Origin of the sequence: Variovorax sp. V15 (genome assembly GCF_041154425.1) — a bacterium.
Taxonomy (GTDB): Bacteria; Pseudomonadota; Gammaproteobacteria; order Burkholderiales; family Burkholderiaceae_C; genus Variovorax; species Variovorax guangxiensis.
This window is the reverse complement of record NZ_AP028659.1, coordinates 6,657,210-6,767,365: the sequence shown is the minus strand read 5'-3', so window position 1 is coordinate 6,767,365 and position 110,156 is coordinate 6,657,210. Positions and strand designations below refer to the sequence as shown.

Here is a 110,156-nt window from a genome sequence, read left to right as displayed (position 1 = left end):
GCGCCTCGTGCAGATGCTGGAAGACAGCGGCGCGGCCGTGCTGCTGACGCAGCGGCGCCTCGACGCACGGCTGCAGGCGCCGCAACGATGCGCGCGCGTGCTGCTCGATGCCGAACTGCCCAAGTGGGCCTCGGCGCCGTCCGCCAATCCGGACCCGGCAGCAGTCGGCCTCACGCCCTCGCACCTGGCCTATGTGATCTACACCTCCGGCTCGACCGGCGAGCCCAAGGGCGTGATGGTGGAGCACCGCAACGTGGCCTTCTTCCTGCGGGCGATGGAGGCCTGCGTGCACGGCACGGCGCCCGAATGCCGGCGCGTGGCGTGGAACTCCTCCTTCGGTTTCGACATGGCGGTGAAGGCATGGGGCCAGCTGGCTTTCGGCCGCAGCGTGTTCCTGCTGCCCGAAACGGACCGGCTCGGCGCGCGCGAGCTGCTCGGCTTTCTCGAAACCCATCGCATCGAGGCGATGGAGTGCACGCCCTCGCACCTGCGGCTGCTGCAGGGCGCGGGCCTCCTGCAAGGCCGCGCACCGAGTCTGCGAAAGCTGCTGCTCGGCGGCGAGGCGATCGATGCGGCCACCTGGGGCGCGCTGGCCGCCGTCGAAGGGCGGCTTTTCTTCAACATGTACGGGCCCACCGAGTGCAGCGTGGACGCGAGTTGCGGCGTGATCGACGGGCGCCGCCCGCACATCGGGCAAGTGATGCCGGGCGCGCGCATCTACGTGCTCGACGCGGCGGGGCAGCCGGTGCCGGTGGGCGTGGCCGGAGAGATCCACATCGGCGGCGCCGGTGTCGCGCGCGGCTACCTGGGCCGGCCCGAGCTCACGGCCCAGCGATTCCTGCGCGACCCCTTCGTTGCCGAAGATGCGCCTGCGCGCATGTACCGCACCGGCGACCTCGGCCGCTGGCGCGATGACGGCACGCTCGAATACCTGGGCCGCAACGACCAGCAGATCAAGCTGCGCGGCTTCCGCATCGAGCCCGGCGAGATCGAGGCGCGGCTCACACGGCTGCCAGGCGTGCGCGATGCGGCGGTGGTCGCGCGCGAGGACGTTCCCGGCGACAGGCGGCTTGTCGCGTATGTGGTGGCCGGTGCGGAAGCGCCCGATCCGGCACTGCTGCGCGCGGGCCTCGCCACGCAGCTGCCCGAATACATGCTGCCCTCGGCCTTCGTGGCCCTCGACGCGCTGCCGCTCACGCCCAACGGCAAGCTCGACCGCAAGGCGCTGCCCGCGCCCGACGTGCAGGGCCTGGCGCTGGGCCGCTACGAGCCGCCTCAGGGCGAGGCGGAGCGCGCCATCGCCGCGCTGTGGTCGGAGTTGCTCGGCATCGAGCGCATCGGCCGCCACGACAACTTCTTCGACCTGGGCGGCTATTCGCTGATGGTGTTCCAGGTCATCGAGGGGCTGAAGCGCAAGGGCTACGAGGTGGCGCTGCAGGACGTGCTGCTGGCGCAGCAGCTCAGCGCGCTGGCGGCGCTGATCGGCCAGCCGCGCGAGGGCGCGGCGGACGGGAACGCGGGTGCGAACGCGCAGTGGGTGACCATCCGCAAGGGCGGCACACGGCGCGCGCTGGTGTTCGTGCACGAACCCAGCGGCGAGGTGCTGTCGTACGAGCGGCTGGCGCGGCATGTCGATCCGGAGATCGGCCTCTACGGCATTCGCGCCGACCGCGCGGCGGTGCATGGCGAAAGCCGCTACGAGGACCTGGCCGCCGGCTACGCGCGCCTGATCCGCGAGGCGTTGCCGCAGGGGCCCTACCGGCTCGCGGGCTGGTCGGCCGGCGGCGTGCTGGCCTTCGAGGTCGCACGGCAGCTGATCGCGGCGGGCGGGCAGGTCGAGTTTCTCGGCCTCATCGACAGCTGGCACCGTGGCGAGGGCGAGCGCGGTGTGTCCGAGCTGGGCGAGCAGGACCGCAAGCTGCTGCTGGTGGCCTTCGCCGAGTACTACGGACGCAAGCTGGAGGCGAGCGAGATCGAGCGCATCCTCGCCGCCGACGGGCTGCCCGCCGCGATCGCGCTGGCGCGCGCCGAGGGGTGGCTGAAGAAGGACATGAGCCCGGCGGAGTTCGACGCGCGCGCGGGGCTGTGGTTCGATCTGCGCGCGGCGGCGCACCGCTATCACGCGCGGCCGCTGGAGGTCGATGCGCACCTGTTCTCGGCACTCCCCGGGGACGCTGGCGATCCGGCCAACGGCTGGAGCGCGGTGCTGGGCAACCGGCTGCAGGTGCATCACGTCGGCGGCGACCACTGGAGCATCATGATGGACGCCGGGCATGCGGCGCGCGTCGGCGGGGCGATCGATTCGCTCCTCGCGCGGCTCGATGGCGCTCAGGCGAAGCCGGCCATGGCCAGCCGCCAGCCGGCGCCCGGCGCGGTGGTGACCATCAGGAGCGGCAGCGGCGCACAGGCACGCAAGGTGTTCTGCCTGCCGGGTGCCGGCGCCAACGCGACCACCTTCCTCGACTTCGCGTCGCGCAGCCCGGGCGACGCAAGCTTCATCGGCCTGGAGGCGCCCGCGCTGCTGGGTCGCGAGGGCGAGCCGCCGACGCTGCAGGAGGCGGCGCGGCGGCATGTGGATGCGATACGCGCGCTGCAACCGCAGGGGCCCTATCACCTGATCGGCCATTCCTTCGGCGGCTGGGTGGCGCTGGAGGCGGCGCGGCAACTCGCCGGAGCCGGTGCGACGGTCGCGCCGGTGGTGCTGGTCGACACCGATGCGCCGCGCGCCGAAGGCTTCGGCGACCGCGCCCACGCGCTGCGCGAGTACCTGGCGCTGATCCGGCTGCAGGGCGGAAAGGAGCACGGGCTCGACGCCGGCACGCTGGCCGCGCTGCCGGCCGGCGAGCAGACGGCATCGGTCTTCGAGGCCATGCGGCGCGCGCGCCTGCTGCCGCCCAGCGCGCGGCGCGCGGACTTCGCGCCGGTGCTGGAGATGTTCTGCCGCCAGTGCGCGATCGGCTACCGCCCCGAGGGCGAGTTCGCGGGCCTGGCGTTGCTGCTGCGCGCGGTTTCAGGCGACGGGACGGAGGCCGTCGGCCTCGATGCCTGGCGCCGCCACGAGCCCCGGCTGCGCAGCTTCGATGTGCCCGGCAGCGATCACCTGTCGATCCTTCGGCCGCCGCACGTCGATCGCGTGATCGGCATCGTCGGGCGCCATTGGTACCTGGGGCAGCGGCCATGAGCGGGGTGGCGATGACCGCATCGGACCCGGGCGAGAGCGAGGGTGAGGGTGAGGACTTCGGCGACGGTTTTCCGCATCGCATCCACGCCGATGCGGAACTGGCCGGCGGCAGCGCGGCCGACGCGCAAGGCTGGTTCGGCGAGGCGATGCCGCGGCTGGAGCCGGTGCTGCTGCGCGCCGGCGCGCTGCTGTTTCGCGGCTTTCCGCTGCGCGAGGCGGCGGACTTCCGGCGCGCGGTCGCGGCGATGGCGCCGCTGCAGCTGCGCGACTACGCGGGCGGCACCTCGCCGCGCAGCAAGGTGGACGAGGGCGTCTACACCTCGACCGAGTACCCGAGGCAGCTGGAGATCCCGCTGCACAACGAGATGTCGTACAGCCTGCGCTGGCCGGGGCGCCTGTATTTCTTCTGCGCGACCGCGCCGCAGGCGGGCGGCGAGACGCCGCTGGCCGACTCGCGGCGCGTGCTGCAGGCGATGCCGGCTTCCATCGTCGAGGAGTTCGAGCGCCGCGGGCTGATGTACGTGCGCAATCTCGCGCCGGCGCACGCGCCCTACAACGCCTGGAGCAAGGCCTTCGAGACCGCCGACCGCGGGCAGGTCGAGGCGCATTGCCGCGAGATGGACATCGGCTGCGAATGGCAGCCCGGCGGCGGCCTGCGCATCCACGAGCGGCGGCCGGCCACGCGCGTGCATCCGCTGAGCGGCGAGCGCGTCTGGTTCAACCAGGCGCACCTGTTCCACGCCTCCAACACGCCGATGGGCGCCAGGGTCGATGCGCGCATCGAGGCCGGGCTGCCGATGGCGGCGTACTACGGCGACGGCGGGCGCATCGACAACGACACGCTGGCCGGCGTGCGCGAGGTGCTGCGCGCGCAGCGCCGCAGCTTCGCCTGGCGCCAGGGCGACCTGCTGGTGGTGGACAACCTCCTCGCCGCGCACGGGCGGCTGCCCTTCGAGGGGCCGCGCCGCATCCTGGTGGCCATGGCCTGACGAGATCGAAGAACCCAAGGTGTGAAACAACCCATGCAGATCACTTCCCCTTCCCACGAGCCGCTCGCGCCCTGGATCCGCCGGCACCGCGAGCGCATCGACGAGGCCCTGTGGAGCGACGGCCACGTGCTGTTCCGAGGCTTCGACGTCGGCGGCCTCGCCGGCTTCGAGGACTGCGCGGGCTCGGCCTGCGACGCGCTCTACCGCCACTACGGCGACCTGCCGCTGGCCAGCGCGGGCGACAACGTCTATTTCGCCACGCCGTATCCGAAGCACCTGGAGATCCGCTTCCACAACGAGGCCTCGCACACGCGCAGCTGGCCTTCGCGCCAGCTGTTCTTCTGCCTGGAGCCGGCCTCCGAGGGCGGCGAGTGGACGCTCTCGGACGGGCGCCAGGTGATCGAGCGGCTGCCGGCGCAGATGCTCGAGCGCTTCCGCGAGCTGGGCCTGATGTACCGGCGCCGCTTCATCCGCGGGCTGGACACTTCCTGGCAGCAGTTCTTCAAGGTCGAAAGCCTGGGCGAGCTGCGCGAGAAGATCGGCGCCAGCGGGCACGGGATCGACGCGATCTCCGAGAACGACCTCACCGTGTCGTACCGCACCCATGCGGTGCTGCGGATTCCCGAGCGCGGCACCGAGGCGTGGTTCAACCAGATCCTGCTGCACCACCCCGACGCGCTGCCGGCCGAGGTCGATGCGATGCTGGGCAGGCACTTCCGCCGCGACCAGTTTCCGCGCACCGTGTTCTTCGGCGACGGCAGCCCCATTCCGGCCGAATGGGTGCGCACCATCGACCGGGTGCTGGTGGAGTGCTCGGTCCGCATACCCACCGAGGCCCACGACGTGCTGCTGGTCAACAACCTGCTGATGGCACACGGGCGGCTGCCCTACAGCGGCAACCGCCAGGTGCGCGTGGCGCTGGGCGACATGCGCGAGGTGGCCGCGTGATCCGCCGCCAGCACGTCGCCGCCGACTTCTTCCCGGAGGCCGAGGCGATGCGCGCGGCCTACGACGAGAAGGTGGGCAACGCCTACCGGCAGGCCATCGAGTGGCAGTACTTCTGCGACCCGCGCATGTACACCTACCTGCGCACGGCGCCGCAGCAGGTGTTTGCGCAGCCGCTGTGGCGGCGCTTCGACCGGCACCTGCGGCAGTGGTGCATGGAGCACGCCGGCCTGGTGCCGACGGGCGAGCCCAACCTGCACCTGATGGTCAATGGCTGCACGCTGGGCCTGCACAGCGACTTCCAGAACGGCACGCTGGGCTTCGTCTACTCGCTCACGCGGTGGGAGTCGCGCAAGTTCGCCGGCGGCGAGACGCTGCTGATGCGCGACGGCGTGCCCAGCTACAGGAAGCACCACGTGCAGGGCGAGGTGCTGTACGAACTGGTGCCGGCGCGGTTCAACCAGCTGCTGCTGTTCGACGACCGCATCGTCCACGGCACGCCGACCATCCAGGGCAGCATGGACCCGCTGGAAGGGCGCATCGCGCTGGTGGGGCACCTGCGCGCCGCCTCGCCGGTGGTGACCGCGGGGCCGCTGGACGAGGCGGCCGCGCGCGAGGTGATCGCCGGATTCCATCGCTCGCTCGCGCAGCCGCTGAAACCGTTCAAGGAAGTGCAGGGCGTGACGAGCCTGCGCCTCGCGGTGGCGGCGGACGGCCGGGTGGAGTCGGTGGAGGTACTGACCGACAACTTCGTCACCGCGCAAAGCGGCTACGAGGCGGACGACGATGTCGCGGCGGCGCGCGCGCTGGTGCTCGACGCGGCGGCGAAGCTGCGCTTTCCGGGTGCGGGCGGGCCGTCGAAGCTCATCGCGCCGGTGCTGCTGCCGCTGCCGGATTTGCGGCCGGTGGAGATCGTCGTTGCGCATGCCGGTCAGGCGGCGGTGCTGCGCGAGGCGCTCAAGGCGCAGCTGAAGGAGGTCGAGGCGCTGGGCTTCCGGGTCGAGGTGCAGGGCGACAGCTTCGCGGTGCGCGAGCCGCTGGCGGGCACGATCCGCATCGAGAGCCATCGCATCGTCGCCTTCTTCGACGCGCCGATGTGGGTGCCCTCGCAGCGCGAGCATTTCCAGGCCACGCTGGCCGAGAAGCTGGGCATGCTGGCCAGGTACGCGGGCTGAGGGAGCCCAGGCCGTGTCGGTGCTCGATGGCGCGATCGTGCTGGTCGCGGTCGGTCTTGCGTTGGCCGCCGCGGCGACGAGGCGGGTGGGCGCGCGCATGGTCTCCGGCATGTCGGCGATGCTTCTGGCCGCCTGTGCCTTCCAGCTCTGGCGCGAGGGCTTCTACTGGCAGTTCCTTCCCGTGTATTCGTTGCTGGCGGGGCTGCTGGCGCTGGGCTGGAGGCGCGGCCGGCCAGCACCATCACCGCTGCCGCCGCGCGCGCTCGCCTGGCTCGGCCGTGGCGGCGTGGCGGGTCTCGCCCTGGCGGCGCTGCTGGCGTGGAGCTTCCTGCCTGTGCCGGAGCTGCCCGCGCCGCACGGCCCTTACGCGGTTGGAACCCAGGTGTTCCGCTGGGTCGACAGCGAGCGCGCCGAGGACGCGACCGCCGACCCGGACGACCGGCGCAGCGTGGTGGTGCAGGCCTGGTATCCGGCGGCAGCCGGGGAGGGCGCCGCGGGGCCGTCGCGCTACATCGACGGCCTCGAGAGGCTGCCGGACTTCGTCTCGCTGATACCCGGACTGGTGATGCGCCGCTACGACCGCATTGACACCCACGCGCGCCTCGACGCGCCGGTGGCGGCGCAGCGGGAGCGCTGGCCGGTGGTGCTGTTCTCGCCGGGTTACGGTGCCTCGCGCGCTTTCTATTCCGGCCTTCTTGCCGACCTGGCCAGCCGCGGCTTCGTGGTGCTCGCGCTGGACCATGCCTACGAGGCGCCGGTGGTGGAGCTGGCCGACGGCCGGCTCGCGACGCCGGTCGTGCGCTTCCTGCCCGACGACCCCGACCGCCTGCGCTACATGGGCGCCAGGCAGGCTGTGCGGGCGGCGGACCTTCGCTTCGTGGCCGGCCGCGTCGGTGAGCCCGGGGCCTTCGGCCCGCGCCTGTCGCAGCGGCTCGATCCGCGGCGCATCGGGGCGATCGGCCATTCCTTCGGTGGCGCCAGCGCGGTGGAGGCGGCGATGGAGGACGCGCGCATCCGTGCCGTCGCCAACATCGACGGCACGCTGTACGGCCACGCGGCCACCGGCGCGCTGCCGGTGCCCTTCCTCCTGCTGGAGAGCGACCACCGCGAGACGCGGCATTCGCGGCACTACCTGGACGGCAATCTTGCCCTGGTGCGGCATGCGCGGGCAGGCGGCTACCGCTACCGGATCGCCGCGGCGAACCACTACGGCTTCACCGACGTGCCGCTGTATCTTTCGGCGCCGGCGCGCTTCGCTGCCGCAGTGCTGATCGGCGGGTCGCGCGGCCCCGCGCGGACGCAGGCGGCCGCCAACGACGTGCTGGCGGCTTTTCTGGCGGGGCTGTCGATGGATGCGCCCGGCGATGGCGTCGCCGCCGCGGCGGCGCGGCATGCCGGGGTGAGCGGGGGGCCGGTGGGCATGCGTGCCGGCGGCCCCTGAATGTCACTTCACGTCGGTGCCGTGACCCGTGGCGTCGCGGGGACAGCCGAGGTTGAACTGCTTCTCGAGCGTGTGCTGCAGCTGCCGAGTCAGCTTCGAGATGCCGCCGGTGCCGCTGGCGGCGCGGCCGATCAGCGCGCCACCCGCCGCGCCCGCCGCGAGGCGCGCCACGAGCGAGCGGCTGCGGCCCGCGGCGAGCAGCAGCAGCACGCCCACGCCCAGCACCACCAGGTGCTCGCCGGGGTAGTCCTCGCGCTGCGCGTCCACTCGCCTGAATTCGTTGATCGTCGATTCCCAAGACATGGCTGAAAGCTCCTTCGTTGCGTTTTGCAGCCGTCGTTCTTAGCCCGCCCGGGCGTGCACCGCTGTAGGCGTTCGCCATGCACTGTTGCCGAACGCACTCCCGGATGCGCTCGATGGGGCGGATCAGGGTTTCCGTGAGGTTTGTGAGCAGAAGTAGCGCGGGGCCACGTCACACGGCCGTCATCAGCTATGAAAACAATAGCATTCAGTTCCGATCCGCAGATCGTTCCTCGTAAACGCTATATCTAGCCCGACTCTTGCTAAGCAAAATCCCCGACGGATTTCACGTCACGCAAGTTCGAGGACCACACAGCAATGAACCCTAAGCGTCTCCGCCGGCCCCTGGCCGCGCTGGTATTGGGCGGCACAGCAGCATTCCTCGGGGCCGTGAGCACGGCCCATGCGTTCACCAACCCGCCCATCCAGGTGGCGCAGGGCATCGAATACATGTGCGGCGGCGCTGCCAGGGACGAGGCCGCGTTCATGGAAATGGTCTCGCCGCGCTGGGCCGCGACCATCGAGCTGGGCATCAGCGACGGCAAGGGCGCGCTGAAACCCGGCTTCCCGGCCAAGGCCGCGGTGGAAATCCGCCAGAAATACACCGGCCAGACGGTGATGAGCGTGGAATCGCAAAGCCCCTACATGCTCGCGCGCCTGAATCCGGGCGCCTACGACGTGAACGTGACGCTCGGCGGCCTGACGCTGACGCAGACGCTGGTGGTGATCGCTGGCGTGCCGGCGCGCGCTTCCTTCGTGTGGCCGTCGAACTTCGACATGGCCTCGGTGATGCCGCCGCAGACGCAGACGCTCGCGCAGTCGTCCGCCACGACGCGCTGAGCCAGCGAGCGCCCGCCCGCCGCCGCGGGCATCCACAGGTCAGACTTTCCTAAGCCGCGCACAGCACAGTGGCGGCGTGGCTTCTCGCCACGACGACCAAGGAAAGAAAGGACTCTGACCATGACCCCCCGTTTTCCATCCTCGCTGCGCGCAATGCGGCCGCTGGCGGCCGCGATGTTCTGCGGCGCCGTCCTGCTCGGCGCCGTGACGTCGGCCCAGGCCACGGTGAACCCGCCTATCTACATGTCGCACGGCGTCGAATACATGAGCGGCGGCATCGGCAGCGACGAGGCCCAGCTGATGGAGACGGTGTCGCCGCGCTGGCCCGCCACCTTCGAATTCGCGATCAAGGACCACAAGGGCGCGGACTTCGCGGCCAACGTGCACGTGACAGTGCGCGACGGCAGCGGCACCGCGCTGCTCGACAACGTGGTGTCGGGCGGCCCCTTCATGGTGGCGCGGCTGGACCCGGGCAACTACACGGTCGAGGCGCGCATCGGCAGCCAGGTGCTCAAGCAGGAGCTGCGCGTGCCGCAGGGCGCGCCGGCCAAGGCGACCTTCGTCTGGCCGGCCGGCACCGACATGGCCTCGGCCGGCACGCGCACGGTGCAGTAGCGCCGCGCAAGTGAGCGCCGGCATGCATCCGGCTGGCGCACAATCTGGGGTTGGGCCATGCCACAAGGCTTGCTATCCGGGCGCCGTACGCTATAGAAAAAATAGCGACCGATGCGCCTCGCGGTGTCTTGAATGCGCGGCATGCGCCTTGCAGATGGCCTGTCCCGGGCCGCGCCCGACCCCTTTGCCCCGATGCCGATCCGTCCCCTGAGCGCACTGACCGCGCTGTTGCACGTCTATATCGCGCTGCGCCTGCTGCCCGCGCTCGCCGTGCTCACGCCCGCGTGGCCGCTGGCGCTGGTCGCGCTAGCGGTGTCGGCGGCGACGATTCCCCTGCCTTTCGTGTCGCGCCGCGGCACCCGCGAACGCTCCGGAAACGGCAGCGTGCTCAAGTGGACCGGCCTGATCAGCATGGGCTGGTTCTCCTCGATGTTCGTGCTGACGCTGGTGCGCGACGCCGGCCTGCTGCTGGCCTGGCTCGCGGGCGCCGTCGGCGGCGTGCAGGTGCAATGGGCCACGCTGCTGCCGTGGAGCGCGCTGGCGGTGCTGGCGATGGCCACGGCCACCTCGGCCGTCGGCTTCCTGAACGCGCGCCGCACGGCCGGCGTGAAGCGGGTGGAGGTGCCGATCCGCGGCCTGCCGCAGGCGCTGGAGGGCTTCAGCATCGCGCAGCTCAGCGACATCCACGTGGGGCCGACGATCCGCAACAGCTACATCCAGCGCATCGTCGACGCGGTGAACCGCCTGGGCGCGGACGCCATCGCGATCACCGGCGACCTGGTCGACGGCAGCGTGCCCGAGCTGCGCGAGCACATCGCGCCGCTGGCCGGGCTGCGCGCGCGGCACGGCACCTTCGTGGTCACGGGCAACCACGAGTACTACGCGGGCGCGCATGCCTGGATCGACGAGCTGCGCCGGCTGGGCCTGAAGGTGCTGCTCAACGAGCACGTGGTGCTGCAGACGCGCAACGTGCGCGGCGCGCAGACCGATGAAGAGCTCTTCGAAAGCGCGCTGGTGCTGGCCGGCGTGACCGACTTCACCGCCGGACATTTCGACGCGGCGCACGCCAGCGACCCGCACCTGGCGCTGCACGACGCGCCGCCGCTGGTGCACACGCGCGTGCTGCTGGCGCACCAGCCGCGCAGTGCGCCGCTGGCGGCTGCGGCCGGCTACCAGCTGCAGCTGTCGGGCCACACGCACGGCGGCCAGTTCTTTCCGTGGAATCTTTTCGTGCCGATGCAGCAGCCCTTCACGGCCGGCCTGCACCGCCTGCACGACATGTGGGTCTACGTGAGCCGGGGCACCGGCTACTGGGGCCCGCCCAAGCGCTTCGGCGCGCCTTCGGAGATCACGCTGCTGACGCTGGTGCCGGCGAAGGCCTGAAGCTCAGGATTCTTCGAGCCCCGACAGCCGGCGCGCGTTCGACGTGGCTGCGGCGTGGATGGGCGTGAGGCCCTGGCGCGCGATGCGCGCCGCGATCTCGGGCAGCTCGCCCGCCGCATCGACCGTATCCGCCGCCGATTGCACGAAGGCGTCGCCGTGCGCGGCCGCCTGCGCGGGCGTGACGCTGCCCGCGAGCGAGAAGAAGGCCGTCGTGCTCCGCAGCCATTGCTGCAGCACCCGGTTGGCCAGAGAGAAGTGGCTGCTGTGCCACTGCCGGGCCATCGCGAAGCCCGACTCGCTCGCGGCATCGAGCTTTTCCTGTCCCATGAGCTGGAACTCGGCAAGGTCGTCCGCGCTGGGCGCGAGCCCCGCGCGGGCCATGCGCTTGGTGCGCATGCCGATCACGAGGCCGGAGGACAGCAGCATCTCGTGGGTCTTGAGCGCCAGGTCGAACCACTGCTGCATGAGCGGGCCCGAGAGACGGGCGACTGAACTGGAAGACGACATGTGGGAGGCCGCGCCAGAGCGCGTGGAATGGGGTCGGGCCACTATAGGCGCGGCCGGCCGCGGAGGTTTGCACACAACGGAATCGGACCTGCATTTTTGTTGATCAAGTCCTACTTTCCGATGTGGAAATTACGTGCCGGGCGAATGCCGGATGCGGCGGAAATTGAAGATGAGCCCTCATTTCCACTTAGTGCATTGGCGAGTCGCATCATGAGATTCAACACCTGCGCGTCCCTTGCCGGATCGGCCCTCTTGGCGGGCCTTCTGGGCCTGTCGGGCACCCCCGCCCACGCGTTCGAAGACAGTGCGCGCGGTTTCTATGTCGAAGGGGGCCGTGCCCCGCATGGCGAAATGGGCAGCACCGATTCGGCCACCTTGGGCATGACCATTCCGTGGTCGCCGCGCGAGCCAGTGCACGAAGGGGCGCTCACCACCTACTGGGACATCTTCCTGAGCAACTGGCACGCACCCGCGCTGGGCGAAGGCCCGCACGACTACGCGCAGATCGGCGCCATCTACACCTGGCGCTACCGCTTCGACCACGGCGGCTCGCCCTGGTTTGCCGAAGGCGGCGTCGGCGGCAGCGTGATGGACCACGTCTACAGGACGCCCGACCGCAGCTTCAGCACCGCCTTCCAGTTCACGGAGGTGATCGGCATCGGGCGCAGCTTCGGAGAGCACGGCGCGCACGAACTGACGCTGCGGCTGCAGCACTTCTCCAACGGCGGCATCAAGAAGCCCAACCCGGGCGAGAATTTCGTGCGGCTGCGCTACACGTATCACTTCTAGCTAACGCCCGCCACGCAGCGCGGGCGCGCGCAGCCGCCGGGCCCGCGCCTCGGTGAGCAGGTAGCCCAGCGCGGCCACCGCCAGAGGCAGCAGGTAGTAGAGCCCCCTGTACGCCAGCAGCGCGCCGAGCAACTGCGCCTGCGGCACCTCGTGCGAGAGCAGCGCGACGAACACCGCCTCCAGCACGCCGAGTCCCGCCGGCACGTGCGTGAGGACGCCGGCCACCGCCGCCACGAGCAGCACCGCGAGCACCTGCGCATAGGCCACCTGCCCCTGCAGCAGGAACCAGATCACGCCGCCGATCAGCGACCAGTTGGCGCACGACATCGCGAGCTGCAGCAGCGCCATGCCGAACCCCGGCACCTTGAGCCCGAACCCGCGCACGCGCCACACGTGCCCGCGCGCCAGGGCGCACATCACCAGGTAGGCCAGCGCGACCACCAGCAGCGTCGCGCCGAGGACGCGCAGGCCCTCGCTGCCGATCTTCCATTCGGGCGGCAGCGTCATCGGCCAGAAGCAGAAGGCGGCGCCGGCCACCACGAGGTAGCCCAGCCAGTTGGTCAGCATGCTGAAGCCGAGCACGCGCGTGATGGTGTCGTTGGAAAGCCCCAGCCGCGAATAGAGCCGGTAGCGGAAGGCCACGCCGCCCACCAGCGAGCCGAGGTTGAGGTTGAAGGCGTAGCTGATGAAGGTCACGCCCATCACCGTGCCCGTGCCCAGGCTGTGCTGCGTGATGTGCCGGCCCAGCAGGTCGTAGGTGCTGTAGAGGGCGAAGCTGCAGGCCGCCAGGGCGCCCCCCGCGAGCAGGGAAACCGCGGGCAGCGCGCGGATCGCGTCGAGCACGTCCTCCCAGTCGATGACGAGCGCCTGCCGCACCAGCAGCCACGCGATCAGCGCGAAGAAGCCCCACACCGCGGCGCGGCGGGCCCAGGGCCACCAGCTGTGGCGCGAAAGGGCCAGGGTGCTCATCGGAAGGCGCTCCTGTTGCGGTTCGGGCGGTCCGGGCCGTTCAGGCCGCTTCCGTCTGCGTGGCGCCGCCCGTCGGGTTGCTGCGCCCGGTGTCGCGCCGGCTCGCGAGGTCGGTGGCTTCGGCCGGCGTCAGGCGCGGCACGTGGCGCGGCAGTCGTCCCAGCAGGGCCGGGTACCAGCGCAGGATGTGGAACACGAAGAAGCTGCGCACCAGCCGCCAGCCGCTCCATTCGCTGGCGAGGTCGGCCGCCTGCACCTGCTTGCAGCTGTGCTGCATCAACCTCTCCATTCGCTCGGCCAGCACGTTGTTGAAGGCCTCGTCGCGCACGACCACGTTGGCCTCGAGGTTGAGCGAGAGGCTCAGCGGATCGAGATTGCTGGAGCCCACGGTGCTCCACCTGCCGTCCATGAGCGCGACCTTGCCGTGCAGCGGGCGGTCGCAGTACTCGTAGATGCGCACGCCCGCGTGCAGCAGATGGTGGTAGAGCATGCTGGCCGCGGTCTTCACGATCGGCATGTCGGGCTCGCCCTGCAGGATGAGCCGCACGTCCACGCCGCGCCGCGCCGCGCGGCGCAGCTCCTTGATGAGCCGGTAGCCCGGGAAGAAATACGCGTTGGCGATCACGATGCGCTCGCGCGCGGCGCGGATCGCCGCGCGGTACTGCCGCTCGATGTCGTTGGTGTGGCGCCGGTTGTCGCGCGTGACGAACATCGCGTCGGCCGTGCCGGCGGACTGCGCATGCCTCGCATCGGGCAGCTGGCGCAGCCTGCGGCGGAACCAGCCGGCGCCCTTGCCTCCGAGAGCGATCGCGCGCAGCACGAACTGGTGGATCTCGCCCACGATCGGGCCTTCGAGCTCCACCGCGTAGTCCTGCTTGGCCATCGGGCCGTAGTCGAGCAGGTGGTCGGCCGAGTAGTTGATGCCGCCGACGAATGCGCGCTCGCCGTCGATCACCACGATCTTGCGGTGCATGCGGCGGAACACGTTGAGCCGCTGGCCCATGAAGCGGCGGCCCGGGTCGAACACACGCACCTTCACGCCGGCCGAGGTCAGTCCCTCGATGAATTCGCGCGAGAGATCGGGCGAGCCGAAGCCGTCGATCATCAGGTCGACCTTCACGCCGCGCAGCGCCGCCTCGCGCATGGCGGCATGCAGCTGCAGGCCGACCTTGTCCTCGAACAGGATGAAGGTCTCGACGATCGCCTCGCGCCGCGCCCGGCGGATGGCTTCGAACACGCGCGGAAAGAACTCCTCGCCGTTCTCCAGCAGGCCGATGCGGTTGCCGGCGATCCAGTGGTTGTCGTTGACGTTGTTGTCGCTCATGGCGGCGTGCTCACAGGTCGATGTCCGCCACCAGCGGCGCGTGGTCCGAAAGATGCGACCACGGCCTGCGAGGCAGCACCACCGGCGCATGCGCGCCGGCGTTGCGCACGTAGATGCGGTCCAGCGAGAGCACCGGGAAGCGCGCCGGAAAGGTCCGGGCCGCCCGGCCGGTGGCGTGCACGAACACCTCGCGCAGCGAGGCGCCCTTTTCGAGGATGTCGTGCGCACGGCCGCGCCAGTCGTTGAAGTCGCCCGCCACGATCAGCGGCGCCTCGGCGGGCACCTCGTCGCGCACGATGTGGCACAGCAGCTCCAGCTGCTGCTGCCGGTGCGCCTCGGCCAGGCCGAGGTGGGTGCAGATCACGTGCACGTCGACCACGCGGCCCGGCAGCCGCAGCACGCAGTGCAGCAGGCCGCGCTTCTCGGGGCCGCTGACCGACACGTCGTGATTGCGGAAATGCACGATGGGGAATTTGGAAAGCACCGCATTGCCGTGGTGCCCCTTCGGATACACCGCGTTGCGGCCGTAGGCGAACTGCGGCCACATGGTGTCGGCCAGGAACTCGTAGTGCGGCGCCTCGGGCCAGTTGCTCACCCGGCGCGAATGGCGCGAGTGCGTGCCCAGCACCTCCTGCAGGAACACCACGTCGGCGCCCACGGTGCGCACGGCGTCGCGCAACTCGGGAAGGATGAACCTGCGGTTGAGCGCGGTGAAGCCCTTGTGGGTGTTCACCGTCATGACCTTGAGCGAAGTCGGCGTGACCTGCGCTGCCGGCTGGCCATTGGCGACATCGGCCGCGTCGGCGGCATCGGGCATGGTGGCGTCGGGAATGATGGGCGTGGAGGACATCGTCATGCACGTTGTACGTGGCCGCGCCCTCGCTGACTGTAGGAACGCGCCAACTTCTTCCCGCCGCCATCCCCCCGCCGCCTTCGTGCCCGGACGGCCGGCTCCTACAGGCACGCCTGCCGCACCCCCACACGGGCGGAATTTCGAGGCTTCTACGGTGAATTCACGGTTCGGAAAAAGGCAGCCCGCCTTTCAAGGAACAAGCCACAAGGAGTACCCCCCATGAGACACCAGACAGCTTTCCACGCCACCGTTCTCGCCGCGCTGCTGGGCGCGGCGGGCATCGCGATGGCACAGACCACGTCCATTCCCGCCCAGCCCGATCCCTCGGTCGGCGGCGAAGCCAGCACCATGACGCCGGCCGGCGTCGCCAATCCGCCGCAGCGGCCCGACAACTCGATGCCGCTGTCGCGTGAATCGGTGAAGGCAGAGGCCCGCGCGCACAACCGCAACAACGCCAACAACCCGGTGCCCAAGGGCGAGGTGACCACCACGGTCAACAGCCAGCCCAACGCCATGCCGCCGCCCACCGGCGAGATGTCGCGCGCCGAAGTGAGCCAGACCGGGCGCAAGGTGAAGCCGCAGTTCGGCCAGAAGGGCGAGCGCCCCGACGTGGTGACGAACCCCACGGACAAGACGGGTACGCCGAAGTAGGCACAAAGGCCCATTGAGCCATGAGCCCATGAGGCAAAAAGCCCGCAGCGCTTTTCGCGTTGCGGGCTTTTTTTGTTGCTGCCTCCGGGCAGCGATCGATCAGCTCTTGGCGGGAGCCGGCGGCGCGCCGCGATGGCCGCCGTCATGGCCACGGTGACCGCGCGGGCCGCCGAAGTGGGCGGTCTCGGCGTCGAAGGTCTTCTGCTGGTCGGGAGACAGCGTGGCGTAGAAGGTCTTCGTGGCTTCGGCGCGCTTGGCGAACATCGCGCTGCGCTCGGCCTGGCGGGCCTGCATGCGTTCCAGGCGCTCCGGCGTGGTCAGCTTGGCGAACTCGGCGCGGTCCATGTGCGGACGCGGACCGGCGGGCGGCTGCGTCGCGCTGGTGAAGGTGCTCCATGCGCCTTCCTGGGCCGAGGTGAGCTTGAGCTTTTCCTTCAGGGCGGCAAGACGCTTGGCGCGGTGTTCCTTCATGCGCTCCATGCGCTGGGCCGGATCCATGCGCTTGTGCTGCGCCTTGGGCGCGGCGGCGTTGTCGGCCTGGGCCACCGCGGCGGTGGGCGCGGCTGCGGAGGGAACGGCAGCCGGCGCTTGAGCGAAGGCGCCCGAGGAGGCGAGGGCGGCCGAACCGAGCAGGCTGGCCCAGACGATGCGTTGGCGAAGAGAAATCATGAGAAGTGCTTCCTTTCGAAGAAGCCCGCCGCCGATGGGCAGCAGGTGAGAGGAAGTGTGGAAGAGCTCTGTATCGCATCCGTTAGCCCGGCGTGAGCTTGCGTAAAGAATGATGAACAGGGCCCGTGGAAGCCGCCTCCTGCGTGATTTATCGACTCTTTTCCTCCTACTTGGGCCGGGGCCGCTTCAGTCCGCGGTCGGGAGGCTGCAGCCTGCCCGCGCGCAGTTCGGCGACCGCGTTGACCATGGAACGGGCCACCTGGCGCACTTCCTCCTGCACGTCGGCATCGGCGTCGAGCGCCTCATGGCTGGTGGCGTAGGGCTCGTAATAGCCGATGTAGCGGTCCAGCCGCGATTGCGTGCCGGCCTCGATGAGGCCCATCCAGTCGAGCCAGTCGCAGAGATTGCGGCGCACGCTCTCCACGCCGGCCACGTCGCCGTGCACCACCACGCCGTAGGCGCGGCCGTCGAGGTGCCTGGGATAGCCCCAGCCCTCCAGCTCCAGCGCCTTGGCCTCATCGGGCTTCTTGCCGTGGGTGCTGGTGGGGTCGGGGTTGCCTCCGTCCGCGCACACCAGCCGGTCGATCATGAGCTTCAGCGGGCTCGCGGCCTGGTACCAGTGCGTGGGCGTGAGCAGGATCACGCCGTGCGCGGACACCCAGCGCTCGTAGATCTCGTTCATCCAGTCGCCGGTCTGGCGCAGCGAGTGGTTCGGATAGCAGCTGCAGGGCCAGTGGCACAAGGGCATGGCGGTGGAGACGCAGCCCTTGCACGGGTGGATCTGCCGGCCGTACTCGGAAGTCAGCAGGCTCAGGTCGAGCAGGTCGGTCTCGATGCCGCTGCCGTCCAGCACCTCGCGCGCGATCTGCGCCAGCCGCCAGGTCTTGGAAACCTCGCCGGGGCAGGTACCGTCATTGCGCGGCGAGCCGATCACCAGCAGCACTCGTGACGCCGTCTGCGGCTGGCTCCAGGCCGACTGCGCGGCGTCGATGCGCGCCTTGGCCTCGAGCCAGTCGACCGAAAGTTCGTACTCGGGGTCCGCATAGCCGGGCCCGGCCTTGCGGGTGACGGGCGACTTGCGGCCTTCCTCGTAGGCCTCCCAGGCGATGAGTTCGATGCGCCGCAGCGAATCGGCCTCGGCGCGGAAGGCTGGGTCTTGAAAGGGCTGCATGAAACGTTCATGGAACTCGGCGCGCTGCAGCGTCTTCGGCGCCTGTCCTTTCCGGATCGTGGGAGGCATGTCGCAATCTAGGCTGCCCGCGCGGCAACCGGAGCCCGTGCCCGATGCCGTCTTCCGGTAGGCGGGCGACTACAGCAGCCTCAGCCCAGCTTCCCGTTCTGGAAGTCGTGCACCGCCTGCCGGATCTGCTCGGGCGTGTTCATCACGAAGGGGCCGTACTGCGCGATGGGTTCGTTGAGCGGCCTGCCGGCAATGAGCAGCGCGCGCGCCGGGCTGTGGTTGGTCGCGCCGGCGCGCAGCACCACGCCGTCGCTGCCCGGGTCGTTGGCGAGGATGGCCATGCGCCGCGTCGGGATCTCGCTGCCCGCGATCCACAGCGATTCGCGGAACACGTAGACCAGGGCGTTGTGGTCCTGCGGCAGCGGCTGCGCGAATTCGGCGTTTGGCGGCAGCTCGATGTCCAGGTAGAGCGGCTCGGTGTGCTCGCGCCGCACGGCGCCTTCGATGCCGTGGCTCGCGCCCGCGATCACGCGCACGCGTGCGCCGCCGGTGGTGGTGAATTCGGGAATCTCCGCGCTCTGGATGTCGCGATACCAGGGCTCGCGCATCTTGTCTTTCGCGGGCAGGTTCAGCCAGAGCTGGAAGCCTTCCATCAGCCCTTCTTCCTGCTCGGGCAGTTCGCTGTGCACGAGGCCGCGGCCGGCGGTCATCCACTGCACGCCGCCGTTTTCCAGCAGTCCTTCGTGGCCCGCGCTGTCGCGGTGGCGCATGCGGCCGGCGATCATGTACGTGACGGTCTCGAAGCCGCGGTGCGGATGGTTGGGGAAGCCGCCGATGTAGTCGCCCGGGTTGTCGCTGCCGAAGGCGTCGAGCATGAGATACGGGTCGAGCCGCTTCTGCAGGGGCTGCTGCAGCACGCGGGTGAGCTTCACGCCGTCGCCATCGCTGGTGGAAACACCGGCCACGATGTGGTCGATGCCGCGCGGCGTGGCGACGGGATCGGTGGGGTGATTGGCGTGGTGGTTGGCGTTCGTCATGCGTCCATGGTGGCACTAACGCCCGCGCCGCGCCACCCGCGCGCTGTCAGCCGACGGCTCGTGCGGCCCGCAGCTTCAGGGCCATTGCTGGCGCTGCCAGTAGCTGTATTTCCACTGCGTCCCGAAGCCGGCGCGGCGGTACAGCGACAGCGCCGCCTGGTTGTTCGCATCGACCTGCAGGAACACGCGCTCGAAGCCCCGTTCCGACGCGGCCTGCGCCAGCCCGGCCAGCACGCGCCCCGCGAGGCCCCGGCCGCGCTGCGCCTGGTCGGTGCGCATGCCGTGCACGCTGGCCCAGCCGTGGCCGAAGGCCATGGCGCCGGCGGCCACGGTGCGGCCGCCCTCGCGCACGCTGGCGTAGAGCGTGCCCTTGGCGCGCGAGAGCATGCGCACGCGATGGGCGCCGTCCACGGGGTCGAAGCCCTCGCCGAGGAACAGGGCCGACCAGGCGTTGTCGGGCGCGCGGTCGACATCGGCCAATGCGCCGCCCGGCGCGGCCACCTGCCGCATGCGCTGCACCGAGCCGATCTGCACGCAGGTGGGGCTGTCGGCCATGTAGTGCCTGCGCTCCAGCTCGGCGCGCAGGCTGTCGAAGCAGGATGCGTCGGCAAGCCGCAGCGCGGGCGCGGCCTTGCGACTGTCGTAGCGGTCCTCGATGCGGTCGAGCGTGGCGGCCTCGACCGCGCCGCGATGCAGCGGCACGGCCGACTTGGCGCGCTTGACGGTGCCGCTGGCGAACGGCAGCAGCCAGCCGTCGATTTCCTCGGTCAGGTCGGGCGACACCGCCGCGATGGTGGCGCGTTCGATGGCTTCGATATCGGTGGCGCCCAGCACGGCTGTGTTCGTCATTGCGTTGCGGCCTCCGGCGCCATGAATTTCGCCGCGGCCACGCTCTTGAGCAGGGCCTCGCGCTGGTTGCGGCTGATTCCGCGGATGCCTTCGGCGATCCATTTGACGCGGTCGGCGTCGATCCGGCCGTCGCGGCGCCATTGCTCGAGCACGGCCTGCGGCTTGTGCAGCATGGCTGCGAGCCACACGGCCTGTGCCGGCTCCAGCGTGCGCGCGCTGCGCTTGAAGTAGCGCCTGGCCGCAGCCTCGGCGCCGCAGAGATTGCCGCCCCAGGGCGCGTTGTCCAGGTACAGCTGCAGGATGCGGGCCTTGCCCAGCGTCTGCTCCATCTCGACCGCGTAGAGCAGTTCGCGCAGCTTGCGCTCGGCCGTGCGGTCGCTGCCCGTCACCAGCAGCTTGGCGAGCTGTTGCGTGAGCGTGCTGCCGCCGCGCCGTGTCTGGCCGGGCTTCTGGTTGTTGTCGATGGAGGCGAGGATTTCCGTCAGGTCGTAGCCGCCGTGGGTGAAGAAGCGCTGGTCTTCGGCGGCGATGACAGCGCGCGCCAGCCAGCTGTCGTTGGCCAGCTTCGCCGAGGGGCCGCAGCTGGTGCGCGCGCCCAACATGGCCTCGGTGCCCAGCCCTTCCACGGTGAATTGGCTGATGGTCGGCTGCACCGCGAAGGTGGCTTCGGGCAGCACGAGCTGGCCCCGCAGCGCCAGCGTGCCGCCGATGCGCGCGCGCTGCAGCTCCGGCAGGGCGGGCACCAGCACCGCGTACCAGCGGGCGATGGGCGCGTCCTGCACGCTGGCGTTGAGGTGGATGTTCTTCGGCATGAGCCTGCCGTCCCAGTGGCCCTGGAGCTGGCTCGCGTCGTTGCTCTGCGGCGTGGCCTCGAAGGTGCCGTTGAGCGTGTTGCCGTCGCGCTTCACCGTGGCGACCAGGCGATCGACGCGGATCGGCTGGGTGCCCAGCGCCGGCACCTCGGCGCTGCAGGGCGCGCACTGCATTTCCAGCAGTTCGCCGGCCGGCTTCCAGGCGAAGCGCACGGTGCCGAATCGGGTGTCGAACGAGCGGCCGTCGAGATACGGCGCGAACCATGTCGAGGTGGCCACGCGCACCGCCGTCGGCACGCCGATCTCGAAATTCAGCGGCCCTGCCTTCACCGTGGTGCTCCATTCGCCGGCAGCCGGCGCGAGCGCCAGCTTGACTATCAAAAAGATAGCTACACAGGCCGTAATGACCAGAGCCAGAAGGCCATAGAGCACGAATCGCAGGGTCTTCTTCACAGGCAGTTTTCTCAGATCGGTCTCGCTACGGTGACAGCTTGCCACGGCCCATGCGATTGGCCGCTGGCTGCTGCCCAGTACCAGCTTGAAGTGTCAGTGAAAGCCGTGCCCCGGGCGTCGACGATGCGCTCGCAGACGCGGATTTTTTGCGCTCCGTGCCGTTGAGCAACAAAACAGCGCCACATGCGCTCGCGCGCGTCGCGTTCCAGGCGCGCCTGTTCGATGCGGTAGCCCAGTGCGCGGTAGCAGTCGGCGGCCGGATGCAGCATGCGCGTGGGCTGGCTGACCTCGCGCATCACCAGCGTCTGGGTGCCGTCGGTCATGCGGCCGATGGCGCCGGGGAAGCGGTCCGCGAAACGCTGCTCCACGTCGCTGAGCGCCAGCGGGCGCAGCGCGGCGCCGTCCCATTCGCTGGGCCATTCGTGCGACGCGACGGCGGGTGCCATCGGTTCCGCCGGCGTACGCAGGGCCGCCATGGCCGACCACAGCATGCACAGCAGCATCGCGAACGCGAAAGCGGTCTTGTGGCCGATGCGGTTGATGAAATGGTTCGCGAACCAGCGCTCAAAGAACGGTGTCGACATGGCGGCCTCCGTGGGTGGTGATCAGGCCCGGAATGGGCAGTTCGGCGGCTTCGGGCTCGGCGCGTGCGGGCACCATCAGCCGGGCGATGGAGCCGCAGACCACCGCCAGCACCACGAGGCCCAGCGTGTTGTGCGCCCACGGGGCGAGCGGATGGCCGGCGCCCTCGAAGGCGATCAGCACGCTGTTGCGCACGATGTTCCCGGCAAGCACCAGCAGGCCGACCATCGGCAGCCGCGCCATGAAGTCCCGGCCGCTGCGCGAAGCCCACAGCGCGACCGCGCAGGCCGTGAAGTAGCCCAGCCACACCATCTGCACGCCCGAGCAGGGCGCATCGACGATCACCAGGCGGCCGTCGACCGCCAGGCTCGCGCCTTCGCGCGCCACCTCGAAGCCCGGCGACAGCAGCCAGCGGCTGACCTCGGCCGTCACCACGCGCAGCGGATAGCCCGCATAGAACTGCAGCGAGGAGAGCAACGGCAGCGCGAGCACCGCGAGGCCGGCCACCGGCAGTGCCGCCACCTTGCGCGGCAGGAAGGCCAGCAGCCCGCAGGCCAGCGCCAGCACCGCGACCAGCCCGGCCGCGAGCGGTGGCAACGCGGGCATGAAGCCGAGCCCCGTGCGCATCAGCGTCGCGAGCACGGTGCCCGCGCCGGCCAGCGCGAGCCAGCCCAGCCGGGGCGACGCGCGCAACTCGCGCCGGCGGCTCCAGGCCAGCGCTGCGAGCGCGACCAGCGCCAGCAGGCCCAGCGGATCGTCGGAGCCGTCGCGCATGCGCTGCGCCATCCACACCCAGGTGGGCATCAGCGCGATGAACTGAAGCCCGATCCAGCCGGCGGCTGGCGTGCGGTCGATGTGGATGCCCCAGTCCACGATGCGCGGATGGCGGTGGGCAAGCATTGCCAGAGACATTCTTTTCTTTCTTACGGATGGATCAGGCAGTGAAGCGGCGCGCGTCGTTGCGGCGCGCGCGGCGGCGCAGCATGGCGAGCATCGACAGCACCACGACGATGGCGCCCAGCGATTCGGGCTCGGGCGTGCTCGGCACCTCGGCGCCGAGCGCCAGCTCGCTCACGCCTTGCGGCAGGGGCAGCGGCTGGTTCACGTCCACGCTGTCCTGCGGCGCCACGTTGCGCACCACCTTGTCGACGGCGATGAAGCTCGTGTATTGGGTGAGCAGGCTGTACCTCAGGCCCAACTCGGTGATGCGGTCCTTCAGGGCCGTGCCGCCTTCCAGCGTCTCCTGGTCGCTCAGGCTCTGGATGCGGTGGCGCGCCCACAGCGTGCGCAGCGCGGCCGTGTCCTGGCGGGTGCTGCCATCGATGCGCACTTCCTGGCGGTAGGGGCCGCTGGCGCTCTGGCCTTCGATGATCACTCGGCCTTTTGCTTCGCCGCGCCACTTGCCGAACACGATCACCGGGCGCTCGCCCAGCACGTCGGGCAGCGCCTGCGGCTCCACGTCGTACACGTCGAGCCCGCCGAAGGTGGCCTTCACGTTCGTGAGCACCGGCGACTCGACCATGCGGCGGAAGCGCGCGGCCTGCTCGGGGGCCTGGACCGGGTCGGTGATGATGAAGGGCTCGCCCATGCCGGCGCGCGCAATGCCTTCCATCAGGCTGCGGTTGACCGAGGAGCCGATGCCGAAGGCGAACACGTTGGCCTTCGACAGGTTGTTGCGCACCAGCTCGAAGGCTTCGCGCTCGACCGTCACGTAGCCGTCGGTCACCACTACCACGGTGCGCGACACGTTCTCTTCCTTGGGTTCTGCATACACGCGCTTGAGCGCCGGAATGAGCTCGGTGCTTCCGCTGCCGCTGTAGTTCTTGATGGTGGCCAGCGCCTGCTCGATGTTGGCGCGCGTGGCCGGCACCGACTTGGGCGAGAGCATCTTGTTGCTGCCCGAAAAGAGCAGCACGTTGAAGGTATCGCTCGGACGCAGGCCGCCGATCAGGCGTTCGAGCACCGTCTTCGCGGTGTCGAGCGGAAAGCCGTGCATCGAGCCCGAGATGTCGACCACGAAGATGTAGTCGCGCGGCGAGATCGCGCTGGCGGCCACGGCCTTGGGCGGCTCGACCATGGCGAGGAAGAAGTTCTCGGCGTTCTCCCCTTGGCCCTTGTAGAGCATCAGGCCCGATTCGATCTTCTCGCCTGCGAGGCGGTAGTCGAGCACGAAGTCGCGGTTGTCGGCGGGGCGGCCATCGGCGGCGAGTGCGATGTCGGCGTGCTGGTCCTCGTCGCTCTTCTTCACGTCGATGGTGTGCGTGGCCGAGCGGATCTCCTTGATGCCCATCGGCGTGTCGATGGTGGCCTTGAGCCTGAAGCTGGTGCCGGCGGCGGTGCCCGCGGGCAGCGTGGGCTGCGCGACCCACTTGGCCTGCGCGTTCTCCGATTGCGGCGAGTTGTAGCGCGGGCCGACCACGGTCGGGAACACGAACTGGTAGTTGCCCGACTGCGGCACCAGCAGCTCGGTGTAGCGCAGCTCCACCTTCACGTCGTCGCCCGGCAGGATGTTGGCGACGTTCATCTGGAACACGTTGGGCAGGTGCTGCTCGAGCAGCGCGGCGGTCTTGCCTTCCTTCTTGGCCGTGTCGTACTCGATCTGCGCCTGCTGCTTCTCGCGGATCTGCGCGGTGATGAGCCGGTCGGCCAGCCGTACGTTGAGGCCGCTCACCGCGGCCTTGGTCGAGCCGGGGAACACGTACTTCGCCTCGATGGCGCGCTGGCCTTCGTTGCGGTAGGTCTGCGTGACCGTCACGTCGGCGATCACGCCCGAGATCTTCACCGAGACCTCGGTGCCCTTGAGGGGCAGGCGGTCGACCGAAGGATCGTCGCTCTTCACGAAGAAATAGGGGCTCTCGGTCTTCAGGCGCGGACCGGCGGGCGCTTCCTGAGCGTGCGCCGGGCGCACGCCCATGGCGATGAAGCCCGCGGTCGCCAGGCTCACGGTGGCGAGCCAGAGCCAGCGGCCGGGACGTGGGGTGGTTTGGGCATCCATGGCGGGGGTCCTTGTCCGTGCGAACTTGCACGGCCGCAACTTTCTCCAGCACGCGAGAAGCCAGTTGGAAGGCGTCTTGAAGTCGCCGACAGCCCGCATCCGCTGTGTGAAGTCTGTGTGAAGCGAGGCGGCCCGGGCCCTTCACACGGCCTTCGGGTCGCGCGGCGAGCATCGCGGCCACCGCTACAGACGAGGAGAGAAAAAATGCTTCAGTTGCTCAGGGTCGTGATGAGTTCCATGCTGGCCAAGGTCGCCGGCCTGCTGTTCCTGCTGCTGCTGCTGTGCATTCCGCTGGGAGAGATCGATTCGATCAACCGCGCACGCGGCGAGAGCCAGCGAGAGGCGGCCAGCGAACTCGCCGCCACCTACGCCGGGCGCCAGACCATGGTCGGCCCGCTGCTGCTGGTGCCCTACGTGGAGCGCTGGATGGAACCGCTGCGCAACGCGCAGGGCAAGGTGATCGGCCAGGAACCGCGCAGCAAGGAAATGGCCCACGTGGTGTTCCCCGACAAGCTGCACATCGAGGGCACGATGGCGCCGCAGGAACGCTATCGCGGCATCTTCAGGATTCCCTTCTACACGCTCGACGCCACGCTCAGCGGCGGCTTTGCCGCCTTCGACCCGAAGGCCGTGTCGCACAGCGAGACCGACTCGAAGATCGAATTCAAGGCCCCGCTCATCGCCTTCAACGTGAGCGACCTGCGCGGCCTCGATGGCTCGCCGACCATGACCATGGGCGGCGAGGCCCTGCGCTTCAGGCAGCGCGTGCCCGGCCTGGATGACGATGCCTGGTTCGCCAACGGCATCCATGCCCCCGTCACCGGCGCCGCGCTCGCCGCGTGGCAGGCCGGCACGCCGATTCCCTTCGAGATGAAGCTGGGCCTGGTCGGACAGGACACGCTCGCCATCGCACCCATCGCCGAAGAAACGACCGCGCACCTGAGCTCGCCCTGGGCACACCCCAGCTTCGGCGGCCGCTTTCTCGCGGCCCAGCGCAGCGTGACGCCGCAGGGCTTCGATGCCCACTGGCGCGTTTCCTCGCTCGTGACCTCGGCGCGCGAACAGGTTCGCGCAGGCCTCTCGGGCCGGGGCGGCGCAGTGGATGTGGCCAGCAGCGCCGACGTGGCAGCGACGGCTGCCCCCGCTGTCCCGGCACGTCGCAACCTGGGCCCTTTGCAGACCTTCGACGTATCGCTCGCTCAGCCCATCAACGTCTATTCGATGAGCACGCGCGCGGGCAAGTACGGCGTGCTCTTCATCGGCCTGGTGCTGATGGCCGCCTTCATGTTCGAGTTGTTCCGCAAGCTGCGCCTGCATCCGATCCAGTACGGCCTGGTGGGCTTGTCGATCGCGCTCTTCTTCCTGCTGCTGCTGGCGCTGTCCGAGAAGTTCGCCTTCTGGATGGCGTACGCGGGCGCCGCCTCGGCAAGCGTCGCGCTGCTGGCCGTGTACTTCAGCGCGGTGCTCGGCGGCTGGCAGCGCGGCCTCTCGTTCGGCGCGTTCGTGGCGCTGCTGTACGGCGCGCTCTACGGCCTGCTGGCTTCGGAAAGCAATGCGCTGCTGCTGGGCGCGCTGCTGATCTTCGGCATGCTGGCCACCTTGATGCTCGTGACGCGCAAGGTCGACTGGTACGCGCTCTCGCGCCGCAGCGAAGCCGCGCCCGTGGCTGTGCCCGAGGCGCAGACGGCCGCATGAGGCTGCTGCGGGTCATCGCTGGTGCATCGGGCTGGCTGGCGCTGGCCGTGCTGTGGTTCTGGGCCTGGCACCTGAAGGACCCGCACCTGCGCTTCATGCGTGCCTGGGAACTGCCGCTGCTGCTGGCTTTTCTTCTTGCGGGCATCGCGCTCGCATGGCGCTACGCACGGGGCAGGCTGCGGCCCGTGGCACTGGGACTGGCATTCGCAGCCCTGCTCACGGCGCTGTGCAACGAAGCGATGTCGCGCCAGCATCGCGCCGAGGTGAATGCGATGGAGGGCCCGCTCGCGCAGGCGATGGGCGCGCATTTCATCGTCGGCTATGACGACGCGAAGGAGCTGCGCGGACTGGCACGCAAGGGACTGATCGGCGGCATCTTCGTCGCCGGCCGCAATGTCAGGGGCCGCACGGCCGAAGAGCTGCGCGACGAGATCGCGGGCCTGCAGGCGCTGCGCCGTTCGGCCGGCCTGCCGCCGCTGGTCGTCGCGACCGACCAGGAAGGCGGCGCTGTCTCCCGCCTGTCCCCATTGATCGAACGCCAGCCCGCGCTCGCCTCGCTTCTCGATGCCGATCTGCCAGAAGACGAACTCGCCCAGCGCGCCCATGCCTACGGCGCGCAACAGGGCAGGGCGCTCGCCGCGCTGGGCATCACGCTCAACTTCAGCCCGGTGGTCGACCTGCGCACCGGCCGTGCGCCGGGCCGCTGGGACTTCCACACCCGCATCGACGAACGCGCCATCTCGGCCGACCCGGCGGTCACCGCGCAGGTGGCGCTCGCTTACGAACTGGGCCTCGAATCGGCTGGCGTGCGAGGCACGCTCAAGCACTTTCCCGGCCTGGCCGGCGTGACCGAGGACACCCACCATTTCGCCGCCGAACTGCGCACGCCGGTCGCCCGGCTCGCGGCGCACGACTGGAAGCCGTTTCAAGACGTATCGAAACATTCGGATGCGGCCATCATGCTGGGCCATGTCATCCTTGAGGAACTCGACGCCGCTTATCCGGTCTCTTTCTCGCGCAAAATCGTACAGCGGGTGATCCGAGGCGAATGGGGCTACCAGGGCCTGCTCGTCACCGACGATCTCACGATGGCCGCGGCCTACAACCGCGGTCTTTGCGACGCCACCGTCCGTGCCCTCGACGCCGGGGTGGATCTTCTTCTTATCGCCTTCGACCACGACAAGTACTTCGACGCGATGCATTGCGCGCAGCGTGCTGCGCGGCAAGGCACGTTCGAGCTCCGGAAGCCGGAACGCGCAGGCGCGCCGCGGCTCCAACCCTTTCGCTAGCCAAACAGGCATTTCCCATGTTCAAACGCACAAACTCCAAGGCTCCCGGCGACGACGGCGCGGCGCCGCGCGATTCCCGCCTCGACTGGAAGCGCATCGCCGGCTGGGGCGCCATCGGTGTCGGCTCCGGCGCGCTGGTGGTGCTGGTCGCGGCCATCGTCGCGGTCGTCACCATCTACCCGAAGCTGCCCGACGTCTCGGAGCTTTCCGACTACCGCCCCAAGCTGCCGCTTCGCGTGTATTCGGCCGAAGGCCAGCTGATCGGCGAATTCGGTGAGGAGCGCCGCAACCTCACGCCTTTCGCCAACATTCCCAAGGTGATGAAGGACGCCGTGCTGGCCGTGGAAGATGCGCGCTTCTACGACCACGGCGGCGTGGACTACAAGGGCTTCCTGCGTGCGGCGGTCGCCAGCCTGAAGGGCGGCCGCAAGCAGGGTGCCTCGACCATCACCATGCAGGTGGCGCGCAACGTGTACCTGACATCCGAGCGGACCATGAGCCGCAAGACCTACGAGATCCTGCTGGCCATGCGGCTGGAGCAGCAGCTCACGAAGGACCAGATCCTCGAGATCTACCTGAACCAGATCTACCTCGGCAACCGCGCCTACGGTTTCGCCGCCGCGGCCGAAACCTACTTCGGCAAGCCGCTGCAGAACATCACCATCGCCGAGGCCGCGATGCTCGCCGGCCTGCCGAAGGCGCCCGGTGCGAACAACCCGGTGGCCAACCCGCGCCGCGCGCGAGCGCGCCAGCTGTACGTGATCGACCGCATGCAGGAGACCGGCTTCATCACCGCCGAGCAGGCGGCGGCCGCGAAGAAGGAAGAGCTGCACCTGCGCGATGCGGCCGACCCCAACCGGCTGCATGCCGAGTACGTTGCCGAGACGGTGCGCCAGATGATGTACGCGCAGTACGGCGACAGCATCTACACCAGCGGCATGAAGGTCTACACCTCGATCGTGGCAGCCGACCAGGCTGCGGCGTACAGGTCGCTGCGCAAGGGCATCATGGACTACGAACGCCGCCAGCCGTACCGCGGGCCCGAGAAATTCGTCGACCTGCCGAGCGAGCAGAAGGAAATCGACGAAGCGGTGGACGACGCGCTGGCCGAGCATCCCGACAACGGCGACGTGATCGCGGCCGTGGTGCTCGATGCGAGCGCGAAGGAAATCAGCGCGGTGCGCGCGAACGGCGAAACCATCCAGATCACGGGCGATGGTTTGAAACCGGCGCAGTCGGGCCTTGCCGCGAAAGCGCCGCCCAATATCAAGATCCGCCGCGGCGCGGTCATCCGCGTGGCGAAGACGCCGAAGAACACCTGGGAAATCACCCAGCTGCCCGAGGTGGAGGGCGCCTTCATCGGCATGGATCCGCGCAGCGGCGCCATCAAGGCGCTGGTGGGCGGCTTCGACTACGGCAAGAACAAGTTCAACCACGTGACGCAGGCCTGGCGCCAGCCGGGTTCGAGCTTCAAGCCCTTCATCTACTCGGCCGCGCTCGAGAAGGGCTTCACGCCCGCCACCGTGGTGAACGACGCGCCGCTGTACTTCGACGCCAGCGCCAACGGCGGCCAGGCCTGGGAACCGAAGAACTTCGAGGGCACCTACGAAGGTCCGATGCCGCTGCGCAACGCGCTGATGAAGTCGAAGAACCTCGTCACGCTGCGCGTGCTGCAGTCCATCGGCACTCCCTATGCGCAGGACTGGGTCACCAGGTTCGGCTTCGACAAGGACAAGCAGCCCGCCAACCTGCCGATGGGCCTGGGCGCGGGCTCGGTCACGCCGATGCAGATGGCGGTGGGCTACTCGGTGTTCGCCAACGGCGGCTACCGCGTCAATCCCTACCTCGTCACGCGCGTCACCGACCTGCGCGACAAGGTCATCATGGAGACCGAGCCGCCGGTGCTCGACGAATCGCGCCGCGCCATCCCGCAGCGCAACGCCTTCATCATGGACTCGCTGCTGCAGAGCGTGGTGCGAAACGGCACCGGCTTCAAGGCCTACCAGGCACTCAAGCGCGACGACCTCTACGGCAAGACCGGCACCACCAACGACTCCTTCGACACCTGGTTCGCGGGCTTCCAGCCGACCATGGTGGGCATCGCATGGGTCGGCTACGACACGCCGCGCCAGCTCGGCGTGCGCGGCGAGACCGGCGGCAGCCTGAGCCTGCCGATCTGGACCGGCTACATGCAGACCGCGCTGCAGGGCGTGCCCGTGACTCACCCGGCCCAGCCCGAGGGCGTGGTGAGCATCGACGGCGAGTGGTACTTCGACGATTTCACGCCGGGCCACAATGTGGCGAGCCTGGGCCTGGAGAGCAGCGACACGCTGCCGCCGCCGGTCGAGCAGCTCACCGGCGCGCCCGTCGGTGCGCCGCCCCCGCCGGAGGAACGCAACCGGATCCTCGATTTCTTCCGGTAGCCGGACTTCTTCGAGAAACCGGAAGCGAAGGCGGGTTCGCGGTGCCTACACTCGGTACCGCTTCCCGCCTTTTCCTTTTTTCTCCTTCTCCCGCATCCATGGAAATCCTCACCCTGGTGGCGCTCGTCGCCGCCGGCTTCTACATCCTCAAGTCCAGGGAACAACGCCTGCGCATCGCCCTGCTGGCGAGCCACCTCGGCCGCTACCAGATCGAAAAGCTGATGGAGAGCCTCACCTCCGGCTACATGCGCTGCCTCGGCGAGGACGACGCCGAGCGCCGCCGCCAGATCTGGCAGATCCTGGACAGCACAGAAGAAAAACTCTCCAGCCAGATCGATGGCTTCGCAGCCGAGTTCTCGCGCATGCCCGAACCCGTCACCCGCGTGAGCAAGCTGCCCGTGGCCATTCCGCTCTTCACCCAATTCTTTCCGTCGGCGGCCTTCGACATGCGCCAGGCGTTGCTCATCCACGCACGCGGCATCGCCGGCGTGATGCGCAACGAAGCAGGCCGCACACCCAAGTCCAAGGCCTACATGATGTCGGCCGAACTGTTCCTGCTGCAGCACACCTGCCACTGGTATTGCCGATCGAAGACGGTGGCGTCGGCGCGCATGATCGGGCAGCACCAGACGCAGTACCTGCAGGCACTGCGTGCGGTGAGCCCGCAGACGCGCGAAGCCTATTGCGCGCTGATCGGGCGGACCAGCTTTCCTCAGTGATGCGATGACGACAACGGCAACGTCAGCGTAGCCACCGCCCCGCCGCGCGATGCATTGCCCAGGTCGATGCGGCCATGGTGCAAGGCCGCGATCTCCTTGACGAAGGCAAGGCCCAGCCCGGTGCTCTTCTTCTGGCTGTGCGGCCTGGCGAGCGAATAGAACTTCTCGAAGACTTTTTCCTGCGCGTATTCCGGAATGCCGGGGCCGTGGTCGCGCACGCTCACGCGGGCCAGCTTGGAAGTGGTTTCGAGGGTGAGCAGCACCTCGCTGTCCAGCGGCGAGAAGTCGATGGCGTTGTCGAGCAGGTTGCTGATGGCGCGGCGCAGCAGGAAGGGGTCGCCTTCGGTGCGGGCTTCGTTGCGGATGTTCACGAGCAGCCTGATGTTGCGCTTCGCGGCCGCAGGCTGCGCGCTCGCGGCGATGTCTTCGATCAGCGCGGCGAGCGACACCGGCTCCGTGCGGTCGAGCGCGCGCCGCGTCTCCAGCGCGGTAAGTTCCATCATGCGGTCGACGATTTCCTGGATGCGTTGGGTCTCGCGCTCGATGTTCTTCAGGAACCGTTCGCGCTCGGCATGCGGCATCGACGGCTCCTGCAGCAGCTCGGCCGCGCCGCGGATGGCGGAGAGCGGGCTCTTCACTTCGTGCGTGAAGGTCTGGACATAGTCGGCCACGTAGTTGCGGCCGGTGAGCGCGTCGCGCATTTCGCTGAAACCTGTGCGCACGCCGTCGATAGCGCGCCTCACCATGCGTGAAAGGCTCAGGCTGCGCTGGGCGCGCACCCAGGTCCAGTAGTCGCGGATCAGGCCGAAGGGCCGCACCAGCCAGACCGAGACGATCAAGGTGAGCAGCAGCAGCGCGAGCGCCGAACCCACGCCGACCCAGATGGTGCGCCCGCGCGCGTCTTCCACGAACTGGCCGAAGCTTTGCACCGGCTTGCCGACGCTGACCATGCCGACGATCTCGTTGTTCCAGCGGATCGGCGCGCCCACGTACATGACCGAGGTGCGCGGATCGCCGTCGACGTCGCGCGATGTGCGCGCGCCGTAAAGGCCGGCGAGCGTGCGGCTCACGTCGCTCCACTTCGAATAGTCGGCGCCGAGATGCCTGCCGAGCGAGTCGAACATGACGCGGCCGTTGCGGTCGGTGACGTACACGCGCAATTCGACGCGGCTCTTGTGCAGGTTGTAGATCTGCGCCGAGAACTCGCGCGCGTAGACGGTGCGGAACAAAGGCTCCAGCCGCGCGGTGTTGATGGCGCCGGCGATCACGTCCTGCTCGACCAGGCTGGCCACGAGCTGCGAGGTTTCTACCAGCGATTCCTCGGCGGATTCGCGATAGCGGGGATCGATATCGGAGACGACGCGATAGAGAAGGAAGGCGATGCCCGCCGTGTAGATCAGCAGGATCCCGATGAAGATGCGCGTGCGCCGTGTCACGACGCCTTGGCGGGCAGTTCTTCGTTCAGCGCGTAGCCGGTGCCGCGCAGCGTGCGGATCGGCTCCACTTCCGGCGCGATCGCCTTGAGCTTGGCGCGCAGGGTCTTGATGTGGGCGTCGACGGTGCGGTCGAAGCTGTCGCTGGAGTCGTCCCAGACGAGTTCGAGCATTTCATCGCGCGTGAAGACGCGGCCGGGGCGCTGCACCAGGAGTCTCAGCAAGCCGTATTCATAGCGCGAGAGTTCGAGCAGCCGGCCGTAGTAGCGAATCTGCATGCGCTCGGTATCCAGTGCGAAGGGCGATACGGGGGCCTGGGAGCCCGCAGGAGCGCCGTTCGCGGCTGTCTGATGCCCCCCCACGTGATTCGTGCTCGCGGCGCCTTGGGGGGCGCCTGAGCCGCTCCTGGCACTGCGTCGCAGGATGGTCCGCACGCGCGCGACCAGTTCCCTTGGAGAAAAGGGCTTGGCGATGTAGTCGTCGGCGCCCAGTTCGAGGCCCACCACGCGGTCTATTTCGTCGCTGCGGGCCGTAAGGAACACCATGGGCACCTCCGGCCCTCCCATGGACTGGTTGAGCGCCTGCAGGCGCTTGAAGAGCTCGAAACCGTTGAGGTCGGGCAGTCCGATGTCCAGGATGGCCAGCGCCGGTGGTTCCTGCGCGAACTGGGCGATCGCTTCCTCGGCCGTGGCGCACCAGACAGGGATGAATCCGTCGCTTTTCAGGACGTATTGCAGCGTGTCGGCGATGCCCGACTCGTCTTCGGCGATCAGGATCCGGGGTTTGAAGCTCATCCACGGATGTTACCGAGGGGAGGACCGGCCGGGAGGGCCGGTTCGCCCCCAGCTTCCGGGACCGGCGCGGCCATTCGCGGCGTTTTTTTCGGGCGCGGCTTTTCCTCTTCTTGTCTTCTTGTTTTTCTTATTCAAATTAGTAGTAGTAGATAAGGGTCGCCTCCCTCTGTGGACATGCCGCTTTTTTCGTTATGCGACAAGCACTTGTCATGCCGCTGTCACTGTGCGCAGCCGCGCTTCCGGTTTGTACCCGCGACATGGACAACATTGGGTAACCCTTCGGGCCTGTGGATAAACCATGCCTTGTTCAAGAAATGTCCCCAGACTTGTCCTTTGACGGCACTTCAGAAATCTGCGAAAGACGGTTTTCGCCCGGAGAAATTCATTGCTGAAAATTTGTGCAAACCGTAGATTTCCATTTGAAATCAATAACTTGCAAGACCCCTACACAGAAGTGCCGACGTTATCCACAGAGTTGCCCAAGGTTTGTGGGGAGAACGCCCGACGGAACCTTCGGACCGCAGCCACGACCCCACCGGATCATTGAAATTGCGGAAATATCGAACATGACACCTTCTGAAACAAAGTCGATCGTTACCCTGAGCCTGCTGGCCGCCTTCGTGGACGGCGAGAAGCACGAGCGCGAGCGCGCCGAGATCAAGCGCATCGCGGAAGGCCTGTCGCAGGCCGACGGGCTCAACCTGCCGACGCTCTACCAGGACGTGCTGATGAAGCGGGTGTCGCTGGTGTCGGTGGCGGGCGAGCTCGAGAGTCCGGAAGCCAGGCAGCTCGCCTACGAAATGGCGGTGTGCGTCTGCGACGCGGACGGCACGCAGTCGGAGGCGGAGCGGATGTTCCTGGCGGACGTGCGCACCTCGCTGGGCCTGGACGCCTCGGCGGCCGCGTTCTCGCAGCAGGCGGAGGAAATCGCCGCGGTGCCGGTGGCAGCTACTGCGGCGGCCGCATCGGTGCCTGCAGCGCCGAAGAGTCCCGACACGGCGGAGCTGGACAAGTCCATCCTCAACGCCTCCATCCTCAACGGCGCGCTCGAGCTGCTGCCCGAGACGCTATCGACCATGGCGATCATTCCGCTGCAGATGAAGCTGGTCTACCGCATCGGCCAGGCCTACGGCTACCAGCTGGACAGCGGACACATCAAGGATTTCCTCGCGACCGTCGGCGTTGGCCTTACCTCGCAGTACCTGGAGCAGGCCGGGCGCAAGCTGCTCGGCGGCTTGCTCGGCAAGGTCGGCGGCGGCCTGCTGCGCGGCCTCGGCAACCAGGCGGTGAGCTCGGGGATGAGCTTCGCGTCGACCTATGCGCTGGGACACGTGGCAAAGCGCTATTACGCTGGCGGCCGCACGCTCTCGGCGCAGATGCTGAAGGACGCGTTCTCGGGCGTGGTGAAGGAAGGGCAGAGCCTGCAGACGCAGTACCTGCCGGCGATCCAGGAAAAGGCCCGCACGCTGGATGCGGGCAAGGTCTTGTCCTTGGTGCGCGGCGCTTGAAGGACTTGTTCCAGGAACACCGTGGAACCGGCTTCGCCGGGCCACAGGTGTTGCCCCCGGCGAGGGGGTAGGCGAAGCGACACGAAGTGCGCGAAGCCTGGGGGAGTACCTAGTTCGCCAGGTCGTCGAGGATCGGGCATTCGGGGCGCGCGTCCCCGTGGCAGCAGTGCACCAGGTGCGCCAGCGTGCTGCGCATGGACTGCATGTCGGCGATGCGCTGCTCCAGTTCGCCAAGGTGCTTCTCGGCGATGCGCTTCACGCTCGAGCTGGCGCGGCGCCGGTTGTTCCACAGCCCGACCAATTCGGCGATTTCCTCCATCGAGAAGCCGAGGTCGCGCGAGCGCTTGATGAAGCGCAGCGTGTGGATGTCGGCCTCGCCGTACTGGCGATAGCCGCTTTCGGTGCGCGCCACCGCCGGCAGCAGGCCCAGGCTCTCGTAGTGGCGGACCATGCGGGCCGACACGCCCGAGCGCTGCGCGGCTTCGCCGATGGAAACCTGGCTCATCGTCATTGAACCGCGTACCCCGCGTTCTCGATCGCGGCCACGATGTCCTTGCGCGGCTGCTCGCTCAGCACGTCGACATGGCCCGTTTCCAGATCGACCGTGACCTGCGCTTCGGGATCCACCGTTTGCACCGCGTTCTGCACTGCGTTCGCGCAGCGGCCGCAGCTCATGCCCGTGACCTGGAATTTCTGGCTCATCGTGTTGCTCCTTGAAAGTAGCTGGTAAAGAGAAGAGAAGTGGCTGGTCTGACGACCGGGGAACCCGCAGTTTGAACCCTCTCACGATGTCAATGTCCAGCGCAGGGGCTCTGAATTTTTCCGCTTGACCTTGACATGGTGTGAGGCTTTAGCCTCGGCACATGGAAAAACTTCAGCTCCAGCAAACCCCCGGTACCGCCACGCTCGACCTGTCCGTCGGCGGAATGACCTGCGCCTCCTGCGTCATGCGAGTCGAGCGTGCCTTGAAGAACGTGCCCGGCGTGCAGGACGTGAGCGTGAATCTCGCGACCGAATCGGCCCGCGTGGTGACGTCCGGCGACGATGACATGGATGTCCGGCTGCGCCGCGCCGTGCGCGCCGCCGGTTACGAGCCTCGGGCGGCGAGCGAGGCCGCGGACGAAGCAACGCTGTCGCCCTGGGCCGGCTTCGCCCCGGTCGCCATCGGCCTTGCGCTGTCGATTCCGCTGATGGCGCCGATGCTGGGCGACCTCATCGGGCTCGACTGGATGCTGCCGCCGTGGGTGCAACTGCTGCTCGCGACGCCGGTGCAGTTCTGGCTGGGCGCGCGCTTCTATCGCGCGGGCTGGCATGCAGTGAAGGCGCGCACCGGCAACATGGATCTGCTGGTCGCACTTGGCACCAGCGCGGCCTTCGGGCTTTCGCTATGGCTCTGGTGGCGTGCGACCACCGGCGAGCATGCGGGCCACGGCATGGTGCCGCACCTGTACTTCGAGGCTTCGGCGGTGGTGATCACGCTGGTTCTGCTCGGCAAGTGGCTGGAGGCGCGCGCCAAGCGCCAGGCCACGTCCGCGATCCGCGCGCTGCAGCAATTGCGGCCCGAGGTGGCGCACCTGCTCGACGCACGCGGCAAGGAAAGCGACGTGCCGCTGGCCGAGGTGATGGTGGGCGACCGTCTCGCGGTGCGTCCCGGCGAGCGCGTACCGGCCGACGCGAAGGTGGTCGAAGGACATTCCGAGGTCGACGAATCGATGCTCACCGGTGAGCCGCTGCCTGTGGCCAAGGGCCCGGGCGATGCGCTGACCGGTGGCGCGGTGAACGGCGACGGCCGCATGGTCGTCGAGGTGAGCGCGGTCGGCGCCGAGAGCGTGCTGGCGCGCATCATCCGCCTGGTCGAGGACGCGCAGGCCGCGAAGGCGCCCATCCAGCGGCTGGTGGACAAGGTCGCCGCCGTGTTCGTGCCGGTGGTGCTGCTGATCGCGCTGGCCACCTTCGCAGGCTGGATGCTGGCGGGCGCCGGCATCGAGACCGCGCTGATCCATGCGGTGGCGGTGCTCGTCATCGCCTGCCCATGTGCGCTGGGCCTTGCAACGCCCGTGGCTGTGATGGCGGGCACCGGCGTGGCGGCTCGGCATGGCGTTCTGATCAAGGATGCGCGTGCCCTGGAGATCGCCCACCGCGTCGATACCGTGGCCTTCGACAAGACCGGCACGCTGACCATCGGCCGTCCGGTGCTCACCGCGCTGGTGCCCGTGGCCGGCGCCGCGGCTTCGCAAGATCAGTTGCTGGCCACCGCCGCGAGCCTGCAAGGCGGCAGCGAGCATCCGCTGGCCAAGGCCGTGCTGTCGGCCGCCGCGCAGCGCAACCTGCAGGTGCCAGCGCTGGGTGCGATGCAGGCTTCGCCGGGCCGTGGCGTGCGCGGCGAAGTCGAGGGCGTCCAATGGGCCATCGCCAGCCTGCGCTGGTGCCGTGAGCTCGATGCGATGCCAAATGCCGAAGAAGTGGAGCGCCTGCAATCGCAAGGCGCGACGGTTTCCGCGCTGCTGCGCTTCGACGAAGCCGGTGCCGCGCAGGTGCAGGCCCTGCTCGCCTTCGCCGACGAGCCCAAGCCACAGGCCGCTGAAGCCATCCGCACGTTGCGGGCGCGCGGCCTGCGGGTGGTGATGATCTCGGGCGACAACCTGCGCGCGGCGCGGGCCATGGCTGCACGGCTGGGCATCGCGGCCGAGGATGTGCGCGCCGATGTGCTGCCTGCAGACAAGGCCGCGCAGGTCGCCGCGCTCAGGAGCAACGGGCATGTCGTCGCGATGGTCGGCGATGGCGCCAACGATGCACCCGCACTGGCAGCGGCCGATGTCGGCATCGCGATGGCGCCTTCGGGCGGCGGCACCGACGTGGCGATGGAAGCAGCCGGCATCACGCTCATGCGTGGCGATCTCGCGCTGGTCGCGCAGGCCTTCGAGCTTTCGGGCCGCACGGTGGCGAAGATCAGGCAGAACCTGTTCTGGGCCTTCGCCTACAACGTCGCCGGCATTCCGCTCGCCGCCTTCGGCCTGCTGAGCCCGGTGGTGGCCGGTGCGGCGATGGCGCTGTCGAGCGTGAGCGTGATGGCGAATGCGCTGCTGCTGCGTCGCTGGAAGCCCTGAGCCTGTTGCGCTTGCCGCTCAGTCGAGCAGCAGCGCCATGATGTGGTCGTCGATGGCCTGCGCATCCGTGGCGCGCTTGTAGAACCTGCGCAGCGTGCCTTCGCGTTCGAAACCGAGCTTTTCGTAGAAGCGCAGCGCCGGTGCGTTGTCGCTTTCCACGATGAGCTCGATGCGCCTGACGCCGTCCGCTTTCAGCCGCTCGATTGCATCCGTGACCATTGCCAGCGCGATGCCCTGGCCATGCAGTGCGGGGTTTACAGCCAGCGTGCCGAGGCTGGCCACGTGCCGCACACGGCCCGGGTAGCGCGAGGCCCGGTAGAAGCCGGCGATGCGGCCGTCGCGTTCGTAGACGAAGAAGTCGCCACCATCGAGCAGCTGCCGGTAGATCGGCCTGAAGTCTTCCAGCGGCATCGGGTCGTAGCCCAGGTAGGGCACGACCTTCTCGTGCATGTAGAGGGCGAAGACGGTGTCGATGTCTTCGGGAGTGGCCAGCCTGCGCATGATGGGTGCCCCGCAACGGTGAAGGCGCCGAGCATAGCGGGCGGCGTATGCGTGGCGGTCAGCCGAAGAGAAGTACCGCCGAGATCGCCAGAAGCGCCGCCTGCGCACACCACGCCCATCGCAGACGCAGCCGCGAATCGAGCACCGCGCCGATGGACCAGAAGCCGCCGACCGAGAGTGCAAGAAGCGTCAGCCCGGTGTGGAAGGCGAGATCGTCCGCGCGCCAGAGAAAGGCCAGCGTCACGCCGACCCAGCATGCGAAGTGGAGGGCCGCCGACGCGACCTGTGGACGCGTGAGCACGGGGGCGTGGATGTGCATGGCTTCTTCCAGCGAGAACGCGGGTTCCGGAAAGCGCGCAGCCACGTCGGCCGGCCGCCAGCCCGGCGGCTTGAACCACACGGCGATCTTGTCTCGCCAGCGCTTCGCGTGCCAGGCATCGCGCAGCAGCGGCATGTAGGGGCCGAGGATCGCGCGCATCGGGTCGAAGCTCGCGAGCGCCTTGCGCGTGCCGTAGACGCACCGTTCGGTCTCTTCGGCGAACGTGCCGAACATGCGGTCCCACACCACGAGCATGCCGCCGTAGTTGCGGTCGATGTACTGGTCGTTCACCGCGTGATGCACGCGGTGGTTCGAAGGTGAGGAGAACACGCGGTCGAACCAGCCCAGCTTGCCGATGTGCTCGGTGTGGATCCAGAACTGGTAGACCAGCACGATCAGCCCCGCGAGCCCGAACTGTTCCGGCGGCACGCCGATCACCGCCATCGGCAGGTAGAAGGCCCAGCCGAGAAAGGCCACCGTGCTTTCCTGCCGCAGCGCGGTGGAGAAGTTGAAGTGCTGGCTCTGGTGGTGCACGGAGTGCGCGGCCCAGAAGACGGCCGACTCGTGCCCCGCGCGGTGCAGCCAGTAGTCGAAGAAGTCGAACAGCAGCACCGCAGCGATCCAGCCCATGGCGCTGTCCCAGAAGGCGGGCCGCGTCCAGATCGCGACCAGCGGATAGATCAGCGCGTAGAGGCCGATCTGGAAGAGCTGCGTGCACACCGAGAGCGCCTGGCTCAGCAGTCCCTGGCTCAGGCTGCCGATGGTGTCGCCGAAGCGGTAGGTGTTGCGCCGCTTCAGCCAGCCCCATGCGAACTCGCACGCCATGAGCAGCGCGAACACCGGCACGACGAAAACAACCAGCCGGTGCACCGCGCGATTTTTCAGGAAGCGTTCAGTGAATCTTCAGCGATCGGACGCGCGGCCAGCCACGATGACGGCGTTGGTGCCGCCAAAAGCGAAGGAATTGGACAGTGCGTAACGCATGCCCTTGGCCTCGCGAGCCTCGCCTTGCACGAAGTCGAGATCGAAGGCGGCGTCGGGCGTCTGCAGATTGGCGATGGGCGGCAGCGCTTCGCGTGCCAGCGCGCGCAGCGTCGCGACGAGCTCGATCGCGCCGCCGCCGCCGAGCACGTGGCCGTGGATCGCCTTGGTCGCGCTCACCGGCACGGTGTTGCCGAACACTTCGCGGATCGACGCGGCCTCGGCTGCATCGCCGGCCGAGGTGGCCGTGCCGTGCGCGTTGATGTGGCCGATCTCGGAAGGCTCGATGCCCGCGTCGCGCAGCGCGGCGCGCATCACGCGCACCTGGCCCGCGGTGTCGGGGTTGGTGATGTGCGTGCCGTCGCAGTTGGTGGCGTAGCCTGCGAGCACGAAGGGCGCGGCTTCGGCGCCGCGCGCAGCGGCGTGCGCTTCGGATTCGAGCACCAGCGCGGCGGCGCCCTCGCCGATGGCGAAGCCCGCGCGGTCGCCCGAGAAGGGCCGGCATGCGGTCGAAGGCGCATCCGCCGGCGGCGGCGCCATCACGCGCATGGCGTGCCAGCTGGCCATCACGCCGGGCGTGAGCATGGCGTCGTGGCCGCCGACGATGGCGACGTCGATCCAGCCGCCGCGGATGGCGCGCATCGCCTCGCCGATGGCCACGGCCGAGGAGGCGCAGGCACAGGCATAGGCGATGCCCGAGCCGCGCGCGCCGAAGTGCAGGGCGAGCTCGGCCACGGCGGCGTTGGGCATCACGGTGAGCACGGTGGTCGGGCGCATGCGGCGCTGTTCGCCGTAGAGCGTGCTGGTGGTGTTGTCGAAGGTGCCGGCGCCCGCGAGGCCGCTGCCCCAGAAGATGCCGAGACGGTCGCGGTCGATGCTGTCGAGGTCGATCTTCGCTTCGCCGGCGGCGTCCTGCGCGGCGGCCAGTGCCATGGCGGTGCCGCGATCCAGTGGCAGGCGGGAGGTGCTGCGTACGCCGTTCGAGTCGAAGTCGCAGGCCGCGACGGCCAGCGTCATCGGGTCCATGCCCTGGATCTCCAGCGTCTGCGCGCGCACGGCAGAGCGCCCCGCGAACAGGGCCTCGTCGAAGGCCTCCACGGTGCGGCCGATGGGCGTGACGAAGCCGATGCCGCTCACACGCACGGGTGCGGATGCGGCGCGCGCGGCGGAGGCCGCGAGCACGGAGTGAGCGGCGCCGCTGCTCATGCGGTTGCTTCGGCGGGCTGGGCCGCAACAGCGCCGGCGCTCTCCGCGTCGATCACTTCGCACAGGCGCTGCAGCGTGATGCCGGCTTCGCGCGGGTCGAGACGCTCTTCGGGAATGCGCAGGTGGAAAGCGTCCTCGACGGCGAAGACGAACTCCATCAGCGCGAGCGAGTCGAGGCCGAGGTCGGTCAGCGCGGTGGCGGGCGAGATGGCTGCGGGGTCGACGCGGAAGTCGGTCTGCAGGATCGCCGCGATGCTGTTGAAGGTGGGCGAGGAGAGATCGGAAGAAGACATGGAAATGCTTTCCTTTCGGACGTGGTCGAAGTTGTCAGGCGTACAGCGGATGCTCGGGCATCGTGCCATGCGCCACCGCGTCGACGAATGACACTGTTTCGCTCACGACCTGTTGACGATCGTTGTCGATGGTGATCATGTGGTAGCTGTTGGCGACCACGACGGCACGGAACGCGCGGCAGCGCAGGCCGCGCGCGAGGATGCCCAGGTTGGCCACACTGGCCACCTCGTCCTGCTGGGCGTGCAGCGCCAGCACGTTGCCGCACTGCACGCCGTGCAGGTTGCGGCGCACATGGCGGATGAGCCTGTCGTGCTCGCGCAGGTGGCTCACGCCGATGACCGAGCTGCCTGCGCGCGAGATCTTGCGGTGGCGCAGCTCGCGCTCGATCCAGGCGCGCACGCGCTCGTTCTTCACGCCATAGGGCGGGCGCTCGCGGTATTGCCAGAGCCTGCCCAGCGGCGTGTAGAAGGCCAGCGGCAGCAGGAACTGCGTGCGCGGAATGGCCCAGCCGTCGAAGCGCAGCGTGGTCGACATGAGCACCAGCGCATCGACTTCGCTGCCGCAGCGGATGGCCGCGCCCAGTGCCAGCGAGGAGCCCGCCGAGATGCCGACCAGCATCACGCGGTCGTGCCGCTCGCGCAGCGACTTCACCTGTGCCTGAATCGCGTCGAGCCAGCGTTCGTACGGCGCCGCGCGCTGCATCGGCGCGCTGGCGTCGAACGAGTAACCCTCGATCGACAGCGGATGGACCGGATAGCCCCGGCTGCGCAGTGCGGACTGCACGGTCAGCAACTCGTCAGGCGTGCTGCATAAACCATGCAGCAGGACCACGGCGGTGCGCTGCACCTCCGGAGGAACCAGGCTCAGCAGATCGGAGGGTTCGCGCGCACTCATCGTGTGGCGCAGGCCATGAAAGTGGCCCGTGATTCATCGTGCTGTCGTATGCTCATGTTGCGTTTATCGCTTGGAGCGACTGACCGGCCGCTGACCCGTCGTTCGCAAGGCAGATTACCCCCAACCATTCAAAGACCATGCGAATTCTGCTTGTCGAAGACGACACCGTTCTGCGCGACGTGATGGTGCGCAGCCTTGCCGATGCAGGCCACCGTGTCGACGTTTCCACCAACGTGGAAGACGCCGATCACCTGTGGCGCGTGCAGCCCTTCGATGCGGTGCTGCTCGACCTCAACCTGCCCGCCACCGCGAGCCCGACCAGCGGCCTCGCGAGCGGCCTCACCGCGCTTCGGCAGGCACGCGCGCGCGGCGACCGCACGCCCGTGCTGGTGCTCACGGCGCGAGGGCGCACCGAGGAACGCATCGCCGGCCTCGACGCGGGTGCCGACGACTACCTCGGCAAGCCCTTCGACCTGGCGGAGGTCGAAGCGCGCCTTCGTGCACTGGTGCGCCGTGCCAAGGGCACGGAAGACATCGTGCTGCTGGGCCAGCTCAAGCTCGACCGCAAGGCACGCCGCTTCTCCACCGCGAGCGGGCCGCTCGACCTGCCCGCGCGCGAGTTCGAGGTGCTCTGGGAGCTCATGAGCCCGCCGGGCCGTACGGTGAGCAAGCGTGCGCTGTCCGACAAGCTGTCCAGCTTCGATGAGTCGCTCGGCGACAACGCGCTCGAGGCCTTCATCTCGCGCCTGCGCAAGAAGCTGCAGGGCACGGGCGCGAGCATCCGCACGCTGCGCGGCATCGGCTACCTGCTCGAAGCCGAGGTGTGATCGACGCCGGTCCGCGCGTGAACGGGCAGCAGCAACAGACCATCGCCGAATCGCAGCCGGCTGCGGTGCGCGCGCCTTCGCTCACGCAGCGCGTGCTGCGCAACGTGCTGGTGCCGCTGGCGCTCACGTGGATGGTGGGTGCGGTCATCGCGCTGGTCATCGCCAACTACTTCTCCGAACAGGCCTTCGACCGAGGCATGCTCGACGACGCCTATGCGCTGTCGGCCAACGTGCAGGCGGGCGAGCGCGGCATCGAGCTGATGCTCACGCCGCGCGAAGTGGCCACCGTGCTCTTCGACCAAGTCGACAAGGTGTACTTCGCGGTGCAGCGGCTCGACGGCTCGCTGATCTCCGGCCAGGCGGGCCTGCAGGCGCCGCTGCCGGTGGACGGCTCGCGCTACCGCTTCTCCGACGTGAACTACGAGGGCAGCACGCTGCGCGCGGTGGTGCTCGAGCATGACGCCGAGCCCGACATCAGCATGCCCTATCGCGTGATCATTGCGCAGACCACGCTGAGCCGCGCCGCGCTCGTGCGGCAGCTGCTGGGCTATGCGCTCGCGCCGCAGATCGTGCTGCTGATACTGCTCGCGATATGGCTCTGGTACGGCATCCGCAGCGACCTGCGGCCGCTGGGCGACCTGCAGCGCGCGCTCGACCGGCGCGACGTGCGCGACCTCTCTCCGGTGGCGGTGGCGCAGACTTCGCGCGAGATCCAGCGCCTGGGCAATGCGGTCAACTCGCTGTTCGAGCGCCTGGGCAACAGCGTGCAGGCGCAGCGCGAGTTCGTCGGCAACGTGGCGCATGAGCTGCGCACGCCGCTGGCGGGCATCCGCGCACTGGCCGAATACGGGCTGGCGCAGCAGGACACCCATGTGTGGCGCGAGCAGCTCGAGCGCGTGTCGGAGCGGCAGGCGCGCGCCAGCCACCTCATCGACCAGCTGCTGGCGCTCGCATTGGCCGAGGAGGCCCGCACCGAGCTCAAGCGCGTGCCTGTGCGGCTCGACGTGCTGGCCGAGCAGACGGTGCTTCGGCACCTGGGGCGTGCCGATGCGCGCGGCGTCGACCTGGGCGCGCGCGGCCTCGACGACGTCGTGGTGGTGCAGGCCAACGAGGCGCTGGTCGAGGGCATCCTCGACAACCTGATCGACAACGCGCTGCGCTATGGAGGCCGCACCATCACCGTAGAGCTCGCGGGCCACACGTTGAGCGTGATCGACGACGGGCCCGGCATTCCGCTCGAAGCCCAGCGCGCCTTGATGCAGCGGTGGGCGCAAGGCCCTGCAGGAGAGAAGCTGGGGCAAGGTTCCGGGCTGGGCCTGTCGATCGTCTCGCGCTATGCGGAGCTGCTGGGGGCCGAGCTGCGGCTCGAAGCGGCGGAGCCCACGGGCCTGCGGGTGAGCGTGGCGTTCGGTGAAGTCGCCTGAGCGCTCAGGCGAGCGGCGTGCCCTGGTGGAAGGCCATGCGCCAGCGGCCCGCGCGCCGCTTCCATAGCGAGCTGCGCAGGGAGTCGGCCGCCGGGCGCTGTGGAATGGCTTCCCGGTGCGCGCGGTAGGTGACCAGAGCCACATCGAGGGCCATGCGCAGCACGCGGAAGTCCGAGATCGTGCGTTCGGAGAAGGCTTCGTCGCGCAGCGCCTCGATGATGGCGGCGCGTGTCCATACAGTGCCCGAGACGCCGAGCTCGTGGAAGTCGTCGTCGAGCAGTTCTTCCAGCCGTGCAGCGCTCGCGCGCACCTCGCGCAGATGCAGCGCGCCTTCGAGCTCCAGCAGCAGCGCTTCGAGTTCCTTGCCCGGCGCGGCCTCGTAGAGTTCGAGCGGCAGCCCATCGGGATCGGCGAAGAAGGTGAAGCGCCGGCCGGTGTATTCGTCGATGCGCAAGGGCTCCACCGCAATGCCCTGCGCCGCGAGTTCGTCGGCGGCGGCTTGCACATCGTGCACTTCGAAGGACAGGTGCCGCAGTCCCTGTGCCTCGGGCCGGGTAGGCCGCGCGGGCGCGCCGGGGAAGGAGAAGAGCTCGATCTGCGAGCCGTCGGGCAGGGCGAGATCGAGCTTGTACGAATCGCGCGCGGCGCGGTAGTTCTCGGCCACCACGCGCAGGCCCAGCACCTCGGTGTAGAAGCGCTTCGACACCGCGTAGTCGGCGCAGATGATGGCGACGTGATGAATGCGTTCCAGCTGCATCGCAGAAGACCTCACTTCAACGGCTTGCGCATGAACACGCGGGTGCGCTGCGCGAGTGCGAGGCGCTTGTATTCGACGTAGCCGATGCGCTCGTAGAGCGCGCGGTTCTCGGTCATCTTCTCGTTGGTGAAGAGATGGATTGAGTCATGGCCCTGCCGCAGCGCCTCTGTTCCGCCAGTTCGAGCAACGCGTGGCCCACGCCCGTGCCCTGCTGCGCGGGGCGCACCGCGATCACGTCGATCAGGAAGCCCTCTTCGGTGATGTCGAGCACCAGCGCTGCGACGATGCGCTTCTCCTGTTGCGCCACCCAGACCTGCGCGTTCGCGATCGCCGCGCCATAGTCCTTCGTCATCGGAATGGGCGTGAGGCCGAGGCGCGGAATGTAGTGGCGAAAGGCTTCCACGGCGCATTCGGTGATGGCCGTGGCATCAGCAACATCGGCACGCCGCAGTGTCCAGGGCGTGGTGCTCATGCGTCGAACTCCACCTCGCCTTCGATCTCCACCGGAATGTTGAAAGGCAGCTCCGCCATGCCCACCGCGCTGCGCGAATGCGCTCCGATGTCGGGGCCGAAGACTTCGAGGATGAGATCGGAGAAGCCGTTGATGACGGCCGGCTGTTTGTCGAAGCCCGGTGCGCAGGCGACCATGCCGAACACGCGCGTCCATGCGGTGATGCGGTCCAGGTCGCCGAGGGCGCGCTGCAGGCTGCCCAGCATCGCGAGCGCGGTGAGCCGAGCGGCGGTGTAGCCCTGTTCGACGCTCAGCTCGCGGCCCAGCTTGCCCAGCGGCGCGGCGATGGTGCCGTCGGCATTGAGCGGGCCATGGCCCGAGATCAGTGCGCGCCGGCCGACGATGCGCACGAACCGGAATGGCAGCACGACGCCGGGAGGCGGCGTGACTGCGGGTGGCAATACGAGGCCTGAATCGGCCAGTCGTTGCGCGATGCGGGCCATGGCATTTCTCCTTCCTTGCTGGCGGCGGACGAACGGGTCCGCCGCATCTTGCCATGGCCGCTTCCGGCTTCAGGCCAGCGCCGGATAGTCCGTGTAGCCCTTGGCGCCGCCGCCGTACATGGTGGCCTTGTCGAGCGGATTCAGCGGCGCGTTCTCGCGCAGGCGGCGCACGAGGTCGGGGTTGGAGATGAAGGGCTTTCCGAAGGCCACGAGGTCGTCGCCTTCCTTCAACGCTTCCTCGGCCAGCGGCTTGTCGTAGCCGTTGTTGACCATCCATGCGCCCTTGCCGCCGGCTTCGCGGTACGCGGCCTTGAGGGCCTCGTAGTCGAAGGGGCGGTCCTCGATCTCGCGCGGGCCGCCGGTGGCGCCTTCGATGATGTGGATGTAGGCCAGGCCGAGCGTGGCGAGCTGCTTCACCACGTAGTTGAAGAGCGGCTGCGGGTTGCTGTCGTGCGCGTCGTTGGCGGGCGTGACGGGCGACAGGCGGATGCCGGTCTTGCCGCCGCCGACGGCGTCGACCACGGCGCGCGTGACCTCGAGCAGCAGGCGGGCGCGGTTCTCGATGCTGCCGCCGTAGTCGTCGGTGCGCTTGTTGCTGCCGTCCTTCAGGAACTGGTCTAGCAGGTAGCCGTTGGCGCCGTGGACTTCCACGCCGTCGAAGCCTGCGGTTTCCACGGCGCTGCGAGCGGCAACCGCGTAGGAGTGGACGATGCCCGGCAGTTCGCCGGCGTCCAGCGCGCGCGGCTCGGAGGTGTCGACGAAGGTGGGCACGCCGTCCTTGATGAGCACGGTCTTGGTCTTGGCGGTGATGGCCGAGGGGGCGACGGGCTTTCCGCCACCGGGTTGCAGTTCGTTGTGCGAGACGCGGCCCACGTGCCACAGCTGCACCACGATCTTGCCGCCCTTGGCGTGCACGGCTTCGGTCACGCGCTTCCAGCTGTCGAGTTGCTCGGTGCCGTAGAGGCCGGGCACGTCGGAGTAGCCCTGGCCCTGGTGGCTGATGGCGGTGGCTTCGGTGATGAGCAGGCCCGCGCTGGCGCGCTGCGCATAGTAGGTGGCGGCGATGTCGGGCGGAATGGCGTTCGGCGAGCGGTTGCGCGTGAGCGGCGCCATGACGATGCGGTTGGCGAGCTTCAGGTCGCCGGCCTGTACGGGGTCGAAAAGGGTGGACATCGTGCGATCGAAAGCAGAGTTGATATGGGGCGCAAGGCTAAGCGCGCCGCCTCAACCCTGCTGTCGCACGGTTGACGGATTGGTGCTAGGCGAGCAGTGCCAGCAGTGCCGGGCTCACGCGCACCGGCATGGCCAGCAGGATCTGGCCCATGCCCTTGCCGAGCGGATCGTTGCGCAGCGAGGCCATGCCGCCGCCGCCCAGCGCCTGCTCGCAGACGAAGTTGTAGGCGTCGATGCCGGGCACCTCGTAGCGCGTGATTTGCCCCTTGACGAGGTGCGCGAGCCAATCGGCCACGCGTGCTTCGGTGAGTTGATCGCTCAACAGCGGTAGCAGGGCAGGGTGACGTGCGATGACGCCGATGTTCGAGGTGTCGCCCTTGTCGCCGCTGCGGGCCCAGGCCAGGCGCAGCAGCGGTACTTCGATGCTGTCGGCATCGGAAGCGGTGATCTCCGTCTTGATGGCTCTGGCAGGCGAAGAGGTGGGCTTGGCCACCTCGGCTGGCGACGGGACTTGGGGGCGGGGAACATCGATGTGCTTTCCATCGATGACCACCGATGCCTCGACCAGTGATTTGTCGAGCAGGAACGCGTACTGACGGATCGATGGGGAAACCGAGGCGCGTCCGCCACCCGCGCCGGTGGTGCCCGGAGCCCACGATGTACCGGCCGGAGCGACCTCACGCGCGAACAGTTCCAGGGCTTCTTTGCGCGGGTGCGTCACCGCAAGCCGCAGCACCGCTTCGCGCGTCTGTGATGCGCGCGCGTGCGGTCCGTAGCAGGACTCCGCGCCCAGCACTTCGAGCTGCGTGCCGCTGTAGGGGCCAAGGCCATGCTGCGAGAAAAGCGCGCCGGTGCGCGCGAGGATGGCTTCGCCCGTTCGCTTCGCCTTGGCCACCGCGTCGAAGCCCACGATGGTGAGCCGCGCCGCCGTCTTGAAGCCGTCGACGTAGGTGGCGCTGACCTTGTAGCTCGCAGTCGGTGCATGGCCGCGAGCGCCGTGCACGCGCACGCGGTGCTCGCCGGCCTGCTCGATGCGCACCTGCGTGAAGTCGGCCACCACGTCGGGCAGCAGGTAGGCGGCGGGGTCGCCGATCTCGTAGAGCATCTGCTCGCCCACCACCGCGGGCGTGACCTTGCCGCCGGTGCCCGCGGGCTTGGTGACGACGAAGCTGCCGTCGGCGCTGCATTCGACGATGGGGTAACCGATGTTGGGCCAGTCGGGCACGGTGTCCCAGTCGGTGTGCAGGCCACCCGTGGCCTGGCATCCGCATTCGATGATGTGGCCGGCGAGGCTGCCTGCGGCGAGCAGGTCGAGATCGTCCGGCTGCCACTCGAATTCATGCATGAGCACGCCGAGCGTGACGGCCGAGTCGACACAGCGGCCGGTGATGACGACCTGCGCGCCCGCATCGAGCGCGGCCCTTATGGGCTGCGCGCCGAGGTAGGCGTTGGCGGTGAGCACGCGCTCGGGCAGCGCGGCGCCGCTCTGAAGTTCGCGCACCGGCGGTTGCGACTTGCGCAGCCCGGGCAGCAGCGGCGACACGTCGTCGCCGCTCACCACGGCGATCTTCAGCGCGATGCCCTGTTCGGCCGCGAGCGCGGCCAATGCATCGGCGCAGCCTTGCGGGTTGACGCCGCCCGCGTTGCTCACCACGCGGATGCCCTGTTCCACGACGTCTTTCAGCACGGCCTTCATCGCCACCGAGACGAAGTCGGTGGCGTAGCCGAGCTCCGGCTTCTTGAGCCGCGCGCCCGCGAGGATCGACATGGTGAGCTCGGCGAGGTAGTCGAACACGAGGTAGTCGATCCGGCCGCTGGCCACGAGCTGCGGCGCGCCCACGCTGCTGTCGCCCCAGAAGCCGGAGGCGCCGCCGATGCGGACGATGCGTTCGTCGATGTTGCCGCTGCCGCTCATCGTCCGCTCCACTGTGGCTTGCGCTTCTCGCGGAAGGCGAGCTGTCCTTCGGCCGCGTCCTCGGTGAGCGCGAACAGGCCGATCTGGCTTTCGGTGAAGGCCATCGATTCCTCGAAGGCCATGGCCTCGATCTTCTTCATGGTGTAGAGGCCGCGGCGGATGGCTGCGGGCGACTTGTCGAGCATGCGGCCGAGCAGCCAGTCGACGCTCTCGTCGACGTCGTCGCTCACGCGGTTGACGAGATTCAGTTCCAGCGCCTGTGCCGCGTCGATGGGCTCGCCGGTGATGCACATCTCGGCCAGCACGCGGCGCGGCAGCAGGCCGCCGAGCACGCTGAGCACCTGCGCGGGAAAGAGGCCGACCTTCACTTCGGGCAAGCCGAACACCGCGTGGCTGCTGGCCACCGCCATGTCGCACATCGCCATGAGGCCCATGCCGCCCGCCATGCAGGCGCCGTTGACGCGCGCGATCAGCGGCACGGTCGACTGCCGGGCCTGGCGGAAGAGGTTGGCGAAGCCCTGGTAGGGCGCGGCGTAGTCGAACTTGAAGGAGGTGCCGCTCTGCAGGTCGGCGCCCGCGCAGAAGGCACGTGTGCCCGCGCCGGTGATGACTACCGCGCGCACCGCGCTGTCGTTGTTGGCACGTGCGATGGCATCGCCCAGGCCGGCGAGTACGGCGCCGCTGATGGCGTTGCGGCGCTCCTCGCGCTCGATGGTGAGCCACATGACGGGCCCGCGCATCTCTTCGCGCAGTTCGGTGGACGGAGGTGTTTCGGGCATGGCGCGGGTCCTTGTGCTTCGGTGTCCGGAGGCGTTGTTCTCTACTGCCTCTAGCGTGGCCCGAAAAAAAAGCCGCATCGTGCGGCTTGTGGCTGAAGCGGTTCGGGTTTTCCCTGAAGGGTTCCGATCCGCTTGCTGCTTCTGAACGCTTTTGCGTGCTTCGGCTTACTTTAGAAGACCTTCGGCCTTCATCGCTTCCTGCACGGCGGGGCGGGCACCCACGCGGGCATGCCAGGCCAGCAGATTGGGGAAGTCGGAGATGTCCACGCCCGTGGGCTTGGTCCAGTTGGTCACGGTGAACAGGTAGCCGTCGGCCACGCTGAAGTGATCGCCCATCAGGTATTCCTTGCTGGCGAGTTCGCCGTCGAGCCACTGGAAGCGCGACTTGAGCTTGTCCTTGAAGATGGTCTTGGCTTCCTCGGGCATGTTCGGGTTGAACAGCGGGCTGAAGCCCTTGTGCACTTCGGTGCCGATGAAGGTCAGCCATTCCTGCAGGCGGTAGCGCTGCATGGTGCCGGCGGCCGGCGCCAGGTTCTTGGTGGGGGCGAGGTCGGCGATGTACTGGAGGATGGCCGGGCCTTCGCGCAGGCGGGTGCCGTCGTCGAGTTCGAGCATCGGCACGTAGCCCAGCGGGTTGATGCCGTAGTAGTCGGTGCCGTCCTGCAGCTTGTGGCTCTTGGTGCTGGCCAGAACCGGTTCGACGGCGATGCCCGCTTCATGCAGCGCGATGTGAGGGGAGAGCGAGCAGGCGCCGGGCGAGTAGTACAGCTTCATTCGAGAACTCCAGTGAATGTCGAGGTTGGTTGGATTCTTTGGGTAAACCGCAGCGGATGCTAGCGGGTTTGGAGGCGTCGCGTTTTTGTCCTACGGCCGCACGCGCGGGGCGACTATCGGGCTGGAAGACGGCGCTTCCTAAGCTGCGTTCCATAGCAGGCAGGGCCTGCTGCAAGGAGAAACGCATGTTGAAGTACGCCATCATTTTTGCAGTTATCTCGCTCGTGGCCGCGCTGCTCGGCTTCGGCGGCATCGCGGCGGGTGCGGCCGGCATCGCCAAGTTCCTGTTCGGCCTGTTCCTGGTGCTGGCGCTGCTGTTCGTGGTGCTGGCGGTGCTGGGCGTGGGCGCGGTGAAAAAAGCGATCGACTGATGCACCTCTCGCACATCGAGGCGCAGCTCGACTACGAAGTTGCCGCCCCGGCGCACATGCTCCTGAACATCGAAGCAGCGCGCTCGGGCATGCAGAGCGTGGTCGGGGAGGAACTGGTCGTGGAGCCGCCGACGCCTTTGCGGCTTTTCTGCGACGAGGGAAGCGGCAACCGCTTCGTCCGTTTCGATGCGAAGCCGGGGCCGCTGAAGATCGCCTACAAGGCCAGCGTGAGGCGCGCTCACGTGGTGGTGCCGAACGACCTGGCCGAGATGCCGGTGACCGAGGTGCCCGACGACGTGCTGCACTACATGATGCCGACGCGCTACTGCGAGTCGGACCTGATGTCGCGCTGTGCCCAGCAGCTCTTCGGCGACCTGCCGCCCGGCATCGGCCGGGTGCAGGCCATCGTCGACTGGATCCACGACAGCATCACCTACGAGCCGGGCAGCAGCGACTCGACCACTACCGCGCGCGAGGTGTTCGTGGAACGCGCGGGGGTGTGCCGCGACTTCGCGCACCTGGGCATCACCTTCTGCCGCGCGCTGAACATTCCGGCGCGGTTGGTGGTCGGCTACGTGTGGTTCGACGAGCCTCCGCAGGATTTCCATGCCGTGTTCGAGGCGTGGCTGGGCGGGCGCTGGGTGCTGTTCGATCCGACCCGCATGGCGCCGGTCGACCGGCTGGTGCGCGTGGGTACGGGGCGCGACGCGAAGGACGTGGCCTTCTGCACGATCTTCGGCGACGTGCGGATGACCGGGAAGAAGCTCGTCGTGCGCGAACTGCAGGACGAGAGCCTGCAGCCGTCGATGCCGCCTTCGCCCACCGGCGAGATGATGGGCATCGAGAAGCCGGTGCCTTTGGGACAGGTCGACGAAGCCGCGGCCTGACGGATTCATTTGCTATAAAAAATATAGCAAACTATCAAGCGACGGCCTTGGAAGCAGCCCTTAGGCGTCGCTCTCCAAGCTTATCCACACAAGGGACGCAAGAGGGTCGCGCCGATTAAAATTGGTGCCCCTTTTTGCGCCGCGCACGCGTCAGTTGTGCGCTCCCCATTTTCAAATGCTGTACCCCGAAGAATTCGACGTGATCGTCGTCGGCGGTGGCCATGCCGGCACCGAAGCCGCGCTCGCCGCTGCACGCATGGGCGCCAAGACGCTGCTGCTCTCCCACAACATCGAGACGCTGGGGCAGATGAGCTGCAACCCGTCGATCGGCGGCATTGGTAAGGGCCACCTGGTGAAGGAGGTCGACGCGCTCGGCGGTGCGATGGCGATCGCGACCGACGAGGCCGGCATCCAGTTCCGCATCCTCAATTCGAGCAAGGGCCCGGCCGTGCGAGCGACCCGCGCCCAGGCGGACCGCGTCCTGTACAAGGCGGCCATTCGCCGCAGGCTGGAGAACCAGCCGAACCTGAGCCTGTTCCAGCAGGCGGTCGACGACCTGATGGTGGAGGGCGATCGCGTGGTCGGCGCCGTCACGCAGGTCGGCATCGCTTTCCGTGCGCGGACCGTGGTGCTGACTGCGGGCACTTTCCTCGACGGGCGCATCCACGTCGGCCTCGATAACTACCAGGCCGGGCGCGCAGGCGATCCGCCGGCAGTCAGCCTTTCTGCGCGGCTCAAGGAACTGAAGCTGCCGCAGGGCCGGCTCAAGACCGGCACGCCGCCGCGGCTCGACGGGCGCAGCATCGATTTCTCCAAGTGCACCGAGCAGCCGGGCGACGGCATGCCCGGTGGGGCAGGGCCGATGCCGGTCTTCAGCTTCATGGGTCGCGCCGACATGCACCCGCAGCAGATGCCCTGCTGGATCACCCATACCAATGCGCGCACGCACGAGATCATCCGCTCGGGCTTCGACCGCAGCCCGATGTTCACCGGCAAGATCGACGGCGTGGGTCCGCGCTACTGCCCGAGCGTGGAGGACAAGATCAACCGCTTCGCCGACAAGGAAAGCCACCAGATCTTCCTCGAGCCCGAAGGGCTGACGACCAACGAGTACTACCCGAACGGAATCTCGACCAGCCTGCCCTTCGACATCCAGTACCAGCTCGTGCGCTCGATGCCCGGGCTGGAGAACGCTCACATCTTGCGGCCTGGCTATGCCATCGAATACGACTACTTCGATCCGCGCGAACTCAAGAGCAGTTTCGAGACACGCTCGGTCAAGGGACTGTTCTTTGCCGGGCAGATCAACGGCACGACCGGCTACGAAGAGGCGGCGGCTCAGGGTCTGTTCGCCGGCATCAACGCCGCGCTGCAATGCCGCGGCGAAGATGCTTGGCGGCCGCGCCGCGATGAAGCCTACCTGGGCGTGCTTGTTGATGACCTCATCACCAAGGGCGTGACCGAGCCATACCGCATGTTCACCAGCCGCGCCGAGTTCCGGCTGCAGCTGCGCGAGGACAACGCCGATATGCGCCTGACCGAAACCGGACGAAAGCTGGGCTTGGTGGACGACGAGCGCTGGGACGCCTTCAGCCGAAAGCGCGACGCTGTTTCACGTGAAACAGAACGCCTCAAGTCGATCTGGGTGAACCCGCGCAACCTGCCGGCTTCGGAGTCGGAGCGGGTGCTGGGCAAGGCCATCGATCACGAATACAACCTGGCCGATCTGCTGCGCCGGCCGGACGTGAGCTACGAAACGTTGATGACGCTCGATGGCGGCAAATACAGCGCCCAGGCTCCGCTGAGCGAGACCGAGATCGAGCAGATCGAGATCTCGGCCAAGTACTCCGGATACATCGAGCGCCAGCATGACGAAGTGGAGCGCGCGGCGCACTTCGAGAACCTGAAGCTCCCGGCCGATTTCGACTACAGCCAGGTCAAGGCGCTGAGCTTCGAGGTGCGACAGAAGCTCAACAAGCACCGGCCGGAAACGCTGGGACTGGCTTCGCGTATCTCCGGTGTGACGCCGGCCGCCATTTCCCTGCTGATGATTCATCTGCGAAAGGGCGGCCATAAGGCCTTTGCCCGCGACGCTGCAACAGAAGCTGCCGCCGAATGACGGCGCCGATCGACACGCTGCGCGCGGGCGCGGCCGACATGGGCGTGGCGCTGTCCGATTCCCAAGCCGAGCGGCTGCTGGCCTACGGCACGCTGATGCTCAAGTGGAACAAGGTCTATAACCTCACGGCACTGCGCGATCCGGCCAGCGTGCTGACGCACCACCTGCTCGACAGTCTCGCGGCGGTCGCGCCGCTGCGGCGCGAATGGGCAGGGAAGGGGAAGCTGCTGGATGTAGGTTCCGGTGGCGGCTTGCCTGGGGTGGTGATCGCGATCATGCGACCCGATCTTGAAGTGAGTTGCCTTGATGCGGTGGCCAAGAAGGCCGCCTTTGTCCAGCAGGTCGCAGCTGAACTGGAACTGCCGAACCTTCGCGGGCTGCATGCCCGGGTCGAATCGCTGGTCGGCTGCTATGAAATCATCAGCTCCCGCGCCTTCGCATCGCTGCCCGATTTCTTCAACGGCTCGATGAATCTGCTCGCACCCGGCGGTGTTTGGCTCGCCATGAAGGGCAAGGTACCGACCGACGAACTCGCTGTATTGCCCAAGGGCGTGTCTGTGTTTCACGTGGAACAACTGGCGGTTCCGGGCTTGGATGCCGAGCGCTGCATCGTCTGGGCACGCAAGGCTCCCGCCGAAATCGGCGCCTGATTCACGAAAAGGGGGGCGACACCGGTAAAAGCCGGTGTCCGAACGATCTTCGCGGCAGTGTGCTCGCTTAGACTCGATGCCTCCCTCTGGTCTCCTTCCCGGCTCGCTTTTTCGAGGCAAACCCATGTTCGGCATCGCTGACTACGGCGCATTCGTCGCCGCCATCATCCTGTTCCTCCTGATTCCCGGTCCGGGCAATCTGGCGCTGATCACCTCGACCAGCAAGGGCGGAATCCGCGGCGGTCTCGCCGCGACGGCCGGGGTGATCGTCGGCGACCAGTTCCTCCTCTGGGCAGCGGTGGCCGGCGTGTCGGCCGTCATGGCTGCCTACCCGGCTGCGTTCAAGGCAGTGCAATGGCTGGGTGCAGCCTATCTGGCCTGGATGGGCATCAAGATGCTGATGGCGAAGCCCGGCTCGGCCCCGATCCTCAACATCAAGCCCAGCCACTTCATGCGCCAGGCATTCACGATCACGCTGCTGAATCCGAAGGCGATCGTGTTCTACATGGCCTTCTTCCCGCTGTTCGTGGACCCGGCCCGGCATCAGGGCGTGATCACTTTCGGCGCGATGGCCGTGACCATCGCCGCGCTGACGTTCCTGTACGGCCTGACCTCGACCTTGCTTACGCACTTCCTGGCCGAGCGCATCCGCGCGAATCCCCGCATTTCCACCACGCTCGAAAAGCTTGCCGGCAGCTTCCTGATCGCCTTCGGCGTCAAGCTCGCAATCTCGCGCTGATCGATCGACCCCCGGTACTCACATGGCCAAGATTTTCTGCATCGCCAACCAGAAGGGCGGCGTCGGCAAGACCACCACCACCGTCAATCTCGCCGCCGGTCTGGCAAAGGTAGGCCAGCGCGTGTTGATGATCGACCTCGACCCGCAGGGCAATGCCACCATGGGTTCGGGCATCGACAAGCGCGAGCTGGAGTTGACGGTGTACGACGTGCTGCTCGAATCGGCCTCGGTGGCCGAGGCGCGGGTCAAGGCCGACAAGCTGGTGGAAGGCGGTTGCGGCTACGACGTGCTGGGCGCCAACCGCGAACTGGCGGGTGCCGAAGTCGAAATGGTCGCGCTGGACCGCCGCGAGAAGCGCCTGCGCACCGCGCTGGCAGCCGTCGGTGCCGAGTACGACTTCGTGCTGATCGACTGCCCGCCCAGCCTGAGCCTGCTGACGCTGAACGGGCTGTGCGCCGCCCACGGCGTGATCGTGCCGATGCAGTGCGAGTACTTCGCGCTCGAAGGCCTGACCGACCTGGTCAACACCATCAAGCAGGTGCATGCCAACCTCAACAAGAACCTGCAGATCATCGGCCTGCTGCGCGTGATGTTCGATCCGCGCATCACGCTGCAGCAGCAGGTGAGCGAGCAGCTCAAGTCCCACTTCGGCGACAAGGTGTTCGACACCGTCATCCCGCGTAACGTACGGCTGGCCGAAGCGCCGAGCTACGGGCTGCCCGGCGTGGTGTTCGACCCGGCCGCGCGCGGCAGCCGGGCCTTCATCGCCTTCGCGCAGGAGTTGGTCGACAAGATGCCGCCCGCGAGCGCCTTTGCCTCCGGCGCGGTGGCTCCGCCGATCGCACCGGTTGCGCGGATTACGCCGGACCTGCCGATTCCCGACGACGTCATGGCGCCGGCAGCCGCGCCGGCTACCGACTCGACAAGTGACAACAATGCCTGACGGCCGCATGCGACCCGCAGGGTGCTATCAAATCCGTAGCAAATGACAGAGCCTCGCATCCTGCTGCTGCCCGGTTGGCAGAACAGCGGCCCCGGTCATTGGCAGACCCGCTGGGAATCGGTCCATGGCGATCACCGCGTCGAGCAGCACGAGTGGATGCGCCCGCTGCGCGGCGACTGGTCCGCGCGGCTCGAAGAAGAAGTGCTGGCATCGCCCGGCCAGGTGGTCTTCGCGGCGCACAGCCTGGGCTGCATCCTCGTTGCCGCCTGGGCCGCGCATTCGCGCAACACGCACAAGGTGCGCGGCGCGCTGCTGGTCGCGCCCGGAGACGTGGAGAGCGACAATCTGCGCCAGCAGATTCCCGGCTGGGCGCCCATCGTGCGCAAGCCGTTGCCGTTCCCGGCGGTGCTGATCGCCGCCAACGACGACCCTTACTGCGAAGCTTCGCGCTCCCGCCAGCTTGCCGCCGACTGGGGCGCGCGCTTCGTCGATGCCGGCGCGGGCGGTCATCTGAATGCCGAATCGGGCCTGGGCGACTGGCCCGAGTGCCGGAAACTCCTGAACGAAATCTCGAAAGAAAAGAACTGATGGCGACCAAGAAACCCAAGGGACTGGGCCGCGGCCTCGAAGCGCTGCTGGGCCCGACGGCCGCCCCATCCGCCGACAACACAAGCGGCGGCAGTGGCAGCGCCAACGATGCGGAGGAGGGCGGCGCGCAACGCAACCCGAGCACGCTGATGCTCGACCAGATGGTCGCTGGCGTCTACCAGCCGCGCACGCGCATGGACGAGGGCGCGCTCTACGAGCTGGCCGAGAGCATCAAGGTGCAGGGCATCATGCAGCCGATCCTGGTGCGCCGGCTCGATCCCGAATCGGCCGCGGCCAAGAACGCCGAGTACGAAATCATCGCGGGCGAACGGCGCTTCCGTGCCGCGAAGCTCGCCGGCCTTGACAGCGTGCCAGTGCTGGTGCGCGACGTGCCCAACGAGGCCGCTGCGGCGATGTCGCTCATCGAGAACATCCAGCGCGAGGATCTCAATCCGCTCGAAGAGGCCCAAGGTTTGCAACGCCTGGTGACCGAGTTTGGGCTCACTCACGAGCAGGCCGCGCAAGCCGTGGGCCGCTCGCGCAGTGCGGCCAGCAACCTGCTGCGCCTGCTGAATCTGGCCGAGCCCGCGCAGCAGATGCTGATGGCCGGCGACATCGACATGGGCCATGCGCGCGCGTTGCTGTCGCTGGACCGCGGCACGCAGATCACGGCCGCCAACCAGATCGCGGCCAAGAAGATGTCGGTGCGCGAGGCCGAGTCGCTGGTGAAGAAGCTCGCGGCCGAGTTCACGCTCACGCCTTCGCGCCGCAGCAACGATGGCGAGAAGTCGCGCGACCTGCTGCGCGTGGAAGAAGAACTGGCCGACCTGCTCACGGCCGAGGTCGAGGTCCGCATCAAGAAGCGCACCAAGCGCGGCGGCCGCGTCGAGGAAAGCGGCGAGCTCGCGATCCACTTCGGCTCCATCGATGCGCTCAACGGACTGATCGAACGCATCCGCCGAACGGCCTAGTGTTGTGAATCGGGGCTCCGGCATTCGTTTGATTGATTCCTGCAATCCTTTGCGCGTATCCTCGACCGCTGGTTTTTCCAACCCCAGTTCTCTGAACAAACAGAGGGAGTAGTCCACCATGCAGCTCACCAGGTTTCCGCTCGCGGCCATCGCCGCCGGCGCACTTCTTCTCACCGGTTGCGCCACGACCGACATGCAAATGGGCAGCCAGTCGGCCAAGACCATGGCCACCGGCAGCGCGGCGGGTGGCGCCACCGACAACGCCAGCAGCCAGCTCGAGCGCTGCGAATCGCCGCTCGGCACCGTCTCCCTGATCGAGAACCAGAACGCGGGCTGGTACACCATCCTCACCGGCGAATACCGCCTGCCTCCCACTGCCAACCTGCTGCGCCTGCTGGTGCAGCAATCGAACTGCTTCATCGTGGTCGAACGCGGCGCTGCAGGCATGAATGCCATGACGCGCGAACGCGCGCTGATGCAGTCGGGCGAAATGCGCGGCGGCAGCAACTTCGGCCGCGGCCAGATGGTCGCTTCCGATTACGGCCTGTCGCCCGAAATCGTGTTCAGCAACAGCGACGCTGGCGGCGTCGGCGGCGCGCTCGGCGGCCTGGTGGGTGGCGGCCGTGGCCGTGCGCTCGCTGCCCTGGGCGGCAGCATGCAGACCAAGGAAGCCAGCGCGATGTTGACCCTGATCGACAACCGCTCGGGCGTGCAGGTTGCCGCTTCCGAAGGCAGCGCCTCCAAGACCGACTTCGGCGCCTTCGGTGCACTCGCTGGCCGCAGCGCGGGCGGCGGCCTCGGTGGCTACACCAACACCGCCCAGGGCAAGGTGATCGCCGCGGCCTTCATGGACGCCTTCAACCAGATGGTCCGCTCGCTGCGCAACTACAAGGCGCAGACCGTGCGCGGCCAGGGCCTCGGCGGCGGCGGCCGCCTGGGCGTGGACGGTGGTGCGGCGCCCTCGCAGACCTACGTGCCGGCAGAGAAGGCACCAGCCCGTCGCCGCAGCAACTGATCGATCGATCGGTCATCGCACAACAAAAAGCCCGGCGGCTCGCAAGAGCCCCGGGCTTTTTCGTTGAGTGCTGAGCGGAATCAGAGGCTGAAGATCTTCCCCGGATTCATGATGTTCTTCGGATCGAGCGCACGCTTGATCGTGCGCATCATGTCGATCGCGCCCGCGCCCGCCTCGTTCACCAGGAACTCCATCTTGTGCAGCCCCACGCCGTGCTCTCCGGTGCAGGTGCCTTCCAGGGCCAGCGCGCGGCTCACCAGCGCGTGGTTCAGCTCCTCGGCCTTCACGCGCTCCTCGGGGATGTTGGGGTCGAGCAGGTAGCCGAAGTGGAAGTTGCCGTCGCCCACGTGGCCGACGAGGAAGTAGGGGATGCCGCTGGCATCGGCCTCGGCCACCGAGTCGAGCAGGCAGTCGGCCAGGCGCGAGATCGGCACGCAGGTGTCGGTGGAGATGACGCGGCAGCCGGGACGCGACTGCACCGCCGCGAAGTAACTGTTGTGCCGCGCCGTCCACAGGCGCGTGCGCTCTTCCGGCGTGCTCGCCCATTCGAAGGCATTGCCGCCATGGCCGCTCGCGATTTCCTGCACCGTCTCGGCCTGCTCCTTCACGCCGGCGGGCGAGCCGTGGAACTCCATCAGCAGCATCGGTTCCTCGCGCAGGTTGAGCTTGGCGTAGGCGTTCACCATGCGCACCGTGTTCACGTCGATCAACTCCACGCGCGCGATCGGCACGCCGAGCTGGATGGTTTCGATGGTGGTGCGCACGGCGGCCTCGATGCTTGGGAACGAGCAGATCGCCGCGGACACCGCCTCGGGCAGCGGGTAGATGCGCAGCGTGATCTCGGTGACCACGCCCAGCGTGCCTTCGCTGCCCACCATGAGGCGCGTGAGGTCGTAGCCGGCCGACGACTTCTTCGCGCGCGTGCCCGTGCGAATGACTTCGCCTGCGGCCGTCACTACCTCGAGCGCCAGCACGTTCTCGCGCATCGTGCCGTAGCGCACCGCGTTCGTGCCGCTGGCGCGCGTGGCCGTCATGCCGCCGATGGAGGCGTCGGCGCCCGGGTCGATCGGGAAGAACAAGCCCGTGCTCTTGATCTCTTCATTGAGCTGCTTGCGCGTGACGCCGGGCTGCACCGTCACCGTGAGGTCGTCGGCATTCACCGACAGCACCTTGTTCATGCGCGAGACGTCGATGCTGATGCCGCCCTGCACCGCCAGCAGGTGGCCTTCGAGCGAGGAGCCCACGCCGAAGGGGATGACCGGCACGCTGTGCTCGCTCGCGAGCTTCACCGCGTCTGCAACATCCTGCGTGCTCTCGGCGAACACCACGGCGGAGGGAGGCGGCGCGTCGAAGGAAGACTCGTCGCGCCCGTGCTGCGTGCGCACCGCCATCGCCGTGGAACAGTTGGCGCCGAAGCGTGCCTTCAGCGCCTCGATCAGGCTCTCGGGCACGTCGCGCAGATGAAGCTCCGGCAGCAGGTGCGAGGTTTGGGTCGGGGCGTTCATCGGCTGTCTCCTGGCGGGGTGGGGGTGATCGGCCATTCTACGGAGCGAGCACCATAATGCGCTTCGGAAAAACATGAACCCCACCACACTCAGCGCCCTTGCGGCCTTCCCCTCGCAGCTGGAGGCCCACTACGCGGCCATTCCCTTCGCCTTCAGGCACTGGACGCCGCCTTCATGGGAAGGCGTGCCCAGCGAGGCCTTCACCGCCATCGAGCAGCTCTGCCATGTGCGCGACATCGAGATTGAGGGCTACCACGTGCGCTTCCGGCGCACGCTGGCCGAATCGCATCCCACGCTCGCATCCATCGACAGCGAGCCGCTGGCCATCGAGCGCAACTACGGAGCGGCCGATGCGGCGCAGGTGCTGGCCGATTTCCGCATGGCGCGCGCGCAGACGATGGAGATCATCTCCAGCCTGAGCGACGCGCAGCTCGCGCGCACGGCAGTGTTCGAAGGCTACGGCCCGCTCACGATGCGCAGCCTCATCCACTACCTCTGCAGCCACGACCAGCAGCATCTCGCGGGCCTTCAATGGCTGGCCGGCAAGATCGACGCGTCCACCGTCGTCGAGCGGCACTGAACGGAACGGAAGGAGCCTCCATGGGCAACCGGCTTTCCCAGATCGCCACCCGCACCGGCGACGACGGCACCACCGGCCTCGGCGACAACACGCGCGTGTCGAAGGACAACCTGCGCGTGCACGCGATGGGCGACGTGGACGAACTCAACTCGAACATCGGCGTGCTGCTGTGCGAGCCCATGCCCGAGCCCGTGCGGGAGCTGCTGGTCGATGTGCAGCACCAGCTCTTCAACCTTGGCGGAGAGCTGTCGATGCCGGGCTTCACGCTGCTGAAGTCCGAGGCCCTGCTGCAGCTGGACAACGCACTGGCCGAACACAACGCGGCGCTGCCGCGCCTGGCCGAATTCATCCTTCCCGCCGGCACACGCGCGGCCTCGCTCGCGCATGTGTGCCGCACGGTGGCGCGCAGGGCCGAGCGTGCCGTGGTGGCGCTGGGCGCCGCCGAGCAGCTCAACGACGCGCTGCGCCAATACCTCAACCGGCTCAGCGACCTGCTCTTCGTGCTCGCGCGCGTGCTCAACCGCATGGACGGCGGCGACGACGTCTACTGGAAGAGCGAGCGCATGGCGCGTGCTGCCGCTGTGGCAGCGGAAGACACAGACACCAAGGAGGCTCCATGAAACTTTCCTTCTCTCTCCACGCGCCGCTTGCCGTGGCGATGTCCGCCATGCTGTGCCTGCCCGGTCTCGCGCAGGCCCAGAGCGCCGACAACCCGCCGAAGGCGCAGCGCGCCCATACGCTCAAGTCGCCCTCGCGCGGCGGCAAGGTTGTGGGCAGCGTGCAGCGCGGCACCAACGCCGCCGGCCGCGGCATCGACCGCGCCGACGCGGCTACGCGGCGCGGCGTCAACAACGTGTCGGAAAAGGCCAGCCGGCCCGTGCGCCGGGTGGGCGAGGCCTTCGGGCGCAAGCTCTCGCCAGGATCGAGCGGACGTGCTGCACCGCCGTCCGTGGGCCCGCAAGGCAGCGCGCCCTGATCCTTGGAGCCGCTGCTCGGCGTGATCGATGAGCGCAGCGCTCATGCGACCGGCATGAGCAGAGCGTCCATATGCGAATGGCGCCGGGTGCTACCCGGTGTCATTCGCACGCATCCCGGAACATCTCTCCAAGGAACACATGGCACGAAATGTAGAGATCAAGGCCCGCATCGACAGCATTGACCGGGTCGCAGCCATCGCCGCGACACTGGCCGACAAGGGCCCCATCGAGATCGCGCAGGACGACACCTTCTTCCGCTGCACCGACGGCGCCGACCGCCTCAAGCTGCGCACCTTCGCGCCCGACCGCGCGGAGCTGATCTTCTATCGCCGCGCCAACAGCAGCGGTCCGAAGGAATCGTTCTACCTGATCACGCCCTGCGCCACGCCCGATGTGCTGCGCGAATCGCTCACGCTCGCCTGGGGCTAGGCGGGCCGGGTGCGCAAGCAGCGCCGGCTGTTCGTCGCGGGCCGCACGCGCATCCACCTCGATCGCGTGGAAGGGCTTGGCGAATTCCTCGAGCTCGAAGTGGTGTTGGAGGAGGGCGAGTCGGCCGAGGCCGGCATCGCCGAGGCGCATGCACTCATGGCGCAACTGGGCGTGCGCACCGATCAGCTGGTGCAGGGCGCCTACCTCGACCTGCTCAACGCCAGCCAGCGGACTTGAGCTGATCCGCCAGGAGCTGCGCGACCTTCTCGTAGCCTCGCGCATTCGCATGGATGCGGTCGGAGCGCAGCGACGAATCCGAGAGCACGCTCGAATACACGTTCGCGACCAGCAGCGCCTGCTGTGCCTTCGCCACCTCTTCGTAGAACGGCGCATCGCTGAGCGACCCCACCGCCGCGCGCATCGCGTCGGGCGCGGGCGTCGCCAGCACGGCCACGTAGGGCGTGTGCGCGCGCGCCTGGGTGACGAGCTCCACGAGGTTGTCGCGCGTGGATGCGGCCGACACGCCACGCAGCATGTCGTTGCCGCCGATGCCGATCAGGATCGCGTCGTAGCTCGCGCCGCCCAGCAGACCTGGCAGGCGCTGCAGCGCGCCCGCCGAGGTGTCGCCGTTGACGCCCGCGTTCTCTACCTGCCAACCGGTCAGCTCGCCCAGCTTCATGGGCCATGAGGCCTCTGGCGGCGCGCCGTAGCCGAAGGTCAGGCTGTCGCCCAGGGCCAGCACGTGGGCTCCTGACTTCAGCGCCGCCGTCGAGGGCTTGCGCCTGCCGCATGCCGCCATGAGGCTCGCAGCGGATACGCCCGCCAGCAGATGGAGAAGGTGTCGTCGCTTCATGTGGCGCGCAGCTTAAACGCAGCCCGAAGCCGCGCGAGTGCTTGTCCCTTTGCTCGGAAAGCGCATAAGCCTCCCCGTTTTTGTTCGTTCCCCGGTGTGGAGCGCGGGCGAAGAATGACTGGCTCCCCGCACCTCTCCCATCCATCACCGGACCCGAACGACACCATGCCGCTGCTCTTGAACCGCCACCGCTTCCTGCGTCATGTGACCGCACTCTCCATGGCCCTGCTGGCCGCGCCTTTTGCCGCATTGGCCGCACCCGCCACCGGTGAGCCGGTGTGGTTCGGCGCGAGCGGGCCCGTCACCGGACAGAACGCGCAGTACGGCGCGCAGTGGAAGGCCGGCTTCGACCTCGCGCTGGAGCACATCAACGCGCAGGGCGGCATCCACGGCCGTCCGCTGGCCTACAACTTCGAAGACAGCCAGAGCGACCCGCGCCAGTCGGTGGCCATCGCGCAGAAGCTGGTGAACGACAAGCGCGTGCTAATCGAGCTCGGCGACTTCTCCAGCCCGGCCTCGATGGCCGCATCGCCGATCTACCAGCGCGCGGGCTTGGTGCAGCTGGGCTTCACCAACTCGCACCCCGACTTCACCAGGGGCGGCGACTACATCTGGAGCCCCTCCATCAGCCAGGCCGACGCGCAGCCACTGCTGGCCGAGCTCGCGGTGAAAACGCTGGGCTTCAAGCGCATCGCCGTGCTGTATCTGAACACCGACTGGGGCCGCACCAGCAAGGACGTGCTCGTGAAGGCCGCGCAGGAGCGCGGCGCGCAGGTCGCCATTGCCGAGGGCTACCAGCCCGACGAAAAAGACTTCCGATCGACGCTGGTGCGCGTGCGCGACGCCAACCCCGACGGGCTGGTGCTCATCTCCTACTACCCCGACGGCGCGCTCATCGCGGGCCAGGTGCGCAGCGTGGGGCTGAAGCAGCCCATCGCCGCGGTGGGCTCGGTGTATTCGCCCAAGTTCATCGAGCTCGGCGGCGCGGCGGTGAACGGCATCTACACCAACACCGCCTTCTATCCCGACGAGCCGCGCGCCGAGGTGCAGGACTTCGTGAAGAGCTTCCGCGCCAAGTACGGCAAGGAGCCCGACGCCTTCAACGCCTACGCCTACGACGCGGTGGTGTACGCAGCCGCCGCGCTGCGCCAGGCCGGCCCCAATGCCGACCGCAAGGCGGTGCGCGATGCGTTCTACAAGATCAAGGACGTGCCCAGCGTGATCTTCGGCAAGGCCAGCTTCGATGCGCAGACGCGGCGGATCATCGGCGTGAAGAGCGTCAACCTCGTCGTGAAGGACGGCAGGTGGGCGCAGCTGGACGAGAGGGCGGCGGTGGCTGCATCGAAATGAGCAGTCTCGCGCGTCGTTCCCTCTCCCGCTTGCGGGAGAGGGCCAGGGTGAGGGCAGGGGCCTTCGCAAAACAGCAGTACCTCGCATCGGCCGCTGCACCCTCACCCCAACCCTCTCCCGCACGCGGGAGAGGGGGCAAAGCCGGCATGCCATGAGCTTCACCTCCTTCTTCGACTACACCGTCAACGGCCTGATCATCGGCAACATCTATGCGCTGCTGGCGGTGGGGCTCGCGCTGATCTTCGGCGTCTCGCATCTCATCAACTTCGCGCACGGCTCGGTGTACACCGTGGGCGCGTACATCGGCTGGGCGTCGATCACGTACCTGCACACGCCGCTGCCCGTGACCATCGCGCTGGTGGTGATCGGCTCGGGCGCGCTCGGCATGCTGATCGAGCGCGTGGGCCTGCGGCCGCTGCAGGGCTCGGCGCGCATCGCGCCGCTGCTGGCCACCATCGGCATCAGCTTCGTGCTCGACATCCTGGTGCAGCTGGTGTTCAGCCCCGACCCGCGCTCGCTGCCCACGCAGCTGCCCGACTGGCGCCTGCAGATCGGCACCGGCACCATCGGCGCGCTCGACATCCTCATTGCCGGCATCGGCCTCGCGAGCGCGGCCGTGCTGTTCGGCTTCCTGCGTTTCACGAAACTCGGCTGGGCCGTGCGCGCCACCGCGCAAGATCGCGACGCGGCGCAGCAGATGGGCGTGGACGTGGACCGCGTGAACCAGACAGTGTTCGCCATCGCCGCCGCGCTGGGCGGGCTATCGGGCCTGCTGGTGGGCATGTACTACAACAACATCAGCCCGGCGATGAGCTTCCAGGCCACGCTCAAGGGCGTGGTGGCCACCGTGGTCGGCGGGGTGGGCAACGTGCCCGGCGCCATCGCGGGCAGTTTGCTGCTGGGGCTGATCGAGAGCTACGGCGTGGCGATCCTCGGTACGCCGTACCGCAATCTCTTCGCCTTTGCGCTGCTGCTCGTGATCCTGCTGTGGAAGCCCAACGGGCTGTTCGGACGCAAGCGCGCGTTGCCGCCCGAGCCGCTCACAGGCACCTTCATCGCGCCGAGCAAACCTTGGCACGTGCCGCCCAGCCTGCTGCTCGCGCTCTTCGCCGCGGCGGCGGCGCTGCCGCTGTTCGACCCGTCTCCGTACCTGCTGCAGACGCTCACCAACGCGTGGCTCTACGGCGCGCTCGCGCTGAGCCTCACGCTGGTGGCCGGCACCATCGGGCAGATCTCGCTGGGCCATGCGGGGCTGCTGGCCATCGGCGCCTATGCATCGTCGCTGCTGGTGCTCGACCTGCGCCTGCCGGTGGGAACGGGCATCGTGCTCGCGGGCCTTCTCACTTCGCTGATCGGCACGGCGCTGATCTTCCCGGCCTTCAGGCTGCGCGGCCACTACGTGTCGATCGCCACGCTGGGCATCGGCGAGATCGTGGCGCTCACCATCCTCAACTGGGAAAGCCTCACGCACGGGCCCATCGGCGTGTCGGGCATTCCACCGCTGTCGCTCTTCGGGCGCGATGCCTCGTCGAACGAGGCCATCTACTGGGCTTCGTTCGGCGCGATGGTGCTGCTCGCGCTGCTGCAGTGGCGCCTGCTGCGCTCGCACCTGGGCCGCACCTTCCGCGCGGTGCGCGAGGACGAGGTGGCCGCGCGCGCCTATGGCGTGAGCCCCGACCGCTACAAGGCGCTGGCCTTCGGCTTCGGCGGCTTCGCAGCCGGCGTGAGCGGCGCCTTCACCGCGCACATGTACTCGTACATCAACCACGAGACCTTCGGCTCGCAGATCTCGATCCTGGCTCTGACGATGGTGATCCTCGGCGGACTCGGGAACATCAGCGGCGCGCTGCTGGGCGCGGTGGCGCTCGTGAGCCTGCCGGAGCTGTTCCGCGTGACGGCGGAGTACCGGATGCTGATCTACGGCGTCGCACTGCTTCTCCTGATCCGATTCCGCCCGCAGGGTTTGCTGGGCACTGTCTGAAGGAACACACCACCATGAGCCACCTCAACGACTACCTCGCCGAGAAGCGCGCCGCCGTGCTGGCGCGCAATGCCGCCATCGAAGCCGGCACAGCGCGGCCCGTGCAACTCAAAGCAAGCGTGAAAGCCGAGGGCCGCAGCGGCGTGCGCCGGCTGCGCATCCGCGAACATCAGGTCATCAGCGACAGCCCACCGGACTTCGCCGGCTACGACCTCGGGCCCAGCTCGCCCGAGCTGCAGCTGGGCGTGCTGGGCACCTGCGTCACGCACATCTTCCTGATCCAGGCGGCCGAGCGGCAGGTTCCGCTCGAGAGCCTCGAGGTGGAGGTGACGGGCATCATCGATCCGCGCGGCGGCAAGCCGGGCCACGAGAAGACGCCCATCTGGCCGCACGAGATCGGCTACACGGTGCACATCGACTCGCCCGCGAGCCGCGAGGAGATCGATGCGCTGTTCGAGGCGGTGGAGCGCAACTGCCCCATCCTCAACCTGCTGCGCAATCCGCAGACCATCCGCGCCGAGGTGAAGCACGTCGACTCGAAGGCTCGGGCGGGGGAGAAAACGGTCGATGCCGTCGCTGCTTGAGATACGCGGCCTCGTGCGCCGCTTCGGCGGGCTCACGGCCGTCAACGCCGTCGACCTGCACGTGGGCGAGGGCGAATTGCTGAGCGTGATCGGGCCGAACGGCGCGGGCAAGACCACGCTGTTCAACCTCGTCACCGGTCTCGACCGGCCCGACGAAGGGCTGGTGCTCTTCGACGGGAACGACATCACCGGCCTGCCTGCGCAGCAGCTCGCGCAACGCGGGCTCGCGCGCACCTTCCAGCACGGGCGCGTGTTCGCGAATCTGACTGTGCTCGACAACGTGCTGGTCGGCGCGCACACGCGGCTGCGCGCCGTGAAACCGCGCCTGGGCGGTGTGCCCGGGCTGGGCGCCATCGCTGAGCTGGCGCTTGCGCTGCTGCAGCCCGGCGCGGTGCGCCGCGAGGAAGAGGCGCTGCGCGAGGAGGCGCGAGAGATCATCGCGCTCTTCGGCCAGCGCCTTGCCCCGCGCATCGACCACCCGGCCTACAGCCTCTCGTATGCCAACCGCCGCCGCGTGGAGATCGCGCGTGCACTTGCACTCAGGCCGCGCCTGCTGCTGCTGGACGAGCCCACCGCCGGCATGAACGAGAGCGAGACCGCGGAAATGCTGGAGATCATCCGCGGCCTGAAGGCGCGCGGCCAGACCATCCTGCTGATCGAGCACAAGCTCGACCTGGTGATGCAGCTGTCGGACCGCGTGGCCGTGCTCGACGACGGCCGCAAGATCGCCGAGGGCCTGCCGGACGAGGTGCGAAACGACCCGGCGGTGATCGAGGCGTATCTCGGCCATCGCCGTGTGGGCTCGGTGGAAGCACCGAATGAAGAAGAGGCGGTGCCCGCATGATCGCCACCGTCGCCCGCACAGGCCTCGCTCCCTCGCCCCTCTGGGGAGAGGGTCGGGATGAGGGGCAGCCCGAACGCAGCGCGGCACCTGCCTTCCATGAGCCGCAGCAGGAGCAAGCGCTGCTCCAGCTGCGCAAGATCAACAGCTTCTACGGCCCCGTGCAGGCCCACTTCGATCTAGACATCGAAGTGCGCAAGGGCCAGATCGTCAGCCTGCTCGGCGGCAACGCCAGCGGCAAGTCGACCACGATGAAGATCGTGCTGGGCCTGCTCAAGCCGCGCTCGGGCGAGGTGCTCTTCAACGGCGAATCGACGCTGGGGCTGAGCACGCCGCAGATCGTGCGCAAGGGCATCGGTTCCGTGCCCGAGGCGCGCCGTTTGTTCCCCGCGATGACGGTGCGCGAGAACCTGCTGATGGGCGCCTGTGCGCGCAGCGACCGCAAAGCCGTGGCGCAGGACCTGGAGCGCATGCTGGAGCTGTTCCCGCGCGTGGCCGAGCGCATCGAGTTCCAGGCCGGGACGCTCTCGGGCGGCGAGCAGCAGATGGTGGCGATGGCGCGCGCGCTCATGGGCCGGCCGCAGCTCATCTGCATGGACGAGCCGACCATGGGCCTGTCGCCGCTGTACGTCGACAAGGTGCTGGAGCTCATCGCGCGCATCAACGCGCAGGGCGTGTCGGTGTTCATGGTCGAGCAGAACGCGAGCCTCGCGCTGCAGATCGCGCACCACGGCTACGTGCTGCAGACCGGGCGCATCGTGCTGTCGGGTCCGGCGCGCGAGCTGCTGGCCGACACCCGCATCCGCGACGCCTACCTCGGTGGCGGCGGCGCGGCGCGCACCGCATCCTGAACCCGGAAATCCACGGAGAACGCATTCATGGCACTCAGGCTCGACCACATCGTCATCGCGGTCCACGACCTCGAACGCACCATCGCCGACTACGGCGCGCTCGGATTCCACGTGCTGCGCGGCGGCGAGCATCCGGGCCGCGCCACGCACAACGCGCTGGTGGTGTTCGGCGACGGCAGCTACCTCGAGCTGATCGCGTGGCGCGAGCCTTCGCCCGGCGAGCGCTGGTGGCAGCTGCTGCACAAGCACGGCGAAGGCATCGTCGACTTCGCATTGCTGCCGCGCGACACCGCCGCCACCGTGGACGATGCGAAGGGGCGGGGGCTCGTGCTCGAAGGTCCGCTCGACGGCGGCCGCGTGCGGCCCGACGGCGAACGCCTGCGCTGGCAGACCGCGCGCCCGCTTTCTGCCGACCTGCCTTTCCTGTGCGGCGACCTCACGCCGCGCGCCTTGCGAGTGCCTGAAGGCGAGGTGCGCGTGCACGCCAACGGCGCCCTTGGCGTCGCGAGCCTGGCGGTGGCGGTCGCCGACCTCGATGCCACGCTGGCGCGCTACCGCGCCCTGCTCGCCAGCAGCATCGCCGCCGATGCCGACACTCACGTCGGCGAACCCGTGGCCGTGCCCGGCAGCAACGTGCGCATGGCCGTCATCGCGCTGGGACGCAGCGTGCTGGTGCTCTACTCGCCGAGAGAGAACGGCGGCGGCGGGGGCAGGCTCGGCCAGCGCCTCGCGGCGCGCGGCGAAGGTCCCTATGCGCTCGTGCTGCACACCGACAGGCCGCAGTCCACGGGCAGCTTCGACCTGGCGAAGGCGCACGGCGCGTTGATCGAACTCGACCTGCCGCCGGTGGACCGCGATGCGAGGCGCGGCAGCGGCTCGCGCGTGCACCAGGCCCACAACACGGTCGGCGGCTGAGTCTTCGCTCCACCAGCCAGGGCTGAGCGCCGGCCCGTTGGCCGCCGCGTTCTGGCTCTAGTGCGAGCCGAGGTGCGTCTTGCGCAACTCGGCCTGCATCTTCTTCTGCAGGGCGGCGCCGCCCTTTTCGAGGGCCACGGAAGGCGCTGCACTTTCCTCGGTCACCGGCCGGTACTTGCGGCCCCAGATGCCGATCTGCGTGACCACCGGCAGCAGGTCGATGCCCGTCGGGGTGAGGCTGTAGACGGCCTTCTGCTTGTGGCTGGGGTCGTCGGCCTTCGAGAGCACGCCGTACTCGACCAGCTTGTTCAGCCGCTCCGCGAGGATGTTGGAGGAGATGCCTTCTTCCGACTGCAGGAACTCGCGGAAGTGCCGCTTGCCCGCGAACATCATGTCGCGAACGATCAGCAGGCTCCACCGGTCGCCGAAGACTTCGAGCGCGAGGTTGATCGGGCATGCCGACTTTTCGCTGGAGGCCATGGTCTTTCCGATCTCTTTCAAAAACTGCTTGCATTTTTGCATCATTCACCGAATACTGCAACTGCTTGCATTTAGCAAGCAGTTATTCCAGCCCCAACCGAATGGAGAGACAAGATGCCAACGACTCGAAAGACAAGCACGTACGCAGTGGTCGGAGCGACGAGCGACGTGGGAAAAGCAGTAGTCGGGGGCCTGCAGGCCGCGGGTCACCATGTACGGCCGGTCTCGCGCAGCGCGGGCGTTTCGCTGGATGACGCCGCTGCGCTGAGGCAGGTGTTCGCCGGCGTGGACGGCGCGTTTCTCATGGTCCCGTTCGACCTGCAGGCGGCGGACCTGCATGCCCGCGAGCGCGAGATCGGCGCCAACCTGGCGCGGGCGGTGAAGGAAGCCTCGGTGCGCCGCGTGGTGCTGCTGAGTGGCCTCAGCGCGCATCTGCGCAAGGGCAGTTCGCTGGGCGCCGCGCTGCTGGAGCAGGGCCTCGACGAGCTGCACATTCCCGAACTGGTCCATCTGCGCGCCGGCTTCTTCATGGAGAACTTCCGAAAGGGCCTCGACTTCGCATCGCAGGCTGGCATCGGCTTCTTCGGCACGATGTTTCGCGGCGACCTTCCGATGCCGATGGTCTCCGCCGCAGACGTCGGCGATCGCGCGGTGCGGCTGCTGACCGACGAAGCCGCCACCCTCACGCGCGTGCACGAACTGCACGGCGGTGGCGACTACACGATGGCGCAAGCCACCGCCATCCTCGGCGCAGCCATCGGCAAGCCCAAGGTGCAGTACGTGCAGGTGCCTCACCAGGACGCACTGGCGAGCATGCTCGGCGCCGGCATGTCGCCGAGCTTTGCCGAAGCGGTGCTCGAAACCGCGCGCAGCTTCAACGAACAGGAAGGATGGGCTCTGGAAGCCCGTTCGCCACGCAACACGTCGTCCACCACGCTGGAGCAATGGGCGAAGGCCATACTGGCCGAAGGAGAACGCGCATGACCAGAAAGCTCATCCTGCAAATGCAGATGTCGGTCGACGGCTATGTGTCGCCGGCCAATGGCAGCCTCGACTGGCAACTCTGGGGCTGGGGCGATCGCTGGGGTTGGGACGACAGGCTGAAGCGCGACTTCAACGCCGTCTTCGAAGGCATCGACACCATCCTGCTGAGCCGGCTCATCGTGCAGGAGGGCTACCTCGATCACTGGGGCCGTGCCGCGAAGAGATTTCCCGCGGATCCGCACTACGCCTTCGCGCAGAAGATCGTCGAGGCGCGCAAGGTCGTGCTCACCGACAAGCTCGAGTCTTCGCGGTGGGAGCGCACCGTCATCGCAAGGGGCGGCATGGCGGAAGAAGTGAACGCGCTGAAGCGCGAACAGGGCAAGGACATCATCACCATCGGTGGCGTGGGCTTCGCGTCGGCGCTCGTGGCGGCGGGGCTGGTCGACGAGTTCCAGTTCTTCGTGAACCCCACGGCCGTGGGCGCGGGGCGCTCGGTGTTCCACGATCCCCACAAGGGCCACAAGCTGCGGCTGCTGGGCTCGACGGCCTACGAGAGCGGCATGGTGGTCAACCGCTACGTGCCAGTCACATGAAGGACAAGGCGCCGCGCGGATACCAGCGCTTACCTGATTTCACCTGACCGCGACCTGAAGCGGCCGAATCGGATACACGCGCGGCACACAATGAACTCGTCATCAACGCATGAAGGAGTTCCGGATGAAGACCAACTCGAAGATCATGGCCGTGGGCGCCGCGGCACTCGCGATGTGCATGGCCGCAGGGAGTGCCTTTGCGCAGGATCGGCGCTTCGACAACAACGGCCGTCCCGGCGATGGCCGCTATGAGCAGCGCGACCGCAATTTCGATCGGCGCGGCCCGCACGGCGACCACTACCGCGGCAACCAGGACTTCCGGGATGGCCGCCAGTTCGACCGCCGCGGCTTCCCGCAGCCGCATACGGAATGGCGTCGTGGCGGCCGCGTGCCGCCGGAGTACCGTGGCCGCAACTATGTGGTGCAGGACTGGCGCGCCTACAGGCTGCAGCAGCCGCCCCGCGGCTATCAGTGGGTGGGCGTGGGCGGCGACTTCGTGCTCGCGGCCATCGCCACGGGCGTGATCGCGAACATCATCGCCGGCCAGTAAGCGGAACCGGCACGTGTCGCAAGGCCGCCGCAAGCAACTGCGGCGGCTTTTTCGTTTGCGCGGAGAAGGACGGCCCTCAGGCCAATGCCGCGGGTATCGACTGGGCGCAGACGTTGCGCCCCGTGATGGTCAGGCGCAGGCCGCCGCCGTGCCACTCGAGCCAGTTGAGGCTCACGTACGCGTCGATGTCGGCGTCGTCGATGCGGTCGGCCTGTCGGCTCTGCAGCAGTTCAACCGTGGCGGGCAGGTTCCGTCTCAGGCGTTCTCGCCGCTCCGCTGCATCGGCCGCCCTCTGGGAGGCCTTTGTTTGCTGTTGCTGCTGCTGCGAGGTCGACGATGCCATTGCTGATCCATTTCCAGGAAGCCAAGGAATTAACCCGAATGTACGCCGCCTGTGTGAAGCTTCAGACTTCTTTTTTAACCATTCTGTCGTCCCCAGTACACAACCGCTTCCAGCTTCTGGACAAAGCCTAGATTTCGTAGTGGGAGGCCTTCTCCTGGTCTCCCAGAGCCCCTTCGACGACCGCGCGTGTCAGCGTGGGCGCGAAAGATTCGATGAAAGCGTAGACATATTTGCGCAGGTAAGTGCCGCGCCGCACGGCCAGCTTGGTGAGGTTGATGCCGAAGAGCCGCCCTGCGTCGATCGCGCGCAGTTGCGTGTCGCGCTCGGCCTCGTAGGCCACGCCGGCCACGATGCCGATGCCCAGGCCCAGCTGCACGTAGGTTTTGATCACGTCGGCGTCCATCGCGGCCAGCACGATGTTGGGCTGCAGCCCGCGCTGCTCGAAGGCCTCGTCGATGCGCGAGCGGCCGGTGAAGCCCGTGTCGTAGGTGATGAGCGGATAGCGCGCGAGCGCCTCCAGCGTGAGCGGCGCGTCGAGCAGCGGATGCCCCGGCGGCACTATTACCGAATGCGTCCAGCGGTAGCAGGGCAGGGCGACCAGCTGCGGATAGTCGCCCAGCGCCTCTGTGGCGATGCCCACGTCGGCCTCGCCGTCCAGCAGCATCTGCGCGATCTGCTTGGGCGAGCCCTGGTGCAGGTGCAGCTTCACGTTCGGGAACTGCGCGCGGAATTCCTGCACGGCCACCGGCATCGCGTAGCGCGCCTGCGAGTGCGTGGCCGCCACCGAGAGCAGGCCGCTTTGCTGCGCGACGAACTCCTGGCCCGCGTGCTTGAGGTTGCTGCTCTCCATCAGCATGCGCTCGATGATCGGCAGCACGTGCCCGCCAGGTTCGGTGAGCCCCGTGAGCCGCTTGCCGGCGCGCACGAAGAGTTCTATGCCGAGCTCTTCCTCGAGCTCGCGGATCTGCCGGCTCACGCCGGGCTGGGAGGTGTGTAGTGTGTGGGCGACTTCGGTCAGGTTGAAGCCGCAACGAACGGCCTCGCGTACCGAGCGCAGTTGTTGGAAGTTCATCTGGCGCGGAGGAGTCATCGAAGCCCCGGGCTGGGGCCGACCGGCGATTCTCGGCAGAAGCGCTTATTCGGGGAACGATGCGTTTGTTGGTTTCACATGAACAAAACATCTTTAAGGCGCTCCAGCCGCGGCCTGTCTCCGGGCACTTGTGATTTCGCACGGCTGTGCTAAAGTTCGCCGCATGGACGCCAAGACCCAGAAAAGCGAACTCACCCGCGCCGCCATCGTCGGCGCGGCAATGAACCTCGCGCTGGCAGAAGGCCTGGAAGCGATCACGCTGCAGGCTGTGGCCAGCAGGCTGGGCCTCTCCAAGAGCGGCGTGTTCTCGCGCGTGGGTTCGCGCGAGGCGCTGCAGAAGGCCGTCATCGAGGAGTACGGCCGCGGCTTCCTGGCCGATGTGTTCGTGCCCGCCATGCAGAAGCCCAAGGGCCTGGCCCGACTCAACGATATCGTGTCGCGCTGGATCGCCCGCACGCGCGATGTCGAGATGCACACCGGCTGCCTCTACATGGCCGGCGCCTTCGAGTTCGACGACCGCGAGGGCGAGCTGCGCGACGTGCTGCTCGGCGAAATCACCCGCTGGCGCGCCGCGCTGCGCCGCACCGTGCTGCAGGCCATCGAGACGGGCGAGCTCAAGGCAGACACCGATCCGGCGCAGCTCGTGAGCGAGCTCAACGGCGTGACCATGACCCAGCTGCACGACGCGCGCTTCCTGCGCGACCCGCAGGCCGCCGACCGCGCCACCCAGACCTGGCAGCGGCTTCTTTCCAGCTACCTCGCCTGAGCGAGGCCCCTTCAAGAACCAGGCGGATTCCCCGCATTCGATTTGCCAAAATTTCGCACAGCCGTGCGATAAACAGGAGAAGCACCATGCTGATCATTGCCCTCTTTCTAGCCGCCTACGCGGCCGTCCTTGGCATCAAGGGCCTTCGCGACACCCTGCGCAGCCTGCCGCGCAGCAACCGCGACTGGGTCTGGTACTGAAGCCCGGAAGGACCACCGATCCATGACGAGCACTTCCCCTCCGGCAGCCGGCCACGCCGCGCAGTCCAACTACTACCGGCCCAGCCGCACGATGCGCGCGCTGCGCTTCGGCCTCACCACCTCGCAGCGCTTCTGGCCGGCGCTGGCGGTGCGCGCCGCCTACCGCGTCTTCGGCACGCCGCTGCCGCCCAAGTGGCTCTATCGCGGGCAGGGCCCCGGTGCCGAATGGCGGCGCGAGGACTGGTCCTTCGAAGAGGCCAGCGTCGGCATCTACCACCTCGCCGCGCAGGACTCGGGCGCCGAGTCGGCGCCGGTTGTGCTGCTTGTGCATGGCTGGGGCGGCCATGCGGGCCAGATGCTGCCGCTCGCACAGGCCGTGGCCGCCGCAGGGCTGCGGCCCGTGCTGCTCGAGCTGCCGGCCCATGGCCGCAGCGCCGGCACGATGAGCAATTCGCCGCAGTTCGCGCGCGCCATCGCCTACGTCGCGGCCCGGCTGGCGGCCGATGGCCATGCATTGCGCGCCGCCGTCGCGCATTCGCTGGGCGCCAACGGGCTGGCCCTGGCTGCCGCGCGCGGGCTACCGGCCGAGCGTCTCGTGCTGCTCGCTCCGCCCGCTTCGCCGCGCGAATACACGCGCTACTTCGCCCACACCTTCGGGCTGAGCGAAGCCACGCGCCTCGCGATGCAGCGGCGCTTCGAATCGCGCGAGGGCGTGCTGATGCCGCAGCTCGAACCGGCGGCGGTGGGCCCGCGCATCGCGCAGCCCACGCTGATCGTTCATGACCGCGACGACCGCGTGAACCGCTTCGCCGACGCGCAGGCGTATCGCGATGCGATCCGCGGTGCGCAGCTCGTCGCCACGCAGGGATGGGGACATCGCCGCATCCTCAAGGAAGCCGAGGTGCTGACGCAGGTGGCGCGCTTCGTGGCGCAGCGCTGAACGCGGGCCCGGCGCTGCGCTTCAGGTCCTTCGCGCTCAGCGCGCCGGCGTCGGAGCCGGGTCGGGCAGCTCGATCTTGATGTCGAGCACTTCGAGGTTGTCCTGGGTCTCCAGGTTGACCTTGATGTCGTCCGCGTTGATGGACACGTACTTGGAAATCACCGCCACCAGCTCGCGCTGGAGTTCGGGCAGGTAGTCGGGCCGCTTCTTGCCGCTGAGGCTCGAGCGCTCGTGGGCGAGGATGATCTGCAGCCGCTCTTTCGCGACGCTGGCAGTCTTCTTCTTTTCGCCCAGCAGGAACGAGAGGAAGGACATGGGCTACTTGCTCCCGAAGATTCGCTTGAAGAAGCCCGGCTTCTCCGCCTCGACGAAGCGCATCGGCCGGTCCTCGCCGAGGAAGCGGGCCACCACGTCGGTGTAGGCCTGGGCCACGTCGGTTTCCTTGTCGTGGATCGCCGGCACGCCCTGGTTGGAGGCGTGCAGCACGCTCTCCGACTCGGGGATCACGCCGATCAGCTTGATGCGCAGGATGTCCTGGATGTCCTCCAGCGAGAGCATCTGGCCGCCCGCCACCCGGTTGGGGTTGTAGCGGGTGATCAGCAGGTGCTCCTTGATGGGCTCGCCGCCTTCCTTGGCGCGCTTGGTCTTGCTGCTGAGCATGCCCAGGATGCGGTCGGAGTCGCGCACCGAGGACACCTCGGGATTGGTCACCACCAGCGCCTCGTCGGCGAAGTGCATGGCCATCATGGCGCCGGTCTCGATGCCCGCGGGCGAGTCGCAGACGATGTATTCGAAGTCCATTGCGGCGAGGTCGGCCAGCACTTTTTCCACGCCGTCCTGCGTGAGCGCTTCCTTGTCGCGCGTCTGCGAGGCGGCCAGCACGAACAGGTTGTCGCACTGCTTGTCCTTGATGAGCGCCTGGCTCAGGTTGGCCTCGCCCTGGATGACGTTGATCAGGTCGTACACCACGCGGCGTTCGCAGCCCATGATCAGGTCGAGGTTGCGCAGGCCCACGTCGAAGTCGATCACCGCCGTCTTCTTGCCCGCGAGCGCGAGGCCCGACGCGAAGCTGGCGCTCGTCGTCGTCTTGCCGACGCCGCCCTTGCCCGAAGTCACCACCACAATTTTGGCCATGGCCATTCCTTCTTGTTTCGATTCAGTTGTTGCTTGTCAGGGTCGCCGCATTCCGTGATCGGGTTCGTCCGCTCAGGGAATGGGATCGATCGAGATTTTCTTGCCGTCCAGGCGCACCTGGGCCGGCTTGCCCAGCACCGTGTCGGGCAGCGGCACCTCGTTGGTCCGGTAGATGCCGGCCACGGCCACCAGCTGGGCCTCCATGCAGGTCGAGAAGATCCGCGCCTCGGTGTTGCCGCGCGCGCCGGCAATGGCCTTGCCGCGCAGCGGCGCGTACACGTGCACGTTGCCGTCGGCGATGACTTCCGCGCCGAAACTCACGATGGCGGTCACCACCACGTCGCCGCCGCGGGCGTAGACCTGCTGGCCCGAGCGCAGCGGCTTGTCGATCAGCAGCGTGCCGTTGGCCGGCACCGGCACCTCGCGCACGATCTGCGGGGCCTCGGAGGCCGGGGGCTCGGCCGGCGGGGCCGGGGCGCGGGGCGCCGGGGCCGCGGGCATGGCTGCCACCGAGAGGCCGGCCGCGCGCGCTGCGGCGTGCTGGGTGTCGTTGCCGCCGCGCACCGCGATGGGCTGGGTCTGGTGGCGCGCCAGCAGGCCGCGCAGGGCGGCGAAGTCGATGTCGCCGTCGTCCTGCGACTCCTGCAGCAGCGAGAGGTCGATCACCACCGGCTCCTGCTCGAAGAAGTCGGGCGAATCCGCCAGCTGGGCGTCGAGCGCCTCGGCCAGCACGTCCAGGTCGGACGTCTTGAGGATCACTGCGATCAGCGGCAGCGTGGCGCTCTTGAATTCGAAAACCGCCTTGGTGCGCGCGGCGGAGACATCGGCCATTGGGAAAACGTCGGTGCGAAAAGCGTTGGAGTCTAACGGGCGCGGGCCAAACGCCGGTGAAGGGCCCCCGCCTCAGGCCCTCCGGCAAACACTTCTTTCATGAGGTTACCAAGCTAACCCCCAGGCTTCGCGGCACTTCGTGTCGCTTCGCCAACCCCCTTGCAGGGGGCGATACCGGTGGCCCGGCAAAGCCGGTTCCACCGGTATCCCTGGAAGGGCTCGCTCGCAGTTCAATTCCTGGAGCGGCCCAGCAGCGCGTAAAGAATGATCGCGCCGAAGGTCGCGCAGCCGATGCCGCCCAGGGCGAAGTCGCCGAACTTCAGCGTGAAGTCGCCCGTGCCCACGATTAGCGTGATGGCCGCCACGATCAGGTTCCTGTTCTGCGAGAAGTCGACCTTGTTGTCGACCCAGATCTTGGCGCCCGCGATGGCGATCAGGCCGAACACCACGATGCTCACGCCGCCCATCACCGGCAGCGGAATGGCCTGGATCAGCGCGCCGAACTTGGGGCTGAAGCCCAGCACCAGCGCGATGACGGCTGCCACCACGAACACGGCGGTGGAATAGATGCGCGTGGCCGCCATCACGCCGATGTTCTCGGCGTAGGTGGTCACGCCGGTGCCGCCGGCGGCGCCGCTCACCACGGTGGCGATGCCGTCGCCGATGAAGGCGCGGCCCATGTACGGGTCGAGGTTGCGGCCGGTCATGGCCGTCACCGCCTTCAGGTGGCCCAGGTTCTCGGCCACCAGGATGATCGCCACCGGCGCGATCAGCAGCATCGCGTTGGCCGTGAACACCGGCGCGGTGAAGGTCGGCATGCCGAACCAGGCCGCGTTGGCGATGCCGCTCAGGTCCACCGGCTTGCCCATGCCCATGCCATTGGTCAGCGCGGCGTAGACCAGCGTGGCGAGGATCAGCCCCACCAGGATCAGCAGGCGCTGCAGCATGCCGCGGGTGAACACCGCCACCAGGCCCACGCAGAGGAAGGTCACGGCCTGCATCCAGGCGTCGAAGTTGCCGGCCGCCATGTTCTTGACGGGCACGCCCGCCAGGTTGAGCCCGATCACGGCCACCACTGCGCCCGTGACGACGGGCGGCATGAAGCGCTCGATCCAGCCCGTGCCGATGGCCTGCACGATGGCCCCGATCAGGATGTACACCACCCCGCAGGCCACGATGCCCCCCAGCGCCACCGCGATGTTGGCGTTGGGCCCCTTGCCCGCGTAGCCGCTGGCGGCGATCACCACGCCGATGAAAGCGAAGCTCGAGCCCAGGTAGCTGGGCACCTTGCCGCCGGTGACGAAGTAGAAGATGAGCGTGCCGATGCCGCTCATCAGGATCGCGATGTTGGGGTTGAAGCCCATCAGGATCGGCGCCAGCACCGTGGCGCCGAACATCGCGATGACGTGCTGCACGCCCATGGCGCCGGTCTGCAGCCAAGGCAGCCGCTCGTCGGGCGCGATCACCGCGCCGTTGGCCAGCGCGGACGCGGGCCGTTCAGTCCAGTTGAACATTCTTCTATCTCCTCTTGTTGGATGTAGTGCTCGGTGGCCGGGACGTCCCGGCTTTCCCGGGGCGTGATTGTGGGTGATGAACCCCGCCCTGAACACCGGCATGCACCCTGCCGCAGGAGAAAGAAAACCGCCGCCTTCAGCGCGCCTGCAGCACCGCCATCGTGATGCGCGATACGCAGGTCAGCTCGCCCGCCTCGTTGGTCAGGTCGATCTGCCAGACCTGCGTGGTGCGCCCCCGGTGCACCGGCCGCGCCGTGCCGATCACCCAGCCGCTGGTCACCGAGCGGATGTGGTTGGCGTTGATGTCCAGGCCCACGGCGCGGTCGCCCTCGGGGGCCGAGTAGTGGGCGCCGCAGGAGCCCAGCGTCTCGGCCAGCACCACCGACACGCCGCCGTGCAGGATGCCGTAGGGCTGGCGGGTGCGCTCGTCCACGGGGCAGCGGGCGCGGATGAAGTCGTCGCCCACCTCCAGGAACTCGATGCCCAGCGCGGAGACGACGGTGCCCACGTGGTTGCTCGTCAGGGTCTCGACGGAGACCTCTTTCTTCCAGATACGCATTCAGTGCCTCTTTCTTTCTTCCTGCCTGTAACAGTGGCCAAAACTATAGCGATGGCGGCTGACAAACCGAGTCGCCTTTGCGTGCTACCTTGCGCCGATGAAGCTCCCCCTGCGCCGCTGGCTCCTCGGCATCGCCGTTGCATTGCTGCTGGGCGTGGGCGCGCTGGTGTGGGTGGTGAGCGCGCGCCTGCCCACCGACGACGAGGTGGCCGCGAAGATCGCCGAGGCCTTCGAGAAGCGCTTCGGCGTGGCCCTGAAGGTAGGCGGCGCCCATTGGGCGCTGGTGCCGGTACCCGTGCTCGTGCTGTCCGACATCGCCACCGACCAGCCCCGTCCCATCACCCTGCGTCGCGTGAGCGTGCAGCTGCAGCTCGCGCCGCTGCTGCAGCGCGTCATTGCGGTGGACGAGATCGAGGTCGACGGCCTGGTGTTGCCGCGCGCCTCGGTGCGTGCCTTCCGGGGCAAGGGGCCCAAGCCGCGGGAGAGCGGGGAGGGCGTCATCGCGTTGCCGGCGCCATGGACGCTCGCGCCCGTCCCCGTGGAACAGCTGCGCTGGCGCGACGTGAGCTGGATCGACCGGCGCGACATCTCGCTGGCCTACGACGGCGACATCCGCTTCGACCCCGGCTGGCGACCGCGCCAGGCCCGCATCGAGCGCGCCGGTACGCCCTCTGCGGTGCGCCTGCGCCTGGACCGCCAGGCCGGGCAGGACCGCTGGCGCACCCGCATCGACGTGGGCGGCGGCACCTGGAACGGCGTCTCCCGCCTCGAGACGCAGCCCGACGGCAAGCTCCAGCTCTCGGCCGACCTGGAGCCGCGCCAGATCGACATCGAGAGCCTGGTGCAGGCCTTCGGCCGCCGCACCTCGGTGGCCGGCAAGTTCTCGGGCACCACCACGCTCGCGGCCGAGGCGGCGAGCGCCGAGGATCTCGGCGCGCTCATCCGCAGCCTGCACACCCGCACCACCTTCTCGGTCCAACCGGCCACGCTCACCAGGCTGGACGTGGCCAAGGCCGTCACCACCGCAGGCATCAGCCGAGGGGGCACCACCGCGCTGGACGAACTCACCGGCACCCTCGACACCCAGGGCACCGAGGACGGCGTGGTGATGCAGTACAGCAACCTCAAGGCCCGCTCGGGCGTGCTCACCGCCAGCGGCAACCTGAAGCTCTTCAACCGCAAGCTCGACGGCGAGATCGCGGTCGACCTCGTCGACGGCGTGGTCGGCGTGCCGCTGAAGGTGGGCGGCAGCATGAGCGACCCCGAACTCTCGCTGACCGGCGCCGCGCTCACCGGCGCGGCCATCGGCAGCGCGGTGCTGCCGGGTGTGGGTACCGCCATCGGGGCGCGCGTGGGGCAGCAGGTGGAAAAGCTGTTCGGCGGCGACAAGCCGAAGCCTGCGCCGAAGCCGACCCCGAAGAAGACCCAGCCGAAGCCGCGCTGAGCTGCCCTGGGCCTGCTTTGATATCTTCCGGCTGCCGGCCGGCGCCGGCCCATGCAGACATACAGAACCACACAGGGAGCCCGAGCCGTGAACCCGTTCCTTCGCCTGATCCCCGCCGTCGGCGTCCTTGCGCTGGTGGCCGCCGTCCCCTGTGCCTCCGCGCAGCCCCAGCCGAAACAGCAGGAGTGGACACAGCTCATGACCACGGCCCGCAAGAAGGTTTCGCTGAAGATCCCGTCGATCCGCCCCCACGGCGAATTCGTCGAGGCCTGGACCCGCTACGACTACTTCGAGCTCCAGAACGACGTGGGCAAGCAGCCCTTCCGCGCGTCCAACTACCTGGGCGACTACGACTGCAAGGGCCGCCGCGAGAAGATGCGCCGTGTCGTCAGCTACAACGGGCCGCTCGAGGTGCACGACCTCGACATCGGCCGCCACACCCGGTGGTCGCCCGTCGGCAAGCCCGAGACGGTGAGCGGCGCGGTGTTCGAGGCGGTCTGCGCGAAGGTGCGCTGACCGCCTCTTTCTCCGATCAGCCGAAGGCCTTGACCACCGCAGGCACCGTCAGCACCGCCGTGTAGTAACCCATGAACTGCACGCCGGTGTTGAAGCCGATGGCGCGCGACAGCAGCCCGCCCAGCAGCCCCATCGTCAGGATCACCAGCAGCCCGAGCAACTGGCCTTCCCACACGCTGATCACCACGATCAGCCCCACGAAGGTCGCGATGATCGCCTCGTGGCTGACCTTGCGCGAGACGAAGAGCGCCGCGCGGCGCGCGAAGTTCATCGTGAACGGATAGGCCACCAGCGCCGCCAGCACCACCGCCAGCATCCCGTAGCCCAGGAACTCCCAGTGGCTCAGCAGGTTGTGCAGGTTGTGGGTCTGGCCGCTGGCCGCGTCGATGGTGAAGACCGGCGGCGCGTTGAAGAGCGGCGCGGCCGGCCCCGCGGCCACCGGGCTCAGCGGCAGGCCGATGGCGATCAGCGGAATCAGCGCCTCGGCGATGTAGGTGGCCTCGGTCACGCCGTTGCGCGCGGCCAGCGTGGTGGTGAGCCGGTGGTAGGCGTGCTTCACGCGCGAACCCACCAGCTCGCCGAGCACCACCGTCATCGCGACGGGGCTGAACACGAAGGTGGCGCTGGAGACGGCCGCCGTCGCGAAGGTCCACTTCACCTGCCCGCGGTCGAGCACCTTGAACGGGTTCGGGAAGTAGCCCGACCAGCCCTTCACGTCGGGCGCCAGCGAGAAGGTGCGGACCTTGTCGCGCTTCATGCGCGCACGCGCGGCCGGCGAGATCACCGAGAACAGGTCGGCCACCAGCGGCCCGATGGCGATGCCCAGGAAGTAGCTGATGCTGAGCTTCACGCCGTACTTGCCCGTGAGCGCCTGCAGCGCCACGATCACCACCACGAAGGGCACCAGCGTCGCCACCGAGGCCCAGCGCCCGCTCGAGAAATACGCGATGGCCACGGCCGCCACCACGAAGATCCACGGCGCCGCCTTGGTGATGGCTGCGCCGTAGGGCGCCAGCAGCACCGCGAACAGCACGGCTAGCGGCACTGCGATGAAGGCCGCGATGATCGCGCCCGACACCATCTTGCGCAGCGCGATGTGCGGCACGCCGAGGTTGCGCAGCACGTTGGCGTCCTGCAGCAGCGGCGTGGCCATGGTGTCGCCCGGAATGCCCAGAAGCGCCGTGGGCACCGCGTGCGTCATGTGCTTGGCCACGGCCGCCGCCAGGAAGAAGGTGAAGACGCCCTCGGGCGGCACGCCCAGCAGCACCACCAGCAGCGTCAGCGGCGCGAGCGTGGTGGTCTCGTCGGTGCCCGAGACGAGGCCGATGGCGGCGAACACCACGGCGCCGACGAGGCCCATGCCGGTGGCGACGAGGATCTGGTCGAGCAGCGATGCGTCGATCATGGCGCGCCGCCTTCCTGCCGCGCGGCGCGCGGCCGGTACGAGGCGAACAGGTCGTGGATTTCGAGCTCCTTCATCTCGCGCACCACCGCAGGGGGCAGGTCGGCCACCGAGCCCAGGTCGCCGTGCTCGCCGGCCAGTTCGGCCAGCACTTCCTCGCGCCAGCGCGGATCGGCGCCCGTGCCCTCGATCACCTCGCGCTTGGGCGCGAAGAGCCAGGCGCAGATCAGGCCCGACAGCACGCAGCCGCCCAGGCCCGCGAGCATGGCGTAGGCACGCGCCAGCTCGGGCGTGCCCACCGTGCTCGCGAGCACGCGGTTGGCCACCAGGAAGCCTGCGAGGCTCACGACGAGGCCGATGGCGATCGACCACGCGAGGTGGCCCAGGTCGGCGGTGTCGCCCCATATTTCAACCAGCCGCCATCTCGCGCGGCCTGCACTGTCCGTCTTCATGCTGTCGTCTCCGTCGTTGTTGTTGATGCGGGCGCGGCCCGCAACGCCTTCCTGTCTGCCTGCCTACTTCTTGTTCTTGCGCAGCGCCTCGAGCAGCGCCACCGCGCGGTCGGTGCGCACGTCGTGCTCGGCCGCCATCTGCTTCGCGACGGCGTCGATCTCCTCGCCGGCGGCACCGGCCACCAGCGCGATGTTGCGTGCGTGCAGTGCCATGTGGCCGCGCTGGATGCCTTCGGTGGCCAGCGCGCGCAGGGCGCCCAGGTTCTGCGCAAGGCCCACCGCAGCGGCCACTTCGCCGAGCTCCTGTGCCGACCGCACGCCGAGGACCTTCAGCGCCAGCCGCGCCAGCGGATGCGTCTTGGTGGCGCCGCCCACCAGCCCCACCGGCATCGGCAGCTCGATGGTGCCGACCAGCGCGCCGGTGTTGTCCTTCTCCCAGGTGGTGAGCGAGGTGTAGCGGCCATGGCGGCAGGCGTACGCGTGTGCGCCGGCCTCGACCGCGCGCCAGTCGTTGCCGGTGGCGACGATCACCGGGTCGATGCCGTTCATGATTCCCTTGTTGTGCGTGGCCGCTCGGTAGGGGTCGACGGCCGCGAAGGTGTAGGCGTCGATCACGCCTTCCACCACTTCCTCGCCGCTGCGCTCGCGCGTGGCGAGCACGGCCGGTGCGAGCCGCACGCGGGCGCGCGCCAGCCGCAGGTCCGCGAGGTTCGACAGGATGCGCAGCCGCACCGTGCCGCCGGTGAGCTCCTCGACCAGCGGCGACACCGCTTCGGCCATGGTGTTGACCGTGTTCGCGCCCATCGCGTCGCGCACGTCGACGATCAGGTGCATCACCACCATCGCGCCGCGCGGCGTGCTCTCGAACACGTGCACCTCGATGTCGCGGCAGCCGCCGCCCAGGCCGATCAGCACCTTGTCGCGGCTGTTCGCCACCTCCAGGATGCGCTCGCGCGCCCGCAGCAGTGCGAGCCGCGCCCCATGCGGATCGCCGATGCCCACCACCTGCACCTGTGCGCGCATCAGCGGTCCGGTGCTCGATGCCTCGAAGCCGCCGCCTTCGCGCGCCAGCTTGGCCATGAACGAGGCCGCGGCCACCACCGAGGGTTCTTCCACCACCATCGGCACCAGGTACTCGCGGCCGTTCACCACGAAGTTGCCGGCCACGCCCAGCGGCAGCTCGAAGGTGCCGATGACGTTCTCGATCATGCCGTTGGCGCGGTCCATGCCCAGGGCGCCGGGCCGGGAGAGCAGGGCGGTCTCGTCGGCGGTGAGCGAGGCGATGCCCGCGATGTGTTCGAGGCGCTGCGCGGGTGTCAGTGCGCGGAAGTTGGGAAGGCGGGAATCGGCGACCATCGTTGCGTGTCTCTTCTGAATGCGAGTTCGGGAGCAGGCAATTTAGGTCGGCTGTACCGCCGCCGGAAGGCACAGTTTGGCGGGACAGTGGGGACAGTGGGTGGCCGTTCGCGCCCGCTGTGTCACAGTCGCAGGCCATGACCACCATCGCCGATTCGCTCGCCAACGCCATCGAACGCCAGATCGCGAGCGGCGCCTACAAGGCCGGCGACAAGCTCCCCTCGCTGCGCGAACTGGCGCAGCTGCACGGCTATGCGAAGAACACCGTGGTCGCCGCCTTCGAGCTGCTGGTGTCGCGCGGGCTGGTCGAGCCCAGGCGCGGCTCGGGCTACTTCGTGTGCGCGCGGCCCTCGGCCCCCGGGCCCGCGGAGGAAGACGCCGGCAGCCTCGGCCGCGCGATGGACATCGTGTGGCTCATGCGCGAGCAGCTCAAGACCGAGCCCGACGCGATCGCCGTGGGTGACGGCTTTCCGCCGGTCGAGTGGCTGGCCGACGTGCGGCTCGACAAGTACCACCCCAAGGTCGTGCGCACGGGGCTCGGCGCGCTCTTTCGCTACGGCAGCCGCTTCGGCTACGCGCCGCTGCGCGATCACCTCGTGCGCAAGCTGGCCGACTTCGGCATCGGCGCCGAACCGCGGCAGATCGTGCTCACGCACGGCGCCAACGAGGCCATGGACATCGTCATCCGCTATTTCGTGCCGCCCGGCGGCAAGGTGCTGGTGGACGACCCGGGCTACTACCCGCTGTTCGGCAAGCTCAAGCTCGCGGGCGCGCAGGTGCTGGGCGTGCCGCGCCTGGCCGACGGGCCCGACCTGGAAGCGCTGGAGCGCCTGCTCATCGCCGAGAGGCCGCGCCTCTTCTTCACCCAGTCGATCGCGCACAACCCCACCGGCTCCGACATCTCGCCCGCCAAGGCATTCCGCGTGCTCCAGCTCGCGCAGAAGCACGACCTGCTGATCGTCGAGAACGATCCGCTGGCCGACTTCAAGCCCACGGCGCTGCCCCGGCTGGCCGCGCTCGACCAGCTGGAGCGCACGATCTACATCGGCAGCTTCTCCAAGTCGTTCTCGGCCGCGCTGCGCGTGGGCTTCATCGCATGCGGCGCCGACCTCGCGAGCGATCTCGCCGACCTGAAGGCGCTGATCCACGTGAGCAGCTCGGAGTACGCCGAGCGCACCGTCGACGTCATCCTCAGCGAAGGCCACTACCAGCGGCACCTGAACCGGCTGCAGACGCGGCTGGGCGAGGCCACGCGCAACGCGATGAAGCTCTTCGAGTCGGTCGGCGCGGAAGTGTTCGCGCGCACCCCGCAGTCGCTCTACGTGTGGGCCGCGCTGCCCGGCGTGGCCGACTCGCTGGCCTTCGCCAAGGAGCTGCTGCCGCGCAAGATCGTGATGGCGCCGGGGCGCATCTTCGCCGTCGATTCGACGCAGGTGTCGCGCTGGTCGCGCTTCAACGTCGGCGCCATGGCCGACCCGCGCTTCGCGAAGGCGCTGCGGACCACGCTGCGCCGCATCGGCCAGGGGTAGGCCGGGTTTTCAGCTTCCGAACTCGCCGTGGCGCCCGGCGCCGCCGGCAAAGCGCGCGGCGCCGGCCTGGCCCTCGGCGAAGACCACCGGCACGCCCAGCGCGCCTTCGCGGCGCAGGGCCTCGGCCAGCGGCATGTCCCATTGCTCGTAGGCGGAGCGCCGGTCGGCCAGCATGCAACGCTGCGGAAAGGCGGCGATCTCGCGCGCCAGCTGCTGCGCGGCGGCCAGCGCGCCGCCGGGCGGCGTCATGCGGTTGACCAGGCCCATCGTGAGCGCCTCGGGCGCGCCCACCGGACGGCCCGAGAGGATCATGTCGAGCGCTCGCCCCATGCCCACGATGCGCGGCAGCCGCACCGTGCCTCCGTCGATCAGCGGCACGCCCCAGCGGCGGCAGAACACGCCGAACACCGCGTCCTCGTCGGCCACGCGCAGGTCGGCCAGCAGCGCGAGCTCGAGGCCGCCGGCCACCGCGAAGCCGTTCACCGCCGCGATCAGCGGCTTCGACAGCGCCATGCGCGTGGGCCCCATCGGGCCGCTGCCGCCGCCTTCGGGGTCGAGCTCGTTGCGGCGGGCGGGGTCGCCCACGGCGGAGAGGTCGGCGCCCGCGCAGAAGTTGCCGCCCGCGCCGGTGAGCACCGCGACGCGCAGGGCCTCTTCGGCCTCGAACCGGCCGAAGGCCTCTCGCAGTTCGGCCGCCACCAGGCCGTCGACCGCGTTGCGCTTGTCGGGCCGGTTCAGGGTGATGGTGCAGACGGCGCCGTCTGTGTCGCAGCTCACGTATTGCATGGCCATGCGCGCATCCTTCCGGGCAAAATTACATGCTCGATCGCTCACGATGATCGTAGGAAATATTTCTCTCTCCTGCAAACATGGACAAAGTATGTAATGTGCCGGTCGCCGTCCCCAGCGCGCCCGACCTGATCCTCGACCTTCTGGTGGCCGACGGCGGCACGCTGAGCGCGCAGGCGCTGTGCCGTGCGGGCGCGCTCATGGGCATCGGCGAGTCGACCCTGCGCGTGGGCCTGACGCGGCTCGCGGCCGAGGGCAAGATCGCGCGCGGCGAGCGCGGCAGCTACATGCTCGACCGCAAGGGCGCGGCGCTGTCGCGCACCGTCGATGCCTGGCGCAACCGGCAGGCGCAGACCGTCGCATGGCGCGGCGACTGGCTGGCGGTGCACGACGCCGGCGTGCCGCGCGCCGACAAGACCGCGTGGCGCCATCACGCGCTCGCACTGTCGCTGCGCGGTTTCGCCGCGCTGCACCCGGGCCTGCACGTCCGGCCCGACAACCTCTCGGGCGGCCTCGCGGCCGAGCGCAAGCACCTGGCGGCACTGGGGCTGTCCTCCGACGCGCTGGTGTTCCGCATCGCCGACCTCGACGAGGCGGCGCAGGCGGCCGCGCGCAAGCTGTGGAATGTGCGCGCCATGGAGGCCGACTACCGCCGCCTGCAGGCGGGCGTGGAACGCAGCGAGAAGCGGCTCGCCACCCAGAAGCTCGAAACCGCGACGCGCGAGTCGCTGCTGCTGGGCCGTGCCGTGATCGCGCACATCATCCGCGACCCGCTGCTGCCGGCCGAACTCATGTCGACCGCGCCGCGCACCGCGCTGCTCGCCGCCACCCGGCGCTACCAGGACAAGGCGCTGGTGCTGTGGCGCAAGTGGCTGGCGCAGCCGTAGCGTTCTCGTTCAGTGCAGGGTGGCGAGTTCGTCGAACTGCACCACGCCTTCCTTCATGACGAGCGGAATGCGCTCGCCCTGGCCCAGCAGGCAGCCGATGTCGCGCAGCGGGTTGCCGTCCACCACCAGCAGGTCGGCCAGTGCGCCGGGCACCAGCCGGCCCAGGCGGTCGCTCATGCCCAGAATCTCGGCGCCCACCGTGGTCGCGCTGGCGATGGCCTCGGCCGGCGACAGCACCTCAGCGCGCAGGCGAAACTCGTCGCTCTGCAGCCGCTGCGATTCGCCCAGCAGGTCGGAGCCGTAGCCCATCTTCACGCCTGCCGCCTTGTAGATTTCCAGCGAGCGCAGGCCGGCCTCGCGCACGCTCGCCACCTTCGCCACGCTCTCGGCCGGCAGGCCCAGGCTCTCGCCCTCGGTGGCCAGCGCGTCGTAGGTGACGAGCGTGGGCACCACGTAGGCGCCCAGCTGCGCCATGAGCGTGGCGGTGGGCGCGTCGACGAGGTTGCCGTGCTCGATGGTGCGCACGCCGCAGCGCACGGCACGCGCGATGGCGGCTGCCGTGTAGGCGTGCGCCATCACGTAGGTGTCGCGCCCCTGTGCCTCGGCCACGATGGCGCGGATCTCGTCCTCGCTGTAGCCGAAGGCACCCACCGGGTCGGTGGGCGAGGCCACGCCGCCGGAGGCCATGATCTTGATCTGGTCCGCGCCCATCTGAAGCTCCTCGCGCACCGCCTTGCGCACCGCGTCCACGCCGTCGGCCACGCGCGCCAGCGCGCCTACGCGCACGCAGGTGGCGCACACGCCGTCGCCGTTGCCCATGTAGTCGGAGCGCGCGCGCATGTCGCCGTGGCCACCGGTCTGGCTCAATGCGCGGCCCGAGACGAAGAGGCGCGGGCCCTGCGCCAGCCCGGAATCCACCGCCTGCTTGAAGGCGAAGCCCGCGCCGCCCGCGTCGCGCACCGTGGTGAAGCCGCGTCGCAGCATGCCGCGCAAAATCGGCACGCTGCGCAGCGTCACCAGCACGTTGGGCATGTGCACCTGCCGCGCGAGGTTGAGCTCCACCGCGATCACGTGCACGTGCAGGTCGATGAGGCCCGGCATCACGGTCTTGCCCCTCACGTCGATGGCGCGGGCCGAGGGGCTGTGGATGGGCTTGTCGGAAACCTCGCGCACCACGCCGTCCTCCACGAGGATGTGGTGGTCTTCCAGCAGCTCGGCGCGCTGCGGATCGAGCAGATTGGCGTTCTGGAACAGTACGGCGTTCGTCATGATGAAGGGTCTCCTGTGAAGGCGTTCACGTTCATTCAGGCATTCAGTCGGCGGCGGCCATCAGGGCCGGCACCGCGAGCTGCGCGAACACGCGCGCGGTCTCGACGTGCTGCGCGCCGTACCAGTTCTCCTCGTGCAGCATGTTGAGCGTGCCTAGCGTCTCGCCGCGCCAGCGCAGCGGAATGTTCAGCACGCTGCGGCAGCCCAGCGACTCGATGAGCGCGTGGTCGAAGAACACGTCGCGTATGTCGTCGGCCGTGCGGCCGATGTAGGGCTGGCCTTGGTGCATCACCTGCTGCATCCAGGGCGAATCGGTGATCGGCTTGCGCCCGCCCACCGGGTAGGCATCGCGCATGTTGGTGTAGACGCGCTCAGACTCGCGCGCCGCGCGGTGGTGGACCAGGATGGTGAAGAGCCGGTGGCCCACGGTGGCGGCCAGCGCCTTGTCGATGGCGTCGAAGGTGGCCTGCGGCTGTTGCGTGTCGGCGTGCGCGCGCGCCACGGCCGAGAGCGATTCGTCGATGAGATGGTTGTTCGTGTTGGGTTGCATGGGTGTCTGGTCGATGTCTCTCAGGAAAGCTCCGCCGCCGCGATGTCTTCCAGCGAACGGCCGCGCGTGGGAATGCCCATGAAGGTGACGGCCGCCGCGCCCAGCAGCAGCACGGCGGTCGTCATGCCGAACACGCCCGCGAAGCCCAGCGACGGATAGATGAAGCCCACCAGGATCGGCGCCGTGATGCCGCCGATGCGCCCGATGGCCGAGGCCAGGCCGGAGCCTGTGGCGCGCACCTGCGTCGGGAACACTTCGGGCGTGTAGGCATAGACGCCCGCATAGGTGCCGTTCATGAAGAAGGAAAGCAGCACGCCCGCCGCCATGATCTGCGTGTCGCTGTGCGTGAAGGCCAGGCCCAGCGCCGCGATGCCGCCCAGCAGCATGTAGCCCACGATGGTGGCCTGCCGGCCGATCTTCTCGTTGAGCCATGCAGCGGAAAAGTAGCCCGGGATCTGCGCGAGGTACATCACCAGCGAATAGCCGAAGCTCTTGGTGATAGTCATGCCGTTCTGTATCAGCAGGCTCGGAATCCACGTGAAGAAGGAGTAGTAGCTGAAGGTGATCGACAGCCACATCAGCCACGTCATGACGCTGATGCGCATCAGCTTGCGCGAGACCAGCGTGGCGTAGTTCTTCAGCAGGCCGCCGCGGCTGTTGCTGGGCGGCGGCGCGGCCACGTCTTCCTCGTTGAGCGCGGGCAGCGCGAGGCCTCGGCGAACGGTGTCGGATTCCATCGCATCCACGATCGCGCCGGCTTCGGCCTGCCGCCCCTGGCTTTCGAGCCAGCGCGGCGACTCGGGCAGCGCGCGGCGCCACCACAGGAGCAGCAGCACCGGCATCGCGGTGATGAAGATCACGATGCGCCAACCTTGTGCATGCGCCGGCACGATGAAGTAGCCCAGCAGCGCGGCGGCCACGAAGCCGAAGGAGAAGAAGCCCGCGAGCGCGCCGGTGAAGGTGCCGCGATAGCGGCGCGCGACGAACTCCGAGAGGTAGGGCGCGATGATCGCGCTCTCGGCGCCGGCGCCGAAGCCGGCCACGATGCGCAGGCCGAGGAACAGCGTCCAGTTGTCGACCATGCCGCTGAAGAGCGAGGCCACGCAGTAGATGGCAAGGGCCGACATCATCACCCTGCGCCGCCCGAACAGGTCGCCGCAGGTGCCGGCCGCGAGCGCGCCGAAGAAGAAGCCGATGAAGTTCGCGCTGGCCAGCACGCCGATCTGCACGCTGCTGAGCCCCCATTCGGTGCGCAGCACCGGCAGCACGAAGGCGATCACGGCCGCGTCCATCGCATCGAAGGTGTAGCCCAGCCCTCCCATGAAGAGCAGGCGCCGATGGAAACCGGAGAACGGCAGGCGCTCGATGCGGGCCGACAGCATGGTCATGTGAATCCCTCGACTTCGGTGGTGCGGAGAAGCGGCAGATCGTAGGATCGCGGGGATATCACGACAAATTTATATGCGTGATTGTGTTTATTGACTTCGTGAATGAAAGAACGAAGAGGACGCGCGATGAACTACCGCAATGCCGACCTCAACCTGCTGAAGGTGTTCGAGGCCCTCATGACCGAGGGCAACGTCACGCGCGCGGCCAGCAAGCTGTCGCTGACGCAGCCCGCGGTGAGCAATGCGCTGCGCCGGCTGCGCGACACCTTCGACGATCCGCTCTTCGTGCGCAGCGGCGCGGGCGTCAACCCGACGCGGCGCGCCATCGACCTGTGGGAGCCGCTGTCGCAGTCGCTGCATGCGATCCGCGCGACGATGGACGTCGAGCAGTTCGACGCGCTGCGCAGCACGGCGAGCGTGAGCATCGCGATGTCCGACTACGTGTCGTCCATCGTGGTGCCGCGGCTGGCGCAACGGCTCGGCAAGGTCGCGCCGTCGATGCAGGTCCATGCCATTCCCAACACGCTGGTCGACTTCGGCCCGGTGCTGGCAGACAACAAGGCCGACTTCGCGATCAGCGTCTACAACGAGGAAGTGCGGCGGCCGGCGTTCCTCAAGTCACGGGCGCTGTGGTCGCCGGACTTCGTCTGCATCATGCGTGCCGGCCATCCGCTTGCGCGGGCCGGGAGAATTCCGCTGAAGAAATTCCTTGCCGCACGCCACGTGGACGTGAGCCTGGTCGGCAAGACCACGCCGACCTACGACCTGTTCCTGCGCAGCCGCGGATTGCAGCGCAACCTGGTCGCGACGGTCAACCACTACGGCGCGGCATACGAGGTGGTGCGCCGCTCCGACCTGATCGCGGTGCTGCCCTGGTCCGAGAAGTTCGAGCCCCCGCGCCTGACGGGCCTGCGCAAGATGCCCGTGCCGCTGGAGGCGCCGCCGCGCATCATCGAACTCTTCTGGCACCAGCGCCACGAGACCTCGGGGCTGCACCGGTGGCTCAAGAACACGCTGCTGGAGCTGTTCGAGCAGGCCTGAGCGCCCGAGGGGAAGGAAGCGTCAGCCTTCCAGTCGCACCACCTGCGCATCGCCTGGCGTGCGCGCATGCAGCCGCTGCACCTCGGCGGCGCGGCGCGTCAGCACCGCGCGCTGGTTGATGTAGCCCTTGTCGGTGATCTCGCCCGCGTCGAGGCTCGGCGGCTCGGCGAGCACCAGCGCGCAGGCGGGGCACTGCGAGGAGCCCGCGCCCTCGTCGCGCAGCGCGCGCAGCACACCGGCGATGCGTTCGCCCATGGCCTGCGGCGCGAGCGCGGCGCCCTGGGGGCTCGCGAACACCAGCATGCCGATCTCGTCGCGGTCGTGGCCGGTGAGCACGATGTCCTGCACGTGAGGCGCGAGCATCGACACCAGCTTCACGCGCAGCGTGCCCACCGACACCCAGGTGCCGGTGGAAAGCTTGAAGTCCTCCGCCACGCGGCCGTTGAAGATCACGCCCTGCGCGGGCTGCGTCGGGTCGGCCAGGAAGCCGGCGTCGCCGATGCGGTAGTAGCCCTCTTCGTCGAAGGCCTGCGCGGTTTCGCGCGGGGCATCGCGATAGCCGGGGAACACCGAGACGCCCTTGACGCGCATCTCCAGCTTCTCGCCGTTGGGCACGAACTTCAGCTCCAGCCCCGGCAGCGGCGCGCCGATGCAGCCGGCGCCATCGAGCTTCCAGTGCGCGGAGGTGATGGCGGGCGATGTCTCCGTCGCGCCCCAGGAGGTGGTGAGCCACAGCGGCCGCGTGGGCCGTACGCGCACGGCCACCGCCTCGAGCCGCTTCCAGGTGGAGGGGGCGAGCGCCGCCGCCGCGTAGAAGGCCAGGCGCAGGCGCGAGAGCACGTCGGCGGCCAGCGCCTCGTCGGTCTCCAGGAAAGGCAGCAGCATGTCGAAGCCGCGCGGCACGTTGAACAGCAGCGTGGGCTTCACCTCGCGCAGGTTGCGCACCGTCTTCTCGATCAGCCCCGGCGCGGGCCGGCCCTCGTCGATGTAGAGCGCGCCGCCGTGGCACAGCACCATGTGCAGGTTGTGATTCGCGCCGAAGGTGTGGCTCCAGGGCAGCCAGTCGACCAGCACCGGCCTCTCTTGTGCGAGGAAGCGCCAGGTCTGCGCGATCATCTGCTGGTTGGCGCACAGCATGCGGTGCGTGTTGATGACCACCTTGGGCCTGCCGGTGGAGCCGGAGGTCAGCAGGTACTTGGCGTGCGTGTTGGGCAGCACGCTCGCGAAGGCTTCCATGACGGCGGGCGTTTCCTTCGCCGCGAGCAGGCTGTCGAAGGCGACGGCGCCCGGGTGCGCGTCGGCATTGCGGCTGAACACCGCGACGGCCTCCACGCCGCTGCCCGCGAGCGAGCCGCCGTACACCTTCGCGTCGGAGGCGTAGATCAGCGCGGGCTTCAGCGCCTGCAGCATGCCGTGCAGCCGCGAGGTGTCCTTCGCCATGCGCGAGTAGGCGCTGGAGAGCGAGCATGCGGCGCGCCCGATGTGCATGGCCGCGAGCATCAACACCGCGTGGTCGATGGCGTTGTCCGAAAGAATCACCACCGGCTGGCCCGCCGGCAGCTTCATGTCGAGCAACGCCTGCGCCACCGAGCCCACGGCCTGGCGCAGCGCGCGGTAGTCCAGCTTGCGCCAGCCTTCGCCGCTCTCGTCGCGCTCCGCGAAGGCCAGCGCGTCGGGCGTCTCGCGCGCCCAGCGCTCCAGCCATTCGCCGATGCAGCGCGCATAGGGCTTCAGCGCCATCGGCGAACGCAGCGCGAAGGAGCCGTCGTCGAAGTCGATGCGCACCGTGCGGGGCGGGGCGATCAGGTTTTCATCGAGGAGGAAGTCGGTCATTTCAGTCGAGTCTGCCGGTGTCGGACTTGGCGCGAATCAGGTTTAACAGCAGGGTGTCGCGGGCGGATTCGAGGTCGCTGGTGCGGCGATCGCCCAGTTCCTCATCGACGCCATCCTTCACCTTCCGCTTGAGCTCCGCCGTCATCGACGGCACTCCGAGGTCCTTCCACCAGTCCTCGATCGGCCCGCCCAGGTGCGCGAGCACATGCTCGATGCCGCCCGCACCACCCGAGAGATGCAGATTCATGAACGGCCCCATCACCGCCCAGCGCAGGCCGGGCCCGTGCGCGATGGCCGCGTCGATGTCGGCCACGCTCGCCACGCCCTGGTCGACGAGGTGGAAGGCTTCGCGCCACAGTGCGGCCTGCAGCCGGTTCGCGATGTGGCCTTTCACCTCGCGCTTCACGTGGATCGGCCGCTTGCCGATGGCTGCGTAGAACGCCATCGTGCGTTCGATGACATCGGCCGAGGTCTGCTCGCCGCCGATCACTTCCACCAGCGGAATCAGGTGCGGCGGGTTGAACGGATGCCCCAGCACCACGCGCTGCGGATGCGCGCAGCCCGACTGCACGCCGCTGATCGCAAGGCCCGACGAGCTCGACGCGAGGATGGTTTCCGGCGGCGCGGCCGCGTCCATGCGGCGGAACAGGTCGATCTTGAAGTCCATGCGCTCGGGGCCGTTCTCCTGCACGAAGTCGGCCACCGAGACGGCGTCTTCCAGGCTGTCGTGGAAGCGCAGGCGGTCGATGCTCGCGCTGGGCGCGAGACCGAAGCGCTCCAGCGTGGGCCAGTGCCGTGCCACGGCTTCGCGCAGCCTTTCCTCCGCGCCGGGCGACGGGTCGGTCGCGTTCACGTCGAGGCCGTGCGCGAGGAAATGCGCGGCCCAGCTCGCGCCGATCACGCCGGTGCCTACCACCGCCACGCGTCGGATTTCCGGGGATGTGCTCATGTCGATTTCCACCGCGCGCAGCGGCTCTCCGCCTTCGTGGTCCATGCGGCCTCGCCGCGGATCGGCTCGACCACCTTGTAGTAGTCCCAGGGTTCCTTCGATTCGGCCGGCGTCTTCACCTGCATCAGGTGCATGTCGTGCACCATCAGCCCGTCGTCGCGCAGCCAGCCGCCCTTGACGAACATGTCATTGAACTTCGTCTTGCGCAACTGCGCCATCACCTTGTCGGCGTCGTCGGTACCGGCCGCCTTCACCGCCTGCAGGTACTGCAGCGCGGCCGAGTAGTCGCCGGCATGGAAGGAGGAGGGCATGCGCTTGTGCCTGTCGAAGAAGCGGCGCGCCCATTCGCGCGACTCGGGGCTCTGGTTCCAGTACCAGCTGTCGGTGAGGTACATGCCCTGCGATGCCTTCAGGCCCAGCGCGTGCACGTCGTTGATGGTGATGATCATGCCGGCCAGCTTCATGTTCTTGCCGACGCCGAACTCCGCCGCCGACTTGATGGCGTTGACCGTGTCGCCGCCCGCGTTGGCCAGTGCCAGCACCTGCGCCTTGGAGCCCTGCGCCTGCAGCATGAACGACGAGAAGTCGCTCGCGCCCAGCGGATGCTTGACCGAGCCCGCCACCGTGCCGCCCGCGGCCTGCACCGTCTTGGTTGCGTCGGCCTGCAGCGCTGCGCCGAAGGCGTAGTCGGCCGTCACGAAGTACCAGCTCTTGCCGCCGGCCTTGACCACCGCGCTCGCGGTGCCGCGCGCCATGGCCACCGTGTCGTAGGCGTAGTGCACCGTATAGGGCGAGCAGTATTCGTTGGTGAGGCCCGAGGCGCCCGAGCCCACCACGAAGTACGGTTTCTTCTTGTCGGCCGCCACGCCCGCCATGGCGATGGCCGCGCCCGAGTTGACGCCGGCGACCAGCATGTCGACCTTCTGCACGTCGAACCATTCGCGCGCCTTGGCGGCGGCGATGTCGGGCTTGTTCTGGTGGTCGGCCGTGACCAGCTCGATCTTCTTGCCGCCAATGGCGCCGCCCATGTCGGCGATCGCCATGCGGATGGCCTCGGCACCGGCCGGGCCGTCGTAGTCGCGGTAGATGCCCGACATGTCGCTGATGAAGCCGATGCGGATCGTGTCGTCGGACACCTGCGCCGAGGCGCCCGTTGCTGCGAATGCCGCACCGAGCGCGACGGCCAGGGCGGTGCGGGAAAGCTTGCTCATGTATTCGTCTCCGTTCGTCTTTTCCTGCTGCGTGCCGCTGTCAGCCCAATGCGAACTCGGGCCTCGGCGTGCCCACCCGCGGCAGGCCCATCATCTGCCGCGCCTCGGCGGGCGTCGCCACTTCCATGTCGAGTTCGCGGATCACGCGCACGATGCGCTCGGTGAGCTGCACGTTGGTGGCCAGCTCGCCCTGGCGGAAGTAGAGGTTGTCTTCCAGGCCCACGCGCGCATGGCCGCCCAGCAGCAGCGCCGCGACGTTGGCCTCCAGTTGCGAGGGGCCGATGCCGCTCACGCAGAAGATGCTGCCCTTGGGCAGGGTGTCGACCATCATCTGCAGGAAGCGCGGCGAATACGGCATCGCGTTCTGGAAGTTGCGGTGCACGTTCATCACCAGGTTGATGAAGTAGGGTTCGTCGTCGTGGCCCTCGCCGATCAGCGTGGTCGTGTCCTGCAGGATGTGCGTGGGGCTGAACACTTCCCACTCGGGCTTGATGCCGCGCGCCTTCATGCCGGCGGCCAGCTCGCGGCCGCGGGTGATGGGCGTGTCCATCAGGATCTGCTTGCCCTCGAAGCTCAGGTTGAGCGTGGTGGCGTCGAGCGTGCACATCTCGGCGCCGGCGTCCATGCCCTTGATGCGCTCTTCCCACGCGATCTCCCAGCGGTCGCCGGCCAGCGGTTTCACCATGTCGCCATGCACGCCGCCGCCGGTGGAGTTGTTGATGACGATGTCGCAGCCGCCCGCGCGGATGCGGCTGTTGATGTCGCGGTACACGTCGGCGTCGCAGGTGGCGCCGTCGTCCGGGCGGCGCGCGTGGATCGCGACCACGCTCGCGCCGGCGTTCCAGCAGCGCAGCACGTCGGCCGCGATCTCGGCGGGTTGGGTGGGGAGGTGGGGGTTCTGCGACTTGTGCGCCATGCCGCCGGTGGGGGCGATGGTCACGATCACTTTGCGCTTCGACATGGTCGGGGCTCCTGGTGTCTTTCAAGGGGGCCGCGCTATTATTTTTGGGTGCGCAGGCACACTCAGTCATCGCGACGACATTTGGGCTCAGGGTTTACGCACCCGGGCCTTCAGGAGCTTTCATTCCATGCCCACGACGAAGCCGGCCCCCAGAGCGGCATCGCTGACGATCCCGCAACTGCTGCAAGGTTCGGCCTGGTTCCCCCTGCTCGACGTGAGCGCTGGCGAGCGCGTGCTCGACGAGATGCGCGAGGTGGAGGTGGCGGCGGGCGCCGCGCTGTGCCGGCGCGGCGACACGCCGATGCACTGGTACGGCACCCTCGAGGGGCTGCTCAAGTGGTCGATCACCTCCAGCGATGGCCGCTCCGTGACCTTCGGCGGGCTCTCGGTGGGCAGCTGGTTCGGCGAAGGCACGCTGTTGCGCGCGCTCCCGCGCTCGGCCGACATCATCGCCCTGCGGCCGAGCAGGGTGGCGGCGCTGCCGCTGGAAACCTTCGAGTGGCTGCACCGCACGCAGCGCGGCTTCGATCACTTCCTTCTGCAGCAGATCAACGAGCGGCTGCACTGGTTCATGGGCAACTACGCAGCGCATCGCCTGCTCGATGCCGACAGCCAGGTGGCGCGCGCGCTGGCGGGGCTATTCCATCCCTGGCTTCACCCGGGCAGCGAGCCGCATCTTCAGACCTCGCAGGAAGAGATCGCGAACCTTTCGGGCGTGTCACGCCAGCGGTGCAATGCGGCGTTGAACCGGCTGAAGGAAGCCGGCTTCCTGCGCATCGAGTACGGCGGCATCACCGTGATCGACCTGGAAGGGCTGCGGCGGTTCATCAGCGAGTGAGCGGACTCGCTCCCTCTCCCGCTTGCGGGAGAGGGGACAACACCAAGTCAGCGCACGTGGTGCGACGCGGCCCGCTCGTACACGGGCGTGTCGATCCCTTCCATGCGCGCCTTCAACTGCAGCGCCAGGAACTGCGAGTAGTGCCGCGACTGGTGCAGGTTGCCGCCGTGGAACCACAGGTTGTCCACCTGCGTGGGCTTCCACATGTTGCGCAGCTCGCCTTCCCACGGCCCCGGGTCCTTCGGCGTGTCGGAGCCCAGGCCCCAGCACTTGCCGACCTTGTCGGCGATCTCGGGCGAGATCAGGTCGGCCAGCCAGCCGTTCATCGAGCCGTAGCCGGTGGCGTACACCAGCAGGTCGGCCGGCAGCTCGGTGCCATCGGTCAGCGTGACCGAGCGCTCGTTCACCCGCTCGATGTTCACGCCGCTCTTCAGGTGGATGCTGCCGTTGGCCACCAGCTCCGAGGCGCCCACGTCGATGTAGTAGCCTGAGCCGCGGCGCAGGTACTTCATGAAGAGCCCTGATCCGTCGGCGCCGAAGTCGAGCATGAAGCCTGCCTTTTCGAGCCGCGCGTACAGGTCGGCGTCGCGCTTCTTCATCTCCTCGTACACCGGGATGTGGAAGGTGTGCATGATTCTGTAGGGCACCGACGCGAAGATCAGGTCGGCCTTGTGGTGGTCGATGCCGCTTTTCACCGCCTGCTCCGAATAGAGCCCGCCCAGCGCAAGCTCCATCAGCGACTGCGAGGGCGCGATGTGCGTCGACGAGCGCTGGATCATCGTCACGTCGGCGCCGTGTTCCCACAGGGCGGCGCAGATGTCGTGCGCCGAGTTGTTGGAGCCCAGCACCACGCACTTCTTGCCGGCATAGGCCTCGGGCCCGGGGTGCTGGCTGGAGTGGTGCTGGTCGCCCTTGAAGTTTTCCGCGCCAGCCACCTTCGGCACGTTCGGGTAGCCCGACACGCCCAGCGCGAAAACCAGTTGCCTCGGTCGCAGCACCACCGGCTTGCCCTCGCGCTCGACCGTCACCTCCCAGCGCTGCGCGGCTTCGTCGAAGCGTGCCTTCTTCGCGGTGGTGGAGCTCCAGTAGTTGAGCTCCATGATCTTCGTGTACATCTCCAGCCAGTCGCCGATCTTGTCCTTGGGCGCGAACACCGGCCAGTCGTCGGGGAAGGGCATGTAGGGCAGGTGGTCGTACCAGACCGGGTCGTGCAGGCACAGCGACTTGTAGCGCTTGCGCCAGGAGTCGCCGGCCTTCGCGTTGCGCTCCACGATGATGGTCGGCACGCCCAGCCGCCGCAGCCGCGCGCCGAGCGCGATGCCGCCCTGGCCGCCGCCGATGATCACCACCTCGGGCTGCTCGGTGTAGCCCAGCGACGCTTCTTCGTCGCGGCGCTTCTCCAGCCAGTTCTTGCGGCCCTTGTGCACGCCGTGCTCCGCGCCCTTGATGCGGTTGTCGCCCGTCTTCTCCTCGAAGCCCTTCAGCTCCGTCATGGTGGTGAGCAGCGTCCAGGCCTTGCCGTTGCGCAGCCGCAGGTGGCCGCGTCCGCGCGCCACGCGCGTCTCGAAGGTGAACCACGCATCGACCACGCCATCGGCCTCGGTCGCCTCGCCCTCCACCGCGAAGGCCGTGGGCTGCACGTCGGCCAGCCGCGCCTGCAGCATCGCGCGGATCGCCCCGGGGCCCTCCTGCGTGCGGATGTTCCAGGTGAAGGCGACGAGGTCGCGCCAGAAGCTGTCGGCCTCGAACAGCGAGACGGCCGCGTCGATGTCGTTGCGCACGAGCGCGGCGGCGAAGTTGGCGAGCCATTGGGCCGCGGCCCGGGTGGGGGCGGTGGTGGGGTCTGTCATTGGGTGTCTCCGTAGCGTCGTTGATGGATGCGCGGCGCCTTTGGGGGCGGCGCGGCATCCGTTGCGCAGTTTTCGTGCCGCGCGCGGGGCGACAATGGATCAATGACTTGCGCGCGGTTTTGTATCAACGGAAGCCTTTGTCGCACGCCGCATGCGACGAAGGCTGCGACACTGTCGCAGCGTGTTTCAATCGTCCACCAACGGCCGGCTGCGCGGCGGCGCGATGCCGTGGCGCTTCATGTACCGGTACACCGTGGCACGGCTCAGGCCAAGTTCGTCGGCCGCGCGTGCCACGTGCCATCGGTGGCGCCTGAGCAGTTCGACCAGCTCGGTGGCGGCGATGCCATCTGGGTCGTCGGCCGAAGAAGCGGCGACACAGGCCACGTTGGCCGGGGTGACGTGGCCCGATCGTGCGGGCAGCTGTAGCTGGAGGTCTTCCACGCCGACCCGGCCGTCGCTGCACAGCGCCAACGCCAGCCTCAAAACATTGCGCAGCTCCCGCAGATTCCCCGGCCAGTCATGCGCCAGCAGTTTCTGCATCGCCTCTTCCGACAGCCGCGCCGGTGAAGACATCGCCGCGGCTTCCTCGTTGAACATGCCCTCGATCAGGTAGCGCATGTCGCCGCGTTCGCGCAGCGGCGGCAGCTTCAGCACCGCGCCGCACAGCCGGTAGTAGAGGTCCTCGCGAAAGCGACCCGAGGCCACGAGCCCGGGCAGGTGGCGGTGCGTGGCCGCCACCACCGCGATGTCCACGCGCTGCGGCGACTCTGCGCCCAGCGGCAGCACCTCGCCCTCGGAGAGCACGCGCAGCAGCCGCGTCTGCAGCGCCATCGGCATGTCGCCGATCTCGTCGAGGAACAGCGTGCCCCGGTCGGCCTGCGCGATCAGGCCCTTCATGCCCTTGGCGCGGCCGCCGGTGAAGCTGCCGGGCGTGTAGCCGAACAGCTCGCTCTCGATCAGCGAATCGGGAATGGCCGCGCAGTTCACCGCCACGAAGGGCATCGCCGCGCGGCCGCTGGCGCCGTGCAGTGCGCGGGCAAGCACTTCCTTTCCGCTGCCGGTCTCGCCCTCGACCAGCACGTGGATGCCGCGGTCCACCAGCCGGCGCGCCTGCGCAAGCAGCTTCTGCATCTGCGGATCGTCGCCCGCGATGCGTTCCAGCGGCGGCAGGCGGTCGTTCGGGCGTGCGGCGGGCGCCGCAGGGGTTGCGACCGAAGGCCTGCGCACGCGCGGCGCCAGCAGCGACGCGTGGTACTCGCCGCCACCGGGCAGCAGCACCGTGTGGGCAAAGGGCATGGCCGACGCGCCGCCGTTGCCGATGCGCCAGATCGCATCCATCGGCATGTGCAGCCATTCGGAGATCGCGCCGCCCAGCGCACGCCCCGCAAAGGCCTGCCGCGCGCCGCCGTTCGCGCCCACCACCGTGCCGCCTTCGTCGAAGGCCAGCATCACCTCGCCCGCCACGTCGACCAGCCCGAAGGCGCTGCCCAGCCGCAGGATCCAGTGGCCCCGGAAGCTGCGCAGGAAGTCGGCGTCCTCGATCATCCGCGCGTAGATGGCCACCAGGTGCCGCACGAGATGCTGGCTCTCCCTGGCTTCTGGCGAGCGCAGGGCAGACACGTCGAGGATGGCCGTGAGCTTGCCGCTGTGGTCGAACAGCGGCGCGGTGGTGCAGGTCAGCGCGATGTGCGTGGCGTCGAAGTGCTCGGTCTGGTGGCAGGTCATCGGCTGGCGCTCGATCAGGCAGGTGCCCACGCCGCAGGTGCCCGCGTGCGCCTCGTTCCAGTCGGCGCCGAGGTAGAGGCCGGCCTTGCGCAGCTGGTCGTCCCACGCGGGGTTGCCGATGTAGTCGACCGTGATGCCTTCCGCGTCGGTCAGCAGCACCATGTAGCCGAGGTCGGCCACGCGGCGGTAGATGTCTTCCATGCCCGAGCGCGCGGCGCGCAGGAAATGCTCCAGCTGTTGCTGGTGCGCGCGCACTTCCTGCGCCGGCAGGATGCGCGCGGGGCTCGGCCTCGACGGATCGAGCCCGTGGTCGCGCACGCAGCGCGCCCACGACTTGTGGACCAGGCTCGCCGCCGGATCGGCCAGCGCCGCGCCGGTGGTGATGGAGTAGACGTTGTCGATGTGACGCGATTGCAGGGACGTCATGCGCAGCCTCGCGGATGGGTGGGCACGGCCACGCCGGGCCGTGCAGCCGACCATCATTCGGCTGTCGCGCTGTCGCAGCACAGAGGTGAAACCCGGTGAAGTCCGAAGACCGCCTTCGTGCTTTGCAACAGAGTGTGCCGCCGGTTCGCTCAGCGGCAGGCGAAGCTCTCGGCCTTGCTCACGTCGCCGCCGAGGTAGGCGATCTTCTTCGGGTAGGTGCACAGCGGCCGCGCGAGCGACCTGTCGGCGTTCTGCATCACCATGCTGTCGGGCGCGATGCCTTTCTCGACCCAGTCGGTCAGCGCCGTGAACAGCTGGTTCTGCGCCGGCAGCGGCGGGTTGGCCGTGGGGCTGGTGCCGGCGAGGCCGTTGACAGAGCCCACGCCCGCGCAGTGGCCCATCGCCGGGATCTCCACGTAGCGGTCGAACTTCTGCAGTGCATCGATGCCGCCCATCGCCTTTGCCGCGCGCTCGTAGTAGTTGGCGGTACCCGAGCTCGGAATCAGCTGGTCGGCCAACCCGTGGTACGTCAGCAGCTTGGCGCCGCGGTCGCGGAAGCGCGCGAGGTCGGGGTTGTCGGCGTTGATGTTCGCGAAGGCCGTCTGCAGCGCCTTGCCGCGGTCGCTCGCGTTGGCGAGCTGGGCGTAAGACAGGCCCTTCCACTTGTCCGCGCCGTTGCCCGTGGCGTTGATGAAGTCCGGCGTTGCGATCGTCGGGTCCTGCAGGTTCAGCGCCACCTGGTGCGCGGCGATGTGAAAGGGCACGGGCACGCCGGCCACCGAGTCGGCCAGCGAGAAGCCCGGCGCGCCGGGGCTGTTGAGCGCGGTGCCGCGCGTGAGGCCGTACCAGAGCTGGTTCGATGCCAGCGTGGCGCCGTAGCCGATGTCGCTGGCGGGCGCGGGCGCGCTGCCGTCGCGTGTCTGGCCGTACCAGATCTTGTTGACGGCCTGCGCCTGCGCGGTGCTCAGGCATGCGGCGGTGGCGTTGGTGCCGCCGCTGGCGGTGCAAAGCACGGTCTTGTCCTGAGCGGGGTCGTACTTGCAGGCGGCGGGGTCGCTGATGAAGCCGTCGTGCTGGCCCGTGAGCGCGCTGTCGCAGGCGCTCACCGCCGACGAGGACACCAGCGAAAGCTGGTCGGCCGTGAGCGGCGTGCCGCCAAGGTCGCGCTGCATCACCACCTGCGGATACAGCTCGGCGGTGATGAAGCTGGTCCAGTTGATCGCGCTGTTGCCGGCCAGGATGCCGTCGAAGTCGTCGGGGTTCACCTGCGCCTGCATGTGGCCCTGGCGGCCGCCGGTGGAGCAGCCATCCCAGTAGGCGTACTTCGCGTCGCGCTGGTAGAAGCCGGCGGCGAGTGCCTTGGCCTTGACGGCCATCTGGTGAATGCCGCGGCTCGCGAAGTCGGTCCACAGCGTGGTGTTGACGGTGCCGTCGGGGTTCATCGCGAAAGAGCCGTCCACCGAAGGCAGCGGGGCCTTCGATGCATGCCCGGCGTCGGTCACGGCGCTCACCGAGCCTTCGCCCGCCGCGATGGCGGCTGCATTCGCCCCACCGATCTGCGTCTTCGCGCTGATGCCCGCGTCGCCGACGAAGCCGCCGCCGCCGAGCACGCGGATGCGGCTGTTCCACGAGGCCTGCGAAGGCAGCCACACCTCGATGCCGATGCCCGGCGAGGTCGATGGCGCATCGGCCGGGCCCGCATGGCCGGGTCCCACGTTGAGCTTGACCATGCACACGTCGCTGGCCGCCACCGTGCCCGAGGCCTTGCCGTCGAGGTTCAGGTCGTCGCCTTTCCTGAACTGTTTCACCACCGTCACGGTGGTGTCGGCGTCGGGCTTGAACGCGGTCTTCAGGCTTTCATCGCAGGCCAGGGCCAGCGGCGCGCCGGCGGGTGGAGCCGTGGCTGGCGCGGGAACGAGAGGCAGCACGGCAGGGCCTGAGGAGCTGCTGCCGCCGCAGGCCGTGAGCACGGCTGCCGCGGCGAGGCTCAGGCAGAGGACGGCGGAAATGGGGATCGGCGGGGTGGGCAATGGCTTGGGCATCTTCTCGTCTCCTGTTGTGTAGAGACATGAATTTGCCCGCGCCCCCCGCCGCGGTATATCGACATGCGATCACCGCTTGCAGGATTCCTTCACCCTCCACCGGGACTTACCCGCGCCGCGCGCGCGCCGGCGTGGTGCCGACCAGCTGGCGGAACACCTGCGTGAAATGCGCCTGGCTCGAAAAGCCCACGGCCTGCGCGATCTCCGCGAGCGACTGGTTGCCGCGCAGCAGCGACAGCGCGTGGCGCACGCGCTGCTCCATCACGTAGCGGTACGGCGTCGCGCCGGTGCTGGCGCGGAAGAGCCGCGTGAAATGCACCGCGCTCAGGTGCAGCTCGGCCGCGAGTTCGTCGATGCCGAAGTCCTCGGACAGATGCTGCATGACCCAGTCGTACACCCTGCGCAGGTCGTTCTGCGAGAGCCGTCCGCGCGGGCGCCGGGTGTTGCCCGTGGCTCCGTAGCGGTTGCGCAGGTAGCTCGCGAGCGCCATCGACAGGCCCTGCGCATGCAGGCGGCCCGAGCTGCAGCCGCGCTCCACCTCGTCGCGCATGGCGATGACCAGGGCCGACAGCGTCGCGTCGGTGGTCGACAGTTGCGTCTGCAGGTGCAGCTCGCCGTCGCCCTCGGGCATGAGGCTGCGCAGTGCCTCGGGGCGGATCTCCAGCACGATGGTCTCGGCGAGCTCGCCGGTCCAGGTTGCGCGCTCGACCTCGTAGCCCTGCTCGAAGATGAAGATCCCGCCGGCGTTCGACTCGAAGGGATGCTGGCGCCGCCCCCGCGTCATCGCGCCTTTCACATGGCCGCGCACGCACAGGCCGATCAGCGGATGCGGGTTGTAGCAGGCGGGGTTCTCGCCATCGCCGGACATTGCGCGCACCTCCAGCGCGAAGCCCTGCCACGCGGTGGCCTGCGCGTTCATCAGCATCCTGCCGTCGAAGGGCAGGGGCTTGCCCGATGTGTCGAGGAGGCTGATCTCGCGCGTCATCGCGTGGCCTACACGCCCAGCAGTTCCTCCAGCGCGTGCGGCTCGGCCAGCAGGTCGGCCGAGGCACCGTGCCGCACGATCTGTCCCTTCTCCATCACTACCGCGAGGTCGGTGTGCGCGAGCACCTTGCGGTAGTCGCGGTCGACGATCAGCGTGGCGATGCCGGTGGCGCGAATCTCGCCGATCACGCGCCAGATCTCGGCCACGATCAGCGGCGCGAGGCCTTCGGTGGCCTCGTCGAGGATCAAGAGGCGCGGGTTGGTCATGAGCGCGCGGCCGATGGAGAGCATCTGCTGCTCGCCGCCCGACAGCTGCTGGCCGCCGTTCGACAGGCGCTCCGCCAGGCGCGGGAAGGTGGCCATCACACGGTCGAAGGTCCATTCGCGCCGGCCGTCGATGCCCGCGCGCTCGCTCATCACGAGGTTCTCGCGCACCGACAGGTTCGGGAAGATGCCGCGCCCCTCGGGCACGTAGCCGATGCCCAGGCGCGCCATCTTCTCGGGCGGCAAGCCGGTGACGGTGCGGCCGTCGACCTGCACTTCGCCCGACGCGGGGCGCACGTAGCCCATCATGGTGCGGATCAGCGTGGTCTTGCCCATGCCGTTGCGCCCGAGCAGGCCGACCGAGGTGGCCGCGGGAATGCCGGCATGCACGCCGCGCAGGATGTGGCTGTTGCCGTAGTAGGTATTGAGGTCGCGCACGAGCAGCATGTCAGTGGTCTCCGAGATAGGCCGTGCGCACTTCCGGGTTCTCGCGGATTTCCTGAGGCGTGCCCGTGGCGATGACCGCCCCGTTCACCATCACGGTGATGCGGTCGGCGATGCGGAACACGGCGTCCATGTCGTGTTCCACCAGCAGGATCGCGTGCGTGGCCTTCAGCCGCGCGAGCAGCGTGAGCATGCGGTCGGTTTCCTCGGCGCCCATGCCGGCGAGGGGTTCGTCGAGCAGCAGCACGCGCGGGTTGGTGGCCAGGCACATCGCCACTTCGAGCTGGCGCTGCGCACCGTGGCTCATGGTGCCGGCAATGCGCTGCGCCTCGTGCGCGAGGCCGGCGGCCTCCAGCGCCGCGTCGGCCGAAGCGCTGCTGGTGGCGCAGCCGCGCGACGACTCCCAGAAGGCCCAGGGCTTCGGCGTGGCGGCCTGCGCGGCGAGCCGGCAGTTCTCGTGCACGCTGAACTCCGGGAAGATGGTGGTGCGCTGGTAGCTGCGGCCCACGCCGTCGCGCGCGCGCTTCCATTGCGCGCGGCCGGTGATGTCCGTGCCGTCGAGCGTGATGCGGCCTTCGCTGGCCTCGATCTCGCCCGAGAGCATGTTGATGAGCGTGGACTTGCCGGCGCCGTTGGTGCCGATCACGGCATGCACCTCGCCCACGTGCAGGTCGAGCGTGACGCCGTTGACGGCCGTGAGGCCGCCGAAGCGGCGCGTGAGCTTCTCGACGGAGAGCAGTGCGGTGGTCGTCGTCATGCGGCCCCCTTCGGCGAGAGACGCTGCACCAGGCCGATCAGGCCCTTGGGCAGCAGCGCCACGAACACGATGATCGTGAGCCCCAGCGTCAGCTGCCAGTGGTCGGCCAGCGGGCCCATCACCGCGTGCGTGGAGAAGATTTCCTTCAGCAGCGTGAACGCCACGGCACCGATCACCGCGCCGCGCAGGTGACCGAGACCGCCGAGGATCACCATCAGCAGCACCTCGCCCGAGTTGTGCCAGGCCATCAGCTCGGGGTTGACCACGCCGTCGCGCGAGGCGAGCAGGAAGCCCGCGAGCCCGGCCAGCGCGCCCGCCAGCACGAAGGCCGCGAGCTTGTAGCCGTACACAGCGAAGCCGGCGGCGCGCATGCGCTGCTCGTTCACGCGGATGCCCGCCAGCGCCGCGCCGAAGCGCGATCGCCGGATGAGCGCCAGCAGGGCGTAGGTGAACACCAGCGAGGCCAGCACCACGTAGAACAGCACCGTGCGGTTCTCCATGTCGAGCGCGCCGATGGCGGGCCGCACGTACATGTAGATGCCGTCGCTGCCGCCGCCCACCTTGGTGTCGTGAAACACGAAGAAGGCCATCTGCGCGAAGGCGAGCGTCACCATGATGAAGTACACGCCGCGCGTGCGCAGGCTCAGCGCGCCGACGAAGAGCGCGTAGAGCGCCGCCACGCCCATGGACAGCGGCAGCAGCAGCGCGAAGTTGCCGCCCTCGTTGCCCGAGGCCAGCACCGTCACGTACGCGCCGATGCCGTAGAACGCCGCGTGGCCCAGGCTCACGAGGCCGGTCATGCCCACCAGCAACTCCAGGCTCAGCGCGAAGATCGACAGGATCATCACCTTCACGATGAAGTCCGATGCGTAGTTGCCCATGAACGGGCCGGCGATGCCGACGGCGACCGCGCAAGCCACGGGCAGCAGGAAGGCGCTTTTCTTCATGGCTGTCATGGCCGCCTCCCCATCAGCCCCTCGGGCTTCCAGATGAGCACGATGGCCATCAGCAGATAGATGCCGATGCCGCTCAAGTCGGCGAAGAACACCTTGCCGAAGGTGTCGACGAAGCCCACCAGCAGCGAGGCCACCAGCGCGCCGGTGATGGAGCCGATGCCGCCGATCACCACCAGCACGAAGCAGATGATGAGCACGCTCGCTCCCATGTTCGGATACACCGAGGACATCGGCGCGGCGATCATGCCGGCCAGCGCGGCGAGCGCCACGCCCGCGGCGAACACGATGCGGTAGAGCCGCTTCACGTCGATGCCCAGGCCGCGCACCATGTCGCGGTTGCTCGCGCCGGCGCGGATCATCATGCCCAGGCGCGTGCGGTTCACCACCCAGTACAGGCCCACGGCCAGGACGATGCAGGCGGCCGACGCGAAGAGCCGGTACCACGGGTAGCTCATGACGCTGCCCAGCGCGAAGCTGCCGTCGAGCCACGCGGGCACCTTCACGCCATGCACGTCGTTGCCCACGAGGATGGAGCGCAGCTCCTCGAACACCAGGATCAGGCCGTAGGTCATGAGCACCTGCTGCAGGTGGTCACGCTGGTAGAGGTAGCTGAAGAAGGCCCATTCGAGCAGGTAGCCGAACACGGCCGCCAGCACCACGCCGGCCACCAGCATCAGCAGAAACTGGTCGCCGAACAGCGGCGCGAGCGAGAACGCCATGTAGGCGCCGATCATGTAGAAGCTCCCGTGGGCGAGGTTGATGACGCCCATGATCCCGAAGATCAGCGTCAGCCCCGAGGCCACGAGGAAGAGAAGCAGTCCGTACTGAACCGAGTTCAGACACTGGACCAGGAAAGTGCCGAAATCCACAGCGCGAGATCCCAGTTGGTTGTGGTTGCCGCAAGGCGACTCGCGGCCCGATCAAGGGCCGCGAGGGGAAAGACAGACTCAGAAAAAAAGGGGCTCGGGCTTGCTTACATCCGGCAGCCGCGGGCTGGGTCCGCCAGGCCCTTGATGGCCGTGCTCACCAGCTTGTTCTCCTTGCCCTCCACCTTGCGCAGGTAGATGTCCTGCACCGGGTTGTGCGACTTGCTCACGGTGAACGCGCCGCGCGGGCTGTCGATCTTGGCCTTCTCGACGGCGGCCGCGAACTCGGCCTTCTTCGAGATGTCGCCCTTGGTGGCGTTCAGGCCCACGCCCAGCATCTGGGCGGCGTCGTAGCCCTGCACGGCGTACACGTCGGGCTGCAGCTTGAACGACTTGGCATACGCCACGCGGAAGGCGTTGTCGCGAGCGGTGTTCAGGCCGTCGGCGTAGTGCAGCGTGGTCAGCATGCCCTGGGCCGAGTCGCCCTGCGCGTCGAGCGTGCCGTCGGTCAGGAAGCCGGGGCCGTACAGCGGGATGGTCTTGTTCAGGCCGGCGGCCTGGTAGTCCTTGACGAACTTCACCGCGCCGCCGCCCGCGAAGAAGGCGTACACCGCATCGGGCTTGGCGGCCGCGATCTCGGTCAGCAGCGCCTGGAACTCCACGTTGGGGAAGGGCAGGGTGAGCTGCTTGTCGACCTTGCCGCCGTTCTTCTCGAAGCCTTCCTTGAAGCCGTTGACCGACTCGTCGCCCGCGGCGTACTTCCAGGTGATGGTCATCGCCTTCTTCTTGCCCTGCTGCTTGGCCGCCACCTCGCCCATGGCGTAGGCCGGCTGCCAGTTGCTGAACGAGCTGCGGAAGATGTTGGGCGCGCACATCGGGCCCGTCACTGCGTCGGCGCCGGCATTGGGCACGATCAGCACGGTGCCGCTTTCCTTGGCGGCCTTGGCCATGGCCATGGCCACGCCGGAGTGCACGGTGCCGACGATCACGTCGACGTTGTCGCGCTTGATGAGCTTGTTGACGTTGTCGGTGGCCTTGGCCGGGTCGGACTCGTCGTCGACCTTGAAGTATTCGATCTCGCGGCCGGCGAGCTTGCCGCCCTGCTCGTCGACGTACAGCTTGAAGCCGTTCTCGATGGCCACGCCCAGGGCGGTGTAGGTGCCGCTGTAGGGCAGCATCAGGCCGACCTTGAGCTTGCCCGTGCCCTGGGCGCCGGCGGCCGCCGCCAGCGAGGCGAGGGCGATGGCCGTGAAGGCGAGGCGGGCGGTGCTGCGAATGGTCATGGTGTCTCTCTCCGATTTCTGGTGATGAAGGAAGTGGCCGCGACGATGACACGATCCGGCTGATCGCGATGCGGGGAATGCCCGCATTGAGGGATTTCCAGCAGCTCGCATCCATCCACGCGCGCGGCGATGCCGCGGATCTGCGCGAGGGTGCCGTACTCGTCGTCGATGCCCTGCACGGCGAGCACGGGGCAGCGGATGGTGTCGAGTTCGCTCTCGATGTTCCAGTCGCGGAATGGCGGGTGCAGCCAGATGCGGTTCCAGCCCCAGAAGGCGGAGTCGGCGCTGTCGTGGTAGCGGCCCAGCTTCTGCGGCAGGTCGGTGCCGAGATAGGCGGTGCGCGCGTTCTCGATGTTCGCCACCGTCACGTCCTCCACGAAGATGTGCGGCGCCAGCACCACGAGGCCGGCCACCTTGTCGGGAAAGCGCGAGGCATGCAGCAGCGAGATCGAGCCGCCGTCGCTGTGGCCGAAGAGCCAGGGTTTCTGGTCGGCGAGGCCGAGCGCGGCGAAGAGGGCGGGCAGCACCTCGTGCGCCTGGCGGTGCATGAAGTCGACGTCCCAGATCTCGTCGTCCGCGCGCGGCGTGGAGCGGCCGTAGCCGGGGCGCGAGAACACGAGGCCGCGCACGCCGGCGGCTTCGCACAGCCGCGCGGGAAAGTCCTTCCACATCGCGACCGAGCCCAGGCCCTCGTGCAGGAACACGA

107 protein-coding genes and 1 pseudogene (2 of these 108 cut by a window edge) are annotated in these 110,156 nt (G+C 68.5%); 48 read left to right on the top strand and 60 right to left on the bottom strand.

The window, feature by feature from the left end; translation table 11 throughout:
- The 5 genes in view from ACAM57_RS31970 to ACAM57_RS31950 are tightly spaced (at most 33 nt apart) and all read left to right on the top strand, a layout consistent with a single transcriptional unit that may run on beyond the window.
- Positions 1–3,181, top strand: the end of a protein-coding gene (locus ACAM57_RS31970; protein WP_369660221.1) for an amino acid adenylation domain-containing protein. It extends 5,222 nt beyond the left edge of the window; the window shows 3,181 of its 8,403 coding nt (coding positions 5,223–8,403); its start codon lies off the left edge, out of view; the stop codon is at positions 3,179–3,181.
- Positions 3,182–3,192: 11 nt separating this feature from the next.
- Positions 3,193–4,170, top strand: coding sequence for a TauD/TfdA family dioxygenase (locus ACAM57_RS31965; RefSeq protein ID WP_369660220.1), 978 nt, complete (start codon positions 3,193–3,195; stop codon positions 4,168–4,170).
- A gap of 33 nt (positions 4,171–4,203) precedes the next feature.
- On the top strand, positions 4,204–5,118 hold the full coding sequence (locus tag ACAM57_RS31960) for a TauD/TfdA family dioxygenase (protein WP_126020810.1): 915 nt from the start codon (positions 4,204–4,206) through the stop codon (positions 5,116–5,118).
- Positions 5,115–6,290 carry a hypothetical protein gene (locus tag ACAM57_RS31955; protein WP_369660219.1) on the top strand — a complete coding sequence of 392 codons (1,176 nt, stop codon included), beginning with the start codon at positions 5,115–5,117 and terminating at the stop codon, positions 6,288–6,290. The genes ACAM57_RS31960 and ACAM57_RS31955 overlap by 4 nt, the downstream gene beginning before the upstream one ends.
- A gap of 13 nt (positions 6,291–6,303) precedes the next feature.
- Positions 6,304–7,731, top strand: a complete 1,428-nt coding sequence (locus ACAM57_RS31950; RefSeq protein ID WP_369660218.1) for an alpha/beta hydrolase family protein — start codon at positions 6,304–6,306, stop codon at positions 7,729–7,731.
- Between the two features lie 3 nt (positions 7,732–7,734).
- Here the strand turns inward: ACAM57_RS31950 and ACAM57_RS31945 are convergent, their stop codons facing one another.
- Complete coding sequence (locus tag ACAM57_RS31945) at positions 7,735–8,034, bottom strand: hypothetical protein (protein ID WP_369660217.1); 300 nt, start codon at positions 8,032–8,034, stop codon at positions 7,735–7,737.
- A gap of 315 nt (positions 8,035–8,349) precedes the next feature.
- Here ACAM57_RS31945 and ACAM57_RS31940 point away from each other — a divergent pair, with 315 nt between their 5' ends.
- The 3 genes from ACAM57_RS31940 to ACAM57_RS31930 all read left to right on the top strand — a co-directional run bounded on the left by ACAM57_RS31940 (position 8,350) and on the right by ACAM57_RS31930 (position 10,869).
- A complete protein-coding gene (locus tag ACAM57_RS31940; RefSeq protein ID WP_369660216.1) occupies positions 8,350–8,871 on the top strand; it encodes a hypothetical protein in 522 nt (173 codons plus the stop codon).
- Between the two features lie 120 nt (positions 8,872–8,991).
- Positions 8,992–9,486 (top strand): hypothetical protein, encoded by a 495-nt coding sequence (locus ACAM57_RS31935; RefSeq protein WP_126020800.1) that lies wholly within the window; start codon positions 8,992–8,994, stop codon positions 9,484–9,486.
- Between the two features lie 132 nt (positions 9,487–9,618).
- On the top strand, positions 9,619–10,869 hold the full coding sequence (locus ACAM57_RS31930) for a metallophosphoesterase (RefSeq protein WP_126020798.1): 1,251 nt from the start codon (positions 9,619–9,621) through the stop codon (positions 10,867–10,869).
- Positions 10,870–10,872: 3 nt separating this feature from the next.
- Here the strand turns inward: ACAM57_RS31930 and ACAM57_RS31925 are convergent, their stop codons facing one another.
- Positions 10,873–11,376 carry a polyhydroxyalkanoate granule-associated phasin gene (locus ACAM57_RS31925; RefSeq protein ID WP_369660215.1) on the bottom strand — a complete coding sequence of 168 codons (504 nt, stop codon included), beginning with the start codon at positions 11,374–11,376 and terminating at the stop codon, positions 10,873–10,875.
- A gap of 210 nt (positions 11,377–11,586) precedes the next feature.
- Between ACAM57_RS31925 and ACAM57_RS31920 the strand changes: the two genes are divergently transcribed.
- Positions 11,587–12,165 (top strand): acyloxyacyl hydrolase, encoded by a 579-nt coding sequence (locus ACAM57_RS31920; protein ID WP_369660214.1) that lies wholly within the window; start codon positions 11,587–11,589, stop codon positions 12,163–12,165.
- Here ACAM57_RS31920 and ACAM57_RS31915 read toward each other — a convergent pair whose 3' ends face one another.
- Genes ACAM57_RS31915 through ACAM57_RS31905 form a run of 3 tightly spaced genes read right to left on the bottom strand, consistent with a single transcriptional unit; the run spans position 12,166 to position 15,197 of the window.
- On the bottom strand, positions 12,166–13,134 hold the full coding sequence (locus ACAM57_RS31915; protein WP_369660213.1) for a lysylphosphatidylglycerol synthase domain-containing protein: 969 nt from the start codon (positions 13,132–13,134) through the stop codon (positions 12,166–12,168). It abuts the gene before it with no gap.
- A 40-nt stretch (positions 13,135–13,174) separates the two neighbouring features.
- Complete coding sequence (clsB, locus tag ACAM57_RS31910) at positions 13,175–14,458, bottom strand: cardiolipin synthase ClsB (RefSeq protein WP_369660212.1); 1,284 nt, start codon at positions 14,456–14,458, stop codon at positions 13,175–13,177.
- A gap of 10 nt (positions 14,459–14,468) precedes the next feature.
- Entirely contained in the window at positions 14,469–15,197 is a 729-nt protein-coding gene (locus ACAM57_RS31905) for an endonuclease/exonuclease/phosphatase family protein (protein WP_260319338.1), read from the bottom strand.
- 333 nt (positions 15,198–15,530) lie between these two features.
- On the opposite strand from ACAM57_RS31905, the gene ACAM57_RS31900 reads away from it, so the two are divergent.
- The gene (locus ACAM57_RS31900; RefSeq protein WP_184639101.1) at positions 15,531–15,962 is read left to right on the top strand and encodes a serine/threonine protein kinase; all 432 of its coding nucleotides are present in this window, start codon (positions 15,531–15,533) and stop codon (positions 15,960–15,962) included.
- 99 nt (positions 15,963–16,061) lie between these two features.
- Here the strand turns inward: ACAM57_RS31900 and ACAM57_RS31895 are convergent, their stop codons facing one another.
- From ACAM57_RS31895 to ACAM57_RS31860, 8 genes are all read right to left on the bottom strand, one after another.
- Positions 16,062–16,631: a Spy/CpxP family protein refolding chaperone gene (locus ACAM57_RS31895; RefSeq protein ID WP_369660211.1), complete on the bottom strand. Its 570-nt coding sequence runs from the start codon at positions 16,629–16,631 to the stop codon at positions 16,062–16,064.
- Positions 16,632–16,797: 166 nt separating this feature from the next.
- Positions 16,798–17,871 carry a flavodoxin family protein gene (locus ACAM57_RS31890; RefSeq protein WP_369660210.1) on the bottom strand — a complete coding sequence of 358 codons (1,074 nt, stop codon included), beginning with the start codon at positions 17,869–17,871 and terminating at the stop codon, positions 16,798–16,800.
- 80 nt (positions 17,872–17,951) lie between these two features.
- Positions 17,952–18,848, bottom strand: a complete 897-nt coding sequence (locus ACAM57_RS31885; protein WP_126020784.1) for a pirin family protein — start codon at positions 18,846–18,848, stop codon at positions 17,952–17,954.
- A 75-nt stretch (positions 18,849–18,923) separates the two neighbouring features.
- On the bottom strand, positions 18,924–19,697 hold the full coding sequence (locus tag ACAM57_RS31880) for a GNAT family N-acetyltransferase (RefSeq protein WP_126020782.1): 774 nt from the start codon (positions 19,695–19,697) through the stop codon (positions 18,924–18,926).
- Positions 19,694–20,962, bottom strand: a complete 1,269-nt coding sequence (locus ACAM57_RS31875; protein ID WP_184639093.1) for a biosynthetic peptidoglycan transglycosylase — start codon at positions 20,960–20,962, stop codon at positions 19,694–19,696. Before ACAM57_RS31875 ends, ACAM57_RS31880 begins: the two co-directional genes overlap by 4 nt.
- Positions 20,963–20,973: 11 nt before the next feature.
- Positions 20,974–21,546: a hypothetical protein gene (locus ACAM57_RS31870; RefSeq protein ID WP_369660209.1), complete on the bottom strand. Its 573-nt coding sequence runs from the start codon at positions 21,544–21,546 to the stop codon at positions 20,974–20,976.
- The gene (gene xrtQ, locus ACAM57_RS31865; RefSeq protein ID WP_369660208.1) at positions 21,527–22,456 is read right to left on the bottom strand and encodes an exosortase Q; all 930 of its coding nucleotides are present in this window, start codon (positions 22,454–22,456) and stop codon (positions 21,527–21,529) included. Before xrtQ ends, ACAM57_RS31870 begins: the two co-directional genes overlap by 20 nt.
- Positions 22,457–22,478: 22 nt before the next feature.
- Positions 22,479–24,539, bottom strand: a complete 2,061-nt coding sequence (locus ACAM57_RS31860; protein WP_369660207.1) for a VIT domain-containing protein — start codon at positions 24,537–24,539, stop codon at positions 22,479–22,481.
- Positions 24,540–24,743: 204 nt separating this feature from the next.
- Here ACAM57_RS31860 and creD point away from each other — a divergent pair, with 204 nt between their 5' ends.
- The 4 genes from creD to ACAM57_RS31840 all read left to right on the top strand — a co-directional run bounded on the left by creD (position 24,744) and on the right by ACAM57_RS31840 (position 30,665).
- Complete coding sequence (gene creD / locus ACAM57_RS31855; RefSeq protein WP_369660206.1) at positions 24,744–26,234, top strand: cell envelope integrity protein CreD; 1,491 nt, start codon at positions 24,744–24,746, stop codon at positions 26,232–26,234.
- A gap of 47 nt (positions 26,235–26,281) precedes the next feature.
- Entirely contained in the window at positions 26,282–27,523 is a 1,242-nt protein-coding gene (locus ACAM57_RS31850; protein WP_369660205.1) for a glycoside hydrolase family 3 N-terminal domain-containing protein, read from the top strand.
- Positions 27,524–27,540: 17 nt separating this feature from the next.
- Complete coding sequence (locus tag ACAM57_RS31845) at positions 27,541–29,946, top strand: penicillin-binding protein 1A (RefSeq protein ID WP_369660204.1); 2,406 nt, start codon at positions 27,541–27,543, stop codon at positions 29,944–29,946.
- A gap of 98 nt (positions 29,947–30,044) precedes the next feature.
- Entirely contained in the window at positions 30,045–30,665 is a 621-nt protein-coding gene (locus tag ACAM57_RS31840) for a hypothetical protein (protein WP_369660203.1), read from the top strand.
- Here ACAM57_RS31840 and creC read toward each other — a convergent pair.
- Together creC and creB are read right to left on the bottom strand one after the other, a co-directional pair.
- Positions 30,659–32,101, bottom strand: a complete 1,443-nt coding sequence (gene creC, locus ACAM57_RS31835; RefSeq protein ID WP_369660202.1) for a two-component system sensor histidine kinase CreC — start codon at positions 32,099–32,101, stop codon at positions 30,659–30,661. The two genes, ACAM57_RS31840 and creC, sit on opposite strands and share 7 nt — an antisense overlap.
- Complete coding sequence (creB, locus tag ACAM57_RS31830) at positions 32,098–32,892, bottom strand: two-component system response regulator CreB (protein WP_184639077.1); 795 nt, start codon at positions 32,890–32,892, stop codon at positions 32,098–32,100. The genes creC and creB overlap by 4 nt, the downstream gene beginning before the upstream one ends.
- Before the next feature lie 566 nt (positions 32,893–33,458).
- Between creB and ACAM57_RS31825 the strand changes: the two genes are divergently transcribed.
- Complete coding sequence (locus ACAM57_RS31825; protein ID WP_369660201.1) at positions 33,459–34,400, top strand: YcjF family protein; 942 nt, start codon at positions 33,459–33,461, stop codon at positions 34,398–34,400.
- 109 nt (positions 34,401–34,509) lie between these two features.
- Here ACAM57_RS31825 and cueR read toward each other — a convergent pair whose 3' ends face one another.
- Together cueR and ACAM57_RS31815 are read right to left on the bottom strand one after the other, a co-directional pair.
- Positions 34,510–34,911: a Cu(I)-responsive transcriptional regulator gene (gene cueR, locus ACAM57_RS31820; RefSeq protein ID WP_369660200.1), complete on the bottom strand. Its 402-nt coding sequence runs from the start codon at positions 34,909–34,911 to the stop codon at positions 34,510–34,512.
- Positions 34,908–35,102, bottom strand: a complete 195-nt coding sequence (locus ACAM57_RS31815; protein WP_369660199.1) for a heavy-metal-associated domain-containing protein — start codon at positions 35,100–35,102, stop codon at positions 34,908–34,910. The genes cueR and ACAM57_RS31815 overlap by 4 nt, the downstream gene beginning before the upstream one ends.
- A gap of 161 nt (positions 35,103–35,263) precedes the next feature.
- On the opposite strand from ACAM57_RS31815, the gene ACAM57_RS31810 reads away from it, so the two are divergent.
- Positions 35,264–37,507 (top strand): heavy metal translocating P-type ATPase, encoded by a 2,244-nt coding sequence (locus tag ACAM57_RS31810; RefSeq protein ID WP_369660198.1) that lies wholly within the window; start codon positions 35,264–35,266, stop codon positions 37,505–37,507.
- A gap of 18 nt (positions 37,508–37,525) precedes the next feature.
- Here ACAM57_RS31810 and ACAM57_RS31805 read toward each other — a convergent pair whose 3' ends face one another.
- The 5 genes from ACAM57_RS31805 to ACAM57_RS31785 are packed head-to-tail and all read right to left on the bottom strand — an operon-like array spanning position 37,526 to position 41,702.
- A complete protein-coding gene (locus tag ACAM57_RS31805) occupies positions 37,526–38,008 on the bottom strand; it encodes an N-acetyltransferase family protein (protein WP_369660197.1) in 483 nt (160 codons plus the stop codon).
- Positions 38,009–38,066: 58 nt separating this feature from the next.
- On the bottom strand, positions 38,067–39,197 hold the full coding sequence (locus tag ACAM57_RS31800; protein WP_369660196.1) for a sterol desaturase family protein: 1,131 nt from the start codon (positions 39,195–39,197) through the stop codon (positions 38,067–38,069).
- Between the two features lie 33 nt (positions 39,198–39,230).
- The gene (locus ACAM57_RS31795) at positions 39,231–40,514 is read right to left on the bottom strand and encodes a beta-ketoacyl synthase (protein ID WP_369660195.1); all 1,284 of its coding nucleotides are present in this window, start codon (positions 40,512–40,514) and stop codon (positions 39,231–39,233) included.
- Entirely contained in the window at positions 40,511–40,807 is a 297-nt protein-coding gene (locus ACAM57_RS31790; RefSeq protein ID WP_126020746.1) for a phosphopantetheine-binding protein, read from the bottom strand. Before ACAM57_RS31790 ends, ACAM57_RS31795 begins: the two co-directional genes overlap by 4 nt.
- Positions 40,808–40,841: 34 nt before the next feature.
- Positions 40,842–41,702, bottom strand: a complete 861-nt coding sequence (locus ACAM57_RS31785; protein ID WP_184639069.1) for a carboxylesterase — start codon at positions 41,700–41,702, stop codon at positions 40,842–40,844.
- A 137-nt stretch (positions 41,703–41,839) separates the two neighbouring features.
- On the opposite strand from ACAM57_RS31785, the gene ACAM57_RS31780 reads away from it, so the two are divergent.
- On the top strand, positions 41,840–42,529 hold the full coding sequence (locus ACAM57_RS31780) for a response regulator transcription factor (protein WP_126020743.1): 690 nt from the start codon (positions 41,840–41,842) through the stop codon (positions 42,527–42,529).
- A 41-nt stretch (positions 42,530–42,570) separates the two neighbouring features.
- A complete protein-coding gene (locus ACAM57_RS31775; protein WP_184639810.1) occupies positions 42,571–43,953 on the top strand; it encodes a sensor histidine kinase in 1,383 nt (460 codons plus the stop codon).
- 4 nt (positions 43,954–43,957) lie between these two features.
- On the opposite strand, the gene ACAM57_RS31770 is transcribed toward ACAM57_RS31775, so the two are convergent.
- From ACAM57_RS31770 to gstA, 7 genes are all read right to left on the bottom strand, one after another.
- Complete coding sequence (locus ACAM57_RS31770) at positions 43,958–44,710, bottom strand: VOC family protein (protein WP_126020741.1); 753 nt, start codon at positions 44,708–44,710, stop codon at positions 43,958–43,960.
- Between the two features lie 112 nt (positions 44,711–44,822).
- On the bottom strand, positions 44,823–45,182 hold the full coding sequence (locus tag ACAM57_RS31765; protein ID WP_369660194.1) for a GNAT family N-acetyltransferase: 360 nt from the start codon (positions 45,180–45,182) through the stop codon (positions 44,823–44,825).
- On the bottom strand, positions 45,179–45,664 hold the full coding sequence (locus ACAM57_RS31760; protein WP_126020737.1) for a RidA family protein: 486 nt from the start codon (positions 45,662–45,664) through the stop codon (positions 45,179–45,181). Before ACAM57_RS31760 ends, ACAM57_RS31765 begins: the two co-directional genes overlap by 4 nt.
- Before the next feature lie 69 nt (positions 45,665–45,733).
- Positions 45,734–46,837, bottom strand: coding sequence for an alkene reductase (locus ACAM57_RS31755; protein ID WP_369660193.1), 1,104 nt, complete (start codon positions 46,835–46,837; stop codon positions 45,734–45,736).
- 85 nt (positions 46,838–46,922) lie between these two features.
- Positions 46,923–48,752 carry an acyclic terpene utilization AtuA family protein gene (locus ACAM57_RS31750; RefSeq protein ID WP_369660192.1) on the bottom strand — a complete coding sequence of 610 codons (1,830 nt, stop codon included), beginning with the start codon at positions 48,750–48,752 and terminating at the stop codon, positions 46,923–46,925.
- A complete protein-coding gene (locus ACAM57_RS31745) occupies positions 48,749–49,531 on the bottom strand; it encodes an enoyl-CoA hydratase/isomerase family protein (RefSeq protein ID WP_369660191.1) in 783 nt (260 codons plus the stop codon). The genes ACAM57_RS31750 and ACAM57_RS31745 overlap by 4 nt, the downstream gene beginning before the upstream one ends.
- 165 nt (positions 49,532–49,696) lie before the next feature.
- Positions 49,697–50,305, bottom strand: coding sequence for a glutathione transferase GstA (gstA, locus tag ACAM57_RS31740; protein WP_184639061.1), 609 nt, complete (start codon positions 50,303–50,305; stop codon positions 49,697–49,699).
- 185 nt (positions 50,306–50,490) lie between these two features.
- Here gstA and ACAM57_RS31735 point away from each other — a divergent pair, with 185 nt between their 5' ends.
- From ACAM57_RS31735 to ACAM57_RS31695, 9 genes are all read left to right on the top strand, one after another.
- Entirely contained in the window at positions 50,491–50,676 is a 186-nt protein-coding gene (locus ACAM57_RS31735) for a DUF1328 family protein (RefSeq protein ID WP_126020728.1), read from the top strand.
- Positions 50,676–51,563 (top strand): transglutaminase family protein, encoded by an 888-nt coding sequence (locus tag ACAM57_RS31730; protein WP_369660190.1) that lies wholly within the window; start codon positions 50,676–50,678, stop codon positions 51,561–51,563. Before ACAM57_RS31735 ends, ACAM57_RS31730 begins: the two co-directional genes overlap by 1 nt.
- 175 nt (positions 51,564–51,738) lie before the next feature.
- Complete coding sequence (gene mnmG / locus ACAM57_RS31725; protein ID WP_369660189.1) at positions 51,739–53,682, top strand: tRNA uridine-5-carboxymethylaminomethyl(34) synthesis enzyme MnmG; 1,944 nt, start codon at positions 51,739–51,741, stop codon at positions 53,680–53,682.
- Positions 53,679–54,332: a 16S rRNA (guanine(527)-N(7))-methyltransferase RsmG gene (rsmG, locus tag ACAM57_RS31720; protein ID WP_369660188.1), complete on the top strand. Its 654-nt coding sequence runs from the start codon at positions 53,679–53,681 to the stop codon at positions 54,330–54,332. The genes mnmG and rsmG overlap by 4 nt, the downstream gene beginning before the upstream one ends.
- Before the next feature lie 124 nt (positions 54,333–54,456).
- Entirely contained in the window at positions 54,457–55,071 is a 615-nt protein-coding gene (locus tag ACAM57_RS31715) for a LysE family transporter (RefSeq protein ID WP_369660187.1), read from the top strand.
- 22 nt (positions 55,072–55,093) lie between these two features.
- Positions 55,094–56,014 (top strand): ParA family protein, encoded by a 921-nt coding sequence (locus tag ACAM57_RS31710; protein ID WP_369660186.1) that lies wholly within the window; start codon positions 55,094–55,096, stop codon positions 56,012–56,014.
- 42 nt (positions 56,015–56,056) lie between these two features.
- Positions 56,057–56,602: an RBBP9/YdeN family alpha/beta hydrolase gene (locus tag ACAM57_RS31705; RefSeq protein ID WP_369660185.1), complete on the top strand. Its 546-nt coding sequence runs from the start codon at positions 56,057–56,059 to the stop codon at positions 56,600–56,602.
- The gene (locus tag ACAM57_RS31700; RefSeq protein ID WP_184639049.1) at positions 56,602–57,573 is read left to right on the top strand and encodes a ParB/RepB/Spo0J family partition protein; all 972 of its coding nucleotides are present in this window, start codon (positions 56,602–56,604) and stop codon (positions 57,571–57,573) included. Before ACAM57_RS31705 ends, ACAM57_RS31700 begins: the two co-directional genes overlap by 1 nt.
- A gap of 118 nt (positions 57,574–57,691) precedes the next feature.
- Positions 57,692–58,588 (top strand): CsgG/HfaB family protein, encoded by an 897-nt coding sequence (locus ACAM57_RS31695; RefSeq protein ID WP_126020711.1) that lies wholly within the window; start codon positions 57,692–57,694, stop codon positions 58,586–58,588.
- Positions 58,589–58,668: 80 nt separating this feature from the next.
- Here ACAM57_RS31695 and ACAM57_RS31690 read toward each other — a convergent pair whose 3' ends face one another.
- Positions 58,669–60,093 carry an FAD-binding oxidoreductase gene (locus ACAM57_RS31690; RefSeq protein ID WP_369660184.1) on the bottom strand — a complete coding sequence of 475 codons (1,425 nt, stop codon included), beginning with the start codon at positions 60,091–60,093 and terminating at the stop codon, positions 58,669–58,671.
- Between the two features lie 73 nt (positions 60,094–60,166).
- On the opposite strand from ACAM57_RS31690, the gene ACAM57_RS31685 reads away from it, so the two are divergent.
- From ACAM57_RS31685 to ACAM57_RS31670, 4 genes and pseudogenes are all read left to right on the top strand, one after another.
- A complete protein-coding gene (locus ACAM57_RS31685; RefSeq protein WP_369660183.1) occupies positions 60,167–60,673 on the top strand; it encodes a DinB family protein in 507 nt (168 codons plus the stop codon).
- A 20-nt stretch (positions 60,674–60,693) separates the two neighbouring features.
- Positions 60,694–61,293 carry a cob(I)yrinic acid a,c-diamide adenosyltransferase gene (locus ACAM57_RS31680; RefSeq protein ID WP_369660182.1) on the top strand — a complete coding sequence of 200 codons (600 nt, stop codon included), beginning with the start codon at positions 60,694–60,696 and terminating at the stop codon, positions 61,291–61,293.
- Positions 61,290–61,649: a hypothetical protein gene (locus ACAM57_RS31675; RefSeq protein WP_369660181.1), complete on the top strand. Its 360-nt coding sequence runs from the start codon at positions 61,290–61,292 to the stop codon at positions 61,647–61,649. Before ACAM57_RS31680 ends, ACAM57_RS31675 begins: the two co-directional genes overlap by 4 nt.
- A gap of 139 nt (positions 61,650–61,788) precedes the next feature.
- A pseudogene (locus ACAM57_RS31670) lies at positions 61,789–62,316 on the top strand (class IV adenylate cyclase).
- Here ACAM57_RS31670 and ACAM57_RS31665 read toward each other — a convergent pair.
- A complete protein-coding gene (locus ACAM57_RS31665) occupies positions 62,294–62,932 on the bottom strand; it encodes a GDSL-type esterase/lipase family protein (protein WP_369660180.1) in 639 nt (212 codons plus the stop codon). The pseudogene ACAM57_RS31670 and the gene ACAM57_RS31665 overlap by 23 nt on opposite strands.
- Positions 62,933–63,151: 219 nt before the next feature.
- On the opposite strand from ACAM57_RS31665, the gene ACAM57_RS31660 reads away from it, so the two are divergent.
- From ACAM57_RS31660 to ACAM57_RS31635, 6 genes are all read left to right on the top strand, one after another.
- Entirely contained in the window at positions 63,152–64,282 is a 1,131-nt protein-coding gene (locus ACAM57_RS31660; RefSeq protein WP_369662502.1) for an ABC transporter substrate-binding protein, read from the top strand.
- Positions 64,283–64,433: 151 nt separating this feature from the next.
- Positions 64,434–66,263, top strand: coding sequence for an ABC transporter permease (locus ACAM57_RS31655; RefSeq protein ID WP_369660179.1), 1,830 nt, complete (start codon positions 64,434–64,436; stop codon positions 66,261–66,263).
- 14 nt (positions 66,264–66,277) lie between these two features.
- The gene (locus ACAM57_RS31650; RefSeq protein ID WP_369660178.1) at positions 66,278–66,847 is read left to right on the top strand and encodes an OsmC family protein; all 570 of its coding nucleotides are present in this window, start codon (positions 66,278–66,280) and stop codon (positions 66,845–66,847) included.
- On the top strand, positions 66,831–67,691 hold the full coding sequence (locus tag ACAM57_RS31645; RefSeq protein ID WP_369660177.1) for an ABC transporter ATP-binding protein: 861 nt from the start codon (positions 66,831–66,833) through the stop codon (positions 67,689–67,691). The genes ACAM57_RS31650 and ACAM57_RS31645 overlap by 17 nt, the downstream gene beginning before the upstream one ends.
- Complete coding sequence (locus ACAM57_RS31640; RefSeq protein WP_369660176.1) at positions 67,688–68,539, top strand: ABC transporter ATP-binding protein; 852 nt, start codon at positions 67,688–67,690, stop codon at positions 68,537–68,539. Before ACAM57_RS31645 ends, ACAM57_RS31640 begins: the two co-directional genes overlap by 4 nt.
- Before the next feature lie 27 nt (positions 68,540–68,566).
- Complete coding sequence (locus ACAM57_RS31635; RefSeq protein ID WP_369660175.1) at positions 68,567–69,454, top strand: VOC family protein; 888 nt, start codon at positions 68,567–68,569, stop codon at positions 69,452–69,454.
- A gap of 57 nt (positions 69,455–69,511) precedes the next feature.
- Here the strand turns inward: ACAM57_RS31635 and ACAM57_RS31630 are convergent, their stop codons facing one another.
- Positions 69,512–69,934, bottom strand: coding sequence for a winged helix-turn-helix transcriptional regulator (locus ACAM57_RS31630; protein WP_369660174.1), 423 nt, complete (start codon positions 69,932–69,934; stop codon positions 69,512–69,514).
- 114 nt (positions 69,935–70,048) lie between these two features.
- On the opposite strand from ACAM57_RS31630, the gene ACAM57_RS31625 reads away from it, so the two are divergent.
- From ACAM57_RS31625 to ACAM57_RS31615, 3 genes are all read left to right on the top strand, one after another.
- Positions 70,049–70,918 carry an NmrA family NAD(P)-binding protein gene (locus ACAM57_RS31625; RefSeq protein ID WP_369660173.1) on the top strand — a complete coding sequence of 290 codons (870 nt, stop codon included), beginning with the start codon at positions 70,049–70,051 and terminating at the stop codon, positions 70,916–70,918.
- Positions 70,915–71,511, top strand: a complete 597-nt coding sequence (locus tag ACAM57_RS31620) for a dihydrofolate reductase family protein (protein WP_369660172.1) — start codon at positions 70,915–70,917, stop codon at positions 71,509–71,511. Before ACAM57_RS31625 ends, ACAM57_RS31620 begins: the two co-directional genes overlap by 4 nt.
- 124 nt (positions 71,512–71,635) lie before the next feature.
- A complete protein-coding gene (locus ACAM57_RS31615; RefSeq protein WP_126020687.1) occupies positions 71,636–72,061 on the top strand; it encodes an RcnB family protein in 426 nt (141 codons plus the stop codon).
- 76 nt (positions 72,062–72,137) lie between these two features.
- Here ACAM57_RS31615 and ACAM57_RS31610 read toward each other — a convergent pair whose 3' ends face one another.
- Positions 72,138–72,404, bottom strand: a complete 267-nt coding sequence (locus ACAM57_RS31610) for a hypothetical protein (protein WP_369660171.1) — start codon at positions 72,402–72,404, stop codon at positions 72,138–72,140.
- Positions 72,405–72,531: 127 nt separating this feature from the next.
- The gene (locus ACAM57_RS31605; protein ID WP_126020683.1) at positions 72,532–73,476 is read right to left on the bottom strand and encodes a CysB family HTH-type transcriptional regulator; all 945 of its coding nucleotides are present in this window, start codon (positions 73,474–73,476) and stop codon (positions 72,532–72,534) included.
- Between the two features lie 181 nt (positions 73,477–73,657).
- Between ACAM57_RS31605 and ACAM57_RS31600 the strand changes: the two genes are divergently transcribed.
- Together ACAM57_RS31600 and ACAM57_RS31595 are read left to right on the top strand one after the other, a co-directional pair.
- The gene (locus ACAM57_RS31600) at positions 73,658–74,260 is read left to right on the top strand and encodes a TetR/AcrR family transcriptional regulator (protein WP_126020681.1); all 603 of its coding nucleotides are present in this window, start codon (positions 73,658–73,660) and stop codon (positions 74,258–74,260) included.
- 222 nt (positions 74,261–74,482) lie between these two features.
- Positions 74,483–75,400: an alpha/beta fold hydrolase gene (locus tag ACAM57_RS31595; RefSeq protein ID WP_126020679.1), complete on the top strand. Its 918-nt coding sequence runs from the start codon at positions 74,483–74,485 to the stop codon at positions 75,398–75,400.
- A 36-nt stretch (positions 75,401–75,436) separates the two neighbouring features.
- Here ACAM57_RS31595 and minE read toward each other — a convergent pair whose 3' ends face one another.
- The 5 genes from minE to ACAM57_RS31570 all read right to left on the bottom strand — a co-directional run bounded on the left by minE (position 75,437) and on the right by ACAM57_RS31570 (position 79,438).
- On the bottom strand, positions 75,437–75,715 hold the full coding sequence (gene minE / locus ACAM57_RS31590) for a cell division topological specificity factor MinE (RefSeq protein WP_019653579.1): 279 nt from the start codon (positions 75,713–75,715) through the stop codon (positions 75,437–75,439).
- Between the two features lie 3 nt (positions 75,716–75,718).
- Complete coding sequence (gene minD, locus ACAM57_RS31585; protein WP_369660170.1) at positions 75,719–76,534, bottom strand: septum site-determining protein MinD; 816 nt, start codon at positions 76,532–76,534, stop codon at positions 75,719–75,721.
- A 72-nt stretch (positions 76,535–76,606) separates the two neighbouring features.
- A complete protein-coding gene (gene minC / locus ACAM57_RS31580; protein WP_126020675.1) occupies positions 76,607–77,365 on the bottom strand; it encodes a septum site-determining protein MinC in 759 nt (252 codons plus the stop codon).
- A gap of 230 nt (positions 77,366–77,595) precedes the next feature.
- The gene (locus ACAM57_RS31575; protein ID WP_369660169.1) at positions 77,596–78,879 is read right to left on the bottom strand and encodes a solute carrier family 23 protein; all 1,284 of its coding nucleotides are present in this window, start codon (positions 78,877–78,879) and stop codon (positions 77,596–77,598) included.
- 136 nt (positions 78,880–79,015) lie between these two features.
- The gene (locus ACAM57_RS31570; protein WP_126020671.1) at positions 79,016–79,438 is read right to left on the bottom strand and encodes a hotdog fold thioesterase; all 423 of its coding nucleotides are present in this window, start codon (positions 79,436–79,438) and stop codon (positions 79,016–79,018) included.
- A gap of 97 nt (positions 79,439–79,535) precedes the next feature.
- On the opposite strand from ACAM57_RS31570, the gene ACAM57_RS31565 reads away from it, so the two are divergent.
- Complete coding sequence (locus ACAM57_RS31565; protein ID WP_369660168.1) at positions 79,536–80,882, top strand: hypothetical protein; 1,347 nt, start codon at positions 79,536–79,538, stop codon at positions 80,880–80,882.
- Between the two features lie 87 nt (positions 80,883–80,969).
- Positions 80,970–81,398: a surface-adhesin E family protein gene (locus ACAM57_RS31560; RefSeq protein ID WP_369660167.1), complete on the top strand. Its 429-nt coding sequence runs from the start codon at positions 80,970–80,972 to the stop codon at positions 81,396–81,398.
- A 16-nt stretch (positions 81,399–81,414) separates the two neighbouring features.
- On the opposite strand, the gene ACAM57_RS31555 is transcribed toward ACAM57_RS31560, so the two are convergent.
- The 3 genes from ACAM57_RS31555 to ACAM57_RS31545 all read right to left on the bottom strand — a co-directional run bounded on the left by ACAM57_RS31555 (position 81,415) and on the right by ACAM57_RS31545 (position 84,608).
- The gene (locus ACAM57_RS31555) at positions 81,415–82,803 is read right to left on the bottom strand and encodes a tripartite tricarboxylate transporter permease (protein WP_184639017.1); all 1,389 of its coding nucleotides are present in this window, start codon (positions 82,801–82,803) and stop codon (positions 81,415–81,417) included.
- A complete protein-coding gene (locus ACAM57_RS31550) occupies positions 82,800–83,252 on the bottom strand; it encodes a hypothetical protein (protein ID WP_369660166.1) in 453 nt (150 codons plus the stop codon). The genes ACAM57_RS31555 and ACAM57_RS31550 overlap by 4 nt, the downstream gene beginning before the upstream one ends.
- Before the next feature lie 63 nt (positions 83,253–83,315).
- On the bottom strand, positions 83,316–84,608 hold the full coding sequence (locus ACAM57_RS31545) for a hydroxymethylglutaryl-CoA reductase, degradative (RefSeq protein ID WP_369660165.1): 1,293 nt from the start codon (positions 84,606–84,608) through the stop codon (positions 83,316–83,318).
- Positions 84,609–84,745: 137 nt separating this feature from the next.
- Here ACAM57_RS31545 and ACAM57_RS31540 point away from each other — a divergent pair, with 137 nt between their 5' ends.
- Positions 84,746–86,137 (top strand): PLP-dependent aminotransferase family protein, encoded by a 1,392-nt coding sequence (locus tag ACAM57_RS31540; RefSeq protein WP_369660164.1) that lies wholly within the window; start codon positions 84,746–84,748, stop codon positions 86,135–86,137.
- A gap of 9 nt (positions 86,138–86,146) precedes the next feature.
- Here the strand turns inward: ACAM57_RS31540 and ACAM57_RS31535 are convergent, their stop codons facing one another.
- Complete coding sequence (locus ACAM57_RS31535; RefSeq protein WP_369660163.1) at positions 86,147–86,929, bottom strand: crotonase/enoyl-CoA hydratase family protein; 783 nt, start codon at positions 86,927–86,929, stop codon at positions 86,147–86,149.
- A 77-nt stretch (positions 86,930–87,006) separates the two neighbouring features.
- Between ACAM57_RS31535 and ACAM57_RS31530 the strand changes: the two genes are divergently transcribed.
- Entirely contained in the window at positions 87,007–87,813 is an 807-nt protein-coding gene (locus tag ACAM57_RS31530) for a PaaX family transcriptional regulator (protein WP_369660162.1), read from the top strand.
- 9 nt (positions 87,814–87,822) lie between these two features.
- On the opposite strand, the gene ACAM57_RS31525 is transcribed toward ACAM57_RS31530, so the two are convergent.
- From ACAM57_RS31525 to ACAM57_RS31515, 3 genes are read right to left on the bottom strand one after another with little or no spacing between them, the layout of a single operon-like run.
- Positions 87,823–89,082 carry an amidohydrolase family protein gene (locus ACAM57_RS31525; RefSeq protein WP_369660161.1) on the bottom strand — a complete coding sequence of 420 codons (1,260 nt, stop codon included), beginning with the start codon at positions 89,080–89,082 and terminating at the stop codon, positions 87,823–87,825.
- Between the two features lie 43 nt (positions 89,083–89,125).
- Positions 89,126–89,632 (bottom strand): GAF domain-containing protein, encoded by a 507-nt coding sequence (locus tag ACAM57_RS31520; RefSeq protein WP_369660160.1) that lies wholly within the window; start codon positions 89,630–89,632, stop codon positions 89,126–89,128.
- A gap of 20 nt (positions 89,633–89,652) precedes the next feature.
- Complete coding sequence (locus tag ACAM57_RS31515) at positions 89,653–91,020, bottom strand: MFS transporter (RefSeq protein WP_369660159.1); 1,368 nt, start codon at positions 91,018–91,020, stop codon at positions 89,653–89,655.
- Positions 91,021–91,146: 126 nt separating this feature from the next.
- Here ACAM57_RS31515 and ACAM57_RS31510 point away from each other — a divergent pair, with 126 nt between their 5' ends.
- The gene (locus tag ACAM57_RS31510; protein ID WP_369660158.1) at positions 91,147–92,061 is read left to right on the top strand and encodes a LysR substrate-binding domain-containing protein; all 915 of its coding nucleotides are present in this window, start codon (positions 91,147–91,149) and stop codon (positions 92,059–92,061) included.
- Positions 92,062–92,082: 21 nt separating this feature from the next.
- Here ACAM57_RS31510 and ACAM57_RS31505 read toward each other — a convergent pair whose 3' ends face one another.
- The 4 genes from ACAM57_RS31505 to ACAM57_RS31490 are packed head-to-tail and all read right to left on the bottom strand — an operon-like array spanning position 92,083 to position 97,015.
- Complete coding sequence (locus tag ACAM57_RS31505; protein WP_369660157.1) at positions 92,083–93,894, bottom strand: feruloyl-CoA synthase; 1,812 nt, start codon at positions 93,892–93,894, stop codon at positions 92,083–92,085.
- 1 nt (position 93,895) lies between these two features.
- Positions 93,896–94,843 carry a 3-hydroxyacyl-CoA dehydrogenase NAD-binding domain-containing protein gene (locus ACAM57_RS31500; protein ID WP_369660156.1) on the bottom strand — a complete coding sequence of 316 codons (948 nt, stop codon included), beginning with the start codon at positions 94,841–94,843 and terminating at the stop codon, positions 93,896–93,898.
- A complete protein-coding gene (locus ACAM57_RS31495) occupies positions 94,840–96,054 on the bottom strand; it encodes an ABC transporter substrate-binding protein (protein WP_369660155.1) in 1,215 nt (404 codons plus the stop codon). Before ACAM57_RS31495 ends, ACAM57_RS31500 begins: the two co-directional genes overlap by 4 nt.
- 40 nt (positions 96,055–96,094) lie before the next feature.
- Positions 96,095–97,015, bottom strand: coding sequence for a 3-keto-5-aminohexanoate cleavage protein (locus tag ACAM57_RS31490; protein WP_126020649.1), 921 nt, complete (start codon positions 97,013–97,015; stop codon positions 96,095–96,097).
- A gap of 127 nt (positions 97,016–97,142) precedes the next feature.
- Here ACAM57_RS31490 and ACAM57_RS31485 point away from each other — a divergent pair, with 127 nt between their 5' ends.
- Positions 97,143–97,853, top strand: a complete 711-nt coding sequence (locus tag ACAM57_RS31485; protein ID WP_184638991.1) for a Crp/Fnr family transcriptional regulator — start codon at positions 97,143–97,145, stop codon at positions 97,851–97,853.
- A 47-nt stretch (positions 97,854–97,900) separates the two neighbouring features.
- Here the strand turns inward: ACAM57_RS31485 and ACAM57_RS31480 are convergent, their stop codons facing one another.
- From ACAM57_RS31480 to ACAM57_RS31435, 10 genes are all read right to left on the bottom strand, one after another.
- A complete protein-coding gene (locus ACAM57_RS31480) occupies positions 97,901–99,703 on the bottom strand; it encodes an NAD(P)/FAD-dependent oxidoreductase (protein ID WP_369660154.1) in 1,803 nt (600 codons plus the stop codon).
- A gap of 186 nt (positions 99,704–99,889) precedes the next feature.
- Entirely contained in the window at positions 99,890–101,854 is a 1,965-nt protein-coding gene (locus ACAM57_RS31475) for a sigma-54-dependent Fis family transcriptional regulator (protein ID WP_369660153.1), read from the bottom strand.
- A 149-nt stretch (positions 101,855–102,003) separates the two neighbouring features.
- Complete coding sequence (locus tag ACAM57_RS31470; protein WP_369660152.1) at positions 102,004–103,896, bottom strand: tannase/feruloyl esterase family alpha/beta hydrolase; 1,893 nt, start codon at positions 103,894–103,896, stop codon at positions 102,004–102,006.
- Between the two features lie 106 nt (positions 103,897–104,002).
- Complete coding sequence (locus tag ACAM57_RS31465; protein WP_369660151.1) at positions 104,003–104,881, bottom strand: helix-turn-helix domain-containing protein; 879 nt, start codon at positions 104,879–104,881, stop codon at positions 104,003–104,005.
- 8 nt (positions 104,882–104,889) lie between these two features.
- Entirely contained in the window at positions 104,890–105,591 is a 702-nt protein-coding gene (locus ACAM57_RS31460; RefSeq protein WP_126020628.1) for an ABC transporter ATP-binding protein, read from the bottom strand.
- A 1-nt stretch (position 105,592) separates the two neighbouring features.
- Positions 105,593–106,345 (bottom strand): ABC transporter ATP-binding protein, encoded by a 753-nt coding sequence (locus ACAM57_RS31455; protein ID WP_369660150.1) that lies wholly within the window; start codon positions 106,343–106,345, stop codon positions 105,593–105,595.
- Positions 106,342–107,301, bottom strand: coding sequence for a branched-chain amino acid ABC transporter permease (locus ACAM57_RS31450; protein WP_369660149.1), 960 nt, complete (start codon positions 107,299–107,301; stop codon positions 106,342–106,344). Before ACAM57_RS31450 ends, ACAM57_RS31455 begins: the two co-directional genes overlap by 4 nt.
- Positions 107,298–108,170, bottom strand: coding sequence for a branched-chain amino acid ABC transporter permease (locus ACAM57_RS31445; protein ID WP_126020622.1), 873 nt, complete (start codon positions 108,168–108,170; stop codon positions 107,298–107,300). The genes ACAM57_RS31450 and ACAM57_RS31445 overlap by 4 nt, the downstream gene beginning before the upstream one ends.
- Positions 108,171–108,274: 104 nt before the next feature.
- A complete protein-coding gene (locus ACAM57_RS31440) occupies positions 108,275–109,450 on the bottom strand; it encodes an ABC transporter substrate-binding protein (RefSeq protein WP_184638979.1) in 1,176 nt (391 codons plus the stop codon).
- Positions 109,447–110,156: the 3' portion of an alpha/beta fold hydrolase gene (locus ACAM57_RS31435; protein ID WP_369660148.1), read on the bottom strand. It continues 94 nt past the right edge of the window; 710 of the gene's 804 nt are visible here — the last part of the coding sequence; its start codon lies beyond the right edge, outside the window; it ends in the stop codon at positions 109,447–109,449. Before ACAM57_RS31435 ends, ACAM57_RS31440 begins: the two co-directional genes overlap by 4 nt.

What these genes read in the sequence shown, in the direction of transcription:
- ACAM57_RS31965 (WP_369660220.1), top strand. Translation starts at nt 3,193, where the DNA reads ATGACCGCATCGGACCCGGGCGAGAGCGAGGGTGAGGGTGAGGACTTC.
- ACAM57_RS31960 (WP_126020810.1), top strand. Translation starts at nt 4,204, where the DNA reads ATGCAGATCACTTCCCCTTCCCACGAGCCGCTCGCGCCCTGGATCCGC.
- ACAM57_RS31945 (WP_369660217.1), bottom strand. Translation starts at nt 8,034, where the DNA reads ATGTCTTGGGAATCGACGATCAACGAATTCAGGCGAGTGGACGCGCAG.
- ACAM57_RS31940 (WP_369660216.1), top strand. Translation starts at nt 8,350, where the DNA reads ATGAACCCTAAGCGTCTCCGCCGGCCCCTGGCCGCGCTGGTATTGGGC.
- ACAM57_RS31935 (WP_126020800.1), top strand. Translation starts at nt 8,992, where the DNA reads ATGACCCCCCGTTTTCCATCCTCGCTGCGCGCAATGCGGCCGCTGGCG.
- ACAM57_RS31930 (WP_126020798.1), top strand. Translation starts at nt 9,619, where the DNA reads ATGCGCGGCATGCGCCTTGCAGATGGCCTGTCCCGGGCCGCGCCCGAC.
- ACAM57_RS31925 (WP_369660215.1), bottom strand. Translation starts at nt 11,376, where the DNA reads ATGTCGTCTTCCAGTTCAGTCGCCCGTCTCTCGGGCCCGCTCATGCAG.
- ACAM57_RS31920 (WP_369660214.1), top strand. Translation starts at nt 11,587, where the DNA reads ATGAGATTCAACACCTGCGCGTCCCTTGCCGGATCGGCCCTCTTGGCG.
- ACAM57_RS31915 (WP_369660213.1), bottom strand. Translation starts at nt 13,134, where the DNA reads ATGAGCACCCTGGCCCTTTCGCGCCACAGCTGGTGGCCCTGGGCCCGC.
- clsB (WP_369660212.1), bottom strand. Translation starts at nt 14,458, where the DNA reads ATGAGCGACAACAACGTCAACGACAACCACTGGATCGCCGGCAACCGC.
- ACAM57_RS31905 (WP_260319338.1), bottom strand. Translation starts at nt 15,197, where the DNA reads ATGACGGTGAACACCCACAAGGGCTTCACCGCGCTCAACCGCAGGTTC.
- ACAM57_RS31900 (WP_184639101.1), top strand. Translation starts at nt 15,531, where the DNA reads ATGAGACACCAGACAGCTTTCCACGCCACCGTTCTCGCCGCGCTGCTG.
- ACAM57_RS31895 (WP_369660211.1), bottom strand. Translation starts at nt 16,631, where the DNA reads ATGATTTCTCTTCGCCAACGCATCGTCTGGGCCAGCCTGCTCGGTTCG.
- ACAM57_RS31890 (WP_369660210.1), bottom strand. Translation starts at nt 17,871, where the DNA reads ATGCCTCCCACGATCCGGAAAGGACAGGCGCCGAAGACGCTGCAGCGC.
- ACAM57_RS31885 (WP_126020784.1), bottom strand. Translation starts at nt 18,848, where the DNA reads ATGACGAACGCCAACCACCACGCCAATCACCCCACCGATCCCGTCGCC.
- ACAM57_RS31880 (WP_126020782.1), bottom strand. Translation starts at nt 19,697, where the DNA reads ATGACGAACACAGCCGTGCTGGGCGCCACCGATATCGAAGCCATCGAA.
- ACAM57_RS31870 (WP_369660209.1), bottom strand. Translation starts at nt 21,546, where the DNA reads ATGTCGACACCGTTCTTTGAGCGCTGGTTCGCGAACCATTTCATCAAC.
- xrtQ (WP_369660208.1), bottom strand. Translation starts at nt 22,456, where the DNA reads ATGTCTCTGGCAATGCTTGCCCACCGCCATCCGCGCATCGTGGACTGG.
- ACAM57_RS31860 (WP_369660207.1), bottom strand. Translation starts at nt 24,539, where the DNA reads ATGGATGCCCAAACCACCCCACGTCCCGGCCGCTGGCTCTGGCTCGCC.
- creD (WP_369660206.1), top strand. Translation starts at nt 24,744, where the DNA reads ATGCTTCAGTTGCTCAGGGTCGTGATGAGTTCCATGCTGGCCAAGGTC.
- ACAM57_RS31845 (WP_369660204.1), top strand. Translation starts at nt 27,541, where the DNA reads ATGTTCAAACGCACAAACTCCAAGGCTCCCGGCGACGACGGCGCGGCG.
- ACAM57_RS31840 (WP_369660203.1), top strand. Translation starts at nt 30,045, where the DNA reads ATGGAAATCCTCACCCTGGTGGCGCTCGTCGCCGCCGGCTTCTACATC.
- creB (WP_184639077.1), bottom strand. Translation starts at nt 32,892, where the DNA reads ATGAGCTTCAAACCCCGGATCCTGATCGCCGAAGACGAGTCGGGCATC.
- ACAM57_RS31825 (WP_369660201.1), top strand. Translation starts at nt 33,459, where the DNA reads ATGACACCTTCTGAAACAAAGTCGATCGTTACCCTGAGCCTGCTGGCC.
- cueR (WP_369660200.1), bottom strand. Translation starts at nt 34,911, where the DNA reads ATGACGATGAGCCAGGTTTCCATCGGCGAAGCCGCGCAGCGCTCGGGC.
- ACAM57_RS31815 (WP_369660199.1), bottom strand. Translation starts at nt 35,102, where the DNA reads ATGAGCCAGAAATTCCAGGTCACGGGCATGAGCTGCGGCCGCTGCGCG.
- ACAM57_RS31810 (WP_369660198.1), top strand. Translation starts at nt 35,264, where the DNA reads ATGGAAAAACTTCAGCTCCAGCAAACCCCCGGTACCGCCACGCTCGAC.
- ACAM57_RS31805 (WP_369660197.1), bottom strand. Translation starts at nt 38,008, where the DNA reads ATGCGCAGGCTGGCCACTCCCGAAGACATCGACACCGTCTTCGCCCTC.
- ACAM57_RS31795 (WP_369660195.1), bottom strand. Translation starts at nt 40,514, where the DNA reads ATGAGCAGCGGCGCCGCTCACTCCGTGCTCGCGGCCTCCGCCGCGCGC.
- ACAM57_RS31790 (WP_126020746.1), bottom strand. Translation starts at nt 40,807, where the DNA reads ATGTCTTCTTCCGATCTCTCCTCGCCCACCTTCAACAGCATCGCGGCG.
- ACAM57_RS31785 (WP_184639069.1), bottom strand. Translation starts at nt 41,702, where the DNA reads ATGAGTGCGCGCGAACCCTCCGATCTGCTGAGCCTGGTTCCTCCGGAG.
- ACAM57_RS31780 (WP_126020743.1), top strand. Translation starts at nt 41,840, where the DNA reads ATGCGAATTCTGCTTGTCGAAGACGACACCGTTCTGCGCGACGTGATG.
- ACAM57_RS31770 (WP_126020741.1), bottom strand. Translation starts at nt 44,710, where the DNA reads ATGCAGCTGGAACGCATTCATCACGTCGCCATCATCTGCGCCGACTAC.
- ACAM57_RS31765 (WP_369660194.1), bottom strand. Translation starts at nt 45,182, where the DNA reads ATGAGCACCACGCCCTGGACACTGCGGCGTGCCGATGTTGCTGATGCC.
- ACAM57_RS31760 (WP_126020737.1), bottom strand. Translation starts at nt 45,664, where the DNA reads ATGGCCCGCATCGCGCAACGACTGGCCGATTCAGGCCTCGTATTGCCA.
- ACAM57_RS31755 (WP_369660193.1), bottom strand. Translation starts at nt 46,837, where the DNA reads ATGTCCACCCTTTTCGACCCCGTACAGGCCGGCGACCTGAAGCTCGCC.
- ACAM57_RS31750 (WP_369660192.1), bottom strand. Translation starts at nt 48,752, where the DNA reads ATGAGCGGCAGCGGCAACATCGACGAACGCATCGTCCGCATCGGCGGC.
- ACAM57_RS31745 (WP_369660191.1), bottom strand. Translation starts at nt 49,531, where the DNA reads ATGCCCGAAACACCTCCGTCCACCGAACTGCGCGAAGAGATGCGCGGG.
- gstA (WP_184639061.1), bottom strand. Translation starts at nt 50,305, where the DNA reads ATGAAGCTGTACTACTCGCCCGGCGCCTGCTCGCTCTCCCCTCACATC.
- ACAM57_RS31735 (WP_126020728.1), top strand. Translation starts at nt 50,491, where the DNA reads ATGTTGAAGTACGCCATCATTTTTGCAGTTATCTCGCTCGTGGCCGCG.
- ACAM57_RS31730 (WP_369660190.1), top strand. Translation starts at nt 50,676, where the DNA reads ATGCACCTCTCGCACATCGAGGCGCAGCTCGACTACGAAGTTGCCGCC.
- mnmG (WP_369660189.1), top strand. Translation starts at nt 51,739, where the DNA reads ATGCTGTACCCCGAAGAATTCGACGTGATCGTCGTCGGCGGTGGCCAT.
- rsmG (WP_369660188.1), top strand. Translation starts at nt 53,679, where the DNA reads ATGACGGCGCCGATCGACACGCTGCGCGCGGGCGCGGCCGACATGGGC.
- ACAM57_RS31715 (WP_369660187.1), top strand. Translation starts at nt 54,457, where the DNA reads ATGTTCGGCATCGCTGACTACGGCGCATTCGTCGCCGCCATCATCCTG.
- ACAM57_RS31710 (WP_369660186.1), top strand. Translation starts at nt 55,094, where the DNA reads ATGGCCAAGATTTTCTGCATCGCCAACCAGAAGGGCGGCGTCGGCAAG.
- ACAM57_RS31705 (WP_369660185.1), top strand. Translation starts at nt 56,057, where the DNA reads ATGACAGAGCCTCGCATCCTGCTGCTGCCCGGTTGGCAGAACAGCGGC.
- ACAM57_RS31700 (WP_184639049.1), top strand. Translation starts at nt 56,602, where the DNA reads ATGGCGACCAAGAAACCCAAGGGACTGGGCCGCGGCCTCGAAGCGCTG.
- ACAM57_RS31695 (WP_126020711.1), top strand. Translation starts at nt 57,692, where the DNA reads ATGCAGCTCACCAGGTTTCCGCTCGCGGCCATCGCCGCCGGCGCACTT.
- ACAM57_RS31690 (WP_369660184.1), bottom strand. Translation starts at nt 60,093, where the DNA reads ATGAACGCCCCGACCCAAACCTCGCACCTGCTGCCGGAGCTTCATCTG.
- ACAM57_RS31685 (WP_369660183.1), top strand. Translation starts at nt 60,167, where the DNA reads ATGAACCCCACCACACTCAGCGCCCTTGCGGCCTTCCCCTCGCAGCTG.
- ACAM57_RS31680 (WP_369660182.1), top strand. Translation starts at nt 60,694, where the DNA reads ATGGGCAACCGGCTTTCCCAGATCGCCACCCGCACCGGCGACGACGGC.
- ACAM57_RS31675 (WP_369660181.1), top strand. Translation starts at nt 61,290, where the DNA reads ATGAAACTTTCCTTCTCTCTCCACGCGCCGCTTGCCGTGGCGATGTCC.
- ACAM57_RS31665 (WP_369660180.1), bottom strand. Translation starts at nt 62,932, where the DNA reads ATGAAGCGACGACACCTTCTCCATCTGCTGGCGGGCGTATCCGCTGCG.
- ACAM57_RS31660 (WP_369662502.1), top strand. Translation starts at nt 63,152, where the DNA reads ATGGCCCTGCTGGCCGCGCCTTTTGCCGCATTGGCCGCACCCGCCACC.
- ACAM57_RS31655 (WP_369660179.1), top strand. Translation starts at nt 64,434, where the DNA reads ATGAGCTTCACCTCCTTCTTCGACTACACCGTCAACGGCCTGATCATC.
- ACAM57_RS31650 (WP_369660178.1), top strand. Translation starts at nt 66,278, where the DNA reads ATGAGCCACCTCAACGACTACCTCGCCGAGAAGCGCGCCGCCGTGCTG.
- ACAM57_RS31645 (WP_369660177.1), top strand. Translation starts at nt 66,831, where the DNA reads ATGCCGTCGCTGCTTGAGATACGCGGCCTCGTGCGCCGCTTCGGCGGG.
- ACAM57_RS31640 (WP_369660176.1), top strand. Translation starts at nt 67,688, where the DNA reads ATGATCGCCACCGTCGCCCGCACAGGCCTCGCTCCCTCGCCCCTCTGG.
- ACAM57_RS31635 (WP_369660175.1), top strand. Translation starts at nt 68,567, where the DNA reads ATGGCACTCAGGCTCGACCACATCGTCATCGCGGTCCACGACCTCGAA.
- ACAM57_RS31630 (WP_369660174.1), bottom strand. Translation starts at nt 69,934, where the DNA reads ATGGCCTCCAGCGAAAAGTCGGCATGCCCGATCAACCTCGCGCTCGAA.
- ACAM57_RS31625 (WP_369660173.1), top strand. Translation starts at nt 70,049, where the DNA reads ATGCCAACGACTCGAAAGACAAGCACGTACGCAGTGGTCGGAGCGACG.
- ACAM57_RS31620 (WP_369660172.1), top strand. Translation starts at nt 70,915, where the DNA reads ATGACCAGAAAGCTCATCCTGCAAATGCAGATGTCGGTCGACGGCTAT.
- ACAM57_RS31615 (WP_126020687.1), top strand. Translation starts at nt 71,636, where the DNA reads ATGAAGACCAACTCGAAGATCATGGCCGTGGGCGCCGCGGCACTCGCG.
- ACAM57_RS31610 (WP_369660171.1), bottom strand. Translation starts at nt 72,404, where the DNA reads ATGGCATCGTCGACCTCGCAGCAGCAGCAACAGCAAACAAAGGCCTCC.
- ACAM57_RS31605 (WP_126020683.1), bottom strand. Translation starts at nt 73,476, where the DNA reads ATGAACTTCCAACAACTGCGCTCGGTACGCGAGGCCGTTCGTTGCGGC.
- ACAM57_RS31600 (WP_126020681.1), top strand. Translation starts at nt 73,658, where the DNA reads ATGGACGCCAAGACCCAGAAAAGCGAACTCACCCGCGCCGCCATCGTC.
- ACAM57_RS31595 (WP_126020679.1), top strand. Translation starts at nt 74,483, where the DNA reads ATGACGAGCACTTCCCCTCCGGCAGCCGGCCACGCCGCGCAGTCCAAC.
- minE (WP_019653579.1), bottom strand. Translation starts at nt 75,715, where the DNA reads ATGTCCTTCCTCTCGTTCCTGCTGGGCGAAAAGAAGAAGACTGCCAGC.
- minD (WP_369660170.1), bottom strand. Translation starts at nt 76,534, where the DNA reads ATGGCCAAAATTGTGGTGGTGACTTCGGGCAAGGGCGGCGTCGGCAAG.
- minC (WP_126020675.1), bottom strand. Translation starts at nt 77,365, where the DNA reads ATGGCCGATGTCTCCGCCGCGCGCACCAAGGCGGTTTTCGAATTCAAG.
- ACAM57_RS31575 (WP_369660169.1), bottom strand. Translation starts at nt 78,879, where the DNA reads ATGTTCAACTGGACTGAACGGCCCGCGTCCGCGCTGGCCAACGGCGCG.
- ACAM57_RS31570 (WP_126020671.1), bottom strand. Translation starts at nt 79,438, where the DNA reads ATGCGTATCTGGAAGAAAGAGGTCTCCGTCGAGACCCTGACGAGCAAC.
- ACAM57_RS31565 (WP_369660168.1), top strand. Translation starts at nt 79,536, where the DNA reads ATGAAGCTCCCCCTGCGCCGCTGGCTCCTCGGCATCGCCGTTGCATTG.
- ACAM57_RS31555 (WP_184639017.1), bottom strand. Translation starts at nt 82,803, where the DNA reads ATGATCGACGCATCGCTGCTCGACCAGATCCTCGTCGCCACCGGCATG.
- ACAM57_RS31550 (WP_369660166.1), bottom strand. Translation starts at nt 83,252, where the DNA reads ATGAAGACGGACAGTGCAGGCCGCGCGAGATGGCGGCTGGTTGAAATA.
- ACAM57_RS31545 (WP_369660165.1), bottom strand. Translation starts at nt 84,608, where the DNA reads ATGGTCGCCGATTCCCGCCTTCCCAACTTCCGCGCACTGACACCCGCG.
- ACAM57_RS31540 (WP_369660164.1), top strand. Translation starts at nt 84,746, where the DNA reads ATGACCACCATCGCCGATTCGCTCGCCAACGCCATCGAACGCCAGATC.
- ACAM57_RS31535 (WP_369660163.1), bottom strand. Translation starts at nt 86,929, where the DNA reads ATGGCCATGCAATACGTGAGCTGCGACACAGACGGCGCCGTCTGCACC.
- ACAM57_RS31530 (WP_369660162.1), top strand. Translation starts at nt 87,007, where the DNA reads ATGGACAAAGTATGTAATGTGCCGGTCGCCGTCCCCAGCGCGCCCGAC.
- ACAM57_RS31525 (WP_369660161.1), bottom strand. Translation starts at nt 89,082, where the DNA reads ATGACGAACGCCGTACTGTTCCAGAACGCCAATCTGCTCGATCCGCAG.
- ACAM57_RS31520 (WP_369660160.1), bottom strand. Translation starts at nt 89,632, where the DNA reads ATGCAACCCAACACGAACAACCATCTCATCGACGAATCGCTCTCGGCC.
- ACAM57_RS31515 (WP_369660159.1), bottom strand. Translation starts at nt 91,020, where the DNA reads ATGACCATGCTGTCGGCCCGCATCGAGCGCCTGCCGTTCTCCGGTTTC.
- ACAM57_RS31510 (WP_369660158.1), top strand. Translation starts at nt 91,147, where the DNA reads ATGAACTACCGCAATGCCGACCTCAACCTGCTGAAGGTGTTCGAGGCC.
- ACAM57_RS31505 (WP_369660157.1), bottom strand. Translation starts at nt 93,894, where the DNA reads ATGACCGACTTCCTCCTCGATGAAAACCTGATCGCCCCGCCCCGCACG.
- ACAM57_RS31500 (WP_369660156.1), bottom strand. Translation starts at nt 94,843, where the DNA reads ATGAGCACATCCCCGGAAATCCGACGCGTGGCGGTGGTAGGCACCGGC.
- ACAM57_RS31495 (WP_369660155.1), bottom strand. Translation starts at nt 96,054, where the DNA reads ATGAGCAAGCTTTCCCGCACCGCCCTGGCCGTCGCGCTCGGTGCGGCA.
- ACAM57_RS31490 (WP_126020649.1), bottom strand. Translation starts at nt 97,015, where the DNA reads ATGTCGAAGCGCAAAGTGATCGTGACCATCGCCCCCACCGGCGGCATG.
- ACAM57_RS31485 (WP_184638991.1), top strand. Translation starts at nt 97,143, where the DNA reads ATGCCCACGACGAAGCCGGCCCCCAGAGCGGCATCGCTGACGATCCCG.
- ACAM57_RS31480 (WP_369660154.1), bottom strand. Translation starts at nt 99,703, where the DNA reads ATGACAGACCCCACCACCGCCCCCACCCGGGCCGCGGCCCAATGGCTC.
- ACAM57_RS31475 (WP_369660153.1), bottom strand. Translation starts at nt 101,854, where the DNA reads ATGACGTCCCTGCAATCGCGTCACATCGACAACGTCTACTCCATCACC.
- ACAM57_RS31470 (WP_369660152.1), bottom strand. Translation starts at nt 103,896, where the DNA reads ATGCCCAAGCCATTGCCCACCCCGCCGATCCCCATTTCCGCCGTCCTC.
- ACAM57_RS31465 (WP_369660151.1), bottom strand. Translation starts at nt 104,881, where the DNA reads ATGACGCGCGAGATCAGCCTCCTCGACACATCGGGCAAGCCCCTGCCC.
- ACAM57_RS31460 (WP_126020628.1), bottom strand. Translation starts at nt 105,591, where the DNA reads ATGCTGCTCGTGCGCGACCTCAATACCTACTACGGCAACAGCCACATC.
- ACAM57_RS31455 (WP_369660150.1), bottom strand. Translation starts at nt 106,345, where the DNA reads ATGACGACGACCACCGCACTGCTCTCCGTCGAGAAGCTCACGCGCCGC.
- ACAM57_RS31450 (WP_369660149.1), bottom strand. Translation starts at nt 107,301, where the DNA reads ATGACAGCCATGAAGAAAAGCGCCTTCCTGCTGCCCGTGGCTTGCGCG.
- ACAM57_RS31440 (WP_184638979.1), bottom strand. Translation starts at nt 109,450, where the DNA reads ATGACCATTCGCAGCACCGCCCGCCTCGCCTTCACGGCCATCGCCCTC.